Raw genomic sequence first — 115,343 nt, 5'->3', positions numbered from 1 at the left:
ATACTAAAATCCTCATCAACTGTTAAAATTTTCCCATTGGTAAACAGCGTATCGGCTCTCTGAGCAACCTCACTGCCAGCACTCGCATTCATTGTCACAACAACAGATAAGGCGAATAAGATTCGTTTTCTCATTTTATAAGATCCTACGGCAGAACAAAGAAAGGCGATCGCTCCTGAGCCAAAAGTTGCAATAGCCCCCATTAAACTATACAAATTAATGAAAGTCTGTTTGTAATATTAGTAAACAAACTTTGGTAAACAAGGCAATTTACAGTACTTTAAGTTAGACATTAAAATGTATGTTCCACCTCGTTATTAGGCTTCGGCTTCACGACATAAAGGCTATTCTTCTTTGATATAGCTTGAGCATATTCCATAAATTTCGAGCAAACTGAGGAAAACTGACACAGGATGTCATGGCAAGAGTTGCCGAAGGGATTCGTGAGATGTTCTAGTCACTTAGTTTGTATAAGGCGTTTTCGATATTGATCTCGTCCAACACGATCGTGGGCAACAATATGAAAAAAAGATTGGCTTAAATCGATTCCAATGACTTTAATACTAAAAATGATGGGCTGTCTCTTTATTTAGCCAACCCTAGGTATAACTTAGGAGTGAGAGAGACCATATAATTAAGCCCCAGCTTTCTTAAAAACTGGGGCTTTCTCATAACTCGAACTTAAACGATTAAACGTCTAGGTTCGCGACTTTCAAGGCGTTGTCTTGGATGAAGTTACGACGCGGTTCTACTTCATCACCCATCAAGGTGGTGAACATTTGGTCCGCGGCAACTGCATCATCAATGGTTACGCGCAACATGCGACGAGCATCTGGGTCCATAGTGGTTTCCCAAAGTTGCTCAGGGTTCATCTCGCCCAATCCTTTGTATCGCTGGATCGCCATGCCGCGAGACGCTTCTTTCATTAGCCAAGTTTTCATTTCTTCAATGGTTGAAACTGGCTGACGACGTTCGCCACGTTGGATGAAGGATTCTGTGCCGAACAACTCATCCACAGTTTCAGACATGGCCACAATACGCTTGTATTCTGGTGAGTTGAAGAAGCTGGCTTCAAAACGGTAACGGTTTGAAACACCATGAGACATGATATCTACCACAGGTAGGTACAAGCCACGCTCGTCGTCTTTCTCGACGCTGAAGTCAAAGCGGAAGCCTGTACGGGCATCCAAAGGCATGTGAGCACGTAGTGCTTCTACCCAACTTTGTACGGTCGCTTCGGTTTTCAGATCTTCCGTGCTCAAAGCATCACAGCACAGAAGTTTAGACATAACATCTTTAGGGTACACACGAGACAAACGTTCGATATCTTCTTCGATATGAATGTAATCACGTACTAACTTCGCTAGATGCTCACCCTGAATACCCGGTGCGTCTTCGTTAACGTGCATGTGAGCGCCATCAAGGGCAACTTCGATCAAGTGCTGATCCAATGCCGCTTCATCTTTGATGTATTGCTCTTGCTTACCACGTTTAATCTTAAACAGCGGTGGCTGAGCAATGAAGATGTGGCCACGTTCAATGATTTCCGGCATTTGACGGAAGAAGAAGGTCAGCAATAGGGTACGGATGTGAGAACCATCCACGTCGGCATCGGTCATGATCACTATGCTGTGATAACGTAATTTGTCGGCGTTAAATTCATCGCGGCCAATACCACAACCTAGCGCCGTGATCAGGGTACCGACTTCAACAGACGAAAGCATTTTATCGAAACGGGCTTTTTCGACGTTAAGGATTTTACCTTTCAGGGGCAGAATCGCTTGTGTACGACGGTCACGACCTTGTTTCGCAGAACCACCCGCAGAGTCACCCTCCACTAGGTAGATTTCAGAAAGCGCTGGGTCTTTCTCCTGACAGTCGGCCAATTTACCCGGCAAACCGGCAATGTCGAGTGCGCCTTTACGACGAGTCATATCACGAGCACGACGCGCCGCTTCACGGGCACGGGCCGCATCGATCATCTTGTTAACGATGATCTTAGCTTCGTTGGGTTTTTCCAGAAGGAACTCGGAGAAACGCTTACTCATCTCTTGCTCTACGGCTGTTTTCACTTCAGAAGACACCAATTTGTCTTTGGTCTGAGAAGAGAACTTAGGATCTGGCACTTTCACCGACACAATCGCAGTCAAACCTTCACGGCTATCGTCACCTGTGGTGGCGACTTTTTGCTTCTTCGCCAAGCCTTCTTTTTCAATGAAGTTGTTCAGAGTACGAGTCAAGGCGCCACGGAAACCGGCAAGGTGAGTACCACCGTCACGCTGTGGAATGTTGTTGGTGTAACAGTAGATATTTTCTTGGAAACCTTCGTTCCACTGCAACGCCACTTCTACGGCGATGCCATCTTCTAGGTCATCACGTTGGCAGATAAAATGGAAAATATCATTAATAGGGGTTTTGTTGGTGTTCAAATGCTCAACAAAAGAACGCAAGCCGCCTTCGTAGTTGAAGAATTCTTCTTTGCCGCTGCGCTCATCTTTTAGATGGATGGCCACACCAGAGTTCAAGAAAGATAATTCACGTAAACGCTTAGCAAGAATATCGTAGATGAAGACGATGTTACTGAAGGTTTCAGCAGAAGGTTTGAAATGTACAGTTGTACCCGCACCATCGGAATCACCAATAATCGCCAAAGGTGCTTGAGGTACACCGTGAGAATACTGCTGTTCGTATACTTTGCCGTTTTTGCGAATGGTTAGGGTTAGCTCTTCTGATAGGGCGTTTACCACCGAAACACCTACACCGTGTAGACCACCAGAAACTTTATAGGAGTTGTCGTCAAATTTACCACCAGCATGCAATACCGTCATGATAACTTCGGCTGCAGAAACACCTTCCTCTTCGTGCATATCGACCGGAATACCACGGCCGTTATCCGATACAGAAATCGATTCGTCAGGGTGAATCAGTACCGTAATAGTGTCACAGTGGCCCGCTAAGGCTTCATCGATAGAGTTATCGACCACCTCGAACACCATGTGGTGCAAACCGGTGCCGTCATCTGTGTCACCAATATACATGCCTGGGCGTTTGCGAACGGCATCTAGCCCTTTGAGCACCTTGATACTGGACGAATCGTAATTATTTTCACTCATTTAACTCTCCTGCAAACCTTTGCTCAATAAGGACAGCTCGCCATGATTCATGGAGAATTGGCGAACGTCTGTGGTGTCTGCCCAAACAAAATCCGTCGTATCGGGCCCGACACTGGTAATAAAAATTTGGCTATCCAAAGATTCTAACAATCGACACAATTTTTGTCGGTGGTTAGCATCCAACTCAGCGGGTAAATCGTCCACCAAAAACACCAAGGGGCGACCCATCTCAATCAGTAACTGACCTTGTGCAATTTTTAAAGCCGATACCACCAGCTTTTGTTGGCCACGAGAGAGGGTATCTAACGCATCTCCAGCGGCGGTTTTTACTCTGAGGTCAGCTCTTTGCGGGCCACCATGGGTATAACCCAATTCAATATCTCGCTCACGACCATTGGCAACGATCGTGGCTAATGTTTTTTGTGCGTCCCAGCCCTGAAAAAAATGCAATTTCACCGCCAAGTCCGCGGATAATTCCGCTAAAACTTGCTCAAAGTGCGGTGTTAAGCGCTCAACATAAGCTTTTCGGGCGTTATTTACCTGCTCACCAAGACGAATTAACTCTTGGTCAAAAGCCGCTAATAAACTGTCAGATATTTTACCACGTCTGAGCAAGGTATTCCGCTGTTTTAATGCTTTTTGCCAACCTCGCCAAGCACGAATAAAGTCCCCATCAAAATGGAATACTCCCCAGTCAATAAATTGGCGTCGAATACTGGGTGAACCCTCTAATAAGCGGAACGCATCGGGGTTAATCAACTGTACAGGCAGGCGCTCTGCAAGCTCAATAACAGACTGAGCACGCATACCTTGAATTCGCACGTCTATTTGCCCGTCTCTGTGCCTCTGAAGGCCCACAGGGATAGGATTACCCTGAGCTTGCGACAATTGAGCAAAGACCAAACAGTGAGGGGTTTCGTGCTGAATATAGGTTTTATGTTTATGGCTACGAAAAGAGCGACCAAAAGACAAAAGGTGTATGGCTTCTAGAACGGAGGTTTTGCCACTGCCGTTTTCGCCAATAATGACATTCACTTGGGGGGAAGGCTCAAAACGAACACTAGACAAGTTACGAACATGGGAGATGTCCAAACGCACTAGCGGCATAACACAAACCTTAAGGAAGAAGAAAAGACCACCCGCTTAGCAGACTAAGCGGGTGACTGAACCCATGCGAATTAGAGACGCATCGGCATAACGACGTATTGCGCAGCATGACTCTGAGCTTCTTCGATCAAAGCACTGCTGTTTGAGTCATTCAAAGACAAACGCACTTCTTGAGTATCGACAACACCCAGCACGTCTAGCAGGTAGCCAACGTTAAAGCCCACTTCTAGATCATCCCCTTGGTATTGAACCAAGACGGATTCTTCTGCTTCTTCTTGCTCTGGGTTGTTGGCAAATACTTGCAACATGCCGTTCGAAAGGATTAGACGCACACCACGATATTTCTCGTTAGAAAGAATCGAAGCACGTAGGAAAACCTGACGAAGCTCTAAACGATCAGCAATAATGATTTTCTCGTTATTGCGAGGAATCACTCGGTGGTAATCTGGGAACTTGCCGTCCACAAGTTTAGAAGTGAAAACGTAATCCGCAACTTTGGCGCGAACATGGTTCGTACCTATGGTTAATTCCACTAAGTCGTCGCTATCGTTCAACAAACGGTTCAGTTCTAACACCCCTTTACGAGGTACGATAACTTGCGTGAGATCACCACTTACTTGGGCATCTTCAATGGCCGTCGCGAGACGGTGACCATCGGTAGCCACTACTCGTAGTTGGCCATCTGCTACTTCAAACAACATACCATTTAAGTAGTAACGAACGTCTTGGTTCGCCATAGCAAAGCCAGTACGGTCGATTAAACGACGTACGCTGTTTTGCGCAATAGAAACGGTTAGGTCACCCTGCATATCCTGAATATTTGGGAACTCATCCGCCGGTAGGGTAGACAAGCTAAAGCGTGAGCGGCCAGAACGTATAACCGCTTTCAGCTCATCTAGAGAGAACTCTATAACGGCGCTGTCTGGCAAGCTTTTACAAATATCCATTAACTTACGCGCTGGTACCGTGATACGGCCTTCTTCGCATTCATCAAGGGGAATGTTGCCCACTAGCTCAACTTCAAGATCCGAGCCAGTAAGGGTTAAAGTATTGTCTTTTACTTCCACTAAGACATTGGCTAATACTGGCATTGTCTGTTTGCGTTCAACAACGCCTGCCACCAGTTGCAGTGGTTTAAGAAGTGTCTCGCGGACGACTGAAAATTTCATTATTTCCCTCGTAAACTCAAAGTCTTAGACCATCAGGTGGTCAGAATTCGCATTAATTGTTTGTAATCTTCACGGATATCAGAATCCATATCCTGTAACTCTTTGATCTTTCTGATCGCATGCAAAGCCGTGGTATGGTCGCGGCCACCAAAAGCATCGCCAATTTCAGGCAAGCTGTGATTAGTAAGCTCCTTCGCCAAAGACATCGCCACTTGGCGTGGACGAGCAATAGAACGACTACGGCGCTTCGATAGCAAATCACTAATTTTAATCTTGTAATATTCCGCCACAATACGCTGAATATTATCAATGTTCACTAGCTTATCTTGCAAGGCTAAAAGGTCTTTTAGTGACTCTCTTACAAAATCTGGCGTAATGGCACGACCGGTAAAGTGCGAGTTGGCAATAACACGCTTCAGCGCCCCTTCTAATTCACGTACGTTGGAGCGAATTTTCTGAGCGATAAAGAAGGCGGAATCATAGGATAACTTAATACCACTTTCTTCACCTTTACGCATCAAGATGGCCACTCGGGTTTCAAGTTCTGGCGGCTCAATCGCCACCGTTAAACCCCAACCAAAACGCGATTTAAGACGATCTTCTAAGCCTTGGATTTCTTTCGGGTAGCGATCACACGTTAGGATCATTTGCTGGCCGCCTTCTAACAAGGCATTAAAGGTATGGAAGAACTCTTCTTGAGTTCGATCCTTACCCGCAAAAAACTGAATATCATCGATCAACAAAGCGTCTACCGAACGGTAGTAACGCTTAAAGTCGTTTATGGCATTAAGTTGTAACGCTTTAACCATGTCGGCCACAAAACGCTCTGAATGCAAGTACACCACTTTAGCATTCGGATTGTGGCGCATTAACTCTGTACCCACCGCTTGCATTAAGTGAGTTTTACCCAAACCAACGCCACCGTAAATAAAGAGTGGGTTATAAGCACCGCCAGGGTTCTCGGCAACTTGCTTGGCTGCGGCATGGGCTAATTGGTTTGATTTACCTTCAATGAAGTTATCAAAGGTGAAAGAGTTGTTGAGGTTGGCACCATGGTTGATACCACCTTCTACTTGAACTTTACGATTTGGCGGCGTGAGTGGTAACTGGCCTTGTTCGTAGGGCTCAAGTTCAGCACGCAGTCCCGTGTCGGACAAGGTTAACGGTGCTTCAAATTCTAAATCTGCGTGTTGGCTGCCTTCGCCATCCATTAAGCCGAATGCCGGACGATAGCCGGATTCATTAACCACTTCGTTATTAAGAGGGCTAACCGCAGGAGCGGTGGAAACAGGAGGCGGTGGTGGCGGAGTAGGGGCCGATTGAGCAAAGCTGCTGGCTTTTACAGCAAGCTTTAAAACGGTCGCTGGATCATCGCCGGCAAACTCAGTTAATAGCTCTTTAATGCGCGTTTGATATTTGTTACTGACCCAGTCCAACACAAAACGATTGGGTGCACTTAGGCATAATTCACCATTCGGCGTCATTTCGGCCGTTAAAGGACGAATCCAGGTGTTGAACTGCGATGTGGAAAATTCATCCTGCAAGCGCTGCAGGCAAAGATCCCAATGCTCCAAAGACACTTTAGGCGTACTCCCAAGTTAAAAGACAGACAAGAAACGAATTTTAACCTGCTTCCCCTTAAGTTATCCACAAATAAATGGAAAAACATCTCATTCAGGTATAAAAGCGAAATTTTGTTAATAACAGGTAATGTTATGCACACCAGTAGATAAAACTCTCCCTATGTGCATAAAACACCTAGTTACCCACATATTAACAGGCACTTTTTAGACGTTTTATTAACGGGAAAATTTTCTGTAACCTTTTGATAGTTATACACAAAATAAACAACAAACTCTCATTGTGAATAAGTTACCTAGTGATATTTTAAGATTTATACACTTTAGCGTAGAAGTCTGTGAATAAGTTTTGGAGCAAATGTTTGTTGATTTTTTTTACAATGGGCCTTTGCTAAGCGTTGAATTTATTAGAAAAACCCTCTAAAATCCGCGCCCTGATTTGACAATCAAATGTAGAGGCTTGGCGACCGCTAACCCTCAAAACTGAAACACTGCTTCAGTGAGAGAAGAACGATGAAAAGAACTTTCCAACCTAGCGTTTTGAAACGCAAACGTAACCACGGTTTCCGTGCTCGTATGGCTACTAAAAGCGGACGCCAAATCGTCGCTCGCCGTCGTGCCCGCGGCCGCAAGGTTCTAAGCGCATAAAAACGCTGATGACCGATAATTGTTTTCCCCGGCATGTCAGACTCCTGAATACCGGGGATTATCAATCCGTCTTTAACGACACTTCCTGTAAAGTCTTCGCAGGCGAATTCCTTTTATTAGCGCACAAACGAGAAGATGACCAAGCTCGTCTAGGTCTTATTGTGTCTAAAAAAACGGATAAGCGCGCAGTCGGCAGGAACCGTATCAAACGTTTGGTGCGCGATTCATTTCGTCAGCACAAAACTACTTTAGCGGGACTCGATATTGTTTTCCTCGCTCGCCAAGGCATTAAAGAGTTAGATAACCCAGATTTTCATCGACGCATCGATAAAGCTTGGGATCAACTCGCCAAAAAAGCGAAAAATCCCTCCGTAAATAAAAAACGCACCGCCTCTAGACAGAAATAGGCTGAAAAAACTGCCAAAGACTGGTTTAATAGCGCGTGATTTTTAATCGGGTTCTTGAACCTATTGTCTAACCAAACAAATTAGTTGAATACCATGGATTTCAGACGTTACTTTTTATGGGGTGCGCTTTTCATCAGTGGCTACCTACTGTTCTTACAGTGGAACCAAGATTATGGTCCTCAGTCCACGCCGCAAAGCACAGCTCAAACGACTCAAACTGAGACTAGCTCTCAAACTAGCAATGACTTGCCTTCCGCAACTCAAAGCACAGATGTTGCCGTTGCAGACAGCGAAATTCCACAAAATGCGACTCAAATCGCCCCAGGAAAACTGATTGAAGTAACAACTGACACATTACGTGTTGCAATCAATCCAGTTGGTGGTGATCTTGTAGAAGCCGCTTTGCTTGATTACAAAAAAGTTCTAGGTCAGCCAGACTCTTTTGTCATTCTTGAAAACGGTGCAGAGCGTACTTATGTGACGCAAAGTGGTCTGATCGGTAAAAATGGTCCTGATGCATCACCTGAAGGTCGTCCTGTTTACCAATCTGAAAGCACTTCATACAGCTTAGCGGATGGTACAGACAGTCTGGATGTGAACCTGTATTACACAGATGCTGCAGGCATTAAGTACACTAAGACATTCCGTTTTAGCAAAGGCTCCTACAGTATCCGTCAGCTAATTACGGTTGATAACACGTCAGCTGAAACTTGGCGTGGTAACTTGTTTGCTCAAATTAAGCGCGATAACTCGGAAGATCCAAGCCAAGCCAGCGGTATGGGTCTACAGCCTTACCTAGGTGGCGCGATTTCTGACGAAGAGAACAAGTACGACAAAGTATCTTTCTCTGACATGGCAGAAGAGCCAGTTAAGAAAACCACAACGCAAGGTTGGGTAGCGATTCTACAACACTACTTTGTGTCAGCGTGGATTCCAGAGCAGGGTCAAAAAGTTACCTTGCAAGCTCGTACCAATAACGACTTCAACATCATTGGCTTTACAGGCTCTGCAGTAGAAATTGCAGCCGGCCAACAAGGCACTTTGAGCTCAACGTTCTATGTGGGCCCAAAACTACAAGATCAACTTGAAGCAACCGCTGAAAACCTAGCTCTAACCGTTGATTACGGTTGGTTGTGGTGGTTAGCGAAGCCGCTTTTCTGGTTGCTAACGATGATCCAATCTGTCGTTATCAACTGGGGTGTGGCCATCATCTTGATCGTAGTGGTTGTAAAAGCTATCTTCTTCAAGCTTTCTGCCACCAGCTACCGTTCTATGGCGAAAATGCGTAAATTCGGACCTGAAATTGCCAAGCTAAAAGAACAGCATGGTGATGATCGTCAGAAGATGTCGCAAGCTATGATGGCTCTTTACAAGAAAGAAAAGATCAACCCACTAGGCGGCTGTTTACCTATTTTGGTACAAATGCCGGTGTTCCTTTCTTTGTACTGGGTATTGATGGAATCCGTTGAATTGCGCCACGCGCCTTTCTTCTTATGGATTCACGATCTATCTGCCATGGACCCATACTTTGTACTACCAATCTTGATGGGTCTAAGTATGTTAGGTCAGCAAATGCTAAACCCAACACCACCAGATCCAATGCAAGCACGCATTATGAAGATTATGCCGATCGCATTTACCTTCTTCTTCTTGTGGTTCCCAAGTGGTTTGGTACTGTACTGGGTAGTGAACAACACCTTGTCGATTGTTCAGCAGTACATCATTACCAAGCGTATTGAAAAAGAAGCTTAACCGCGAAATTTGGTTAAGTTTCTCGAAAAGGCTTCCCACTGGGAGGCCTTTTTTACGTTTAGATTGCCATCTGTGCCAGCCTAACCGACAATAAAGACAACTTATAGCGACTTCCAAAAGAGCCAATTTATGACTCAATTCCAGCATCTCATAGACCAAGATACCATCGCCGCGCAAGCCACAGCACCAGGCCGAGGAGGGGTCGGCATTATCCGCCTCTCAGGCCCAAAAAGCCTTGCTATTGCCAAGCAAATTATAGGTTTTGAGCCGACACCAAGGTATGCCCACTATGTGCCATTTAAAGATGCTCAAGATGCACAACTGGACATGGGATTAGCACTTTATTTCCCAGGGCCAAATTCTTTTACAGGGGAAGACGTGTTTGAGTTACAAGGTCATGGCGGCCCTATCATTATGGATATGTTGCTAAGTCATTGTGTGGCACTGGGCGCACGTTTAGCTCGCCCTGGGGAATTTTCCGAGCGGGCGTTCATGAACGATAAGATGGACCTTACTCAAGCAGAAGCCATCGCAGATTTGATCGACAGTACTTCTGAACAAGCCGCAAAATGTGCTCTAAGGTCCTTGCAAGGGGCCTTTTCAAAACGGGTTGATGAGCTGGTAGAGGCTTTAATTCACTTGCGTATTTACGTGGAAGCGGCCATCGACTTCCCAGAAGAAGAAATAGATTTCATCGGTGATGGCAAGGTGGCCAGTGAGCTAGCTGAGATAGAGCAACGCTTAGCCGCAGTACTAAAAGAAGCCAACCAGGGAGCGCTGATTCGTGAAGGCATGAATGTGGTCATCGCTGGACGACCTAACGCTGGTAAATCAAGTCTTTTAAATGCGTTATCAGGTAAAGATTCTGCCATTGTCACCAGTATTGAAGGCACGACTCGCGATGTGTTGCGTGAACATATACACCTTGATGGCATGCCCCTACACATCATAGATACCGCGGGTTTACGAGACAGTCCAGACGAAGTTGAGCGTATTGGTATCCAACGCGCTTGGGATGAAATCCACAAAGCCGATCGCATCTTGATGATGGTTGATAGCCAATCGATAGATTCAAAAGATCCTGAACAGATTTGGCCAGAATTTATGGCTCAGCTAAAGACCAAAGACCACTTAACCTTGGTGCGCAATAAGGTGGATTTGACTCAACAAAGCACAGGCACAGAAACGGTTAATAGCATTCCGGTGATCTCTTTGTCGGCAAAAACTGGCGATGGCGTCAATGACTTAACCGATCATCTAAAAGCCGTCATGGGCTTTGACAGCACCACAGAGGGGGGCTTTATTGCTCGTCGCCGTCATATTGAAGCACTCAACAAAGCCAACCGTTTTTTAGCGGCCGGCAAAGAGCAGCTACATGGTTATGGGGCAGGGGAATTACTCGCAGAAGACCTTAAAGAAGCCCAGCAAGCCCTAAGTGAGATCACTGGTGCCTTCACCAGTGATGACTTACTTGGGCGCATTTTTGGCTCTTTCTGTATCGGTAAATAAGCGCCATTATAAGCGCACGATCAAACGTCCACGCACTTCGCCATTTATCAGTGCGTGGGCTTGATCGATCACTTCATGTAAACCAATCTCACGGCCTACTAGGGTAAAATCATCGCTTTCTAAAAGCTCTGTTAACGCTTGCCAGGCCTCCAGCCTGTCGGCTTTCGGGCGCATCACACTGTCGATACCGATTAAACGAACACCCCGTAAAATAAACGGCGCAACGGAAGCAGGAAAGTCCATTCCTTGCGCCAAGCCGCACGCCGTTACGACACCACCATAGCGGGTTGTGGCACAAGCATTGGCTAGGGTGTGACTACCAACACAGTCGATAACGCCAGCCCAGCGCTCTTTCTGTAGGGGTTTGCCCAGTTGACTTAGACTGTCACGGCTAATGACATCATTGGCGCCTAAGCGCTGTAAATAAGGGGCTTCTTCCATACGGCCAGTGGAGGCCACCACTTTGTAACCCAATTTATGCAGCAAGCGAATGGCAAAACTGCCAACCCCACCATTAGCTCCTGTTACCAGCACTTCGCCGTCTTCTGGCGTTACGCCTTGTTTTTGCAGAGCGAGAACACTTAGCATGGCCGTATAGCCAGCGGTACCTATGGTCATGGCCTGTCTGCCAGTCATACCTTTTGGAAGAGGTATAAGCCAATCACTCTTTAAGCGAGCTTTCTCAGCCAATCCCCCCCAATGGGCCTCTCCAACACCAAAGCCATTCAATAATACCCAATCACCTTTGGCGAAATCAGGGCTCTCGCTATCAGTGACCTGACCAACTAAATCAATACCAGGAACCATAGGGTAAGCGCGAGCAATACGGCCTTTCCCCGTAATGGCAAGGGCATCCTTATAGTTTAAAGTGCTGTAGGCAACGTCAATGGTGACATCGCCATCGGGCAATTGCGCCTCGTCCAATTGTTTGATTTCACAATACTGCTTGCCTTCATCATTTTGATCTAGCCATAGCCCGTGAAACATATGTCCTCCTTTTAGACTGATCGTCTAGTAAATTCGAAAAAAATACCTAACCCGTTAGGTTAGGCTTATCGTTTTATACTCTGATGGCGTTTATAAAAAATGCCATGTAACTCTCCATGGGCTGGGTGCTGTTTAATAAGCGAGATCTATGTACCGAGCCTTCCCAACCAATCCAAAACATTTTGGCCAACTCATCAATATCCGCCGAAGAAACCAGCTCACCTTGTTTTTGAGCTAGCTGTAAGCAGTGAGCAATACGTTGTTGCCAACTTTCATAGGTTAATACCAATTGCTGCTGAAACTCAGCAGACAGTTGGCAAGACTCTTGTTCTAAGTTACCAACTAGACAGCCCCGTTGAAAATCATAACGTGCCATACCTGCTTGTGCCTCAAGGCCAAAGGCTTGTAAACGTTGCAGTGGGGGTAAGCTTTCATCCAATAGAAAACGATCAAGCTTATGTTCAAAATACTGCCTATATCGAGCCAAGATAGCCAAACCAAACGCTTCTTTGCTAGAAAAGTAATGATAAAAAGAGCCTTTTGGCACCCCTATGGTTTTTAAAATGGCATCTATTCCACTGCGACCAAAACCTTTCTGAGTAAACTCCACCACCCCAGCGGATAATAAAGCCTCACGGGTATCTTGTTGATCCGCTTGTTTTTTAGGCCGACCACGACGCACTATTTTTTCAGTTAACTGTGGCACCTGAATCTTCTTCTCTATTGTTATCAATGGGTATTCGAACGAATTTAGACCAATCGTCTAGTTAAATCAACAATGCAATGAAGTAAAACCTTGCAGGCTCAGCAATCGCCAAAATTAGAGTTACGCACAATTGAGTTAATCTGAAATGTCATTTTTTATTCACATTTTCAACATGTTAGAAGTTTCTGATGTGACTTTGTGGGAAACGAAATCTTACTTATTCTAAAAAAATATAAAAAATTTATTTTTTTATCTGTGGATTGTTTTCTTTCCCAGGATGCTCAAAAGATCATCAAAAAATGACAAAAACCCTTTTAAAACAGATAGATATTTTATTAACAAGGGTAAATCTCACCTGTTAATAACTATGGTGATAGGTTGAAAGAAAGTTTTGCACAGTTTTTAACAACTCGGAGGGTGAAATCGCGACGTGTATAACTTGGCATTTTATACACAGCAATAGGTTATCCACACCACAGGAAGTGGCGCCTAATTTTAACAAGATGTTATGTGTATAAAGTAATGATATATATAGATAAAAATGACTTATCAACGGATTTTCGTCTGCTATATAGACATAATAAACATAAAAGATCCTATATATTAACCTTATTTATTAAATATTGATGACCGGGATCAGTAGGGTGTCATCTCTTTCTTTTTAAAAATTTGCCTTTATACTTAGCGGCCTCAATCGAGAGTTGATCGTTTTTTATTCATTTTTTATTCCGAGGTTATCGTGGATTTCCCAAGTCGCTTTGACGTGATTGTTGTGGGTGGCGGACACGCTGGTACTGAAGCTGCATTGGCAGCGGCACGTATGGGTGTAAAAACTCTGCTACTGTCCCACAACATAGAAACTTTAGGACAAATGTCCTGCAACCCTGCCATTGGTGGTATTGGGAAGTCCCACCTTGTTAAAGAAATTGATGCTTTAGATGGTGCAATGGCCTTGGCCACTGATAAAGCGGGAATTCAATTTAGAACCTTAAACTCGCGTAAAGGGCCTGCTGTTCGTGCCACTCGTGCTCAAGCAGATCGTATTCTTTACAAAGCTGCTATCCGCCAAACATTAGAGAACCAAGAAAATCTATGGTTGTTTCAACAGTCTGCAGAAGACTTGATTGTTGAAGACGGTGCAGCGCGCGGTGTGATCACACAAACAGGCATTCGTTTTAACAGTAAAACGGTTGTCTTAACGGCGGGTACTTTTTTAGGTGGGGTTATTCACGTTGGTTTACAGAACCATGCTGGTGGACGTGCAGGTGATCCGCCATCTATTGGGTTGGCAGAAAAACTGCGTGCCTTACCTTTCCGTGTAGATCGACTAAAAACGGGGACGCCACCACGTATTGATGCTCGCTCTGTAGACTTTAGTCAGATGCAAGCACAACCTGGTGATGATATTACCCCTGTGATGTCCTATTTAGGCAATCGTGCAATGCACCCTCGTCAAATCGAGTGTTTTATCACCCATACCAATGAAAAAACTCACGACATTATTCGTAGTGGTATGGACAGATCCCCTATGTATACAGGGGTCATCGAAGGGGTTGGGCCAAGATACTGTCCTTCTATTGAAGATAAGATTGTACGTTTTGCCGATAAAAACTCTCATCAAATTTTCATTGAGCCGGAAGGCTTAACGACCCATGAATTGTACCCAAACGGTATTTCTACTTCGCTACCTTTTGATGTGCAAATTGAATTGGTTCGCTCAATGAAGGGAATGGAAAACGCTCATATTATGCGACCAGGCTATGCGATTGAGTATGATTACTTTAATCCGCAAGACCTAAAATACTCACTTGAAACCAAACATATGCCGGGTTTGTTCTTTGCTGGACAAATTAACGGTACGACGGGTTATGAAGAAGCCGGTGCACAAGGCTTGCTAGCGGGTTTGAATGCGGCTCGTTTGGCGCAAGAAAAAGACGCTTGGACCCCGCGTCGTGACGAAGCTTACTTAGGTGTATTGGTAGACGATCTCATTACCATGGGGACAAAAGAGCCTTACCGTATGTTTACCAGCCGTGCTGAATACCGCTTGATCTTACGTGAAGATAACGCGGATATGCGTTTAACCGAAAAAGGCCGCGAGTTGGGTCTTGTTTCCGATGAGCGTTGGGCGGCTTTTTGTAAAAAACGCGAAGCCATTGAACTGGAACAGCAAAGATTAAAATCTACTTGGATTGTGCCTAATTCTCCTGAAGCAACGGTGATTAATCCAAAGTTAGAAACGCCAATTGTTCGTGAATACAGCCTGTTAGACCTTCTGAAACGACCTGGTATTGAGTATGCAGACATTGCTAACTTAAAAAATGCCCCAGAAGAAGCCGTTGATGAACAAGTTTCTGAGCAAGTGCAGATTTCGGTGAAATATGCGGGTTATATCTCTCGCCAAGCGGAAGATATTGAACGTTTACGTCGCCAAGAAAACACCTTGCTGCCAGAAGATTTGGATTACAGCGTCTTGGAAGGCTTGTCTAATGAAGTGAAGCAAAAACTGAATCAGGCTCGTCCGGCAACTTTGGCGGCTGCCTCTCGTATTCAGGGTGTTACCCCTGCTGCAGTTTCTTTACTGTTAATTCATTTGAAAAAACGTGCCATTGCACGTAAAAGTGCCTAAAATCATCAGCCGATCTTTCCTTTTATATGGACTCGACTGTGACGCACTTTGATACCATTCAAAAAGGCGCCCAACAAATGGGCGCTGTTCTTTCTGATACCACTATTCAGACGCTTGTTGACTATCTAGCCATGCTAGAAAAGTGGAACAAAGCCTACAACTTAACAGCTATCCGTGATGTGGAGCAAATGATTGCACTGCATTTACTGGACAGCTTAGCGACTTTGCCATATATCACAGGCGACGACATTATTGATGTGGGTACTGGACCGGGTCTACCTGGTATGGTGCTTGCAATTTGTTACCCTGATAAGCAATTCACATTATTGGACAGTAACGGTAAAAAAACGCGCTTTTTAACTCAGGTCAAAATGGAGTTAAAAATTAACAATGTGACCGTTGCCAATGAAAGAGTCGAAAAACACGCCCGTCAGGGGGAATACGATCATGTTATTTCACGAGCATTTGCTTCCATTGAAGATATGATCAACTGGACTTTACCCCTACCGAAAGATTCTGGTAATTTTTTAGCCATGAAAGGTGTTTACCCTCATGAAGAATTGGCCGTATTACCAAAAGAGGTTGATTTAGTGAGTGTAGAGCCTCTTAATGTGACCGGTGTTCAAGCTGAACGTCATATGGTTGTGATGACACGTAAAGGATAGGATTGAAATGGCAAGAATAATCGCAGTGACAAACCAAAAAGGTGGTGTGGGTAAAACGACTACCTGTGTCAATTTAGCTGCGTCTTTGGCGGCCATGAAACGACGTGTTCTTCTAATAGACTTGGACCCTCAAGGCAACGCCACCACAGGCAGTGGTTTGGTGAAGAATGAATTAGAGTTCAGTGTGTTTGACGTTTTGGTGGGCAGCCATGGCGTCAAAGAAGTTATGAAGAAGAGTGACCCAAGCGGTTATTGGGTATTGCCTGCCAATGGTGATTTAACTGGTGCAGAAGTCGCTCTATTGGACTTGCCGAGTAAAGAGACTCGTTTACGCTCAGGTCTTTATGAAGTCGACAATGAATTCGATTTTATCCTGTTAGACTGTCCGCCTTCATTAAACATGCTGACCGTTAATGCCTTATCAGCCTCTCAAGGGGTGTTGATTCCTGTGCAATGTGAATATTACGCTCTAGAAGGGTTAACGGCCTTGTTGCAAACTATAGAACGTATCACCCATGCCTTGAATCCATCGTTGCAAATTGATGGCATAGTACGAACTATGTATGATCCACGCCCCAGCTTGACTCATGATGTTTCCAGCCAGTTACAAAAGCATTTTGGCGATAAGGTGTACGACACCGTAATACCAAGAAATATTCGACTTGCAGAAGCCCCAAGTTATGGCTTGCCCGTTTTGCATTATGAGAAACAGTCTCGTGGTGCAATTGCTTACCTAGCCTTAGCCGGCGAGTTTATTCGCAAGCAAAAAGCGTAGTAATATTGTGTTTTTGGTGCTTTTATCCCATTAAGGTTTAACAAATGACGACAAAGAAAAGAGGTCTAGGCCGTGGCTTAGATGCATTGCTAGCCCCTCAGAATGCTAGCGTATCCGAGCCTGAAGGCAACACTCAAGATGAGCAAATAAAGGGTTTAACCTATTTGCCTGTTGAGTGGCTAGCGAAAGGTAAATTTCAGCCTCGTCGTGATATGAACCCCGCTCAACTGGATGACTTAGCGGCGTCGATCCGTACCCAAGGCATAATGCAGCCAATTGTAGTACGACCTAATGGGCCAAATCAGTACGAAATTATTGCGGGTGAACGCCGTTGGCGTGCCGCCAAACTGGCAGATCTCACCCAAGTGCCTGTCATTATCCGCCATGTAGAAGATGCCGATGCCGTGGTGTTGGCTCTCATTGAGAACATTCAACGTGAAGATCTAAACCCCATAGAAGAAGCGTTTGCTTTGCAGCGTTTGGTGGATGATTTCAATCTTACCCAGCAAGAAGTTGCGGATACAGTGGGAAAATCACGTTCTACCGTCGCGAATTTACTGCGTTTATTGGGGCTGATGCCCGAAGTTCGCCGCTTATTGGAGCATGGCGACATAGAAATGGGCCATGCCAGAGCATTATTACCTTTGGAGCATGACAAGCAAATCCAAGCCGCCTCGCAAGTGGTAACAAAGTCACTGTCGGTACGGGAAACTGAGCGCTTGGTTAAAGCACTACAAGCTCCTGAAAAAGCCGCTCAAGATGAAGCCGATGCGTTACCGGACTTAAGTGCTGAAGCAGAAAAAATCAGTCAAAAAATCAATGCGGCAGTAAAAATACAGCCCTCTGCGAAAGGTAAAGGCAAACTGGTTATCGAATACCGAAATCCAGAGCATTTAGAGTTGCTGATTAATGAACTCTTTACGGAAAAATAAAGTAAGCTGATTTTTCCGTCTAGACACAGAGCCGATAAAGTGGTTTTGCAGGTCGGTTTAAGTTGAATGCGGCCGCTTTTACTCATATAATGCCTCGAATTTTATAAAATCCAATAAATAGCGCACCAAAAAAGTGCGGGAGAAAAACTGATAATGGCGAACAACAAGCCACTCAGTGCGAGTGAAATTCTCAGCACTAGAAAGCGAGCAGTTTTTCGTTTTATTTTTTTGCAATCTTTACTGATTGTTGTGTTATCAGTAGGAATTTTATTGGCGGCTGGTGGTCTGTATAGCTACTCCTTCTTTTCGGGAGCTGCTGCCAGTATATTGCCCAGTATTTATATGGCTTGGCGAGTGTTTGGATACAAAGGCGCTCGACCAGCTAAAGAAGTGGTTAGATCATTCTATCGAGGGGAAGCCGGTAAATTGGTTATGACAGCGGTGTTATTGTCGCTGGTTTTTCTTCTGATAAAACCATTGTCTGCCGGAGCATTCTTCGCAGGCTTTGGGTTTGCAATTTTGAGTCATTGGCTCAGCCCGTTTGTGCTTAAACATTGAAGCATGAAGGGTATACAGTTTTTAACATTGAAAGAGCGTGGATATAAGTATGGCAAGTGAAAATCCAACAGCTTCCGAATACATAAAACACCACCTTCAGAATTTGACCTTTGGTCAGCATCCTGATGGTAGTTGGGGTATTGCGGAAACATCTCGAGAAGCAGCTGACATGGGCTTTTGGGCAATTCATTTAGACACTATGGGTTTTTCTATTGGTCTAGGTATATTGTTTTTGTGGCTATTTCGTATAGCGGCTAAAAAAGCATCTGTTGAAACGCCAAGTGGCCTACAAAACTTTGTAGAGCTTATGGTTGAGTTCGTAAACAACTCAGTGAAAGAAAGTTTTCATGGCAAAAGTAAAGTTATTGCGCCTTTAGCACTGACGATATTTGTCTGGATCTTTTTGATGAACCTAATGGACTTGATCCCTGTAGACTTCGTGCCACGTATTGCGCATGACGTATTTGGTTTGGGCTACTTCAAAATAGTTCCAACAACCGATATTAATGCTACATTAGGCATGTCTTTGTCTGTGTTCTTCCTGATTATTTTCTACAGCATCAGCATTAAAGGCTTTGGTGGATTTGTTAAAGAATTAACGCTTCAGCCTTTTAATACCCCTATTATGATCCCATTCAACTTTGTGTTGGAAATGGTAGGCTTGCTTGCAAAACCGGTGTCATTAGCATTGCGTCTATTTGGTAACCTATATGCAGGTGAATTGATCTTTATACTAATTGCTGTGTTACCTTGGTTCGCACAATGGGTCTTGTCGGTACCATGGGCAATTTTCCATATCTTAGTCATAACTCTGCAAGCATTTATCTTTATGATGCTGACCATTGTTTACCTAAGTATGGCGCACGAAGAACACTAATGATTTTGTAATACCCTTGTTTTTTAAACCTTGTAAATTGAAACTTAAAGTTAGGAGTTAAAATGGAACTAGTAGTAAGTATGACGGCTATCGCAGTAGCAATGCTAATTGGCTTTGCTGCATTAGGTACAGCCATTGGTTTTGCCATCTTGGGTGGTAAATTTCTAGAAGCAAGTGCTCGTCAACCAGAGCTTGCACCTATGCTACAAACTAAAATGTTTATCGTTGCGGGTCTTTTGGACGCTGTTTCTATGATCGGTGTAGGTATCGCTTTGTTCTTCACATTCGCGAACCCTTTTATTGCTCAGGTTGCAGGCTAATAAGTCGCTCTTATTAAAAGTGATTTATTTTTTGAACGACTAGAGCGAGGATATTAGCGTGAATTTGAATCTCACACTTATAGGCCAAGCTATTTCGTTTGCGATCTTTGTCTGGTTCTGCATGAAATTTGTGTGGCCGCCAGTAATTGCTGCGCTCGAAGAGCGTAGCAAAAAAATCGCAGACGGTTTAGAAGCAGCAAATCGCGCTTCACGTGATCTTGAGTTGGCACAAGAACAAGCCAATGAATTGCTACGTGAAAGCAAAGATAATGCGGCCGAGATTATTGAACAAGCCAATAAACGTGCGAACCAAATGATTGAAGAGGCGAAAGAACAAGTGATTGCTGATGGCAAACGCTTGCGTAAAGCAGCTCAAGCAGAAATCGAACAAGATGTATTGCGTGCTAAAGAAGCATTGCGTGCTCAAGTTTCTGTTCTTGCATTTGCTGGCGCCGAGAAAATTTTGGGAACCACCATTGACGAGAAAGCACATAGCGAGATCGTTGAACAGCTCGCCAAAGAGCTTTAAGCGAGGGTCTAATGGCTGAATTAAAAACAGTCGCGCGACCGTATGCGAAAGCGGTTTTCGAAGTGGCTCGAGAGAAAGGTCAAATTGCAGAGTGGGCTGATATGTTAAACACATTAGCTACTGTGACATTGGAACCTAAGCTTAAGAAAGCACTTGAAAACCCAGCTTTTAGTGCGGAAGAGAAGGCAAACGCTCTGGCTGATGTCTGTGCCGAAGCAACAACAGAACAAGGGAAAGCATTCTTGCTTACCCTTGCTGAAAATAAGCGTTTATCACTTATTCCAGCGATTTCTGATTTGTTTCTACAGTTTAAACTGAATTTTGAAAAAGCCGTAAATGTTAACTTTACGTCTGCATTCGAATTATCAGCTGAGCAAGCACAAGCATTAGCCGATTCATTGAGTAAAAAGTTGGACCGCAAGGTTAACTTGACCAATGAAACTGACGCGAGCCTGATTGGTGGCGTGGTTATACGTACAGGTGACTTAATCATCGACGGTTCGGTACGCGGTAAATTAGCGAAACTGTCCGAGGCGATAAACTCCTAGCGTTTCGTTAAATCGAAACCAGGGTTGAGGAATTTAGCATGCAGCAACTGAATCCATCTGAGATCAGCGAGATTATTAAGAAGCGCATCGAGAACCTCGATGTTACTTCTGATGCCCAGAATGAGGGCACAATTGTCAGCGTGGCAGACGGTATCGTTCTGATCCATGGCTTGGCAGATGTTATGTACGGGGAAATGATTGAATTCCCTGGTGGTGTTTACGGTATGGCCCTTAACCTAGAGCGTGACTCTGTTGGTGCGGTTGTATTGGGTAACTACCAAGACCTTGTAGAAGGTCAAAAAGTTAAATGTACAGGTCGTATTTTGGAAGTTCCAATCGGACCTGAATTGCTTGGTCGCGTTGTTGACGCATTGGGTAACCCAGTGGACGGCAAAGGCGATATCAATGCACAACTAACTGATAAAGTTGAAAAAGTGGCTCCAGGCGTTATCGAACGTCAGTCCGTTGATCAACCGATTCAGACTGGTTACAAAGCAATTGACTCCATGGTGCCAATCGGTCGTGGTCAGCGTGAGTTGATCATCGGTGACCGTCAAATTGGTAAAACTGCTCTTGCAATCGATACTATCATTGCGCAAAAAGACAGTGGCATTAAGTGTGTGTACGTAGCGATCGGTCAAAAACAATCGACTATTGCTAACGTTGTTCGCAAGCTTGAAGAAGCTGGCGCAATGGAATACACCACAGTTGTTGTGGCGGGTGCATCTGATCCAGCATCAATGCTTTACCTAGCGCCATACACTGGTTGTACTATGGGTGAATATTTCCGTGACCGCGGTGAAGACGCTTTGATCATTTATGATGATTTGACAAAACAAGCTTGGGCTTACCGTCAGATCTCTTTGCTTCTTCGTCGTCCACCAGGTCGTGAAGCTTACCCAGGTGACGTTTTCTACCTTCACTCTCGTCTTCTAGAGCGTGCGTCTCGTGTAAACGTTGACTATGTAGAAAAATTCACTAACGGTGAAGTGAAAGGTAAGACAGGCTCTTTGACTGCTCTACCTATCATCGAAACTCAAGGTGGCGATGTATCTGCATTCGTACCAACTAACGTTATCTCCATCACAGATGGTCAGATATTCCTAGAAACGAGCGCATTTAACTCTGGTATTCGTCCAGCGATGAATGCGGGTATTTCCGTTTCTCGTGTTGGTGGTGCAGCACAAACTAAGATTGTCAAAAAACTTGGCGGTGGTATTCGTCTTGCGTTGGCTCAGTATCGTGAATTGGCGGCTTTCGCTCAGTTCGCATCTGACCTAGACGAAGCAACTCGTAAACAGCTAGAGCACGGTAAACAGGTTACTGAACTGATGAAACAAAAGCAGTTCTCTCCTATGTCTGTAGCTGATATGGGCGTAGTTCTTTACGCTGCTAATGATGGCTTCCTTGAAGATGTTGAAACAAGCAAAATTGGCAGTTTTGAAACGTCTTTGTTGAGCTATATGAACAGTGAACACACTGATCTAATGGCCGACATTAACAAAACTGGTAATTTTAACGGCGAGATTGAAGCGACATTTAAAGCGGCAATCGAGAAGTTCAAAGCGACGCAAACTTGGTAATGAGTTTGATGACAGACTAGGGTTACCTAGTTTGTCATTATTTTCTTGCAGTTTGTGAAATAACATTCTCACAAGGGCAGTTCTATTATGGCAGTCGGAAAAGAGATACGTACTCAGATTTCGAGCATTAACAATACGCGTAAAATTACTCGTGCTATGGAAAAAGTAGCTGCAAGTAAAACGCGTAAAGCTCAGGATCGTATGGCCGCTTCTCGTCCGTATGCGGATCGAATTCGCCAAGTAGTTGGTCATTTGGCCAACGCGAATCCTGAGTATAAACACCGTTACCTTACCGAGCGTGAGGCGAAGCGTGTTGGTTATATCGTGATCTCTTCTGATCGTGGTTTGTGTGGTGGTTTGAACGTTAACGTGTTCAAAAAAGCCATCAAAGAAATGAAACAGTTTGCTGATGAAGGTGTCGAAATCGACATTTGTACCATCGGTTCTAAAGCCGTTTCTTTCTTCAAAAACTACGGCGGAAATGTAACATCAGCTTTTACTGGCTTAGGTGATGCACCTAAAGCAGACGACTTAGTCGGTAGTGTTAAGGTGATGCTAGATGCGTTTGACGAAGGTCGTATCGATCGTCTTTATGTGGTTTCAAATGAGTTCGTGAACACCATGACTCAGAAACCAACGATTGAGCAACTTTTGCCATTAAAAGCAGAAGAGAATGCAAAATTAAAGCACCACTGGGATTACATTTATGAGCCTGAACCAGTCGAAATTTTAGACGAGTTGTTGGTTCGTTATATTGAGTCTCAAGTATATCAATCAGTTGTTGAGAACATTGCGTGTGAACAAGCAGCTCGTATGCTTGCAATGAAAAACGCAACGGACAACGCTGGTGATATCATTGATGAATTACAGTTGGTGTACAACAAGGCTCGTCAAGCAGCGATTACTCAGGAAATTTCTGAGATAGTAAGCGGCGCGGCAGCGGTTTAAGGTATTTAGGTTTTTAAGAGGATCCGAACATGAGTAGCGGACACATCGTACAAATTATCGGCGCGGTTATCGACGTGGAATTCCCACGTGATAATGTGCCAAAAGTATATGATGCCCTGACCATCGAGGGTAAAGAGTTGGTGTTGGAAGTTCAACAGCAACTAGGTGACGGTATCGTTCGTACCATCGCCATGGGTTCTACTGATGGTATGAAACGTGGTTTGGCTGTAGATAACACAAACAAGCCTGTTTCTGTTCCAGTTGGTACAAAAACTCTAGGACGTATTATGGACGTTCTAGGTAACCCAATTGATGAAAAAGGCCCAATCGGCGCTGAAGAAAGCTGGTCTATTCACCGTTCAGCACCTTCTTACTCTGAGCAGTCTTCTAGCAATGAATTGCTAGAAACAGGCATCAAGGTAATCGACCTTGTTTGTCCTTTCGCTAAGGGTGGTAAAGTAGGTCTGTTTGGTGGTGCCGGTGTAGGTAAAACCGTAAACATGATGGAGCTTATCCGTAACATCGCTATCGAGCACAGTGGTTACTCTGTATTCGCTGGTGTTGGTGAGCGTACTCGTGAAGGTAACGACTTCTACCATGAGATGACTGATTCGAACGTAATCGACAAAGTATCTCTTGTATACGGTCAGATGAACGAGCCACCAGGTAACCGTCTACGTGTTGCTTTGACTGGTTTGACTATGGCAGAAAAATTCCGTGACGAAGGTCGTGACGTACTTTTCTTCGTAGATAACATCTACCGTTACACGCTTGCGGGTACGGAAGTATCTGCATTGCTAGGTCGTATGCCATCTGCGGTAGGTTACCAGCCTACACTTGCTGAAGAAATGGGTGTATTACAAGAACGTATTACATCAACTAAGACTGGCTCTATCACATCTGTACAAGCGGTATACGTACCTGCGGATGACTTGACTGACCCGTCTCCAGCAACAACCTTCTCGCACTTGGACGCAACGGTTGTATTGTCTCGTGACATCGCTGCATTGGGTATCTACCCAGCAATCGATCCGCTAGACAGTACTTCACGTCAGCTAGATCCTCTTGTAATTGGTCAAGAGCACTACGACGTAGCACGTGGCGTACAAATGGTATTGCAACGTTACAAAGAATTGAAAGACATCATCGCAATCTTGGGTATGGACGAGCTATCTGAAGAAGATAAGCAAACGGTTAACCGTTCTCGTAAAATCCAGCGCTTCTTGTCTCAGCCTTTCTTCGTAGCTGAAATCTTCACTGGCGCTCCAGGTAAATATGTTCCTTTGAAAGACACTATCCGTGGCTTTAAAGGCATCTTGGATGGCGAGTATGACGATCTTCCAGAGCAAGCGTTCTACATGATTGGTAGCATCGACGAAGCTGTCGAGAAAGCTAAGAAACTTTAACCATCACGCATAGCAAGGCGTCGTAAGGCGCTTTGCTAAGTATGACTTAAGAGAGGCAACTTATGGCTATCACAGTACACTGCGATATCGTAAGCGCTGAACAAGAGATTTTTTCTGGTGCAGTTCAATCTCTTGTGGCTGCAGGCAGTTATGGTGACCTAGGCATTATGCCTGGCCACGCTCAGTTGTTAACAACTCTGCAACCAGGTCCTGTTCGTGTGATTAAAGAAAATGGTGAAGAAGAGAATATCTTCGTGTCAGGTGGCTTCCTAGAAGTTCAACCTCACCGCATCACTGTTTTAGCTAATACAGCTATTCGTGCAAGAGATCTGGACGAAGACGCAGCGCAAAAAGCGAAAAAGCATGCTCTTGAGCTTTTAGCTGAGCAAAAACCTGACGTCGACTACACTCGTGCGACAGCGGAATTAGCGGAAGCTATGGCCCGCTTGCGTACCATTCAACAGTACCGTGATCATCACTAACGGTTACTGAGAATGAAGAGTTAAAAAAAGCAGCCTTAGGGCTGCTTTTTTATTGCCTGAAATCGAGACGGATTAAAGCATTCGCCAAAGGGTATCGAAGATAATTTGCTGAGCCTTGGCAATATCTTGGGACTCTAACACTACAGCAGATGGGAAGTTATTACTGGCCAAAGAAATGATGGCACATTTCGGCGGGTAAATGGCTATGTAGCTGGCATCTACTGATCCTTCGGTTTTAATCCATTTACGCTGAGACAATTCTGCATCTTCCCCGCCGTCCCCTAGGGCGATTACCTTTACGTTGATACCCAATTTCACCCGTTGTTTGGTGTAATTAGGAAAAGGGCGATATAGATAAGGGCGAATGGGCTTCGAAGAAAACACACAATACTCTTTATGGTCTTGTTCAGAGACCACGTTTAAAATATCCCGCAATACCCATTCTATGCCATCATCCCCTTCATAATATCGCACGTTAGTATGATGGTAGTCTGGTTGCTGCTGGTGCAGGTTAGGTATAATAGTGGTCTTCAAATTCTCAATGGTTTTGTTAAGCCGATTTCGCTTTTCTTCAGCTAAGTTAAGCAAAATATCCGGATTTTCGGCGCTGAAAAAACGGCGTTTACCCTTGGGGAAATAACTGACCACACCCTTGCCTTGTAGCTGTTTTAAAGACTCATAGGCGGTACCACGGTTAATGCCGCTGTGTTCGGCAATGTCGCGAATGGACGAAGGGCCGAGTTTTAAAAGAGTTTGATAAAGCTGAGTTTCTCTTGGTGTTAGGCCAAGCATTTCAAAGGCTTGCTGAATCATAGGGCTCACAATAGATGGTCTAAATTGGCAAACTCAAAGAATACACTTATTGCTGGAAAAACGCAGGACTGAACACCTGCGAGGAGAAAAAATTGACTGACGAACAAAGATTTGGCGGCATTCGCAGACTCTATGGTGATGTGGCCTATGAAACCTTTCGCCAAGCTCATGTATGCGTTATTGGTATAGGAGGTGTTGGCTCTTGGGCGGCGGAGGCGCTTGCTCGCTCTGGCATTGGCCGAATCACCTTGATCGATATGGATGATGTCTGTATCACCAATACAAACCGCCAGATTCATGCCTTAGATGGCAATATAGGTAAAGCCAAAATAGACGTTATGGCTGAGCGCATTAAACTTATTAACCCAGACTGCCAAGTTAACTGTGTAGAAGACTTCATCACCCCTGATAACCTATCTGAGCTGCTGTCTGAGCCATTTGATTACATTATTGATGCCATCGACAGTATGAAGCCAAAAGCCGCTCTAATCGCTTGGTGTAAACGTAACAAGCGTGCTGTCATTACCGTGGGTGGCGCTGGTGGGCAAACCGATCCCACCAAAATTCAATGTGCTGATTTGTCTCTCACGGTCGGTGACCCGTTAGCGGCTAAGCTGCGCAACTTCTTACGCCGCTACTACAACTTTAGCCGTAACCCGAAGCGCCGTTTCAGTGTCGAATGTGTGTATTCTTTAGAAGAACTGAAGTACCCACAAGGGGATGGCACGGTGGCCAAAGATCGCCCCAAAAACAACACAGAAACGAAAATGGGCTGTGATACCGGCTTTGGTGCGAGCACTGTGGTAACCGCCTCTTTTGGCTTTGTCGCGGTGAGCAGGGTGCTAGAAAAGCTACTAAAGAAAGCTGGTTAGCTTTTCAGTCTTAGTTTAAGGGCTGTAAGGTGCTTAATTGGGTATTGTTTCCATTAAAGTTAAGAAAGTAGATACAAAATAGGTATCTGTATCTACTGTAATGGAAGGTTAGTTTTCTCTAAGCTTCAGCGGCTTCAGCGAACAGTTGGTGTGCTTCATACGCCGCAAGTACGGTTGTCATCTGTACTTGGTGTGCAAAGACAAAGTCGTCTCCATATATGGTCTCATCCGGAAATTCCGTCACGAGTTGCACTGGAACATCCGGACTCTCCACCTGACTGATAAGGCAGGGAATATCATTAACAAAATGAAAGTTAGACTCCCCAGCATGCGCTTTATAAAGCTCAATCTGCTGCTGATTAAAAGCCATAAGCCCTGGTATTTGCGTTAATCGAGCGGTAACAAAAGGCAGGAATTTTTCCACGTAATCCTGCCATGCTTGTTCATGACTGTGACGTAAAATCAGAAAGAAGCCTTTTGGAATGGTCCACATGTCAAAACCTTGAGGGACATAGCCAGAAAGCGGGCGAGTCCACTCATGAGATGGGTAGCCATGAAGGTTGATGTGCAAACTAGCGTCACTCAATTGCTTGGCTTTTTGACGAATCTCTTTTTCATACCAAGGGGCTTGATTACGGTACTCTAAATCATCCCCTAAGGCTGTATAACGAGCTGCATGATGCATGTGGCAGGGGTTATCCTTGATTAGCCTTTGATGTAACTCATAACCATCAGGATTTTCTAATGGGCAAATACTGAAGTGGCTATGGGGCTGCTGAGTAAGATATTGAGCCGCCAGTAGACCACCGACAACCCCCGAGGTTTCATTAGCGTGTTGCCCACAACTAATCATCACAGCCTGATCTGAGCCTTTATGGTAGCGACCTTGCAGCTTTCTACCGGTAATGGTTTGAGCCGAAAAATCCACGCCCGAGATGTCAGCAAGTTCTACTTGAGCCTGTTCTACACTAATCGCGCGTTGGCAATTGACCAGTGATTGCAAGCCTTTAGAGCTCTCCAGCTGATAATCCTCAAGGGAAATTTGCACACTTGCTTGCTTTTCTTCCGTAAAGACAATGTTTGGCACAATATGCCCCACTTGTCCTTCTCTACCATGGGCAAGATAGCCGCTTTTCACCTTAAACCATTCAAGAATGGAAAAATATAAATCTTCATGAAGTGCTTCCCTAAGACTGATTATCTCGTGCTTAAAGTCTAATGGCTGATCTTCATAAGGTAGTTTTACGAGTATCTGTAACTCTTTAAAATAAGGCTCTTTTTGCTGCCAAGGGTGCTGACATATCGCATTTATTGCTTGCTCAAAGAGCTCTTCATAGTCCGTTACTAAGCGTGAATCTTCTGTCACGCCTTTTTCAGGGTGATAAACCTTTAGCCAACCCGTTGGAGAAAGGTGCTCTTCTTGAATCACACTTTGCTGTAAATGGTTCGGGGCAAAAACTTGATATTCATGACACTCCCCGGAATTTAAGAGCAGATGAACATGGTAAAACCCTTGTTGCTGAGGGTTACCGATAAATTCAATGTTCTGATCCTTCATCATGGCGGCTAATGGATAAGCCTCTAATAAAAAGCGTTTCTCAGAAGCTTTGCCATGAATAGGGTAGAACACCTTTATGCTCTCAATTAACTCTTTTTTATAAGGGATATCCTCAAGGAAAAAGTGTACTAGGGGTTTATAAGCACTTCGTAAGGTTGCTTTTACATTATGCTGCAAAAGCTTCTGTTCAGCGGCTTTTCGGTGCTTTTTATCTGCAAATAGCCAAGCTTCGATCGTACAGCCTTGGTATTTCGGCTGGTTGAAACGCTCAACCAGCCTATCAGTTGTAAGTGACAATTCAGTGGAAAAAATTGTACTCATCGTGACGTTTTCCCAGTTGGGTCTAAACTGTCTCGTAGCCAATCCCCTAGTAGATTAAGCCCAAGTACCGTCAGCAGAATAGCAACACCAGGAAAAACACTTACCCACCATGCATTTTGAATGTAGGTACGACCATCCGCTAGCATTCCACCCCAGCTAGGGGTTAAGGGATCTACGCCTAAGCCTAAGAATGTCAGGCTACTTTCTAGCAATATATTGTTCGCTACGTTTAAGGTCATCAGCACGATGACGGGACCGATTAGGTTCGGCAAAAGGTGACGGAACAAGATACTAAAGTTGCTCACCCCAATGGCTTGAGCAGACAAGATGAATTCTCTGTCTCGTAGAGACAAAACAGAGCCACGCACTAGTCGAGCGTATTGCACCCATTGGGAGATAATGAGCAGAAAGATCATATTGGCTAAGCCACCGCCGACAATGGCAATGAAGGTAATTGCCAACAGGATAAAAGGCATTGCTAACTGCACATCGGCAAAGCGCATCACGATCACATCCCAAAAGCCACGGTAATAACCTGCAACCAAGCCCATGACGACCCCAAGCACTACCGCACCAGCCACCGAAATAAAGCCCACTTGCAGGGAGATAGATCCGCCGGAAACAACTCGGGCAAGAATGTCACGACCTAGTGGATCCGTGCCAAAAATATGCTCAGGGTGAGCAAAAGGCGCTAATAATCGAGCGGACAAATCGATTTTGTCAGCGCTCTGAAAAAGCAAGTCTGCAAAAATAACGAGCAAACAGATGCCGCCGGTTAGTAGGGCACCGAGTATGAACTCTAAGCTTTTATATTGAGATAAATTTGAGGTTAAACGATTAGTAGACATTTTTTTACTCCGTGCGAATGCGTGGATCAATTAACCCGTAGGCAATATCGACGAGTAGGTTCACACTGACGATAAGCATTGAGAGCAGGGTAATGACAGCCTGTAGAACTGGGTAATCACGGCTACTGACGGCATCGAAAGCAAGCGTTCCAAGCCCCGGCCAGTTAAAGACTCGCTCAATGACCACTATGCCGCCTAACAAACCACCGAATTGCAGGCCGAAATAAGTGATCAGCGGAATGGCACAGTTACGTAAGGCGTGCTTATAAAGTACGGTGTTTTCACTCAAGCCCTTAGCACGTGCCACCATGACATATTGAGCTTGCAAGGTTTCTAGCATGGAAGATCGAACCAGTCGTACGTTTGTTGCCGTTAAAATAATGGCCATAGTGAAAGCTGGCATTACGAAACTTGCGAAACCAGACATACCGCTAGGAGGCAGCCACTGTAGCCAGATGGAGAACACCAGCACTAACATCAAGGCTAACCAAAAGTTTGGAAAAGACAGACCGACTAAAGAAGTGATGCGGATTAACTGATCAGACCATTGGCCTTTGGAGACGGCGGCTTTGATACCCAATGGAATGGAAATCACAATTGAGATCACCATGACGGCCCCAGCCAACAAAAGGGTTGCTGGTAATGAGGTGCTGATTAACTCTGAGACTGGAGTGCCACCTAAAAAGCTGTTGCCGAAATCCAGTTGGAATAGCCCCACAATGAAATCGAGATATTGTTCGAAAAATGGTTTGTTGATGCCTAGTGCTTCTCGTATCAACACCAAGTCTGCTTCGGTAACACTGCCTGCCCCTTGCGTCAGCATAAGTGCCGGGTCGCCTGTTAAGCGGATCGCAAAGGCTACCAACAAGGTAACGGCAAACAAGACAAAAATGGCTTGTAGGAGACGTTTAATTAAAAAGTTCGCCATGACTTTTCCTTAAGTTTCATTATTTAAGAAGCTCTTAAATAACATCTAGAGATTTGTAATCTAAAAACTGCTGCTAACGAGCGATGGAGTACAACGCTTAGCCTTCGCCATGGAAATGACTCTTTCCATGGCGAAGGGTAGGTTTAATCCACGCTTACATTGGTTAAGCGCAAGCGACTGTCAGGTACAGGTATAAAGTTTTTAACTTTATTGGAAACAGCGTAAATGGCATTTAGATTATAAAGAGGCATTTCTAATGCTCGATCTGCTGTGTAGTTGGCAATTTCTTTTAGTATCTCTTCACGTTTAGCGCTGTCTGTAATAGGGCGTTGAGACTCCAAAAGAGCATCTAGAGCAGGATCACTATCGTATGGGTTCCACTTTTCACCAGTGTGGTACATGAAGTAGGCCGTATTGTCGTAATCTAATGTCCAACCACCCCAGCTTTGCTGGAACATGGCACCGGTTTTACCCGCGGGTATGATGTCATTAAGCAGCACATTGGTTTCATAAGGCTTAATCGTGGCATTCAAACCAATAATTTGTAGGTAGCTGGCTACAGCTTGCGTGACTTCATTGAAGGTAGAGTCATTACCACGAATATCGATTTGGATTTTTGAACCTGGCTTAACACCTGCTGCTTTCAACAACTGCATGGCTTTAGCAGGATCATAAGGAAGCGGCGCCATGACGGGATCGTTACCAAACGAAATCGCACTTTGGAAGCTAGCAATTTGTGATGCTTGTCCTGCCAAGATGGTATCTATGATGGCTTGTCGGTCTACCCCGTATATCAAGGCTTTACGTACACGCTCATCTTTTGTAATACCTTGCTTAGTATTGAAACGCAGGGCATAAACGGTAGGGCTCACGGTTGAAACAATTTTTAGGTCAGGGTTATCTTCGATAACAGGGATCATACCAATTGGGATGGTTGGAGGAATGACGAGATCTACGCGGCCAGATTGCAACTCAGCAACCGCGGTAGAAGGCTCAGAAATGAATCGGTAGTCCAAATTAGAAAGCTTAGGTTGGCCGCCCCAATGGTTTGGGTAGGCTTCAAGCTTGATGGAGACTTTCGGCTCGTAGGCTGCGAACTTAAAAGGCCCTGTGCCCACTGGATGAGTATTAAAGTAGTCTTCACCATGTTCTTTGATATAGGCTGGTGGCACTATCATGGCACCATATCCTGCCAACTTGGTTAGCAATACTGGATCGGCAGCCTTTAGGTGAAAGTCGACAGTATAGTCGTCAATTACTTCAACAGAATCAATGGCGGCGTAGTTGGATCTTTGCGGACCTTTTTTACCCTCTGCTCCCATCAAACGATCAAAAGTGAACTTCACAGAATTGGCATTAAAGGCTTCGCCGTTATGGAAGGTCACCCCTTCACGTAGCTTGAATCGAATGCGTTTACCATCATCCAATTGCGACCATTCAGTTGCCAAACCTGGTTGTAGCTTAAGGTCTGGGCCACGGTAAGTCAGTCCATCATAAATGTTGGTGGCGACCGATGCCCAGTTGACTAAAAACGTGTCAATAGGGTCCCAGCTGCCCGGGTCTTGCGGGGAGGAAACCGTCAAGGTACTAGCAAAGCTAGAGGCGGCAAGGGATAAGCCACAGGCCATAAGTGATGACTTGATAAGAGTCGTAACAGGTAATCGCGTTTTCATTTTCAGCTCTCCAATTTAGGTATAACGAATAGGTTTTAAAGTTATTGCTAGCTTATGATGGTGTGGCGACGAAGTGGTTAGCTTCTACTTCCTGATGAGACACAATGACCGGCGCATCGTCCACATGTCTGACCGGACTTGGTATCTCACCAGTTAATTTCGTAAGGCGTTTCTCTATGGTTGGATCGGCAACCGGAACCGCACTTAATAACTTTTGCGTATAGGAGTGGGTTGGGTTTTCTAGGACTTGTGCCCGTGAACCAAGTTCAGCAATTTGCCCAAGATACAGCACAGCCACTCGGTGGCTGATTTTCTCTACCACTGCCATGTCATGACTAATAAACAAGTAAGCGATGCCGTGCTCTTTTTGTAACTCCATGAAAAGGTTAATAATTTGCGCTTGAATTGACACATCCAGCGCAGACAAAGATTCATCGGCAATGATGAGCTTAGGGTTGGAAGCCAGGGCTCTGGCAATACAAATCCTTTGGCGCTGTCCACCAGAAAATTGATGTGGATAGCGATCCGCATGCTCGGCAGACAAGCCAACACGTTCAAGTAACTCATTTACCCTGTGCTGAATTTTGCTTTCACCACGAATGAGATCATGGGTTTTAATCGGTTCGGCAATGGAGAAGCCCACTGTTTTTCTAGGGTCTAGCGAGGCAAAAGGGTCTTGGAATACATATTGGATTTCTTGGCGTAGGCGTTTTCGCTCGCTCTTGCTCATTTTCGAAAGAGGGGTACCTTGATAGCTAACATCACCGCTGGTGGCTTCTTGTAGCTGTTGTATGGTGCGGCCGATGGTTGATTTACCTGAACCTGATTCCCCTACTAAGGCCAGTGTTTCACCTCGATAAATATCAAAACTCACGTTTTCTACGGCATGTACTCTGTGAGTGACCTTGCCCCAAAAACTCTTTTTACTGTCAAAGCGAGTGACTAGGTTGGAGACAGACAATAGCGGGGCTTCATCGTATTTAGCGGTGTCTTGAATCTCTTCATGGCCCACCACTTTGATTTCACCGTTTTGGATGATCTTCACCGGCAGACGTTTCGGGAAGGCTTCTCCTTTCATACTGCCCAATTTAGGAACTGCAGAAAGCAGTGCTTGAGTGTAGGGGTGCTGAGGGTTCGCAAAGAGTTCTTTTACTTCATTGTGCTCGACCTTTTCCCCTTTCCACATCACTACGACATCATCAGCTACCTCGGCCACTACACCCATATCATGGGTGATGAAGATTACAGCCATGTTCAATTCTTGCTGTAAGTCTTTGATAATGGCTAAAATTTGGGCTTGGATGGTGACATCGAGAGCGGTGGTTGGCTCATCCGCGATCAACAGTTTAGGACGACATGCGAGCGCCATGGCGATCATTACCCTTTGTCGCATACCACCTGATAGTTGATGAGGATATCGGTGGATCATTTCTTCTGCGTCTGGAAGTCGCACCATTTTTAGCAGTTTAATACTTTCGTTCAGGGCAGAAGTTTTATCGAGTTTTTCGTGAAGGATGAGTGATTCGCTGATTTGATCACCGATAGTGTATACCGGGTTGAGGGAGGTCATGGGTTCTTGGAAGATCATCGCGATATCTTTGCCACGAATATTTCGCATCTCACCCTCAGAGAGCGATAGTAGGTCCATTTCATTCTGTTCCGGAGAAAACAGAATTTGACCTGAGGGATAGGTCGCTCCCGACGATTCTGCTAATCGCATAATAGACTGAGAGGTAACAGATTTCCCCGATCCGGATTCGCCGACAATGGCGAGAGTTTTCCCCTGAGAAACAGAAAAGCTTAATCGGTTAATTACCCGGGACTGACCGAACTCAACGGACAAATCTTTCACAGTCAGTATCGGAGATATAGTCTCTTCTTCCACAACGAGTTACCCCTATTCATTGAATATTTTTGAAAATTTATAAAATTTTTTCGTCTTCATTAAAACTTCACACTCTTTACATATTTCTATAATGAAAATTTAATGTCATGATATCTACTTATATTTAAGCATCATCAATAACCAAAAGTTATGGGAATGTATGAAATTTAGACAAGTTGAGGCGTTTCGGAACATCATGCTGTTGGGAACAACATCGGCTGCTGCCGAAAAAATGTATATTTCTCAACCAGCTGTAAGCCGTTTGCTAAGTGATCTTGAAGACTCATTGGGTTTTGCTTTATTCGAAAGAAAAAAGGGTAGACTGCATCCTACGGTCGAAGCAACAGAGTTTTTTCGCTCCGTTGAAGAGATATTCATAGGCTTTCAGAAGCTAGAGTCGGTCGCGGAAAGGATTCGTAACCGTACTCCCAGCGAATTAAAAATTGCTTGTACATCTGCCATCGCCAGCTCCTTATTAACCCTTGTGTTAGAAGAACATAAGAAGTTTTACCCCACCGAGCGATTCACTGTATTGACCCTGTCTATGTCAGAAATTGCCATGCGGCTGCAAACCAACTCCATTGATCTCGCGCTTGGGTTAGAGTTGCCTAAATTGGTAGGCATTGAGAGAGAGTTTATTGGTAACGCTAGGTTTGTTTTTGCTATGCAAGACGGTCATGCCCTCAGCCATAAAGAGGTGATTTACGCGGATGATCTTATCGGTGAGAGCGTGCTGTCGGTTTTAGACTCCTACCCAGGGTATTGGAACAAACTGGAAAACGCACTTGAGCCTGTTAAAGGTCAAATACATCGTGGCATCCAGATAGACACGTCTCATACGGCCTATGCCATTATTTCTTCTGGGCTGGCGGTTGGAGTATTAGAGCCTTTTGCAGCGATAACTTGGCGAAATAAAGGGGTTATAACCCGACAGTTTGAACCAGCCATTAGCTACCCCTATGGAGTTGCATACCCGACGAACATTAAGCAGCACAAATCTTTGCATCACTTTATTAGCACCATCAAAACGGTTGTGCCGACCATGTCGGAATTTGATGAGGGTTAGCGCGCTTGGATAAAGCTCAGGATTGCCAATACGCCATTAGTACGAGAAGTGGTGAGGTAACTGCTTAGGTTCAGCTCGGCAAGTTCTGCTTTGAGATCCATGGCCTGAATTTGTGCTTTGGTTTTGCCATTCACAAGGCTAAGGATGGCAACCAGCACTCCGCGCATTAGCTTGGCGTCACTGTCAGCCCGAAAGTGGCAGACTTCGCCTTCTTTATACTCAAGTAGCCAAACGGCGCTCTCACAGCCTTTTACCTGATTTTCATCAGACTTATCTGGGCCTGCTAAGCGTTCTATGGTCTTACTTAGCATGACCAAGGTTTTAAAGGTTTCTTCTTTGCTTTTACACGTCTGTAAACGCTGTTTTATTTCCAGTGAATCAGTCATCAGCCAATATCTCAATTGCTTCAATCAGGGCATCACAAAAGCGTTCTGCATCCTCTAGAGTGTTATAACAGGCAAAGGAAGCCCTTAACGTTCCGGCAATACCCAGTTGTGCCATAAGTGGATGGGCACAGTGACTGCCAGCTCGAACCGCTACACCTTTACTATCTAGGTAACTGTTTAAATCCATGGTATGAATATTGGGTACAGTTAATGAGACTAACGTCGTGCCTTTTTCTGGGGAGTAAATGTCTATGCCGCCAACCTTAAATAAACGTTGGTAGGTATAGCTGGCCAAGTGCTGCTCCCATTTGAGCAACTCGGCTCTGTCTTGGGATTGCAAAAACTCACAAGCTGCGGCTAAACCAATGACGCCTTCTATATGAGGTGTGCCCGCTTCAAGTCGATAGGGCAAGACATTGAATTCAGTGGCTTGGTAAGCCACGTGATGAACCATCTCCCCACCCGTTTGATAAGGGATTAATACCTCCAGAGCCTGGCTCTTGCCATATAAAACGCCAATCCCTGTTGGGCCGTACATTTTATGGCCAGAAAAGGCATAAAAATCACAATCCAGAGCTTCCACATCAATTGGGTAGTGGGCTATGGCTTGGGCGCCATCCACTAAGGTGTAAGCATTATACTGCTTCGCTAAGGCCAGCATCTCTTGCAAAGGGGGATGTACGCCTATGGCATTAGAGACTTGTGTGGCAGCAAAAATGCGGGTGCGATCGGTGAAGTAATGGGCATATTCCAGCTGCCAATCACCCTCTGACGTTAACGGTATAACGCGCAAGCGAGCACCAGTACGAAACGCTAATTGTTGCCAGGGGACGAGATTGGCATGATGCTCAAGACTGGTAATCAGGATTTCATCGTCTTTTTCTAAGAGGTGCTCAAGACCATAGGCCACCATATTGATGGCTTCTGTGGTGCCTTTGGTCCAAATAATATGGCTATGCTCTGGGGCATTAATAAAATTGGCGAGGCTTGTACGTGCTTGCTCGAAGTGATTGGTGGCACGATCGCTTAAATAGTGAGAGCCTCTGTGTACGTTTGCGTTGGCAGTAGAGTAGTAGTGTTGGATGGCTTCCAGCACTGCAATGGGCTTTTGTGTTGTTGCCGCATTATCCAAATACGTGAGCGGATGATCATAAGCTGGTTGCGATAATATCGGAAACAGCGGGCGCAATGCGCAAGGGTCAAAAGCCATGAAATTCTACTTTCTATCTAAATAGTGGTCACACAAGGCAGTCATAGTCGAGCAAAGACTGGCCATCTTAATGAGCCGTTTATGATGATACGTTGGACAAATTGTACCTTAATGGCTTTTTAAAATGAGAAAATTTAGCTTTTTGCTTGCCTTTTTTTCGAGCACGCCTAATGATTGGAAACAGATAGTTATAACTGATATTTAGAGGGTACACAGTCGTGGCAGATTTCTTATATAAAGGCGTAGTTGATTGGTTTTTGGAGCAAATGTCCCAAGATAAATTGGCCGCTGGAGACAAGATGCCATCGCTACGCAAGCTTGCTAAAGAGCTCAAGCTTAGCTTAAACACTGTGATTCATGCCTACGAAATTCTCTGTGAAGAAGGCTGGATTGAGTCGCGACCTAAATCGGGTTATTTCGTCTGCCATCGCAGTAACGCAAAGCCTGCCTCTCTCATGGTGGGTGAAGCTCTACAAGCGTTGCAAGAAGATGGCGTTAAAATGGCTTGGTCTTGCCTAGCTCACCGCAGTGCCCTAGTGGATCACGATGAGTCACTTCTCTCCCTTTCAAATCGTAATGAAGAACAAGACTTTCCTGTATTAGGGAAGGGGAACCTATCCGCAAGAGAAGCCCTTAGTGGTTATCTTAATAGCTTAGGGATTAAGTCCCATGCCTCACAACTTTGGCTGTCTCGCTCGGCGCTCAGCCTGTTTAGTCAAACTGTCTTAACCCTAACGCAAACAGGGGACACGGTTTTAGTTTTAACGCCCTGTGACCCAAGAATCACTTCTACCTTGCAAAGCCTAGGTCGCAAAGTATTGACCCTTGCAGTAGGAGAAAGAGGGGCGGATTTGGACATTGTGATTCGCAGTTTGCGTGATGAGCAAATTGCGATGTTGGTGCTGCCCGGACAATTTGCCTTCCCTAGTGGCCAACTGATCAGCAACCTGAGCTTGCGCCGTTGGTTAGCTATTATTGATGAGGTTAAAATTCCTGTTGTGGAATGGGATATGTGCTCACACCTTGGCTATCGAGCAAGTGCCATCATGACCTATAAATCATTGGACCATAATGAGCATATTATTTACCTAGGGGGCATAGAGTCTAAATCGAGCGATAGCAGCCAAGCTTGGTGTCTGCCGGGTCAGTATCAAGCTCAATTAGAAGGCGCCTTTTTAGCTGCGGATACAGCGCTGTCACACAAGCAGCAAGAAGCACTAACGTCTTTATTACAGAGTGGTGGTAAACGCTCACTAACTAAGCGTAGCCGAGATATCTGGGCTAATGCCGAGCGCATCAAAGGTCAGTTAGAGCAACGCCTTGGGGAGAGCGTCAGTTTTGCCCCAACCAAAGGTGGCTTAAGTTTATGGATGTACTTAGACCAGCCATTAGCTGAGCAAGATGCCGTTAACCTACATGCCATGTTTCGACAGAGCGTAGTACCGGGCGCGATGATGAGCTTTGAGGCGGATGCGAACCATTGGTTGGCGATTAATATCAGCATGGGCGATGCGAGCTTATTGATTGATAAGTTGGCGGAATATTTAAAGCTTGATGCGCCTAAAAAAGACGTTGTGAGCGAGCCTAGTAAAACCTCCGTGCAAGAGGCTAGTAAACAATCTGAGCAAGCCACATCCGCTATGGTAGAAGAGCAACTGGCAGAGCCAAAAGCGGAGACTAAGAAGAAAGCCGAGCAAAGAGACGCCTCAACTGAGCCCTTGTATAACCCAATGCTTGATCTCATTAACCATGATTTTGGTTAGAGGTTAGAGGTTAGAGGCTAGAGCTTAGAAGCTAGATTTGTGAGTTGCTCGCAGGTAGTAAAAAGGCGCTATGACAGCGCCTTTTTTATGCTTGATAACATGGTGGTGTGGTCTTTGTAATCCAACTGAATGTACGTCAGCTTGTCACCGATCACTAAGGCCAAAGAAGGGAAAGAGTTTAAGCCAAGCTGGCGAGCTTGATGTATTTCTTGTTCCAATAGATTGTGCTCTTTGACGTGCGCCATAGACTTTTTAAAGCCCTCGGCTTTGAGGCCAATATTCACAGCACACTCGGTTAGCACCTCTAAATCCGATGGGTTCTTAGCGTGTAGGTAATAAGCTTCTTGGATGGCATGGTACATCTCTTCTTCCAGCTCCACATCACGAGCCACATAACAAGCACGGCAAGCAGGGTAAGTAGAGCGGCGTGGCTGGGCTGTGCGCCAAAAATCAAAATTGAATTCGCGGCCTAAAGAGTTTTGGATATTGTGCCAAGTCGCTTCTAATTTGGCTTTCATGTCTTCTGGCATTGGTTGGTCGGAATCAACCGCCAAGCCACCTAATAACGGCTGAATAGTAAGTTGTTTATTGTCGACTAATGGTTGTAAGGCTTTTTGCAGTTTGCTCCAAGTCGGACGAAATCCCCAGCACCAGCTGCACATAGGGTCGTAACAATAGAGTAGAGTCGCTGTCATAATTTGTTCCGGTTAATTTATTACTTTTGTTTTATGGGGCAGGTTTAATCAGCCGCCTGAAAATCGTGACGCTTATCTTGGCATAATTTTTCATCATGGGGCTAGCGTTGGCCAAAAAAAACCACCTTGGGGATTCCCTAAGGTGGTTTTAGTGTCATTGAGAGACGTATTAAGCGTCTTGCGTGTCGCTCTTTAGCACAGCGGCAATGGCATCACACAAAGGCTCCATATTGTCATGGGTCATACCTGCCACACTAATGCGACCAGAACCTACAATATAAACGCCATGCTCTTTGCGTAACTGAGCTACTTGTTCTGGGCTAAGGCCAGAGAAAGAGAACATGCCTTGCTGATGCGAAATAAACGAGAAGTCTTGGTTCACACCCTTCATACGAAGAGTATTCACAAACAAACTGCGCATTTCATGAATACGAACACGCATGTCTTTTAATTCGGTTTCCCAAAGCTCATACAATTCTGGCGTATTTAGAATTTCAGCAACGACAGCAGAACCATGAGATGGTGGGTTCGAGTAGTTGGTACGAATGCAGCGTTTTACTTGAGTAAAGACAGTTTCGGCCTGCTCCGCAGATTCACATACCACAGTCAAAGCACCAACGCGCTCATTGTATAGACCGAAGTTCTTTGAGAAGGAGTTAGCGATCAGCATTTCTGGTACTTGATCCAAGAAAGTACGCAAGCCTTGGGCATCTTCTTCCAAACCACGACCAAAACCTTGGTAGGCAAAGTCAAACAAAGGCAGGAAGCCTTGTTTGCTGGACAGCTTCGCAAGCTGTTGCCATTGCTCAGGAGTCGGGTCGATACCGGTTGGGTTATGGCAGCAGCCGTGGAAAAGCACCACGTCCCCTTCAGGGACCTGTGACAAGCTTGCCAACATGCTTTCAAAGTCCAACGATTTTGATTTCACATCGTAGTAAGCGTAACTGCCTACTTCTAGGCCAACAGACTGAAAGACTGACTGATGGTTCGCCCAAGTTGGGTTACTGACCCAAATAGTGGCTTCAGGAAGGTGTTTTTTAATGAATTCGGCTGCAACACGTAATGCGCCTGTTCCGCCAGGTGTATGGGCAGTTTGGGCCAGTTGCTTGGTAATGATTTTGTGATCAGCACCAAATAATAGTTTTTGTACCGCATCACGATAGGCGGGCGCGCCTTCGATGCTAAGGTAGCTTTTGGTGGTTTCTTGGTTTAACAAACGTGTTTCGGCTTGCTTAACGGCTTTCAAAATAGGCGTATTGCCTTGTTCGTCCTTGTACACACCAACACCTAAATTAATTTTATTAGGCTTTGGATCATTCTTATAAGCGTCATTCAGGCCAAGAATTGGGTCTGCTGGAGCAGCTTGGATATGTTCAAACATGGAGACTCCCCAAGAGGGTTTGATTACTTTTTTTATTATGGATTAATCGGTATTAAAATCAGCCGTTATGGTACTCCATGAAGACCATGACTGCCATTAAAAATGCCCAATTAGCAGGGGGAAATCAGCTGATTGCTTGAGCTAGGTAGGGTGTTTGGGTGTTTTTTTTGGGTGAGAATAGCCGCCAACCGAAAAATTGGTAACTGGGGTGTTTTTAGGTGTAGCCTTCCCTATTAGCAGAAGACTTAGCTTCTGCTAGCGGATATCACCTATCAACTAACGCTGTGAGAACGAGTTTTATTCGTCCCAGCCGTCAGAAATTGCTTGATGTAAGCGCTTTTCTTCTAAATGCTGCTCTATGGCTCGACGCGCTCTGAGCATGCGGGCAGAATCTTCCTTTTGGTTCTTTTCGTTTTCTTCTTTTTTCAAACTGATTGAAGCATGAAGAATATCGGTTTTTACTTCGGTCAAAGTTTCTGACAGGTTACTCATGATGGTTTTTTCCTTTCTAGCGTATTTTGATGACATTGAAATACACAGATCACTGTCATCGACGGGTGAAAAAAGTCAAAATAGACAGACAACATAATTAACAAGCTAATAAAAAACGCATTTCGATCAAAAATCAACCTGATCATGCCGTTTTTTTGTTACAAATAAAATACAACCTATGGCGGAATCTGATGGACGTTTCTTTTATCCTCGACGGATTAAACGATAAACAGCGCGAGGCAGTGGCAGCACCATTGCAGAACAGCTTGGTATTAGCGGGGGCCGGCTCAGGTAAAACGCGTGTTCTTGTGCATCGTATCGCTTGGCTTATGCACGCTTATGAGTTGTCTCCATACAGCTTGATGGCCGTTACCTTTACCAACAAAGCCGCCCGAGAAATGCAAGGCCGTATCGAACAGCTGGTTGGCGTTCCACCGCAAGGCATGTGGGTAGGTACCTTCCACGGTCTAGCTCACCGTTTGCTGCGTGCTCATTGGCGTGATGCGGGCTTGAAAGAAAACTTCCAGATCATGGACAGTGACGACCAGCTAAGGCTGATCAAACGTATCATGCGTGAACTGCGCATTGACGATACTCGCTGGCCGCCGAAGCAGGTGTCTTGGTTTATCAATGCTCAAAAAGATGAAGGCCGCCGTGCTGCGCATGTGCCCGACAGCCATGATCCGTTTTCGAAGGGCATGAGAGAGCTTTACTATCACTACGAAGAAGCTTGTGAGCGAGGCGGTCTATTAGACTTTGGTGAGCTTTTATTGCGTGCCCATGAGTTGATGCTGAGTACGCCAACGCTTTTAAGACACTACCAAGATAGATTTCGTCATGTGCTGGTGGACGAGTTTCAAGACACTAACACCATTCAATACGCTTGGTTGCGCCTCATGGTTGGCGATGCAGGCACTATTACCGCTGTGGGTGATGATGACCAGTCTATCTATGGTTGGCGTGGTGCAAAGATTGAAAATATTCAAAGTTTTACCAAAGACTTTACCGATGTGGGCACTATCCGCTTGGAGCAAAACTATCGCTCCACGGGTCATATCCTAAATGCCGCTAACGGTTTGATAAAAAACAATGATGATCGTCTCGGCAAAGAGTTGTGGACCGACAGTGGTGATGGCGACCCTATCTCCTTATACGCAGGCTTTAACGAGCAAGACGAAGCTCGCTTTATCATTGGCATCATTAAACAATGGAGTGATAAAGGCACAGCGCTAAAAGACATGGCCATCTTGTACCGCTCCAATGCTCAGTCACGGGTGATAGAAGAATGCTTGGTTAGGGAACAGATTTCATATCGTATCTATGGTGGACACAGATTCTACGACCGCCTAGAGATTAAAAATGCCCTGGCCTATGCTCGTTTGGCTCTAGACCCTAATGACGACGGTGCTATGGAGCGAGTAATCAATGTTCCGCCCCGTGGCATTGGTGAGCGCAGTATTGGCACCTTGCGAGAAATAGCCCGTGATCAAGGTTGTTCTATGTGGCAAGCAGCACAGGAAGTTGTGCGTCAGTCCTTAATGACAGCGCGAGCTTGCAACGCCATTAAGGCTTTCTTGCAGTTGATTGAAGGTCTCAGTAGTACGGTACAAAACCCAGATTTAAACCTTAATGATGTGTTTGAGCAGGTTATTGAAGAAGCTGGCTTAATCCCTTTCCATGAAAAAGAGAAGGGTGAAAAGGGCGAAGCCCGTATTGAGAACTTAAAAGAGCTGGTCGGTGCGGCTGGTGGTTTTAGCTGGAGTGACGAAGACGAAGAGTTCAGTTCTCCGTTGATGGCCTTTTTAGATAAGGCCGTTCTCGACGCTGGTGAGGCGCAAGCAGATGAGCACCAAGATGCTGTGCAACTGATGACATTGCACTCGGCGAAAGGCTTGGAGTTCCCCCTAGTGTTTCTAACAGGTGTGGAAGAGAATGTGTTCCCTAGCAAGATGTCTTTTGAAGAGCCGGGGCGCTTAGAAGAAGAGCGTCGCTTATGCTATGTCGGCATCACACGAGCCATGGAAAAACTTTATATTACTTACGCTGAGTCACGTCGTTTATTTGGCAGTGAATCTTTTAATAGCCCGTCTCGATTCATTAAAGAGATTCCACCTGAAACCATGGAAGAGGTGCGTTTACGTTCTCAAGTAAGTCGACCTGTGTCTTTGCAGCGCCCTGATTTCCATGAAGAAAAGAGCCGTTTGAGAAACAGTCAGGTATTGAATGCATATCAAGCGCCTGAAGTGAATGTCAGCATGGGTGATAGGGTGAAGCACCCGGTGTTTGGCGAGGGCTTGGTGATCAACTATGAAGGCCAAGGGCCGCAAGCTCGTGTTCAGGTGAACTTTGACGATGAAGGCAGCAAATGGCTGGTATTGTCTTTTGCTAAGCTGGAAGTGCTTTAGCCTTTCTGTTTGGCTTAGCTTAGCAGTGTAGATTGACGATGAGGTTTCCTCTAGCTCCGCGCGCCAGCGCGCAAAGTCGCTACGAGAAAACCTCACTCGCCAATTTTGAAGAAGCGGCTTCTTGTCACACGTGTGTATCTAATGGGTGTCAATTTAACAAAATAAAAATAAGGAGTGTTGTATGACGATTAAAGTCGGGTTGATAGGGTTTGGTTTATCTGGACGTTTTTTCCACGGGCCTTTCATTCAGAATGACGCTGAAATGGCGCTAACATGTGTCTGTACGCGACAAGAGCAGGCAGTGCAGGAAACACACCCTCAAGCCCGTGTGGTCAGTGGCGTTGATGAGGTAATGACAGCACAAGATGTAGACTTAGTGGTTATTACCACACCGAACAGTTTGCACTTTGAGCAAGCCAAACAAGCCTTAGAAAACGGTAAGCATGTATTACTGGAAAAACCATCTGTTACCACTGTGGAACAGATAGAAGAGCTCTGTACCCTTTCTAAGCAAAAAGGCTTGGTGTTCTGTGTGTACCAAAACCGTCGATTTGACGGAGACTTCCAGCACTTAAAAGCCTTAATAGAGAGTAAAGAACTTGGGGAGTTAAAGCAGTTAGAATCTCGTTTTGACCGCTTTAGACCTCAACTGCAAGACCGTTGGGGTGAGCAACCTGGGGTTGGTGCGGGCATTTTTTGGAACTTAGGGCCTCATCTCTTTGACCAGATCTTACTCTTGCTCGGTACGCCAGACTGGTTACAAGCCAGCATTGATATTTTACGAGACGGTGGACAAACCGCAGATACCTTTGAGCTAGAGCTTGGCTATGGTGAGAAGCGTATCCGTCTAGGCTACAGCACTTTTGAGGCGGGAGAAGCGAGTCGCTTTAATGCGCGATTTACCCATGGGCGCTGGCAGTGCTTTGGTGTTGACCCACAAGAAGAAGCGTTACGCAGTGGGCAAATGCCTTGGCAAGCGGCTTTTCCTAGCGCAGGCCGAGCGCAATCTATGACCCATCATAAATCTGCCGATCAGTTAACGGTTGAGTCCAAAGAGGGCGTTGCACCGATAGGCCAATACGTGGATTTTTATCAGCAATTACGAGACGCTATTTTGCATCAGGGCGAGCCACCTGTGTCATTGGTGCATGCAAGTCAGTTGGTTTATGGTTTGTGCTTGGCGGAGGAGTCTGCGGCGAAAAATCAGCGCTTAACATGGGATTATCAGCCAAATATTTAGTGTGAGTGCACAAAATATACATATTTTGCAAAAATAGGTTGAGCTAAAAACGATCAATTCATATTATCTTCTGCCCTTTTATTGGTTTTACCGTATCAGGGCGATTTTCTGTCTGCCCCTAATAATAAAAACAGCCTGTTGGGTGTTTGAACTAACGCCCCTTAAGACAGAGTCACCGACTATAAAGTAACTCGTTCTCATAGGAAAAATAATGCGTAAATTAGTGGTATTGGGCAAATTAGCATTGGCTGGTTTGCTGGCTTCTGTTTTGGTCGCCTGTGGCGGATCAGAAGAAACAGAACAAAAAGCCCAAGTGGTTGAGAAAGCAGAAACAATTAAGTGGAAAATGATCACCACTTGGCCGAAAAACTTCCCAGGCTTAGGCACAGGTGCTGAGTCACTTGCTAAGCACATCAACGAAATGTCTGGTGGCCGTTTAGAAGTTAAAGTTTATGCCGCAGGTGAATTAGTTCCTGCTCTAGAAGTGTTTGATGCCGTATCTCGTGGTACTGCAGAAATGGGTCACAGTGCTTCTTATTACTGGAAAGGTAAAGTACCTGCTGCCCAGTTTTTCACAACGGTACCTTTTGGTCTAACGTCACAAGAGTTTAACTCTTGGGTTTACTATGGTGGCGGTCTTGAGCTTTGGGAAGAAATCTACGAACCATTCAACTTGATCCCAATGCCTGCGGGTAACCCAGGTGTGCAAATGGGTGGTTGGTTCAATAAAGAGATCAACTCTCTAGCAGACTTCCAAGGCTTGAAAATGCGTATGCCGGGTCTAGGTGGCGAAGTACTGAAAAAACTTGGTGCATCACCTATCAACATCCCTGGTGGTGAAATCTTTACCGCGCTTCAGTCTGGTACCATCGATGCAACAGAGTGGGTAGGCCCATACAACGACCTGGCGTTTGGTTTGTACAAGTCAGCAAAATACTACTACTACCCAGGTTGGCATGAGCCAGGTTCTGCGGTGGAAGCTATCTTCAACAAAGATGCTTTCAATGCATTACCAAACGATCTACAAGCGATTGTTCGTGCAGCTGTTCAACAAGCTAACCTAGAAATGATCAACGAGTACACGGCGCGTAACAACGCAGCTCTACAAACGTTATTAAACGAGCATAATGTACAGCTTAAGCCTTACCCAGAAGACTTGTTGATTGCTTTGAAAAAAGCCTCTGCTGAAACCTTGGCAGAAGTAGCCGCTAATGACCCAGACAGTCAGCGTGTTTACGATTCTTTCAAAGCTTTCCTAGATTCTGTTACTACTTGGCAAGATGTTTCTGACCGCGCATTTGTAAACGCTCGTTCATTGCCATAACAATTATCGTTCTTTAATTAGAACAATGATTAACAAAGGCTTCCTAGTCTAAGACTAGGAAGCCTTTTTATTTGTCTGTAAAAACTCGACAGTAGTTTATGGATTGCTCGAAAAGTAAAAATAACGCTTGAGGGAAATCCCGACACTTCATACTATCTAGACCACTTAGTGCAAAAAATGTGTACATAAGGCCAGTTTAGGAAGGTTTACTCATTAAACTAGCCAAAAATCGCCATTTGTTATCAAACTAGGTTTTATAAAAATAACCAAAATAATCTTAGAGAGGTTTTAAATGCAAACCGTAAAAACATGGAGCAAGCTGGCTTTGGTCAGTTTAACGGCAGCGACGTTAGTGGCTTGTGGTGGTTCGGAAGAAGCCAAAGAAACAGCCCAGGTAGAGAAAAAAGCAGAAGTCATTAACTGGAAAATGGTCACCACTTGGCCAAAGAACTTTCCGGGTTTGGGGACTGGAGCTGAAAATCTAGCGAAGAACATCACGGATATGTCCAATGGCCGCTTGAACATTAAAGTGTATGCGGCGGGTGAGCTTGTACCACCGTTGGAAGTATTTGATGCGGTTTCTCGTGGTACGGCGGAAATCGGCCACAGTGCAGCCTATTACTGGAAGGGTAAAGCCCCTGCAGCCCAGTTTTTCACTGCGGTACCTTTTGGTTTAACCGCGCAAGAAATCAATTCATGGATTCACCACGGTGGCGGTTTAAAACTGTGGGAAGAAATCTACGAACCATTTAACTTGATCCCTATGGTAGCAGGTAACACCGGCGTACAAATGGGCGGTTGGTTCAATAAAGAAATTAACTCCCTAGAAGACTTCCAAGGCTTAAAAATGCGTATGCCTGGTCTGGGTGGCGAAGTGCTGAAAAAAGTGGGTGGCACGCCTGTTAACTTGCCTGGTGGCGAAATCTTTACCGCACTTCAGTCTGGTACCATTGATGCCACTGAATGGGTTGGTCCCTACAATGACTTAGCTTTTGGTTTATACAAAGCGGCGAAGTTCTACTACTCTCCGGGCTGGCATGAGCCAGGTTCTGCCATGGAAGCTATCTTCAATAAAGATGCTTTCGAAGCCTTGCCAACGGACTTGCAGTTGATTGTACGTGCTGCGGTTCGCCAGTCTAATGCAGACATGTTGGATGAGTTCACAGCGCTGAACAATGCCGCACTACAAACCCTGTTAAATGAGCATAAAGTTGAGCTAAAAACCTTCCCGAAAGATGTGTTAGCTGCTCTGAAAGTCGCAGCGGATGAAACCCTAGAAGAAGTGGCAGCGGCAGATCCAATGAGCCGCAAAGTCTATGAATCTTTTAAAGACTTCCGCAGCAAAGTAAGTGCTTGGCACGAAGTGTCAGAGCGTGCTTACATCAATGCCCGTGATGAAAACTAAAACTAGCGTTTAGTTTCGCCATAAAAAACCCCAGCCTAGGCTGGGGTTTTGCTTAACTGCAGGGGTTAATCGTCCATGCTACCAAGTTCTAACAGGGTGGCGTTACCACCGATCGCTGTGGTGTTGTTAGAAATCGTGCGTTCTGTGACAAAGCGCAAAATATAGTGAGGCTTGCTAATAGTACTTAGTGTCTCAACATCTGTTTCTTCAACTAGCTGGCAAATCAAACCGCTTTTAGCCACCAAGCGTTTATCTAGCTGCTTAGCTTGTTCTGTGTCACATAACACAGCCACACCCGCTAGGTGCTCCGCTTCGATGATGGCATCTTGAGCGCTCTCTGCAATATTCTGCACTATGCCTTGTGGTAATGATGGGCAGATTTTATCCATGATTTGCTGACCTACTAGGCCAACCGTGATCACTGGGTTGCCGGCAATTAAGGCCGCAAAAATCTGTCCAACTAAGCCCACATTCGCCACTTCTGTGTCCACTAAAGAAGCGCATAAAAACACTCCTCTACCTTGGCAGGAAAGCTCGTTGCGTTCACCTGTTGGGCCAGGCATAACAAGGGTTTCAGAAATATTTTTTTGTGCATTCTGAATCTGCCATTGAGCCATTTTTTGCTGTGTTTCAGTAAGTTGTCCTAACGCCGCAGTCAATTTTTGCTCACGCCCTGAAAAGCCGAGTTTATCCCACGCTTCAAAGGATTTTTGTGCCACTTGAATTTGAACAGGCTGTACCATTGTCATAGTCTTTTCTCCTATCGATTCGCTATAAAGTTAAAGAGTCTTTTCTATAGCGAAACGCTGTAGATAATGTGGACCACCCGCTTTAGGACCTGTGCCCGAAAGCCCCTGACCGCCGAAAGGCTGAACGCCGACAACAGCCCCTACCTGATCACGGTTAATGTACAGGTTACCGACACGAGCTCGGCTCGCAATGCGTGCGCAAGTGGTTTCGTTACGGCTATGAACACCCATGGTCAAACCAAAACCAGAGTTGTTGATGGTATCTATGATCTTGTCTAGCTCACGGGCTTTGTAGCGCACCACGTGTAGGATAGGGCCAAACTTCTCTTCAGTGAGTAGGTCAATGCTTGGGATCTCAAAAGCGCTTGGCGCCACAAAGGTGCCTTGCTCTGCAAACTCAGGCAGTGCTGCTTGAGCGATCAACTTGCCTTCTACTTTCATGCGCTCAATGTGTTCTAGCAGCATGGTTTGTGCTTTGTGATCAATGACAGGTCCGACGTCTGTACTGTGTTGGTAAGGAAGACCAACCGTTTGCTCTTGCATAGCACCCTTGATCATTGGAATCACGCGGTCGGCAATGTCTTCTTGAACAAACATCACGCGCAGTGCGGAACAACGCTGACCCGCTGAAGCAAAGGCTGAACGTACCGCATCACGAACCACTTGTTCTGGCAGTGAAGTGGAGTCAATGATCATTGCATTTTGTCCGCCAGTCTCAGCAATGACGGGCACTGGAGCCACATCACGAGCAGCAAGCGTACGGTTGATTAGCTGCGCTGTGCCCGTAGAACCCGTGAAGGCTAAACCGGCAATACGCTTGTCGTTGGTGAGCGGTGCACCAACACTGGCGCCGTCCCCAGGCAATAGGTGCAACACATCACCCGGTACACCGGCTTGATGCAGTAACTCAATGGCACGGAAAGCAATTAGGCTGGTTTGCTCAGCAGGTTTTGCAACTACGGTATTACCGACCACAAGGGCGGCAACCACCTGACCGGTAAAGATGGCCAATGGGAAGTTCCATGGGCTGATACAAGTAAACACACCGCGACCTTCCAGCTTAGCTTGGCGCTGTTGGCCCATAAAGTCTGTATATTGAGTTGGCGATGCGAAGTGACTACGGGCTTGCTGTGCGTAGTAGCGACAGAAATCTACCGCTTCACGTACTTCATCAATGCTATCTTGGATGGTTTTACCCGCCTCACGGTGGCAAAGTGCCATCAATTCCGCGTAGTTTTCTTCCATCAAATCGGCCATGCGATCTAGGCAATCTGCGCGCTCGCTAGCAGGCTTGCTAGACCACGCAGGAAAAGCCGCTTGGGCGAGGTCGATCGCCTTAGCAACGGTGGTGGTATCGGCCCAATCGACTTGGCCAGCTGTTTCCTTGTGGTTGTAAGCACTAACCACAGGCTTAGTATTGTTAGTGGCGATGTTTTGGCCACCGACGATAGGGAAAGCGCGCCATTGGGTATCTTGCCCCATGAAGGTATCAATCTGCGCTTTAAACGGCGTCCAGTCTGAATCGATCTCGATATTAGGGCCGAAAGAGTTTTTACGATCGTCGAACAACTCATGAGGCAATTTAATATGCGGATTGGCCAGCGAATTACGGCGCTCTAGCGTTGTCACAGGGTGTTCTACTAGGTCTGCTACTGGGCAACGAGCGTCGATTAAACGGTGAACAAACGAGCTGTTGGCGCCGTTTTCTAATAAGCGACGAACCAAGTAAGGAAGCAGGTCTTTGTGGCTACCAACGGGCGCGTAAATACGCACACAGATGTTGCTGTCTTTGATCAAGCTGTTGTACAGAGCGTCACCCATGCCGTGTAGGCGTTGGAATTCATATTCTTCTGTGCTGGCACCTAGTTGCTCGGCAATGCAGGCAATGGTCGCAATGGTGTGAGCGTTATGGCTGGCAAACTGCGGGAAAATATTGCCGCGAGTATGTTCACTCAATAGGAAGTTTGCACAGGCTAGGTAAGAGACATCGGTGGACTCTTTACGGGTGTACACAGGGTAGCCGGTAATACCGCGTTGCTGGCAAAGCTTGATTTCTGAGTCCCAGTAGGCGCCTTTCACAAGGCGCACAGGGATACGATCGCCTTGTTCTTTCGCCAAGGCAGCAAGCCAGGCTAAAACCGGTAGAGCGCGCTTAGAATACGCCTGAACCACAAGCCCGAATAAGCCCCAGCCTTGTACTGCTTCATCACGGTATAGTTTTTCGAATAGGTGTAACGACAGCTCTAGGCGATCCGCTTCTTCGGCATCTATGGTAATGCCCACGTTCAAAGCGCGTGCCTTGCTAATTAGGCCTTTTACGCTTTCGAAAAGCTCGTCCATTACTCGTGCTTCACAACCCACTTCATAGCGCGGGTGTAAAGCGGATAGTTTGATCGAGATGGTTGGGCGATAGCCTTTGCTGTAAGTGTCTTTACCCACAGATTCGACCGCTTGCTCATAGGAGCGAAGGTATTTCTCGGCATCGGCCGCCGTAAGCGCCGCTTCACCTAGCATATCGAAAGAGTAGGTGTAGCCTTTGTCACGGTAGCCTTTACCACGAGACAGGGCTTCTTTAATGTCACGACCTAGTACAAATTGATGACCCATGATCTTCATGGCTTGGTTCATCGCTTTACGAATTACAGGCTCAGAAACACGGTTTACTAGACGATTCACCAGATTGGCAGGTGTGCCATCTTGTTTCTCATCCATGGTGACAATTTTGCCCGTTAGCAGCAGACCCCAAGTGGACGCGTTGACGAAGAAAGAGTCGGAGTTTTTCGCATGGGATGCCCAGTTGGCAACGCTTAGACGGTCTTTAATAAACGCATCAGCGGTTTCTTTATCTGGCACGCGCATCAAGGCTTCGGCCAAACACATCAACAAAATACCTTCTTTGGTATCTAGGCTGTATTCCAGTAGTAAAGCATCGATCATCGACATGCTGTCGTCGTCTTTACGTACTTTCTCAATTAACTGAGTTGCTGCTTGGGTGCAGTTGGTTAGCTCACCATCCGTTGGTTTTGCTAATGGTAAGAGTTCCTTTAACCATTGCTCTTCATCTGCTTTATAAAGAGGGGAAATGAGCTGCCATAATTCATTGAGTGGCCGCTGAATGAAGTTAGGTTGTAATACCTCAATCGCTTTAAACATGGTGGAACTCTCCTATCACCAAGCCAACAGGCTTATATTTAGACCGTAAATTTTTATAGAGCACTCAACATTTTGCTTACTGCATTTGTTATGCCTGATCGCCAAAATGCCATTTGATTTATGGGCACACTTTAGTGATAAAGGATAGAAACTGTCTTTCTAAAAAGTCGGTTTTTTTTATAAGAAAGTCTGATTATTTGCGAAAAACTGACGGCTAAATCGTTTGTGCTCAGGGACGGTTCGTAAAAACGCGCTACGCCCCATTATGGGGAGCATACAGAGGATTGAGAATTAATATTTTGGGTGCTGTTTTTGATAGCGAAGAGGGGTTATGCCTAGGGTTTGTGTAAAGAGATTTGTCATCGCACTTTGGCTTGAAAAACCACACATTTCGGCCACCTGAATGGGAGGGAAGCCATCGCTTAATAGACTTTGTGCTCGCTCAATACGTTTACGGATTAAGTACTGGTGAGGCGTGATACCGGTGCGCTCTTTAAAGCGCTCGTGAAATTGGCTGACACTTAAGAAACAGAAGTTTGCCAGTTGGTCGATATGGACACGACGAGACAGGTTTAGCTCAATAAACTGATCCAGCTTATCAATATCCAATTGATTACCGCGCAAACGTACTTCTTTGTTGTCGATCTGATGACGAATAGAACTTAACAGGGTATTGCCGCAAGCACGCGCCAGCATAGGGTCGTCTGGGTATTGTTCTAGTTCCCCCGACAGCGCCGAAGCAAGGATTTGCAACCTTGGATTAAGCTGGAAGTAGGCAGCACGATCAAAGAGCCTCGAGACAATCTCGTATTCTTGATCGGTAATGCTTTTTTGGGGAGGGATCGGCAAGTTGACGACCATGATGCGATTGTCCCCAAGACCAGCAAACGCATGGCCGTCCGAAGAGGGCACAATGCAGCCTTCACCGGTATGCAGCTGTTTGCTGTTGCCTTGAATGTCGAAGTCCGTATGACCGTCTAATACGACTACCAGCTGGTGGTAATCATGATCATGGGTATCGGCTTCGTCAGGCAGGCTGAAAACATCGGAATCAGATTCTGTCAAAATGATGAACCTATAAGAAAAATAATGTTACTCAGTATAGCGACCTTGGGTCAGCTTGAGTAGCAGCGGAAAAATCATTCTATAAATGATTCCCAGACGAGTAACAGGTGATGATTAGTAAAACAGGTGAGAGCTAGCCGGCAAGGTCGGTCCTTATCCTTACCGGCAAACGCTTTATTCGCTAACTTTAATGACCAAGTTGCCTAGGGCGCCAGATTTTAGAACATCTTCGTGGGCTTGGCCGAGTTCCGTCAAAGCATAGCTGTGACGAACCACTGGTTTTAACACGCCTTTTTCAAACAATGGCAGTAACGCTTTGGCGATACGAGCCAATTCGCTTGGTTGAGCATTGGCAAGGGCAACACCCACGACAGAGGCATCGCGTGCCATTAGGTCTCTTGGGTTGATCTCTACCGTACCACGGTTACCAATCACTGCCACACAGCCACCAAAGGCTAAGGCTTTTAAGTCTTGGTCTAGGTTATGGTTGGCCAACATTTCGATGATCACATCAAAACCTGTCTCCAAGCTTTGGAAAGGCTCTAAGTGAGCGGCATCGTTGTGCATGATGATGGTTTCAACGCCTTGTTTACGCAGCAGCGCGGCACCTGCTTCCGTACCTGAACTGGCGACTACATCCATACCTGCTGCAAGAGCGAGTTGCACGGTTGCAAGGCCAACCGCACCGGTTGCACCATGTACTAAGACTTTATCGCCTGCTTTGGCATTGGCACGGCCAAATAGCGCGCGGTGAGCTGTGGTGTAAGGCACGCCTAAGCAAGCGCCTTCTTCATAAGACAAGGCATCAGCAAGTGGAAAGGTGTGCGTAGTATTACACACGGCAAATTCTGCACTAGAACCCGTCAGGTTGCGGCTAAAGTACACTCGTTGGCCCACCTTGAACTGGGTGACTTGCTCGCCCACTTCCACAATGATGCCTGAACCATCGTTACCAGGCGTATGAGGAAAGTTCGCTTTGTAGTTATTCACTCCAGAACGAATATAGGTATCCACAGGGTTAACACCTGCCGCACCAACTTTAACTAAAAGCTGGTCTGGGCCAAAGCTAGGTGTATCGGTTTCGACTAAAGCTAGATCACTGGCTGGGCCGTAAGCTTGAATTTGCATTGCTTTCATTACGTCATCCTTTTTATATTTCTTAATAGGCTATGCGTTAGTTGGCATACACTTGTTCTGGTAACCAAGTCGCAAGTTGAGGCCATAGGGCTAGCATCAATAATACAAACACTTGGATCAGGATAAAAGGCAGCACCCCTTTGTAAATTTGTTGGGTGGTGACTTCTGGTGGCGCAACGCCACGTAGATAAAACAGAGCAAAGCCAAATGGTGGCGTTAAGAAAGACGTCTGTAAGTTGATCGCCATCATAATACCTAACCAAATCGGGTCTAAGCCCATGGCTAATAATACAGGGGCCACAATTGGTACCACCACGAAGGTGATCTCGATAAAGTCGAGAATGAAGCCTAGGAAGAACATTAGCAGCATGACGACTATCATTGCCCCAACGACACCACCTGGTAATTGTGAGAAGAAGTCGTGAATCAGTTCTTCACCACCAAAACCGCGGAACACCAAGGAAAACAGTGAAGCACCGATAAGGATCATGAACACCATGCAGGTGACTTTTGTGGTGGAGTAAACACTGTCTTTTAGGGTATCTGCATTTAATTTACCACTAAAGAAAGCCAGTAAGGCCGCACCCAGTGCACCAACCCCTGCCGCTTCTGTTGGTGTGGCGATACCGGAAAGAATCGAACCCAGTACGGCAAAAATAAGAATGAGCGGTGGTAACAAGCCCTTAATTAACTGTAGTGCTAGAGGTTCGCTAGAATTGGCGCGCAACTCATCGCGGGGTACAGCGGGTGCTTTGTGGGGCTGAAGCCAAGCAATCACCATCACATAGGCAATGTACAAGGACACCAAAAGTAAGCCAGGGATTAAAGCGCCGACAAAAAGGTCTCCTACAGAAACCGTTTTAGGAGAGAAAACCCCCATTTCCAACTGAGCTTTTTGGAAAGCGTTGGACATGACGTCCCCAAGCAATACCAAGGCAATAGAAGGCGGAATGATTTGCCCTAAGGTACCTGTGGCACAAATAGTCCCCGTTGCTAGAGATGGGTCATAACCGCGGCGCAACATAGTTGGCAACGAGATCATGCCCATGGTCACTACCGTCGCTCCCACGATACCGGTACTGGCCGCCATCAGCATACCAACAAGAATAACTGAAATGCCCAAACCGCCTCGCATGGTGCCAAACAGCATGGCCATGGAGTCGAGTAACTTTTCGGCCAGCTTAGATTTCTCTAGCAAGACGCCCATTAATACGAATAGAGGAACGGCCAGCAGGGTTTCGTTACGGACAATACCGAATAGACGGTTCGGCAGAGCTTCTAAAAAGACACTGTCGAAAGTACCGAAAAGAGAGCCAACTGCCGCAAAAATAAGGGCTGTGCCACCTAGGGAAAAGGCAACCGGATACCCAAAGAGTAAACAGACACAGACGGCGGCGAAGAGCCAAAGAGGAAGAAATTCAACCATGATTAAGTCCTTTTATTGGTGCTAGCTGCCTGAATGACACCCACGTTTTTAATAATATCGGCCAAGCCTTGAATAATGAGGCTGACCATCATGATAGGGATCAATGTTTTCAAAAGATAAATAAAAGGTAGGCCGCCAGGTTCTTGCGAGGTTTCTAGTACACGCCAAGAAGCTTCTACATAGTCAACGCTTAGATAAGTAGTGTATGCCGTGAAAGGTAATAGCAAGAAAAGCCCACCAAGGACATTGACCCAGGCTTTTTTGGTGGTCGAGAACTCACGATAGAAAACATCTACACGCACATGTTCGTCGTCCTTAAAGGTATACGCAGCACCCAGCATGAAAACCATCGCATGTAGGTAAAGTGCAGACTCTTGCAAAGCAATGGAGCCAAAGTTGAAGCCATAACGCAGGACAACCACCAAGCAAGTAATTAACATCATGGCGAGGGTTAACCAAGCCACCAGTTTACCTGTGTAGGTAGAGATAGCATTAGCCGCACAGACTAATTTATTAAACATTACATTTCCCATTATTTATTGATCGATAGCAGCAAAAAAATCGAGGCGTCAGTTTATGGGATAACGCTACGCTTGGGAATATCAGAGGCTTTGGATGGGGCGAAAAAGCGCCATTTTATTGTTGTTAGCGACCAAATGCGCCATTAAGAGGCATAAAACGGCTCAATAAGGCTTTCTTACTTTACCTAAATAGGTGGGGTGGGCCGAAATGAAACATTCCTGTGAAATATTTCATTCTTTAACATAATTGTCACATTTGGCTTTTATAGTGAACGTCATTGAACGAGCTATGGGTGTTTTCCCATAAATATTTGACGATAACCATTGAGGTTTATGAAATGAAAAAACTAGTTGCAGGTCTGGCGATGACAGCCGCAGTAAGCGTTTCTGTTAACGCTGTTGCAGATGTTGATTCAAACTTAATGTCTTACACTAAGGCAAGCGGTGTTTCTGGAAATATCTCTAGCGTAGGTTCTGATACTCTAGCTAACTTGATGACACTATGGGCAGAAGACTTCAAGCGTCTTTACCCTAACGTGAACATTCAAATCCAAGCGGCTGGTTCTTCTACTGCGCCACCAGCTCTAACTGAAGGTACTTCTAACTTCGGTCCTATGTCTCGTACTATGAAAGACAAAGAAATTGCAGCTTTCGAAAAGAAATTTGGCTACAAGCCAACAGCTGTTCCAGTAGCGATCGATGCTCTAGCAGTATTCGTACATAAAGATAACCCAATCAAAGGTTTGTCTCTTCCTGAAGTAGATGCGATCTTCTCTTCTACTCGTAAAGGTGGTCACAGCGAAGACATCACTAACTGGGGTAAAGCTGGTTTGACTGGTGCTTGGGCTAACCGTGACATTCAATTGTTCGGTCGTAACTCAGTATCTGGTACTTACGGTTACTTCAAAGACAACGGCCTTTTCAAAGGTGACTTCAAAAACAGTGTAAACGAGCAACCAGGTTCTGCTTCTGTTGTTCAGTCTGTTTCTACTTCTCTTAACAGTATCGGTTACTCTGGTATCGGTTACAAAACTTCTTCAGTACGTGCCTTGCCACTTGCTAAGAAAGAAGGCGATGCATTTGTAGAAGCGACTCCTGAGAACGCTGCTGCGGGTAAATATCCACTATCTCGCTTCCTTTACGTTTACGTAAACAAAGCACCTAACAAGCCACTTGAGCCGCTACAACGTGAATTCGTTAAAATGGTTCTATCTAAGTTGGGTCAAGAGGTTGTTGTAAAAGACGGTTACGTACCTCTACCAGCGAAAGTTGCTGATAAATACCTTAAGACTCTAGGTATTAACTAAGATCGCTTGGCGATACTGGTGACGTACATTAAAGCAGGATAGCGTAACGCTCTCCTGCTTTTTACTTATCATTCAGTGTCATAAAATTGTCACACAACAAAGATGAATTCGGATGACTAAATCGACTGACCATCAGATGCCAGAGTTGGATTTCAATACCCCAGCTTTAAAGCGTCATCGTAAGTTTCGAGCCCTGAAAGACAAAGCGGCTGGAATGGGCATAGCAGTCGGAGGGAGCAGTGTAATCGTTGCTGTACTTCTGATCTGTTTCTATCTCTTTTATGAAGTAGCGCCATTATTTTCAGGTGCTTCTATAGACCCTAAGGCAAGTTATTCTTTGCCTGCTCAAAGTGAGGGTGAAAGCCTTTATTTAGCTACGGAAGAGCAATCTGAAATTGGTATGCGTGTTGCCAGTAATGGCGCCATCGTATTCTTTTCTATTGAGGACGGTTCTGTCATTGAGACAATCGAGAATGCCCGTACAGAAGAGGTGACAAGCTTCACCGTTGAGTCTGATACGAGCCGCTTACTGGCATTCGGTTATGCAGATGGTAACGTTGTGATCAAACAGCACAGCTACCGTACTACGTACCCAGATGGAAAACGTCAGATTACGCCTTTTGTTGAGTACCCTTATGGTGAAGAAGCCATCAGCGTTGCGGATTTTGCCATTGAGAAATTGGCCATTCGTGATAGTGACGACGGTTTAACGATTGCCGCTTCTGGTGAGTCTCAAACATCGGTGTTGAAAGTCACAAAAGATGTGAACTTTATCACCGAAGAAGTTGAGCTAACCGAACAGCGCGAAGCGATTCCATTCATTGCGGACATCAACAGCTTACTTATCAGTGGTAACCAACGTTCTCTATACGTAGCGACCAACTCAGGTGAATTCAGTGAGTTTGATCTACGGGATTTCGATAACATCACGCTGAAAGATCAAGCCTCTCTAGTGGCTGAAAACTCTCAGTTGGTTTCCATGAATTACCTTGTTGGTAAAACTTCGGTCATGGTATCGGATTCTTCTGGTCGTGTGAGCCAGTGGTTTAACGTTCGTGACGATGCAACCAACGAAGAAAAACTGCACTTCATCCGTGATGTTAAGCAGCCTAATGCGATTGTTGATACGGCCATGGAACAACGCCGTAAAGGCTTTGCAACATTGGACGAAAACGGTTTAGTGGCCATCTACAACGCCACCTCTAAGCGTAAAGTAATCGATGAGCGTTTGAGTGATGAAACAGGGCGTCTAATCAGCTTCTCGCCACGCGCAAATGGCTTGTTGCTAGAAGATTCTAAAGGACTGCATTTTTACCACGTAGATAACGAGCACCCAGAAGTGTCTTGGTCGTCTATCTGGGGTGAAGTCTGGTATGAAAGTTACCCAGAGCCGACTTACACTTGGCAGTCGTCTTCAGCAAGTAACGACTTCGAGCCTAAGTACAGCTTGATGCCTCTAGCCTTTGGTACATTGAAAGCTGCTTTCTACGCCATGTTAATGGCCGTGCCTTTAGCGATTTGTGGTGCGATCTACACCGCTTACTTCATGGCACCTGCCTTGCGCCGTAAGATCAAGCCGGTTATCGAGCTGATGGAAGCCCTACCAACCGTTATCCTAGGTTTCTTGGCAGGTCTGTTCTTTGCACCTTTCCTTGAAGAAAACTTAGCGGCAACCTTCAGTGTGCTGATTGTCCTACCGATAGGAATCGTGGCCTTTGCTTACCTTTGGTCAAGACTACCGACTAACATTCGTTGGTTAGTCCCAGAAGGCTGGCAGCCATTGTTGCTTATCCCTGTGATTATCTTGCTGGCTTGGCTTTGTCTAATCCTTAGCCCAATCATTGAATTGAACTTCTTTGGTGGCAACATTCGTGGCTGGATTACCCATGACCTAGGCATTACTTTCGACCAGCGTAACGCTTTGGTGGTTGGTTTTGCGATGGGCTTCGCGGTTATCCCGACCATCTTCTCGATCACTGAAGATGCCATCTTTAGTGTGCCAAAAGCGTTAACGCAAGGCTCTTTGGCTTTGGGTGCCACTTACTGGCAAACCATGACTCGCGTTGTTTTACCAACAGCGAGCCCAGGTATCTTCTCTGCGGTAATGATAGGTATGGGTCGTGCGGTAGGTGAAACCATGATCGTACTGATGGCGACAGGTAATACGCCAATTATGGACTTCAATATCTTTGAAGGTATGCGTACATTAGCCGCCAACCTTGCGGTGGAAGTACCTGAATCCGAAGTGGGAAGTTCACATTATCGTATTCTGTTCTTGGCAGCGTTTGTTCTGTTCATCTTCACTTTTGTAGTGAATACGATCGCTGAAACCGTGCGTCAGCACCTACGCAAAAAATACGGGTCATTGTAATGAGTAGCGAAATGAAAATGGAAAAACAGTCCGTATCTCAATGGGTGAAATCTGGTGATCCATGGGTGTGGCTAAATGCAGGTGCTGTGGCGATTTCGGTCATCATGGTAGTCGGTTTATTACTTTTGATTGCTGTCAGAGGCTTGGGTCATTTTTGGCCAGCGGATGTGATGCAAGCGACTTATTCATTGCCTGGTGAGAAGTCTTACACCATTGCGGCAGAACGTGTTGAGAGCGTAGAAGTAACGGCTGCTCAATTACGTGAAGCCGGTGTAAACCTTCCTGAAGGTGGCGATCCTTTACTTAAGCGTACGCTGCTTAAAATGGGTAACCGCGATGTTTACGGTGCAGACTTTGGTTGGGTATTGGACAAATACCTAAGCGATATCCAAACACCGGAAATGTTGTTTGCAGCAGAGCGTCACGAATGGGGCAACCTATACGGTTACCTAATGTCGGTGAAAGAAGATGGTCAGGTGGTTGCTGAAACCTCGGATTTAACGCCGACGGATTCTGCTTTAGCGACTTGGGCAACTTTCGAGAAAAGCATCGAACGTGCGGCAGTGATTCATGAAGAAATTAAAGACATTGAGAAAGGTGACATTGGTAAAATTAACCATGCCCTTGAGCGTATTCGTCTTAAGCAACGTCGCTATGAACTGAACGGTGAATTAACACCAGCAGTTGAAGCAGACCTTGCAGCAGAGCGTTCTCAATACGATGAAGAGTATAAAGGCTTGCAAGCGAACCTTGCTGCCCTATACCAGCAGATCAATCGCGATTCCTTCACGGTTCGAGTGATGGACGGTACGGTACATGAAATCCAAGTATCTAAAGTTGTTCATGCTTTCCGTCCGAATGCGATGGGTGTGTTTGAGAAGCTAGCCTTCTACTTCAATAAAGTATGGGAGTTCCTAACGGACGAACCTCGTGAAGCCAACACCGAAGGTGGTGTTTTCCCTGCGATTTTCGGTACTGTGATGATGGTACTCTTGATGACAGTATTGGTGACGCCTTTTGGTGTAGTCGCGGCGGTTTACCTTCGTGAATACGCAACCCAAGGTGTGGTCACTCGTGTTATCCGTATCGCGGTAAACAACCTAGCGGGTGTACCTTCTATCGTATATGGTGTATTTGGTTTAGGTTTCTTTATCTACTTCCTAGGTTCAGGCATTGACCAAGCCTTCTTCCCAGAAGCTCTACCTTCACCAACCTTTGGTACCGGTGGCTTGATGTGGGCATCGATTACCTTGGCGCTATTGACTGTGCCTGTGGTGATCGTTGCGACGGAAGAGGGTTTGTCTCGTATTCCTCGTAACGTACGTGAAGGCAGCTTGGCATTGGGCGCAACCAAAGCAGAAACCCTATGGCGCGTAGTGTTACCAATGGCCAGCCCAGCGATCATGACAGGGGTTATCTTGGCGGTGGCTCGTGCCGCGGGTGAGGTAGCACCATTGATGCTGGTGGGTGTTGTGAAACTAGCACCAACCTTGCCGCTAGATGGCAACTACCCATTCATTCACCTAGATCAGAAGTTTATGCACTTAGGCTTCCATATCTATGATGTGGGTTTCCAAAGCCCGAACGTGGAAGCAGCGCGACCACTTGTTTATGCAACAGCGTTATTACTTGTGATGGTTATTGCACTACTGAATTTCTCAGCAGTAACGATTCGAAATCACCTACGTGAAAAATACAAATCGCTAGAAATGTAAGCGGAGAAGAAAAGATTATGAGCGAAGCAAAAACACACTCAATTGATATTTCAGCGATGCAGCGTAGCCAGCAAGCTTTGCGCATCGAAGACGAAACCGTTTGCCTTTCTGTTAAAGATTTGCATCTTTACTACGGGGAAAAAGAAGCGCTTAAAGGCGTGGATATGATCATCCCTGAGAAGAAGGTAACGGCTTTCATCGGTCCTTCTGGTTGTGGTAAATCAACGCTGTTGCGTTGTTTCAACCGCATGAATGACTTGGTTGATAGCTGCCGTATTACCGGTGAGATCAACCTGCATGACAGCAATATTTATGAAAAAGGCACGGACGTAGCAGAATTGCGTCGTCGTGTTGGTATGGTGTTCCAAAAGCCAAACCCATTCCCGAAAAGCATTTATGAAAACGTGGCTTATGGCTTGCGTATTCAAGGCATTAACCAAAAGCGTGTGATCGACGAAACTGTTGAATGGGCATTGCGCTCAGCCGCTTTGTGGGACGAAGTGAAAGACCGTCTACACGAAAGTGCTTTGGGAATGTCTGGTGGTCAGCAACAACGTTTGGTTATTGCTCGCACGGTAGCGGTAAAGCCTGAAGTTTTATTGTTGGATGAGCCTGCGTCTGCCTTGGACCCAATTTCAACATTGAAGATTGAAGAGCTGATCCATGAGCTGAAAAATGATTTCACCATCGCTATTGTAACCCACAACATGCAACAAGCGGCGCGTGTATCTGATTACACAGCCTTCATGTACATGGGTGATCTGATTGAATTTGGCGACACGAACACCTTGTTCACGAATCCAAGTAAACAGCAAACTGAAGATTACATTACAGGTCGCTACGGCTAGGTTGAGGGAAGCACAATGAAAGAATTAACTACGGACCATATCTCCCAGCAGTTCAATAACGAACTAGAAGCGCTTCGTCAGCACTTCTTAACCATGGGTGGTGTTGTTGAAAACCAAGTACAAGATGCCATTCAAGCCTTGCTTGATAACAATGGTAGTTTGGCGGAGCAGGTAACAGAGCAAGACGCTATGGTGAATCAGCTGGATGGCTTGATCGATGATGAGTGTAACCGCATCCTAGCCATTCGCCAGCCAGCCGCGTCTGATCTACGTATGATAGTGTCGATCAGTAAAGCGGTAGGTGAATTGGAGCGTATGGGTGACGAAGCGAAGAAAATTGCTCGTTTAACGCTTAATTTAGTGGATGAAGGCGAATCTCCAAGAGGCTATGTGGAAATTAACCGCATTGGCGAAATGGTTTCTCGTATGATCCATGAAACCCTTGACGCTTATGCTCGTCTAGACATAGATGCAGCGATCAAAGTAGCGAAGCGCGACCGTAACGTTGACCTTGAATACAATGCGGCCATGCGTTCCTTGATGACTTACATGATGGAAGACCCTCGCAGTATTTCCCGTATCATGAACGTGATCTGGGTATTGCGTTCTCTGGAAAGAATTGGTGATCATGCTCGTCATACTTGCCAGCATTTGATCTTCATGGTGAAAGGTGTGAACGTTCGCCACGTACCGCTTGGCGACTTAGCGGAAAAAGTTTCTAAGTAAGCTTTACGCTTTCGCATCAAGCAAGACAACAAGCCACTTATCCATGCTATGGGTAAGTGGTTTTTTTGTGCTTGGGACTTTCTTGTTTTTTCCTTGCTTAAGATAAGGATTCCATTGGCGTCTGCCTAGGCTTTGTTTATGATCTGTTTTTTTATTTTAGGAACAGGGCGGTTATGTTTTCACTGAGCGCAAACAGCGACATTCCAACAGAAGAGTTTTATCAGCAACTTGATGAGCAGCTAGCTGGCTTGTTAAGTGGTGAGCGAGATCTTATCTGTAATGCAGCGCAATTTTCAGCGTTTCTTATGCAATTGGTGCCGGACCTAAATTGGTCAGGATTTTACTTTAGCCGCGGTAATGAACTGGTGCTTGGGCCTTTTGTCGGCAAAGTCGCTTGTACTCGTATACCTTTTGGTCGTGGTGTTTGTGGGCAAGCAGCACAGACTCAGCAAGTACAGCGTATTGATGATGTACATGCCTTTGATGGACACATTGCCTGTGATGCTCAATCTGCCGCAGAGTTAGTGATTCCCTTGATGGTCGAAGGTGAACTGGTGGGAGTTGTCGATTTAGACAGCCCTGTTGCTGGACGCTTCTCTGCAGATGATGAAGCGGGCATTGAGCGCCTTGTAGATACTTTTATCAAAGCAACGGACTTTAGCTGGCAGCGTTAATGCTTGCTCGATAGCCTAAGCCTTTAAGGTTTAGGCTAACTAAGATTCTGTATTGGGCAGATGAAAGGGCAACTCTAGCCAGAACTGGCAGCCATTGTATTCCTTACAGCTGAACTGTAAGTTGCCTCCCATAATGCTGACCAGCTTATAGCTCAATGAGAGTTTAAGGGTTAGTTCATCTTCATCTGCGTGGCCATTCGACATGGGCGATATACGCAGCTTATCAAGATCCGAGTTGGACTTGCCCAAGCCATCATCTTGAATGTTCACCACCAGGACTTTAGAGCCATTTTTGTTAGACAAAGTATGCCTAACCTTGATGGTGATGTGCTCTGCATGGTTATTAATTAAGGCATGCTGTAACAAAGCGCTGATGATGCGTTTGGTATTAATGAAATCCAGCACGATCACTTCAGGAAGCGCTTGGTCCATAACCAAATCAAGGCTTACACGTTGATGTTCAAAATGGTAATTGAACTGGTCAATCACTTCATTAAGGTGACGAGAAAGCTTCTCAGCAGTTGGCGTTAAGCTGAAGCTTTCGGCATTAATCTGTACTAGTGCTAACAGCGTTTCAGCGGTCTGTAGCGTTTTTAGTGCAGGGTAGGTGCCGGTATTTGCTTCTGTCAGATCAAAGTTTCTATGCATTTCCTTGATGATGGTTTGCAAACCATGGCTTTTATTTTCTTCAGAAAACAATAGGTTATTGTTCAACTCTTTGTTTTTTTGATAAATCCCTTTTACTCTAGAGACACTCTTTAGAATAAAGCCGCAGAGTAAGATTAAGCTGATCAAGAAAAAGATCGTGAGCTTTTGGACTTGATCAAGATTCTTTTGCAGTAGGCGATGCTGGTCGGTAATAAACTGGTTATTGCCCTGATTGGTAAGCGTGACAAACTCATTGATTTGCGTATCTAGACTTTCCAATCGAGACACTAGATCCTCTAAATAACTTCGGTCTCCCTCTTCAATTTTCACCACATTCAGGCTGACCAGCTCCAGTTCAGCGTTGATGATGTTGAGTAACCTTAATGCTCGTCCACCTGAGTATTCACTAATTAACGAGCCAACTTTACCCGTTCTCAGCAAATCTATGCGGCTCATTAGCAGGTCATATTGAAAGAAGGTTTCACCCTTAGTTTGGCCACTCTGGGTACTAAGGTCGCTTAGGTAATGACGAAAGCGGTAGGTTTGTATTTGCAGTTGTAGGGTGTTCCAAACAGAGCTTTCAAAAACCCTTTGGGAGTCCACTTTTGCGGCGTTACTGGTGTAATTGATAATGCTGAGCATGGCGACAGCGATTGCAATGGTTAACGCCCCTAGGGCGTATGCGGCCCATTTTTGAATGAATGGGCGAGGCGAATACCAATTCTTTTTCAACATGATGCTTTACTCCGTGATAGAGAAGCTTTTCATCTCTTTAATTTGCCAAATAGAGCGACCGTAATATTGCTCTATTTTCAGGTCACTATTTTGATCGAACGGGTAGATCACCATGATAGGGCCTAGGTTACGAATGCTCATGGGCAGCCCGTCTCTGTGGGTTGCCATAATTGCCCCATGGTCAGTAAAGTCCGAAAGAGGAATCTCAGTTTGATATTGATTGAGCGCGGTAAACTTTAAATGGCTACCAGAACTTTCTAATTGTTCTAATAGGTCTATCACAGAAAAACCTGTGTAGGTGTGCTCGCCATCCGTCCAAGGATTGTGGGTGGTGACACTGACTTGAGGTAAGGCATTTAACATAGCCAAATCAAAATCGGCGCGGTTGTTGGCGTTGTAAGTTTTTATGTCACCAGAAACGCTCAAGATTACCTGACCAGTAGGTTTTTCGAGGGAGAAAGCTTCACGACTAAAAAGGAAGATAAAAATATAAAAGGCTAAGCGCATAAACAAACCACCTTGAATGGATAAGATTATTTTATGATAAACAAATAATCGTCAACTTTACGAATAATCTAGACATATAGTGTATTTAACCACCTAACGGCGGCTCAGAGAAGGATTTACAGCTAGCTGATCTATCTAGCTGTGGTTAAAATACAGCATTGCAGCCTCTCATCGATTTGCAGCAAGGCTATTTTTGACACAAAAGAGAGAATTTATGATTTCACAACCCTTTAAAGCGGCGGGGGCATTTATAAAGGCGCTTCCATTAATTGTATCTCCACAGTTACGTTTGTTTATTCTTGCGCCTTTCTTAGCGAATATTCTTTTAATGGGGTTAGTGTACGTATTGGCATTAAGCTACTTCAACCACCTAGTGACGGTTGCGATGGACTACATGCCCGAATGGTTGTCTTTCCTAAACTGGTTTTTCTATATTATCTTTGCCGCTATTACCAGCGTGCTCTTGTTCTATAGCTTTTCAGTCGGTATCAATATCTTGGCGGCGCCATTCATGGCATTTCTGGCGGAAAAAGTAGAAGAAAAACAGACCGGAAAAGTATTCGATGAAGCGCTAACGGGGAAAGTCATATTGGCGATTGTGCTGCGCAGTTTGCAGCGTGAGCTGCAGAAAATCTTATATTTCTTGCCGCGCTTTGTGCTCTTGCTGCTGCTATCATTCATTCCGATTGTAAATGTTATCGCGCCTTTCTTGTTATTGCTCTTCTCGACTTGGATGTTGGCCCTGCAATATATGGACTATGCCTTTGATAACAACAAGGTTCCGTTCCATGAAATGCGGATGGCACTGCGTTCTAAGCCTCTCATGTGCTGGACATTTGGTGCCATTGTCATGGTAAGTTTAGCCATTCCAGTGCTTAACCTATTTATCATGCCGATTGCGGTAGTGGCGGCGACGCTATTATGGATTTCCGTTTTTAGACCGTCCCATGGCGAATACGCTTCTCTTTTAGATCTTTCAAACAAGGCTTAACCATGTCATTAAAAATTCTTGTGGTCGATGATGCATCTTTTACACGCGACCTGATAAAGCGGACGCTGCGCAGGCAGTTCCCAGCCTGCATGGTAGATGAGGCTGTAAATGGCAAGAAAGCCCAACAAATGCTCAGCAAAACCCGTTTTGATATGGTGTTGTGCGATTGGGAAATGCCTGAAATGACAGGGGTTGAATTACTCAAATGGTGTCGTGAACAGCCTAATTATCAAAAAGAGCAAGTGCCGTTCTTAATGATCACCAGCCGAGGCGATAAAAGCCATGTAATTGAAGCGGTGCAATCTGGGGTAACGGATTATTTAGGTAAGCCGTTTTCCAGTGAACAGCTGGTGAATAAGGTCATGTCGGCGGCGAAAAAGCATAATATTGATGGCAAATTAGCTTCGCAAAAAGCACGCCCTGGCAGCGCGTTGGGCTCTGATAGTAGCTCAGCAGCCTCTTTGGACATTCTGCTTGGAGCTGGTAGCAAAACTACTCAAGTGACCCCTAAAGTTACCGCGCCGAGCGTGACTATGAAGGATGTAAAAATTCCCACCATGGTTCGCTTTGAAAATAAGCAATTTCGTTGCATGGTGATTAAGCTTTCTAAACAAGAGGGCACTCTTTTGATAAAGAGTGATGATGTGATCCCTGCCGTATTAGGCCAAGCTGTGCTGGATTTAGAATACCAAGGGCAGATTAATCGCCTAAATTATTATGTTCAGTCTGTGGCGACCACAGAGAAAAAGCACGACTCGACTTTCTTAACCGTCACCCTAGTATTGATTGACCAAGATGACGAAAAAGAAGCGTTTATGAAAAGCTTATTTGAAAGTTTGTAAGCAGAAAATTTGTCGCTAGCTTGCCAGCGATGTAGCAGGGAATAAGTAAGGGCGCTCCATGGAGCGCCCTTATTGTTTAATCAGAGCTCTTAAGCGCTTCTGTATCGCTTTCAAGAGCAAAGGCGTCTGTTCGGATGCGGCTGGCGGGGAAATGGCAGGAGAAGGTGCTGCCGAAGCCTGGCTGGCTACGAATTTGTAGCTTGGCATCGTGGTGTAAAATAACGTGCTTTACAATGGCTAAGCCCAAGCCTGTGCCGCCAGTTTTGGAGCCTCGGCCTTTATCCACACGGAAAAAGCGTTCCGTAAGGCGAGGGATATAACGCGGCTCAATACCCAAACCGGTATCCTGTACCGAAAAGACACCACTAAATTCGTTTGCTTCCCACATTACGGTAATTTCACCACCGTCTGGTGAGTATTTAATTGCATTTACGACCAAGTTCGAGAAGGCACTGTATAGCTCTTTAAAGGAGCCATACAAGCGCGCATCTTCAGGAATATCAAAAGTGAGTTGATGTTGGTCGGTGAGAATCGGCGAAGCCATTTTCTGGATGGCCTGAATCAAATCACTTACTTTAAGCCATTGGTCTACTTCGCGTTTATCATTGCTTTCTAGACGCGAGAGCAGCAGTAGATCTTCTATCAGGTGTTCCATGCGTTCAGATTGATCAGACATATTCACTATGCCTTTTTGCATACTGGCAGGCAAACTGTCTTTAAACATGGAAAGGGTTTCAAGATAGCCTTTAATCACCGTGAGGGGCGTTTTTAACTCGTGAGAAGCGTTGGCCACAAAGTCTTTACGCATTTGTTCTAACAGGTGCAGGCGAGTCACATCACGGATAAAAATCAGGTGATCATTTTTATCATAAAGGGTGGTTTGTATTTCTAAATAAACACCGCTTTTTGCTGGCGATTTAATTACCAGAGGTTCGCCAAAACGCTTTTGGCTAAAGTAACGGAAGAAATCTGGGTTACGTACTATGTTGGTGATGGCTTGGCCGCGATCGACAGGACGCATCAGGCCTAGAAAGTGTGCCGCGGAATTGTTCCACCATTCCAAGTTGCCTTGGTTGTCCGCCATAATAACGCCTTCTTTTAAGGCGGCGGTAGAGCTTTCAATTCGAGTTAAGGCTTGGCGCATACGGCGTTTCGATTTACGTTGCTTTTTCTGCAAGCGATAAACCGAATCAAATACTTCACCCCAGATACCGCTGGTTTCTGGTGGGGCTTTGCGACCAGAGTGGCGCAGCCAATGGTGGAAGGTATAAAGCTGATAAAACTGCCAATATAGGGTGCCGAGAACATACAGCAAAACCACCGCCAACAAATGACCTAAAACTAGGCCAATAGTAATACAGGCGGCGAGGCCAATGAGCCAACGCAGTATGGTGTTACGCCAGATGGTTTTCATGCCGTCCTTTTAGCTGAAAAACGATAACCTGTGCCGCGTACGGTTTGGATCAGGGTGTCATGGGTGTTGCCAATGGCTTTACGTAAACGACGAATATGAACATCGACGGTGCGCTCTTCGACGTAAACATTGCCACCCCACACTTGATCAAGCAGCTGTGCGCGAGAATAAGCTCGTTCTTGGTGAGTCATTAAAAATTTGAGTAAGCGGTACTCGGTTGGCCCCATTTCTAATGGACGGCTACCAATGGTAACGCGCTGACTGATTGGGTCGAGTACTAAACCTTCTACTTCGATCGGCTCATCGACGCCTTGAGGTGTCGCACGGCGCAATACCGCTTTTAAGCGTGCCACCAGTTCACGGGGCGAGAAAGGTTTGGTGATGTAATCGTCCGCACCAACTTCTAATCCTTGAATCTTATTATCTTCTTCGCTTTTTGCGGTCAGCATAATAACGGGGATTTCCGCCGTGGTTGTGTCTTTTTTCAGGCGTCGAGTTAGCTCTATGCCACTGCCGCCAGGCATCATCCAATCGACAAGAATTAGGTCAGGTCGATGGTCAACAATAATTTCATGGGCTTGTTGGCTGTTTTCTGCTTCCAAATACTCGTAGCCGGCCATCTCTAGGGCAACGGCAATCATTTCACGTATGGAAGACTCATCATCAATTATTAATACTTTTTTACCGGTCACAGGATCTATCCTCATCTCAGGAACGGTTTATTAAAACGACCAAATGTGACAATTAGGTTAAAATGTCACATCGTTGCCATATATTCAACAAAATAGCTGCCGATAATGCCTAGGAATAGAGTGTAGCCAACGCGGTTATTGTCTAGGAAGGATTTAAAGCAGGCTTGGCGATCGCGGGTTTTGGATTGCTGAAACTGCTGATAGAAAAGCCAGAGGCAGACCAATAGCGCGACAAAATAAGGCCAATGTTGGGCAGACAAGATACCCACCCAAAACATCAGTGACAGCATCAGGCCTTGCAAACACACAATGACCAATAAATCGTATTGGGCGAAGAGAATGGCGGTTGATTTGATGCCAATTTTTAAATCGTCAGGCCGGTCTGTGATGGCATAGTAGGTGTCGTAAGCTATGGTCCAGAAGCAATTTGCCACAAATAGCATCCACAGTTGTGGGTCCGCAAGATTACCGCCTTGGGCGCTGTAAGCCATTGGAATGGCCCATGAAAATGCCAGCCCTAAGAAGAGTTGCGGTAAATGGGTATAGCGTTTCATGAAAGGGTAAAGTGCGGCTAAGCCTAGACCAACCACAGACAATAAGATGGTTTGTAAATCGGTAAAGAGCACCAATACAAAGCTGAGTAAAGCAAGGCCTGCGAATAAGGCTAAGGCTTCTTTCTCGCTCACCCGGCCCGAGGGCAAAGGACGATTCTTGGTGCGGTCAACATGACCATCGACTTTGCGATCTGCATAATCATTTATTACGCAACCAGCAGAGCGCATGCTAAAAACACCCAATATAAAAATCACGATTAAGGATAAATCGGGGAGGCCGTCTGCAGCGAGCCATAATGCCCATAATGTTGGCCACATCAGTAAAAATGAACCAATGGGACGGTTAAAGCGAGTCAATTCTGCGTAGGCGATGATCTTATTCATAAGTTTTAAATGGCTGCGCTAGATGAGTGATGGTGTCGAAAAATACTTCGTTAACCAGTATACCTTGACCATGCTGCAGAAAAACAGATCGACGTGCCCATAAGGCTTTGTTTTGATTAGGAAATAGATTCTTTGGAAGCTTTGCCACTTCAATTGGGCTGCGTTTTAGAGCCCTATGTTGGAATAAATAGCCGCCGAGCGGTTTGGTCTTTAGATGCTTTACCTGTCGCCAGCGGCCTTTGAGTGCGCTGGCTGGTACCACTGAGCGGGCTAAAATGACGGCTTCACCATCACAATGTAAAACCACAGTGCGGATACGCGTGGCATCCCTAGGGCGTAATTTTAGGCGTTTACGCTCTCTTGGGGTGGCTGTCCCCCAATCGTCTTCCAAAACCTTCACCGTGAGGTGACCAATGCTTTGTAGTTTGGCCGTTAACGAGTCGGCCGTTGTTAGCCAAGGCCACAGCTTAGAGGGTACTGCTTGCTTATTGATGCGATGGCAAGGATACCAGCGATAATCAAATTGTTGGGCTGCGGCTTGATTAAGGATTGTCATGGTGTGCAAGCTTACTGTTTTTTGATGAGGTTCGCCATGATCTGTAAGTAGGCACTGGATTCTAATAATTGCTGGTAAGCTTTTTGCGTATCAGCAGGAGTCAAACCTAGATCATTCAATAGTGCTGATGGTACTTCTTGCTGTCGATAAACTCGCTGGGCAAGGTGTAATAATTTGGTTAAAGGCGCGTGATCACCTTGATATTCGGGTTGAGTGCTGTAGCGAATAGCGGTGCAAACATTGTCCGGTAGTTGCCACTGCTTAAATTGGCGAAAAGCCAATTGTTGCTGAGTAAAACCTAGGGCAAACATCTCTATCATGTCAGCAGGCAAGTGGGGGTTGGCTTCATGTTGTCGTGATAAGGCAGAAAAATAGGGAGGTAGTACTGCCCCGAGAATCAAATAGCCAAAATTATGCAGTAAGCCTGCTAGGTAGGCATGGCCCTTTTGAGGGCGACGTTCTGGGGACACTCTCTGCACAAGTAAGTCCATGAGAATGGCATGGGAAACCGCATCAAGCCAGAATTCTTGGAAATGACGCGGGCCGTTTTTGGGGGGCTCAATTGAAGCCCCCATGGACAAACCTAGGGCAAGGTTGAGCACCATATCAAAACCCACAATGCGAATAATTGCATCGTCAATAGAGTCGACTTTATTGTTAGTGCCGTAATAGGGGGATGAGGCCCAGCTCATGACTTGCGCCGCTAAGCTTGGATCCAAGTTAATGATTTTACACAGCTCTTCCGCATCGGCGTTGGGGTTAGCGCAGAGCTGAATAATACGTCGACAGGTGGCCGACAAAGCTGGCATTTCTAGCGTTTCTTCTAATCGTTGAGTAACACGAGTCGCTTTAAATTCCCCTAGAGCTTGGCGCAATTGTTGCTCATCGTCTTTGTGGTGAGCAACCGGCTGTGGTACACGGCCAAGCTCGATACAAAAGTCATCAATATAGTTCAATGGCCCCGCAAAGCGTTGTTTGAGCGCGTCGCTGCTGATGGTTTCATAGCCATTCCCAGCAGAGTTTTGAATGGCCAATAAGTCAAACTGAAAGACTTCTTGGTCGATCAGGGTTTGAGTATTGGGCTTCAAGCGATTGTTATCTTGCTCGCGACGATGGTAAATAGGGCGGAAGCGGCGTTGTGTGGCACTGAAAACCGCCTCTAAATTCAGTAAGCGTGTTTCGGGGAAAATAACTTGAATACGGCCGTTTTTATCTGAAAAGTGTACGATTCGCAGTTTTTGCGCAGCAGAGCTTGGTAAATCATGGCTCATATTAAGAAGTCCAATATCCTTATACGGTAAAAAGTGCGTACAGCTAAACGCAAAAAAGCCTCACCATAGGTGAGGCTTTTTAATATAACACGAAAACACGAAAGATTAGTGATTCAAGATTTGGCTCAAGAACAATTGTGTACGGTCATGTTGTGGATTTTCGAAGAATTCGTTTGGCTCATTAGCCTCAACGATTTCACCCGCATCCATGAAGACTACACGGTCGGCCACGGTTTTCGCGAAGCCCATTTCGTGGGTTACACAAACCATGGTCATACCTTCGTCAGCCAACTGAACCATAACATCCAGTACTTCTTTGATCATCTCAGGGTCAAGTGCAGAAGTCGGCTCATCGAATAGCATGATGCGTGGTTTCATACACAAGCCACGGGCAATCGCTACACGTTGTTGCTGACCACCAGAAAGCTGACCTGGGAACTTCATTGCTTGGTTGGCGATCTTTACACGCTCCAAGTAATGCATAGCCATTTCTTCAGCTTCTTTCTTCGGCATTTTACGCACCCAAATAGGTGCTAGCGTCAGGTTTTCTAGGATCGTAAGGTGCGGAAACAAGTTGAAGTGCTGGAAAACCATGCCCACGTCCTTACGGATCGCTTCGATGTTTTTCAAGTTATCGTTCATCTCGATACCATCAACGATGATAGAACCTTTTTGGTGCTCTTCTAGACGGTTGATACAGCGCGTCATGGTGGACTTACCGGAACCGGAAGGACCACAGACAACGATACGTTCGCCTTTTTTAATACTGAAGTTGATGTTCTTCAATACATGAAAATCACCGTACCATTTGTTGACATCGTTAAACTCGATGATTGCGTCTTCACCCGGCTCAAGTTGGGCAAGTGCCATATTTCTGTCTGTCATTGTATTGACCTCAAATTCTTAACTAATTGCGCTTATGTCCGGTTTCTAATTTACGCTCGATCGCCATACTGTAACGTGACATACCGAAGCAAATAGCCCAATAAATGAATCCGGCAAATGCATAACCTTCAACGGTTGTACCTAGCCAGTTGGCATCGTGGTTGGCTAATTGGATAATGCCCAAGAAGTCGAACATACCAACGATATAAACCAGAGTCGTATCTTTAAATAGACCGATGAAAGTGTTTACGATACCAGGAATAACCAGTTTCAAAGCCTGTGGCAGGATAACCAATACCATTGACTGCCAGTAGGTTAAGCCCATGGCGTCAGCCGCTTCGTACTGACCCTTAGGAATCGCTTGCAAACCACCACGAATTACCTCTGCCATATAAGCTGCAGAGAATAGCGTGATACCGATCAATACCCTAAGTAACTTGTTGAAGTTCAAACCTTCTGGCAAGAACAATGGAATCATTACAGACGCCATAAACAAGATAGTAATCAAAGGAACCGCACGGATGGTTTCAATGAATACAACACATACGGATTTGGCAACCGGCATGTTTGAACGACGGCCTAGAGCCAGCAAAACACCCAGTGGGAAAGACGCCACAATACCTATGATACCGAGCAACATGGTTAGGAATAATCCACCCCACAAAGAAGTCTCAACTGCTTCCAAACCGAATACACCACCTGCGAACAGGATGTAAGCGATAACTGGGTATACCACAATGATAGCGATAGATAGGTAAAGTTTATTAACGGCTTTCACCGCAAAAGCACCGATCATAACCACTAAAAGAATAGTGGCGAGGTTAATACGCCAAGTTTCTTCAGGTGGATACAGTCCATACATGAACTGGTCGAAACGTGCGCCGATAAAGGCCCAACATGCACCGCCCGGCGCACAGTCTGCTTTAGATGCACCTTCCCAGGTAGCGTTGACCAAGCCCCATTCCACCATAGGTGGAATCAGTAAATACAAGATGTAAAAGCTGAAAAGCGTCAAAAAGATATTCAGTGGGGACGACAATAAGTTTTGACGTACCCAAGCCACAGCACCCACCGAGTTAACCGGTGGTGGAAGGCTGGGTGATGGTTTAAATTCAATAGCCATGTTTAGCCTCCTAGCGCTCCATTAATGACATTTTCTTGTTGTACCAGTTCATGAACATAGAGATAGATAAACTCAATGTTCCGTAAACCAACATACAAAGACCAATTGTTTCAATCGCTTGACCGGTTTGGTTCAGGGTTGTACCCATGACCACGGCAACCAATTCTGGGTAAGCAATCGCCGCACCCAATGAGGAGTTCTTTGCAAGGTTCAAGTATTGGCTGGTCAGTGGTGGAATGATGACTCGTAGAGCTTGTGGTAATACGATCAAGCGTTGTGTCAAACCATCTTTAAGTCCAAGTGAACGAGCGGCTTCTGTTTGTCCCCAGTTGACGGACAAAATACCAGCACGGACGATCTCCGCAATAAACGAGCCCGTATAAGTAGAAAGTGCCACCAAAACTGCGACAAATTCAGGCGGTAACACCATACCACCAGTCACGTTGAAGCGACTCTTCTGTGGTAGGTCAAACTCAATAGGGAAACCGGATACTGCGAGGGCAAGGAAGGTAACAACTATAATTGTGCCTAAAGATGCCCAGTAAGCTGGGAACCACACACCGGTTCTTGTTTGGCGTTTTTTCGCCCAAATAATGATGCCGATAGAAGCAACGATAGACAGAATGAATCCTGCAATCACTACCCCGAAACCGTCTTGAGTAATTGGGTTTGGTGAGTAGATTCCTCGTTTGTTTAATAGGAAGTCGGCAAATTCGTAGCTGTTTCTTGGCGCAGGTAGAGCGGCCAATACCGCGAAGTACCAGAAGAACATTTGTAGTAACAGAGGAATGTTACGCAATGTCTCTATGTATACCGTTGCTAATCTAGCCACTAACCAGTTGTTGGATAGACGTGCTAGACCCATGATCACGCCAATGATAGTGGCTAACACTATACCCATTAGGGAGATAACAAAGGTATTGATCAGGGCAACAACGAAAGCTCGACCATAAGTGTCGGCTTCTGTGTACTCAATTAGGTGGATTAGAACTGGGAAACCCGCTGGCTCGTTTAAAAATGAAAAACCAGTAGAAATCCCGCGATTGGCTAGGTTGGCTTGTAAGTTACTAAATAGGTAATAACCCACGAAAACCACGATAACCAGCAGCACAATTTGAAAGACTAAGGCACGGGTGCCGGCATCATTCAATAGGCTGTTATTGCTAGAAGTAGTTTTATCGCTCATCTTAGTTCAGGCAATGGAATGCTCGTCAGATGTGGTAGAAAGGGGGGAGAAACTCAGCGGCAGATGCGCCGCTGAGTAAATACCCGAAGCAGGTGCTATAGGTAGGTATTTATTAACGTACTGGTGGCGCGTACATTACACCGCCTTCAGTCCATAGGTTGTTGATACCACGTGGTAGACCAACTGGAGTTTCTGGACCAACGTTACGCTCAAATACTTCACCGTAGTTACCTACTTGTGCGATTACGTTGTAAGCCCAATCAGCAGGTAGACCAAGTTGAGCACCCATGTCACCTTCAGCACCTAGTAGACGCTTGATGCCTGGATCAGTTGTTTCGCTTTTGATTTTCGCAACGTTTGCAGAAGAAATACCCATTTCTTCAGCGTTAACCTGTACGAACATTGCCCAAGTTACAATATCTTTCCACTGGTTGTCGCCGTGACGAACAACAGGGCCTAGAGGCTCTTTAGAAATTGTTTCTGGAAGGATCATGTGTGCGCTTGGATCAGAAAGCTTAGAACGGTGAGCGGCAAGACCTGATTTATCCGTAGTGAATACGTCACAACGGCCAGAAGCGTAAGCCGCTAGGGCTTCGTCAGCTTTCTGTACGATTACTGGAACGTAAGACAGTTGGTGCTTACGGAAGAAGTCAGCCATGTTCAATTCAGTAGTTGTACCTTGCTCAGTACAAACTGTTGCACCGTCAAGATCCAAAGCAGACTCTACACCAAGATCTTTACGAGCCATGAAACCTTGACCGTCGTAGAAGTTTACAGCTGTGAAGTCTAGACCTAGAGAAGAGTCACGAGTGTAAGTCCAAGTAGTGTTACGAGAAAGAACGTCAATTTCACCAGACTGTAGGGCAGTGAAACGCTCTTTAGCAGAAAGAGGAGTGAATTTAACTTTTTGAGCATCGCCAAATACAGCGGCTGCAGCAGCACGACATGCATCAACATCGATACCAGTCCAGTTACCAGCGTCATCAGCGTTGGAGAAACCTGGAACACCCTGACTTACACCACACTGGATAAAGCCTTTAGATTTAACGTCATCAAGAGTACCAGCGGTTGCTGCAGTACTAATAGTGGCAGCGATTGCTGCTGTTGAAAGTAGTTTACCAACGTTAGATTTCATTTATAGAGCCTCCCAGGCGTTTTATATACATGTTGTTATCTTGTTTGTATTTAAATAGAGCTTTTAAATCTCTAAAAATTACTAAGCAAGAATGTTGCCAACATTTAGTTATTCTTTTTTTTGTGTGTATATGCAGCACAATCCTCTAAAAGGATGTCGCATGACCTAATAGAATTACTCTTTAGGCTCATAGTCAAGTAGAAAATTTTGTTAAAGATGCTTGATTTGGATACTTTTTAAGCGTTTTCACTGGTTATTTACTGTCTAAGCAATGCAAATAATCATGACGCTTTTATAAGTAAGCCTTATGAAGAAAGGGCTTGAGTGGAATCACAGAATAAAACGCACCATATTAGTGTGTCAATTTGTAAAATGCCTAAAAAAATAACTTTTTTGTCTTTTGTGCTTTGTTTCGGTGCATCTAATGGGCCGTTATTGTAATTGCCACAAGATCATACAAAAGGGTTTCCCACAAAATAGAGTCTACATGCTAGAATCAAAAATCCCTTGAAGCAGTAAAAGGAGGCCATGCCTAATGGAAAACTCTACAAAGCCGCTTGATCGTCTCGACAAAAAGATTCTTCGAGAGCTACAGATTAACGGTCGTTTATCGAATGTTGAATTGGCGAGTCGAGTCGGCTTGAGTGCAACACCTTGTTTAGAGCGTGTTAGACGTTTGGAACGAAATGGTTACATCACTGGCTATTGTGCCTTAGTAAACCCGAAAAAAGTGGATGCTGGGTTGCTCGTATTTGTAGAAGTACGATTGAAGACCACATCACCAGAAGGCTTCAATGAATTTAAAGCTGGGGTCTCTGAAGTCCCTGAAATACTTGAATGTCATCTAATTGCCGGGGATTTTGAGTATTTATTAAAAGCTAGGGTGTCCAATATGGATGCGTATCGTCAGCTATTGGGTGAAACCTTGCTTACGCTGCCTCATGTAAGAGAGTCCCGTACTTATGTCGCCATGGAAGAGGTTAAAAACACCACAGTGGTGAATATACCTTAATACCTGCTGGAATTGCTGATAGGGAGAATAGAGTGGGGAATAAAGCCAATGTGGAGTCGGCTTTATTCCCCATTTTTTTGATCGCTAAGCTGCTGAAGCAGACGATCCAATACTTTTGGCCCCATGCCTTTAACATTTAGAACCGCTTTTATACTTTTAAACGGCCTTTCTGCGATTAACTTTTCCAAAACCTTTTTATGAATGCTTTTAAGGCCTCTAAGCTGGGCTTTTTTGGCTTGGTTAATGAGGGATAAGTCGTCGCAGCCAGCTTTTGAGTTTTTTTTTACCGAAGGCTTGTCGCTCGGTGAAGCCGAGGCTGGCCTTTCACCTACAGTAGAAGCTTCTACTGTAGGGGCTTCTGCTTGCTGTACATCTTGCTCAGACAATGGCGTTAGTTGGTCGGTAGCTACATCGCCTGAGGTGGTTTCGACAACTGCCGACTCAATAGTGCTAGTGACAACTTCCGTAACAGGGTGAGCCCTTGTTAGGTCGGTCTCATAAGGCACTTCAAAATAAGCGCTGTCACATAAAGTGTAGGCTTGGCCATCCCATTCGTTAATCTGCAGTATGAACTGCCAAACCCCAGCAGGTGGTTCTTCAAAGATCAGATCGTACTCACATTGGGCTAATTCACATTGACCAGCAAGCTCCCCAATGGTGGTGGAGGCCATACGGTACTCATGAAGTTGCCCTGTGTTTTGGCTTAACGCGCAAAGCTGAACCTGTAGCGTGCCACTTAGGTTGTCTGAAGGGCGATTGCTCTTGATTTGATCAATAGAGATAACGACCCGATCACCCGTAATACGGTAGCCGCAGCCATTCATGGAAATATTAGAGAATTGTTGTGCTTGTTCTTCAGAGCTGTACATAGCTAACCCACTTAATTATTAACCAGCTATAGAGGCTTATTTCACGGTGAATTTTTGACCATATTTTAAGCAGACGCAAGCAATAAAGGGATTATTTGTTAGTGCAATGGCAATTGTTTAAGGCTAAACGTTTAAATATTGGCTATGGTTTGGCAACCAGCGGCTAAGCAATGGTGAAATGTGATCGGGTTGATGTTGATAAAGCCAAGTGGCAGCTTTCTGCACGTCATCTAATAAGGCTTTGTCTCGCTGTAAATCTGCCACTTTAAATTCCCATAAACCCGTTTGGCGAGAGCCTAATAATTCACCGGGGCCACGTAACTCCAAGTCTTTCTCGGCTATTTTAAAACCGTCACTGGTTTCTCGCATAGTGGACAACCTTTCTTTGCCTTGTTGGCCTAGAGGCGCTTTATACAATAGAACACAGTGGCTGGCAGTTTGCCCACGACCCACTCGACCACGCAATTGGTGAAGTTGAGCCAAGCCTAAACGTTCGGGGTTCTCGATCACCATCAAGCTGGCATTGGGCACATCTACCCCAACTTCTATCACAGTAGTCGCGACGAGAAGCTGGATCTCTCCGGCTTTGAAACGCGCCATAATGTCGGCTTTCTCTTGGGCCTTTAAGCGGCCATGCACCAAACCAATGGCCAAGTTGCTGAGTTGCTCTTGTAATAGCACCGCAGCATCCTCAGCGGCTTGGCATTGCAAGGCCTCAGATTCTTCGATCAGGGTACATACCCAATAGGCTTGTTTGCCTTCTTCGCAGGCGCTCTTTACTCGACTAATGACCTCTTGGCGACGCTGATCGGACACCACAATGGTGTTGACTGGGGTGCGACCGGGAGGCAGCTCGTCAATGATCGAGCAGTCCAAGTCCGCATAGGCTGACATGGCTAGGGTACGAGGAATCGGCGTGGCGGTCATAATCAGCTGGTGGGGTTGATAACCATTTTTCAGACCCTTTTCGCGCAGAGCCATGCGTTGGTGTACACCAAATCTATGCTGTTCATCTATGATCGCCAGAGCCAAGCGGTCAAACTCGATGCTCTCTTGGAACAAGGCATGAGTTCCCACGACGATTTCTGCGGCGCCAGAGGTAATATCTTCAAGCTCCTTGGCTCGGGCTTTGCCCTTGAGTTTGCCTGTCATCCAAGCGACCTTTAAGCCTAGTGGTTCAAACCATTGGGTGAAATTGCGATAGTGTTGTTCCGCGAGAATTTCCGTAGGCGCCATAATCGCCACCTGAAAACCTGCTTGTACCACGCTGGCTGCGGCGAGCGCTGCGACTAAGGTTTTCCCTGAACCGACGTCTCCTTGCACTAGGCGTAACATGGGTTGGCCTGTATTGAGATCTTTAAGAATCTCGCCAAACACTCGCTGTTGTGCCCCTGTGGGAGAGAATGGCAGCTGAGCCAATAGCGCTTGGCTAAGATCACCCGCTTCGGGCACCAGGATCGCATTGTCTTGTTTCGCTTGTACTCGCTTACCAATTAACGACAGCTGGTGAGCCATCAGCTCTTCGAAGGACAAACGATATTGGGCAGGATGGCTGCCAGCTTTTAACTGTTCGAGATTCACATCGCGCCATGGGTGATGCAGAAACTCGATGGCTTCCTTAAGAGAGGGCAAACTAAACTGCTGGCGCAAAGTCTCTGGCAGCCACTCTTGTAAATTATGATCAGTGAGGCGTTCTAACGCTTGGTCACACAAAGAGCGAATCTTGGTTTGCGTGAGACCCTCGGTAAGAGGGTAAATAGGAGTGAGCAGAGCCGACTCTAAAGGGGGCTCTTGTTCGCTGATCACGCTGTATTCTGGATGGTAGATTTCAAAGCCAGTGCTGCCGCGGCGAATTTCGCCAAAGCAACGTAAGCGTTTGCCATTTTCTAGTTGCTTCTTTTGTGCTGCCGAAAAGTGAAAGAAACGTAAATGCAAAGACCCCGAAGGGTCTTTTAATCGGCATATCAGGCTGCGGCGTTTGCCCATTTTAATTTCACAGCCGGTCACTTCGCCTTCTATGACGGCTTCGTCACCAAAACGTAGCTGGCCGATTGGCACCACGCGGGTACGGTCTTGGTAGCGAATCGGCAGATGGAACAACAAGTCTTGAACCGTGTGCAGGTGCAGCTTAGCCAGCTTTTCAGCCATGGCTAAACCTACCCCTTTTAGTTCCCTAATGTCTTGTGTATCCAGACCATCAATCATAAGGATTAGAGATCAAGTTTCTTACAAGCATCGCGGATAGACTGGCTTACGGCTTCTATGGCTTTCGGACGAGGGAAGCTAGCACGCCAAGCCAGTGCCACAGTTCGTCGAGGTGCTGGTTGCGCAAAAGGACGTACATCCAAAAGCGAGCGATCAATGTTGGTGACCGCGGACTTTGGCAATACGGTAACGCCCAGACCAGAAGCCACCATGTAACGAATCGTCTCAAGGGAGCTGCCATTGACTATGGTACGGCCATCGCTAAATTCGGCTTCATTAATCAATGGGCAAGCTTCCAATACTTGCTCGCTGAAACAGTGCCCTTTCCCCAGTAGTAACAGGTTGTCTGTGGTCAGTTGATCCGTTTGAATCTCATCCAGTTGAGCCCAAGCATGGCCTTTTTGCATAAGCACCACGAACTCTTCTTCATAGATAGGCTGAGTGACTACATCGGGTTCATGGAAGGGCAGTGCGACTATGATGGCATCAAGCTCACCGTTACGCAGTTTGGGGCGCAAGTTCTCGGTGAGGTCTTCTTCAATGATAAGCGGCATGCCAGAGGTAATCTGCTGCAAGGCTGGAATCATAAAAGGAAACAGGTAGGGGGCGATGGTAAAAATCGCGCCAACTTTGAGTGGGCCTTTTAGTTGATTTTGACCAGAAGAGGCCAGCTCTTTGATCATATTCGCTTGCTCTAACACTCGTTTCGCTTGCGCAATAATTTGAGTGCCGATAGGGGTGATGTAAACCGCGCTTTTGCTGCGCTCAAAAATCGCTGCGCCGAGTTCTTCTTCAAGTTTTTTAACGGCGACGCTCAGCGTTGGCTGGGATACATAGCTGCGTTCCGCTGCTCGGCCAAAATGCTTTTCTTCCGCCAGCATTACTATGTATTTCAATTCGGTCAACGTCATAGGACACCTCGTAAATGCACAGAAAATTCATTGCTAATAACTATGATAATAGAATAGCTGATAAAGTATACTCGATCACAGTTTTTTCTTTATTGGCACAATATAGCAACAACCTGCTGTGTTGTGATTGAGAGGTGTTGGATGGCAAAGGTACTCATTGCTGGGTGTGGTGATTTAGGCTCTGGTGTCGCGGAACAGCTAGTGAGTCAGGGGCATCAAGTGATTGGCATTCGTCGTGAAGGGCAAGAATTTCCTCAAGGCGTGGAAGGCATCACAGCAGACTTATTAAGCCTAGACCCAAACCGCTTGCCGGATGTGCAGGCTATTTTCTTGATCATGACCCCTCAAGGCCGTACGGAACAGGCTTATCGTTTGGCTTATTTAGATACCGCAAAAGTTCTTGTACATCGTTACCAAGATCAAGCGGGCTCGAAGCCGCAGGTGCTTTTTGTTTCCAGTACCAGTGTCTATGGACAAAGCGATGGGGCTTGGATCGATGAAAGTAGCTCAGTTATGCCTCTAAGTGCGACAGCCAAGGTGCTGGTGGAAGCTGAGCAGCTTCTGGCCGAAGCATTACCTAGCGTAGCGGTGCGTTGTTCGGGTATTTATGGTCCAGGGCGCTTTCGTATGCTGGATAAAGTGCAAAGTGCGGTGGACTGGTCTCATAATAGTTGGACGAATCGAGTGCATCGAGACGATGTTGTGGCAGGGTTAAGCTTGTTGGCCCAGCGGGCATTGCAAGGAGCCTCTTTACCGCCTCATGTGATCATCACGGACCAAACCCCTGTGTCGATGTGGGAAGTGAAGCTTTGGTTAGCGACTCAATTAGGCGTACCCCCAGCGGTCAGTGAGATTGCACATTTTACGCCAAGCTCTGGTAAACGTATTTATGCGCAGTACTTGTTATCCCAAGGCTGGCAGCCTCAATACCCAAGCTATGTATCGGGTTATCAGCAGATTCTTCGTGACTATTTGACTTTGCGCCCATAAAAAAAGAGACCTAGGTCTCTTTTTTTATAAGGAATGTTGAGAGGACTAAATTAGTCTTCTAACACCATGATACCTTCAATTTCTACTTGAACATTCTTCGGCAAAGCACGTACACCCATGGCTGCACGAGCAGGGTAAGGTTCTTTGAAGAATTGTGTCATCACTTCGTTTACCGTGGCAAAGTTGCCAAGGTCAGTCATGAAGATATTAAGTTTAACGATGTTTTCCAAAGAGCCACCAGCGGCTTCACAAACAGCTTGTAGGTTTTTGAAAACCTGAGTTGTTTGCTCAACAACGTCTTCGCTGATAATTTCCATTGTTTCAGGAACCAAAGGAATTTGGCCGGATAAATATACTGTGTTGCCAGCACGAACGGCTTGAGAGTATGGACCAATAGCGGCCGGTGCATTTTCAGTATGAATAACTTGCTTAGACATAGTCATGATTCCAATTCAAAAGGTAAGAAAACAAAAAAGCGTGAAAACGCTTTCCAACAAATTATAAAAATTAGCGACCAACAATGGTTTCGCGAGTGACTTTTTCCACACAACGGACGGCTTTAATACGGCGCATAACATCAGCTAAGCCAACTCGGCTGGAAATTGTAATACTCAGTCTTAAACGACTCACGCGGCCACGCTCAATGATGTCCAAATTCGATACTTGGAAATCGGTGTCACTGATAGAACTGGCGATCTTAGCCACGGCACCGCGTTCATTGATGTAGCTTACAATGAGGCTAATCTCTAATTCTTCTTCAATCTCTTTGCCCCAAGACATGCGTATAAAGCGCTCAGGGTTAGACAAATGATCCTGAATATTTGGGCAATTTACATGGTGAATAATGATGCCCTTATCCACTTGAACATAGCCGACGATAGGGTCACCAGGAATTGGCGCACAGCATTTCGCGTAGGAAATGAGCATGCCTTCCGAACCATTCACCTTAAAGGATTTTGGTGTGATTAACGTATCTTCATCAACATTCGGGAAAAGCTCACGGGCAACCAAATAGCCCACGTGACGGCCTTTGCCGATGGATTCAAGCAAGTCATCCATTGAGGCCAACTGATGATTCTGTAGTACCGAGTCAATTTGCTCAGGGGTTAAATCATCCATGTTGGATTTAAAGGCATTTAACGAGCGAGTCAGCAAGCGATGGCCAATAGAAATGGCGTTTTCTCTTTGCTTGTCTTTTAGGTAATGGCGAATATTAGTGCGTGCCTTACCGGTAATCGCGAAACTAAGCCAAGCCACATTGGGCTGAGCATTCTTCGCGGTAATAATTTCGACGGTTTGACCACTTTCTAACTGCGTACTCAATGGCGCTAAGCGGCGGTTGATACGACAGGAAATACAAGTGTTACCGATTTCGGTGTGCACGCCATAAGCGAAGTCGACTGGCGTGGCGCCAGAAGGCAATTCGATAATTTCACCGTTCGGTGTAAAGACATACACCTCATCAGGGAAAAGGTCGCTTTTCACTTCGTCTACGAACTCAACAGGGTTGCGCGCTTTTTGCTGCATTTCCAGCAAGCTTTGAACCCATTTGGTTGCTCTATCATGGTTGCTTGGGGAATTGGATGGACCATTCACCTTGTAAGCCCAGTGCGCGGCGATACCGTTATTGGCCACCAAATCCATTTCTTCCGTACGGATTTGTACTTCCATTGGAATGCCGTTGGTGCCTAACACTGTGGTGTGCAAAGACTGATAGCCATTGGATTTTGGTACAGCGATGTAGTCTTTGAAACGACCTTCGATTGGCTTAAATAAAGAGTGAATCACGCCAAGAATTCGATAACAGCTATCGTGACGGTCGGTCACGATACGAACACCCATCACATCCATGATTTCATCCAAAGAACGGCGCTTTTTGTCCATTTTTTGGTAAATACTGTAGATGTGTTTTTCACGCACACTGATGGCAGCTTCTATATAGTCAGCAGCCAGTTCGGCACGGATTGTATCTTCAAGTTTTTGGGTGTCTTTAATGCGTTGTTGGCCATATTTTTTATGGATGGCCTTTTGTAACATGCGGGCCCGCATTGGGTAGTAGGCTTGGAAGGCGAGGGACTCTAGATCAACACGAACGGTATACATGCCCAAGCGGTTAGCGATAGGGGCATAAATATCGAGAGTTTCGCGGGCTATTCGTCGCTTCTTGTGAGCGGGCATAGCATCCAAGGTACGCATGTTGTGCAAGCGGTCGGCAAGTTTTACCAGAATGACGCGAATATCATCGGCCATGGCCATGGCCATTTTCTGGAAGTTATGGGCTTGTTTCTCGACTTGGCTATTAAACTCTAGGTGGGTCAGCTTACTCACACCATCCACTAGGCTGGCAACCCCTGCGCCAAATTGCTTAGTGAGCGCTTCACGGCTAATGCCGGTGTCTTCGATCACATCGTGTAGCAAGGCTGCGGTTAGACCGTCGCAGTCCATGCGTAATCCCGCAAGAATTTCGGCAACTGCTAGAGGGTGAGTGACGTAGGGCTCGCCACTTTTACGACGTTGACCGTCGTGAGCTTGTTCTGCGTAATAATAAGCTCGCTTTACCTGAGCAACTTGCTCGATAGGTAAATACTGACTTAGGGTTTCGGCTAAATCTTCAATGGTGTACATCGCTCACCTCACAACAGCAAGTAGGAAGCGCGACAACAGTGGCATGAGCGACACCATCAAAATTAAAACTCGTGAACAGGCTGTTTTTGCTGATCAACGTTTTCTGCGTTGATTAGATTCTCAGCAATTTCACGAAGGGCAACAACGGTAACTTTATCGTCTTCGTATGGTACTTTTGCTTCTTCACCACCAGTCGCTAGTTGACGAGCGCGTTTAGACGCCACCATCACTAGTTCAAAGCGGTTATCAACGTTTTCTAAGCAATCTTCTACTGTAACTCGAGCCATTTTGACCTCTATAATCGATTATCTGTTTTGCAAAGTGTAATTCTACTTAACGGGTTCTCATAATGACAAGAGATCATTGATAAGATTGTTGTGTTTTTGTTGCATAACCGGTGTTTTGTTACGCATTGCTTGGAAAATACCGGCCATTTGCGATAACGCTGTATCAAACTCGTCATTAATGATGACGAAATCGTATTCATGGTAGTGCGACATTTCACTGATTGCCTTGTCCATACGACGTTTGATGACATCTTCCGAGTCAGTTCCACGACCATTGAGGCGAAGTTCTAAATCCTTTAAAGAAGGCGGCAAAATGAAGATACCAATGGCCTCTGGGTATAGCTGACGGACTTGTCTCGCCCCTTGCCAATCAATTTCTAAAATAACATCCAAGCCTTGTTCCAGCATGCCGAAAATTGAGGCCTTGGAAGTACCATAGTAATTATCGAACACTTGAGCATGCTCAAAAAACTCATCTTCGGCAATCATATCCAGAAAAGACTCAGGGTCGGTGAAGTAATATTCACGGCCATGCTCTTCGCCTTGTCGCGGCGCTCTGGTGGTGTGGGAAATGGAAATACGGACTTGTTCGTCCTGTTTCAGTAACGCCTTATATAAGGTTGATTTTCCTGCCCCAGAGGGAGCCGAAAGAATAAATAAATTGCCAGTATGTTTATCCATAAGGAGCCAATATTCCGCACATTAGAGTCTGTTAAAAATTACCATGAGTGTAACACAACCCACCGGCTATTTGGCGACTCAGTATTAGGGGGGTTGTAGAAGCTAATGTTAGTGATAAGTGGGTTATTTATTGCGCATAGCACTTAATTCTAAGTAGGTGCAGGTTTGGTTGCGGCCCTGCTCTTTGGCGAGATACAGGGCTTGATCGGCTAGATCAATGGTGTGCTCAAGGTTGGGCTGCTGTTTATCCATCAAGGCCAAGCCAATACTGATAGTGAAGGCAACTTCTTCATTGTTATCCGTGACCACTAGAGCTTCTTCGATATTGCGACGGATACGTTCTACAAAGGCTTTGGCATCCTGTAGAGAGGTTTTGGGGATGAAAATGATAAATTCTTCGCCACCAAATCGAGCGGGTAAATCTTCTAAACGGCATTGGGTTCGCAACTCTTCGGCCAATCGCACAATGACTTTGTCACCCATACTGTGACCATAGTTGTCGTTGACCTTTTTAAAGAAATCTATATCCATGAGGGCAACACAAATTGGGCGCTCAGTGTATTTCTCCTGAGCCATCAACTGGTTAGTGGTGTCTGTGAAGGCTCGTCGGTTAAAGAGCTTAGTCAGTGGGTCGGTGGCGGCTAATTGCTCTAACGCGGCTTGCTCGTCTTTGGCTTTTTGCAAGAGACGAATTCGGAAAGAAATGATCAAGGCTAAGATTAGCGCTTCTAGCAGAATACCAATGCTCGCGGCATGACTGGTGAAATAATTAAAGGGCACCTTACCATTAAAAAATAATACGGATACCACACCAAAGCCGATAAACAGGCCATGCCCCAGTAGAAAATACGGGGCGATAGGGTGTTTACGTATTAGCATAGATAAACAAACAGTAAGACTGACTAGCATCATCAGTGCAACTAAGACGGAGGTTGTATTGAGCGCAGCGTGCAGATCGAACAGACCGTACATCAAGTTTACCGCGATAATCATACCTGTTATTAACAGCGCCCGGTGTTCGATCGGATAGTGCTTTTTCGTCTCGAAAATACGCGCCATGAAAAGCAGTAGAAAGATCGGCATCAAGTTTAAGCTTAAAATTGCATTGTGAGACGCAGGCCCATAGATGTTGAATACATCTGCAACAAAGCCAAAAGTCTGACCTATCCAGACCCCCGCGGTGATCAGGTAACAAGCGTAATATAAGTGCTCAACAAATCGTGATGAAAAGAACAAGAACAAATTATAAATGGCAAGTGCGAGTAGCATGCCAATAATAATGGAGATATCGGTGTAAAGACCGGTCAGCGCTCGTTTGGATTGCTCTTCATCATAAAGTTTAATGCTAAACCATTGGCTAACGTACATGACACTTTTTAGATAAATGGTGACTTGCTGATTGGCAGGGATTTCAATATCAAAAACCGCATTGCCTCGATACATCCAAGGCTGATCACCTTGTTTGCTATAATCGATGGCCTTTTGTTGTGGTGCTTGGCCTTCTCTTACTTCAAACAAGACTAACTCGCTATTGTTATAGGCATAAGGGAAGTGTAAGTAGACGGTTTTATCTTTAGTGCTTGAGTTGGATAAGGGGACTTTTATCCAAGCGACATGTGGCTTCATACCCAAGGTAAGGTTATTAGGGGAGGGTGTGAAAACCTGCTGTTGGATTGTCTCAAAATCCATTTTTTCAGAGACGTCGATATAATGTTCTATCTCAAAATGCTCTAGCTTTAATGGAGCATCCGATATTTCGTAGGCAGTTAGGTTTGTGCTATAGGCTTGCAGCGAAATTAAACTCAATAAAATGACTAACAGACTGGAAAAGCAATGCTTCACTGTCATGCTCTTTTCCTTTTTAAAAATGCTACAAATATAACGCCACAATACAATAAAAAAGCCTAAAAATGAAATTGCTAAAGGTGTTTTGGTGACCAAAACTCAGTGCTATGTTCGCCTTTTAATCGCTGAGAATGTTGCTCAAAATGGAAAAAATAAATGTCCGTCATTTGGAAGGGTAGGAGAAACTATTGAACTCAACGTTACTCAAAAAAGTGCGTCAATGCTCACTCTGTGAAGCCGACTTGCCACTTGGGGCTCGGCCTGTGATACAGCATCATCCTCAGGCACGAATTCTGATCGCTGGGCAAGCGCCGGGGTTAAAAGTGCATGAGTCTGGCCTGCCCTTTGATGATGCCAGTGGCGAAAGGCTAAGGGCATGGCTTGGGGTCTCTCGGGAATATTTTTATGATGCTACCAAGTTTGCCATCTTGCCCATGGGGTTTTGTTACCCAGGGCGTGGAGCCTCGGGAGATTTACCACCCAGATCAGAGTGCGCCCCAGCTTGGCGTGAAGCTTTATTGGCAGAATTGAGTAATATTCAGCTCACCCTAGTGCTAGGTAAGTATGCACTTGCTTACCACCTACCCGATGCTAAACAGAACAACCTAACCCAAACAGTGCAAGCATGGCAGGACTACTGGCCAAGCCATTTGCCTTTGCCACATCCTAGTCCTCGCAACAACATTTGGCTAAAACGCAACCCATGGTTTGAGCAAGATGTGGTACCTGTCTTGTCCCAAAGAGTGGCCAGTATATTGGTGAATGACTAGTGCCCTACTTCGCCCACTTTCCGTGACTCCACTGTCTAGGTGGCTGACCATATAGGCGCTTAAATTCACGATTGAATTGAGAAGGGCTGGCATAGCCCACCGCATAAGCGGCCTCATTGACATTCATTCCTGCTGCGATGTTCATGGCAGCACTGTTCAGTCTCATTGATTTAATAAACTGCATTGGGGACAAATGAGTCGCTTGCTTAAACTTGCGGTGAAACACCGCACGGCTCATGCCTACCTGAGAGGCCATTTCATCTATGGTGAGTGGGTCACTTAAGCGGCTAGATATTTGTTCTATCATGCGTGCCATGCTGTTGCCGATACCAAACGCCTGCATCATTGCACTTCCAGCAGAGCCTTTGAGTACTGTGTAATACAATTCTTTTAAGCGACTTTCTCCGAGCACCTTAGTGTCTGTTGGGTCTGTACTGAGTTCCAACAGCCTATGGAGTGCCTCAGTAAAATTTGGTTGCCATGGGCACAAACTGATGCCACTGGGAGGCTGTTTCTCTTGCTGACTGGAATGGCTGGATGCCGCTTGGATTTCTAGTGCTATTTCGGCCATAAGGCGTATATCTAGGGTGATGTATACCCCAAGTAAAGGCTCCTCAGGGCTAGCCTCTGGGGTACCTGCCTCTAGTGGCATCGACATGCTGCAAGCTAGGTAGTGTTGGTTGTCATAACGGTAGGCACGGCCATCTAAAATAGCTTCTTTGCAGCCGCTAACGATCGCCACAATGGACGGCTCGTACACAGCGGGGGCGCACTGGTGTGGCTCGGAAACGCGAAACAGGCGGACACCTGAAATGCCTGTTTCTTGCAGACCATCTTCAGGCATACGCTGTTGGATAAATTGTTTAATCGTCATTTTGTTCATGGGCTGAAATTAGCACCGAAAATACAGAAACTCAATCGAGTGATACAAATAGGCAATTATTAGAGAGAAATTCGCCTATTTACTAAGGAGTGTGATCACTATAGTTACTTCAACAAACTAAGGGATGCTCCCTTAATGATGAGGATAACAAAATATGAAAGCACAAAAACAGTTTGGCTCCCAAGGCTGGACCCCCGCCAGAATGAATGACCTAAGTGGTAAAACCTATGTGATTACAGGGGCAAACTCTGGTGCTGGTTTTGAAGCGACCCGTCTACTTTTATCGAAAGGCGCTCATGTGGTGATGATGAACCGCAACCTTGAAAAATCACAGCAAGCCATTGCTTTATTAAAACAAGAGTTTGGCGCTAATGCCCCAGTTAGTTTCGTACAGCTGGATCTTGCCTCCCTTGATTCGGTAAGAAGTGCTGCGCAAAAACTGTTGCAACAGACCACACGCATTGACGCACTTTTGTGCAACGGAGCGATCGCGCAAGTGGCGAAGCAAGAACTTACGGTGGATGGCTTTGAAAGCCAATTGGGTGTAAATCACTTAGGCCATTTTCTATTGTGTGGCTTGTTGTTTGAGCGCTTAGAGGCATCTCAAGGTCGTATTGTCGTAGTGGGCAGTAACGCTTACAAAATGGGATTGAAGAAGATTCAGTTCGACGACTTAAATTATGACAAACATTACACCGCATGGAATGCCTACGCACAAAGCAAACTCGCGCAAATGATGTTTGCCTATGAGCTGCAACGTCGTATTAAAGCGGCGAATAAAACCCTAGGGGTTTATGTGTGCCACCCTGGGGCCTCGCGTACTAACTTATTGAAAGATACCGCCAGTGCATTAAACAAGATGATTTGGGGGTTAATGGCTCCCATCATGGCGCAGTCGGCAGAAAAAGGCGCATGGCCGGAAGTCATGTGTGCAACACAGCCATCATTGCTAGAGCTTGCGTTATATGGCCCAACCAAACGCATGGAAACTGTGGGGGCAGTGGATCAGTGCCCGTTAGCGCCGCTTGCGTTAGACAAAGCTGCAGCCCAGCAACTTTGGCAAGTCTCTGAGCAAAAGACAGTGTTCCAATGGGGGCTATAGTGAAGCTTAAGCAAGGCTTATGGTCGCTCTGTATTGTGCTGGTGGTAGCAGTGTTAGCAGGCTGTGCGCGTAATAATAATTACCAAGATTTGATGATACAGACGGAAACTGAGCTTGCACCGGTCGCCACTCAAGATCAAAGCTTAGCGATAGCCTTTGGCGGCGGCGGACTGCGTGGTTATATGCACCTTGGGGTGATTAAAGCCTTAACAGAGCAGGGCATAAAGGCCGATTTAGTGACAGGCTCTTCCGCAGGTTCTATTGCTGCAACCCTGTATGCGTCAGGGCAAAGCTATGAAGTCTTAGAAAAAATCATCGACGACTTTAATGAGCTTAAGGTCACTGATTTTGTGGTCTCCAAGCGTGGCCTAGTAAATGGCCAAGACCTAGCTGACTGGATAAATCAGTCTGTGCCGCAAACACGCTTATCGGATATGCCCATACCAGTCGGCATTACAGCGACCGATATGACCAGCTTTGATGCGGTGCTAATACAAGATGGCAACCCAGGGCGTGCCGTGCAAACCTCCTCGACGATTCCGGGGGCCTTTATCCCTGTGGAGCATCAACAACATTTATTGGTCGATGGGGGCGTACTGCATGTGGTGCCGGTGGATTACGCTAGAGCTATGGGCGCAGATATTGTTATTGGTGTTGATATTTACTGTGGTAACCAGCCTCCTGCTGAAGTGGGCGCTCTAAAAATGCAATTAGCCACCTTTAGGTTACTGGCGTGTCGTTTAAGTGAAAGAGAAATAAACAGTGCCGATATCATAGTGCGCCCGCAATATGAGCCCGAGCAAGGCCTAGGTGCGCAGAGTAAACAAGCGGCCATCGAGGCGGGTTATCAGGCCATGCTCGAACAAATGTCAGCTTTATTGAAAATGTTAAATACTCCACCAGCGAGCGTTAAAGCGGCTTCAAAGGGGAGTTCACTATGATTAAAGAAATTTTATTACTAGGAGTCAGTATGGTGTTGGCAGCGAACTCAGCAGCACAAGGTGTCAATCATGAGTTGTATCAACTCGAAAACACCGTTCAAGATAGGGAAGGTAACCTATATCGCACCGTTAAAATTGGCGATCAAGAATGGTTGGCTGAGAATTTAAGAAGCACTCAGTTTCAAGATGGCTCACCTGTGCGATCGGGTGCAATTCCCAAAAATGCGCCAGAGAACCTTTTACAGTACGGTCGTTTATACAGCTGGCACGATGTGCATGATGAGCGCCAGCTTTGTCCTGTAGGCTGGCGGGTCGCCACGGACGAAGACTGGAAAACCTTGGAGCGCACCATTGGTATGCCTGAAGAGGAGATACACAAAGATGGCTGGCGTGGTGGTGCGCAAAATCTAGGGGTGCAGCTGAAAGAGAAACAAGCCAATGGCATGTTCAAGAAATTTGGCCCTGCCCAAGTTAACCAGCACAAATTCTTTGCCAGACCGGCAGGAGTAAAATTGCACGGAATTTACTTAACCCAAGGGGCTTACACAGAGTTCTGGGCCGACACCAGCGCCAGTGATAAAAAAGCCATCATCCGCACCTTAGCCTACTCTTGGTGGAACACCCACAAGGGCGAAATCCGCCGCGCTACCAGCTCTAAAGATTACATGTTCTCCGTGCGTTGCGTGAAGATATAGCTAGAGTGGGATATTAATCCAATAATAATTAGCAAAATGGGATTATAGTCCCTTTTGTTGGGTATATGGCTTAGCGTGACTGGGCAAGTGAGATCGTAAGTTATAGATTATCTGCAATCGTAGATCATAATATATATTTTGATATGTATTAACTGATCAATATTGTGCCCTTTTGTGTTGAGTGAGATGGATGTGCCAGAGACTCAGCTGCTCTCCATTGATCAGATTGCCAATATCCCAGAAGGGATAGGAACATTCGTCGCTAGTGCGTTTGCGATCAAGCGCTTTGACCGTGCAGGCGGGCAAGCGGTACATATTGAGGACTTTGCTGAGATGGCGGCACATGAGGAAATAGGAATTAAAATGCAAAACATCAAACTGCCGGAAGGCTCGAAATGAGCCGTGAAGTCTATGCAGGCTACTCTTGTTTAGACATATAAAAGCAGTAAAACTATATATATTACTCAGTTCATATATAATTTTTTTTAAAATCTATACATATCGAATGCTAAAAGTATAAAAGAGAGCTGAAATTATCCATGTCACACTCACTTGCAATGTTGCCTCTCCCTGATATTGAACTATGGGAAACTCGCTTGGTTTTAAAGAAAACCGCTGAAGCTCATCGTTACTTAGCTGAGCTAAAAGGTGTTGCGGCTAGCATTCCAAATGAGGCTATTTTAATTAATACGCTTGCTTTGCAAGAAGCAAAAGACAGCTCCGAAGTTGAGAATATTGTTACGACACATGATGAGTTGTACAAAGCCAATTTGTTTGAAGAAGCAGTCGCCAATCCCGCTGCGAAAGAGGTTCAGGATTACGCTTTTGCGTTGAAGCGAGGTTTTGAGACAGCACGGCAGAGCAAAATCATTCGACTTAGTGACATTCTCGCTGTACAGCAAAATTTAGAACATAACACCGCAGGGCTACGCAAATTACCGGGAACGGATCTGAAGAATGCACGCACAGGTGAAGTCGTTTACACGCCGCCGCAACATGCTGATGACATTGCTGTTTTAATGGAGAACTTAATTCTGTTTATCAACGATGATTCGTTATGCGAAGCGAATCCATTGGTAAAAATGGCGATTATTCATCATCAATTTGAAAGTATTCACCCTTTCTACGATGGTAACGGCCGCACAGGCCGCATCCTGAATATCCTGTATTTGGTGACACAAGATCTACTCAACTTACCCGTGTTGTATCTCAGTCGTTTTATCATCCACAATAAAGCGGATTACTACGCGAACTTGCAGGCGGTTAGGGACACGGGAGAGTGGGAACCTTGGTTACTCTTCATGCTTGATGGCATTATCGATACAGCACAAAACACCGTATCTCTTATCACAGAAATGAAAAACCTAATGGATAACGTCAAGCAGGGGATTCGTGAGCAGCTACCAAAGATTTACAGCCAAGATCTGCTTAATAACCTGTTCTACCACCCCTACACGAAAATAGACTTCTTGGTGGAAGAGCTAGGTGTAACGCGCATTACTGCGACGAAGTATTTAGAACTGTTGGTCGAACATGGATTCTTAGTAAAGCAGAAAATAGGGCGAGCAAACTACTACATAAATGAACCACTGTGTGCTTTGCTGATAGCACACAGTTAGGCTATGACGACAAAGGTAGGGTTTTATGTATAGGGAGGTTACATAATAAACCGTGTCAGAGTTAAATTAATTCTGCTTCTTCATTTCATCTATAAACCTCGTGAACTCAACAAGCTTCTTGTCCATAGCGTGTTTAATGGTTTCTAAGTTCATCGTTTGGTAGTCACGCACAGCCGTGGTTTTGAATTCGGCTATTTCTTGTAGATTATCAGTCAGCTGTGGTGAAAGAAACCCTGCCGTTTTTATGCTGCTGTTAGAGGCAAAAAATGGCAGTTTTGAAAGGCTTTATCGAGTGATTTATGTCAACACCTTGATAATAAATGGATACAATAATATCCATTTTTTGTTTTATTTTGCTATTATGGATATAACTGTGTCCATTTGGTCTTTGCGGATGAATTTTGCCTTACTTGATGATACCGATGTAAGCCAAGCTTATGCGGCTTATTTACGTGAATTACGAAAGCAGGCAAAGCTGTCACGAGCGGCGCTTGCTGAGCGAAGCTGCGTACCTGCGGCCACCATTAAGAAATTTGAGTTGACCGGACAAATTTCATTTCGCCAATTGCTGTTGCTATGGCAGACCCTTGATTCGCTGGATAGGTTTTATCAGCTCACGCAACCTAGCAAAGAACGTGCTGCTATACCCACGAGTATTGATGAGGTGCTAAACGATGAGTTTTAAACCCATTCAGAAACTTAATGTTACTCGAACGCTAAGCTCAGGTGAGCAGGTTGCTGTAGGGGTCTTGGCGCAGAATCGGCAAGGCGTTTTTTTCCAGTATGCAGACAGCTATTTGCAGCAGTTTGGCAACTTATCACCTTTTACCGTGCATGCGAACGCGCAAGTTCAAGCCGCTCCTAATAAAGCGCCGCACCAAGGTGTACATGGCGTATTTGGAGATTGTTTACCCGATGGCTGGGGCATGCTGTTACAAGATCGTATTTTCCGGCAACAGGGCATTTTGCCTAATCAATTAACGGCGATGGACCGGTTGGCCTTTGTCGGTGATAAAGGCATGGGAGCATTGTCTTTTTCTCCGGTGTCTGAGTTTTCAGCCACCACGCACGCGGATATTGATTTAGCTATTTTAGGCTTAGAAGCGCAGACACTGTTCGATTCTTCAATGTCAGATTATATAGACGACAACCACGATGAGTTAGATGGACATACTCAGCAGGTGTTGGCCGCATTAGTCGCCGGTGGTAGTTCGGGTGGCGCAAGGCCTAAGGCACAAATTTATATGCCTGCTGGGGAAACTCAGCATTGTCGAACCTTTACTCAGCCTGGAGATGAGGCTTGGCTGATTAAATTTACCTCGAAGAATCTAGCGCTCGGCCATGAAGAAGGTTTGTGTGAGGCGGTTTATTTGCAAATGGCAGAACTTGCTAAGTGTCAACCGCCGCAATGGCAACTCATTGAAGCACCACCTACAAGCGGTGCGTCTGCCTGGTTAGCGCTTAAGCGTTTTGATTATGTCACGGAGCAGACCAATTTAAGCGGCAATCGCAGTTCAGGTCGCCTGCATATGCACAGCGCTTGCGGGCTGCTGGATGTAGACTTTAGAACGCCAAGTTTAGATTATATTGACTTGATAAAAGCCAGCCGTCAGTTGTGTAAATCGCCAGCGGCTGGACAACTGCAATTTCGCCGCGCCGTTTTTAACCTGCTGTCGTCTAACCAAGACGACCACAGTAAAAACTGGGCGTTTTTGCAAGCGGATGACGGTCAATGGGATCCTGCCCCTTTTTACGATGTTACTTACAGTCCACATCCATTCAACGAACACGCCACTGCGTTCGGAGGTTATGGTAAAGTGCCACCGCTTAAGGTGATGCAAAAACTAGCGACCAGTGCTGGATTTTCGAATTGGAATGATGCAAGGCAAGTCATTGAAGAAGTCACAGAAGCCATCAGTCAATTTACGTATCTGGCACAGCAGCAAGGGGTCAGCAAAACAACAGTATCTGCGATTGTTAAAACACTGGAGCAGCGCAAGCAGGAAAATGCCGCGCTTTTTTAATGAAAGTAAAACAAACTTTTCAATTCACAATAAATACAAGGTCTACAGATTGTTACCCATAAAGTCACTTTGTGTAGACCTCCAACCTTTGCATTCCCCTGTTCGGTAAAACGCATAGAGGAGTACTCAACTTGCATTGAACACAATCACCCACAAACTCAGTAAACCCAGCGCGTCAGCAGCGGATTTTCGTTTGCCCGACGTAAAGACCAAAACAGGCTATGGCCGCAGTACCATTTATGCCTTGATGGAAACCGTATGGTGTAAATGGTTGCATTTTGGATGACTAAAAGGCGATGAACTCTGTGTGGGCTTGTCGCTTTGCAGTGAACCGCCAGTGTTCCGGATAGTGCACCTACTGTGGTCAGTGATTGTCATTGCACTGAATGGTGGAAAATAATCTTGTGATCTAATCAGTAGATGATAAGATAAGCTTTATGTATAAATGTACAGTTATGAAGGCGCATAATGGAAGATCTTAAATTGGGTTTCAATTCTAACGATATACCGACAACGCTGGTTAACAATACATCGCCAAATGATTCTTGCACGTCGTTCTATTTCCGTCAGGATGGTAAGTACTATCTGCTTTGGGTTGAGCGCCAAGATGTTGAGTATCGAGAGAGTGATGACTTACCAAGATATGCCATAAGCTGCGCCATCAACGAAGGGGATGATGAATATCCCGAAATTTACAGCGACACATCCAAAAACGATATTTTTAGATCCGATGACGTTAAAGACTTGATCGCTTATTTCCATTCCTAGGTTTCATCTTCAATTTAAGTCAGTAGAGAAATATGAAAAACCTTAAACAATCACGTTGCGTAATTGGGATTAAAGGGCAAACGCCCGACCCCGATTACCCTGTTGATATCTGGTTCGACTCGCTGAAATCGGTGGCCAATGTGCTGTCGAAAGAAAACCAACAGTTGTTAAAAGTAATCGCCGAGCAACAACCCAAATCCGTGACTGAGTTGGCAACGCTTACCGGTCGAGCAGTCAGTAATGTGTCGAGAACATTAAAAACATTGGGTAAGTACAACTTGGTTGAAATGCAAAGCTCAAAAACCATGCTTCGCCCGAAAGCCATCCATCAAGAATTTTTAGTAGTAGTGAATAATGACCAGTAAACCAGACATGCTTAAAGAAGTGGAAGAGCTTATTAGACCGTTAGCAATAGAGCATGTACCAGAAGGAACTGAAGCGCAGGCAGTTATTGATCAATGGATTCATGCAATAGCGACTGATAGTCAATTGTATTGTGATATTTCGATTGCTAGTCCAAATCAATTGAAAATAGATGTCGAATACGTATTAACTATGAATGGTTTTTTTCAATCAAGAGAGAATTTCTTCCAACTGGTTTTTGGGTGTTTAAAGTTAAAGCCAAATATGGATGCAAAGTTTCGCTTTATTGATCTCTTTGCGGGAATTGGCGGTGTTAGACTCGGTTTTCAACAAAATGGAGGGGCTTGTGTTTTCTCTTCTGAATTTGATAAGCATGCTCAGCAAACTTATAAAAATAACCATGGTGAAATACCATTTGGTGATATCACAAAGATCCCCGCAAATGAGATTCCTGATCACGACATTCTTTTAGCTGGATTCCCATGCCAACCATTTTCACACGCAGGGCTTAAACTAGGAATTGAAGATACTCGAGGGACTTTGTTTCATGATATAGCCAATATACTCGAAACGAAAAAACCTAAGTTTGCGCTGTTAGAAAATGTGAAAGGGCTAATTAGCCATGATAAAGGTTATACACTGAAGGTCATTTTAAAAACACTAACCAAGATAGGCTATAGCTGTAATATATCGAAAAGTGTGATTGAGAATGGCTCTACAAAGGAGATTCAAGCTTTAGCCAAAAAAATGGTTCTTAAATCAGTAGACTTTGGAATAGCACAGAATAGACAGCGCATATACATCGTTTTATGGCGTGATGGTGAGATTGATAAGTTTGAGTATCCAAAGCCACTAGATGTTGAAGTTAAAGTCGGTGATTTTTTAGAGAAAGAGCCAGACTCTAAATTAACTATTTCAGATAGATTATGGGCCGGTCATCAACGTAGAAAAATTGAAAACAAAAAAAATGGTAAAGGCTTTGGTTTTGGCTTAGTTACGGAAGAATCACCGTACACTAATACTATCTCTGCAAGATATTACAAAGATGGTAGCGAAGTATTGATTGATCAGGTTGGAAAAAACCCTAGGAAGATTAGCCCAAGAGAGGCAGCACGATTACAAGGGTTCCCAGATGAATTTGAACCAAGCGCTTCAAAAGTACAGGCTTATAAACAATTTGGTAATAGCGTTACTGTTAATGTAATTGATGGATTAGCTAAAAAAATTAGGAATATATTAGATGGCATTAATTGATTTAAGTGAGAAGTTCAGAGAAATCAGAAGCTCAGTAGATGGGGTCAATTTTACTGATGTTAAGCTAACAGATGAATTCAAAAAAGAATATGAGCTTTATCTTAGTGAAAATAGGGCAAATGGTTACTCTAAAGTAGAGTTTGCTGATTTTTCTACTAAAATCACCACATCAACTGGTAAAGCCATTTTTATCACTAACTTTTGGTTCTATATTGCTGCAGAGCTTGCTAATTACTTAGATGGTCTATCACAACAAAAAAATATTTTTAAAGATATATATAAGGATACAGATCTTCAACAAGCTGCCGTCGCTCTAAGAGATGGAGTTTCCGAACAAGAAAAAAGCAAGATTGAAAATCATTTCAGTTCAAAGGGTTATACAAATGATGATCTTGAGTGCTTTTTATCATTCGTATCGGATTACAAAAGTTGGGGAGGAGGTAAAACAATAGATCGCAATGATTACTACGTATCCCCATTATTGCAAGCTGGCAATTTGTTAGCAGAAACTCAAAGTGCAGTAGCTGAAATAGCAAAGCAACTGTCTGAAAACCCAGCACTAAAAAACTCATTTAAACCCATATTCATACCTAAAGTGAAAAAATCAACCGAAACTCTGTTCTGTAGTAAGAGTCGTGGAGACTTTGTTTACTCATTAGCTTCCTTTTTAATTAAAAATAAAATAGAGAAATCTCTTTGGAATTGCTTAGTTGAAAAAAATAAGGAATTAGGAAACTTGAATATTGAACATCTAGATTTTAGATTAACTTCAATATTTAAAGTTTCAGAAAGCATGCTCGGTAAAGCTGCTTTAGAGCGAGGAGGTAAACTAAGGTTTTTTGAAGAACCTTTCTATGTAAGTTCGAAGTATTACTATTTATCTAATCAGTGGACGGATGGAACTGATTCTCGTCTAGATATTGAAAGTTTGAAAAATATATTTCATTCCTTGTATCCAGACTATGAAATTAAAGCATGTGAAAGTGAGTATTGTCTGACGAAAAAAGGAAAAATCAGTAAATTTATAGGTTCAACTTTATCCAAACCCTTCCTCCTTCTTGCTGGCATCTCAGGTACAGGTAAAACCCGCTTTGTGCGTGAGCAAGCAAAAACCTCTGGGCAATTTGATGAAACCTATTGCTTAACATCAGTACGCCCCGACTGGCATGAGCCGAGTGATTTGCTTGGGTATATCTCACGCTTAAATGGCGCTGCGGAATACATCACCACAGATGTATTAAAGTTCATCGCCAAAGCTTGGCGTGCCATTGCAGATAGTGGCTTAACCGTTGAAGTGCAAGAAATCGAAGACCAAGGTAAGTGTTTAGTTGTGGCAGGTGAACGAGGTGCGCTTGGGCAGGTATTACCTTACTGGCTGTGCTTAGATGAAATGAACCTTGCCCCTGTGGAACAGTATTTTGCTGATTATTTATCGGTGCTGGAAACTCGCGAATGGCGTTGGACAGATGACAACTTTACCTACAGCAGTGATGCGCTATTAAAGCCGGCCACGATCAATGAAGTCGCTGATATAGAAAAACTACGCGAAGCGCTAGGTTTTGATAACAGTGAAAATAAAAATTATGACGAGCTTTGGCAATTAATTTGTCAGTACGGTTTAGGCATTCCGTTTAACCTACTGGTCGCGGGCACGGTGAATATGGATGAAACCACTCACGGCTTTTCACGCAAGGTGATTGACCGAGCGCTGAGCTTTGATTTTGGAGAGTTCTTCCCTAACGACTATAACGAATTTTTCACTCCAACCAGTTGCAACAAACGCCTAAGCTACCCTATTTGGTCAAACGTCCGCAAAGCGAATGTCGACTTTGAAGTAGAGACTAAAGGCGGTGAAAAAATAAATGCAGGTGATGCAACTGTTAGCTTTTTAAATCAAGTAAATTCAGTGCTAAAAAACACCCCGTTTGAATTGGCGTTTCGCGCCCTAAACGAATTGCTAATTGCTGTTGTCGCTAGCCAACCCCAAGATGATCTGACCTTAAAAGCCGTATGGGACGACTTTATGATGTGTAAGGTTTTGCCACGTATCGAAGGCGATGAAGATAAATTGGTTGGGCATGGCGAGAGAAATATTTTAGAAGAATTGTTAAACATATTGGAAGCGCAGTTCGCTGACGTTTGGGAGCATGGCCGACCTGATTTATACCGCGAGAAGAAAGAACCAAAAGGTGAAATGATAACGGTGGCTTGCCGTTCTAAGAAAAAATTAAATTGGATGAACGATCAACTTGTTCGTGGCTTTACGTCTTTTTGGCCTTAAATCAACGGAACCTTGATACTTTGGCGGTAATGGAACATGGCTAAAAATACTGAAACGTTAAGCTATGAACATGATGACTTTGTTTTTTATGTATCTGCAGACAATTTGGATACACCAAGAAACAAATTAAAACGTACTTATTCGTCACGGTTCATTGATCTACCGAAATATGAAGAAATAGCGGTTTTGGTTGACTCAGAACCAATGACTTTTAATTCTACTGTTATCGGGCCGCCACACGTTCAGCCGTTTTTTTTTGAAAACCGTCAATATTGGTTTGAAATTGACTTTGAAGATCATGTCGATAAAGGTTCTTTGTCTGTAAGTCACAAGCACACTTTGATCGACCAAAGCTTTATTTCTCATCCTAAGCGGAGATCTTTGAGTGCTGCGATTAACTTTGGTAATGATGTGGGGTTATGCCGTTTTGACATCCAATACTGCATCAATGGCGTTTCAAAATCTGTGCCTGTATCTTTCACCATCTTTGCAACGAAAATGGTTCAAGCTTTAGATTTGAACATTATGAACCAGGAAATTGATCGGGTATATCCGCTGTGGCGATACGCTATTAGTGGTAAAACAACCTACTCCCAAGGCAAATCAACCAGACAACCTGAAAAGTTTGAACTCTTTTGGTTAGCGCAATTTGAGCGTTTAGTTGCCGAGTTTAATCAAGGTATAAAAAGAGTATTAAATGCTCCTCATAATCGCTTGCAGTCCTATACATATCATCAAAAACTAGAGAGAGTAAACAAGAGATTAGGAGCCAAGCAGGAGCAAAGAGCCAAAGAGTTGATGGCATCAAAACGCTCGTCTCGTCTAGCAATTAGTAAACAGCGCTTAAATCTCGATACTCCAGAAAACCGCTTTATAAAGATGGTGCTCGCGAAAACCAAATCGAATTTGTCTCAGATTCTTCTAGCTATTCGAGCCGATGAAGATACAAAAGTCTCTACTTCTTTTCGAGAGGTTCTAGAAACTTGGCGTGATCAAACTGGGAAGTATGCACAACATCAATTATGGCAGGAAGTCGGTAGGTTCAAAGGGCAGCATACTGAGTCAAAAGTATTACAAGAAGCGGCTGGCTACTCAAAAGTCTATAAAGTTTGGCAGCAACTAAAGTATTACTTAAATGGTAATGATGGGGAGAGCCTGCTATCCATTAAATCAGTAGCCGATATTTATGAAATCTGGTGTTTTCTGGAAGTAAAATCCATCATTGAGTCTTTAGGTTTTATACAACAAACCAAAGCACTGAGTAACCTTAAACAGGTGCAGTTCGAAAAGCAGTTTCCAAAGAACGAGATGGCAGCTGCATTTGTGTACCATGATGAAACTGATCAAATGAAGATTGAGCTTGCCCATGAGCCCTCATTTACACCTAGTGGATCAGTTAATCGTACTTGGCTTGCAAAACATCGTCCGGATATTGTTTTGAAAGTAACGCTTAGCAGTAGTGAGTCGTTTTTAATCTTGTTTGATGCCAAGTATCGTATAGATACAATGCAGTTTGGTGGCAAAGATGCCGTGCCGGAAGATGCTATTAATCAAATGCATAGATACCGTGATGCCATCATTCATCAGCAGCTCTTTGAGCATGAATCTCCATTGAAAAGTCGCCCTGTTCTTGGGGCATTTGCGTTGTATCCGGGGTTTTTCGTAGACCAAAAGTCCACACAGAGCCCTTATGATGAGGCGATTAAGGAAATAGGCATAGGCGCATTCCCATTATTACCAAGTGAAGGTAATAATGGGGCTCATAATCATTGGTTAAAAGAATACTTGGCTCAGAAGCTTGGTAAAACACAGCAAGCGCTGGAATATAGAAAAGCTCTGTCACACGATTATCATTTTGTTGAAGATGCTGCTCGTATTGCTCCCTATGGCGTTAATGTATCTCGGCATCGAGGTTTGGTCTTTTTGGCGCCAGTGAATGAGCTTGAGCGTGACCAAACCTATATAGAAAAAGCTCAAGATGGTAATTTGAAGGGATACCATACACGGCTTATTGCAACGAATCGCCAAAATATACACAGAAATATTGTACGTGAAATACGCTACCTTGTTCTTACTGTCCGCGATAATGGTCAAGATAGGGAACAATTAGGTAGGTATTTATATTCAGTATCCAGTGTGAAGCTATTACCAAGACGCGAGATTGATATAGAGATCTCGGGAAAAGAGAGTAACAGTAGCGAGGCATACTGGCTGTTTGAATTTTCCGGAAAACCAACCCCATTGCATCACACAATTAGAAAGCCATACGACGAGCATTTTGACTTCAAATTAATGAAAGTTGATCGTCTATCAGAGATACAACATTGGGATGATATTAAGGGTGACTTAGCGTTATATGAAGATTTGAGCACTGTTTGGTAGCAGAAGAGTAGTAACCGAACCACATACGGAAAGGATTCTAATATGTCAAAGTTCAGTGATTTTGTTGTTTATGTTGACGAGAGTGGAGACCATAGTCTCACCTCGGTTAACCAAGACTACCCTGTATTCGTGTTAGCTTTTTGTATCTTCTATAAAGAGCATTATCTCTCTAATGTGGTTCCTCAGTTACAGCGTTTGAAGTTCGACTATTTTGGACATGATTCTGTGATTTTACATGAACACGAAATCCGTAAGGAGAAAGGCGATTTTACTGTGTTCAGTAACCGTTCAGAAAAGAATGAATTTCTAGAGCGTTTGAGCAATATTATCGATAACAGCAATTTCATTCTTGCTTCTTGTGTGATTGAAAAGCATAAAATCCACACTCATGAAGAATTAGTGAATCCTTATCATAAGGCATTGAAACATTGCTTGGAGACCCTTTACGATCTTGTCATGGAGAAAGGGCAGGCAGAGCGAGAAACGCACGTTATTGTAGAGTGTCGAGGTGCTAAAGAAGACAATGAGCTTGAATTAGAGTTTCGTCGTATTTGTGATGGAGAAAACAAATACCAACGTGACCTGCCCTTTAAAATTCGAATGGTTTCGAAAGCATCAAATTCAGCAGGGCTACAATTAGCTGATTTAGTAGCAAGGCCAATAGGCCGATATGTCATTAATCCCCAGCAACCAAATAGAGCCTTTGATGTATTGCGTTCTAAGTTTTATTGTGAGGGAGGTCGAAAAGAAGTTGGTCAGGGTTATGATCAATGGGGGTTAAAGCATTTTCCATAAAGAAAGCGGAGTTAATTGACATTTTTCAAACTCCAGATAGCGAAAAACCCCGATGCACTCACCGAGGTTTAGACGCCGATCGGGCACTCCCAATCCATTTGATGCAATTATAGTCAAAGGCATATTAATACATCAAGGTATACTGCAATGCTTTAAGACAAATTCCTCAACCGAAATCACTCAATATTCTGAATCTGCTCCCTCATTTGTTCGATCAATACCTTCAATTCCACGGCGCTTTGGGTGGTTTCCACGACGATGGATTTAGACGATAAGGTGTTGGCTTCGCGGTTGAGTTCCTGCATGAGGAAATCTAGGCGACGGCCGATTGGGCCTTTTTGTTTAAGCTGACGGCGTACTTCTTTGGTGTGGGTGGCGAGTCGGTCTAGCTCTTCGGCCACGTCGGCTTTTTGCGCCAGCACAACGATTTCCGCTTCCACGCGCATGGGGTCGAGCTCTACTTTGGCGGCTTCCAATTTGTCGATGAGGTTTTGCTTTTGTGCGGCGATGATCTCCGGCAGTTTGGCTTGCACTTCTACAACAATGGCATCAATAGCGTCTAGGCGTTGCTCTATGATGGTCACAAGCTGTTCGCCTTCTCTTAGGCGCATGTCGATCAGTTCGTCAACGCTCTTTTGGAAGAGTTCTTTGACGGCGTTTTTCATGATCTCTGCGTCTGTGCCGGTATCGGTCAGGATGCCCGGCCATTTTAAAATATCCAATGGGTTGGCAGGGTTAAGGTCTTGGAACCAAGTGCCCAGAGAGTCGATGGCATTGGCTAACGCTTGGGCGTTGTCAGTATTGATGTTTAGGCTGGTGGCGGCTTTGTCGACTGCTTGGAAACGTAGTTGGCATTCTAATTTGCCACGATTAAGCTTTTTACGCAGTACATCACGAAAGGCAAATTCCAATTCACGGAAGTTATCGGGCAAGCGAAAGTTTGGCTCTAAGTAGCGCTGGTTGACTGAGCGGACTTCCCAGCTAATGGTGCCCCAGTCGTAAGTGGCTTCTTGGCGGGAAAATGCGGTCATGCTTGCGGTCATTTTGATTACCTTATTGAAAACGATGGAATGGGCTTAGTGTATCTTAAGCGCAATTTGTTCGACAGTTTCCGGCGATATGGTGGCGCATTTTTATGTGGGTTCGTTATAATTGCGCCTTTATGACGGTTAATTAATCAGAGAGTATGAATATGCGCCCAAGCGGAAGAGCGGTAGACGAGTTACGTCCCCTTAAAATCACCCGTAATTTTACTAAGCACGCAGAAGGTTCGGTATTGATCGAATGCGGCGACACGAAAGTGATTTGTACCGCAACAGTGGTAAACGGTGTACCTCGCTTTTTGAAAGGCAAGGGCCAAGGCTGGATCACAGCAGAATACGGCATGTTGCCACGCTCCACGGGCAGTCGTATGGACCGTGAAGCCGCACGCGGCAAGCAGGGTGGCCGTACGGTAGAAATTCAACGATTGATTGGACGTTCTTTGCGCGCAGCGGTCGATTTAAAGAAACTTGGTGAGAACACTATCACTATCGACTGTGATGTTATTCAAGCCGACGGTGGTACCCGTACCGCATCGATTACTGGTGGCTTTGTGGCGCTGGCCGATGCTATGCGAGTTTTGGTCGAGAAGAAAAAAGTGAAGGAAAACCCAATCGTGTCGCAAATCGCAGCGATTTCTGTAGGGGTTTATAAAGGCACGCCAGTGTTGGATCTTGATTACCCTGAAGATTCTAATGCCGAAACCGACATGAATGTGATCATGAATGACAAGGGCGGCTTTATCGAAATTCAAGGTACGGCGGAAGGCGAAGCATTCAGTGACGAACACATGATGGGCATGCTGGCGGTGGCGCGTAAAGGCATTAGTGAAATAATCGACGCTCAAAGAGCCGCATTGTTCGACAAATAATTCTGGCGCTTTTTTTGCTTTTAAAAAATCTAACTTCGGTTAGATTTTTTTTTGCCTATTACTTATGACATTTTGATTTATTGTTGTTTAAAGCTTGAGCAGTACGAAAATTTCAGTCATATTTGTTGGATCTTGTTGTTTTTAAAATGTTTTTAATAAGCATTTTCATATGAAGCTAACGCAAGATCAGCAATAAAGAGTGATGATAAAGGCTTACCAAAATAAGTATTAGATTCTTGTGAGGAGGCTTATGCCGCGCTTTTTTAGGTTAGGAGAGATATGTTAACACTACGTAAGCGTCTTTCTTATAAGCAGGCTAAATGGGCGCTGGTCTTGTTGTTCATACTCAGTATCTTGCTGAGTGGGTATCAAGTGTATTCTGACTGGCAAGCCGAGAAGCACAACATTGCCAACCAAGTTCGAGCGACGTTAGACGTTATTGAATACCCCATTGTCGAAGCGGCTAATGCACTGGACGAAGTTGAGACTCATAAGCTATTAACAGGCTTGATACGCTCGGCTTATTTCCATGAAGCAAAAGTTGTTGATGATCACGGTATTGAGATTGCCAGCGCTTACCACCCAACTGAAACACCTCCCTTTCATTGGCTCATTAATTCCGTCTTTACGGGGTTAGAGCACACCTACCATTTACCTTTATATCATGATCCTGCTGTCTGGATAGGCACGTTAACTGTGCAACTGGATGCTGATAAAGTGGTGGGGCGTTTTATCGATCGCAACCTTCAGTTGGTGGCCACTGTTCTATCTGCCATAGTGATACTCGGTGCTGGGCTGCTCACGCTGTTTTATTTTCTATCCTCGCGACCGCTGAATCGATTAATTGCTCAATTGAGCTATCTAGAAGACGAGGTTAACGACCCAGAACAAGTGCGTTTTGCCCATACGTCCCGCGAAGACGAACTGGGTATTTTGTCTCGTAATATCACTGCGCTTTGGCATAAGCGTAAAAGAGTAGAAGGTCAGCTGGCTAAGAGTGAAGCCTACTTTAAGGCGGTTTTGCATCAATCCAGCGAGTGTATGTTGTTGGCCGATTTACAAGGGCAGATATTGGACTGTAACAGTGAAACCTGTCGATTATTAGGCTACGACGCCGAAGCCTTGCAGCAATTAACCATAGATCAAGTCGATGCCGAGCAAACGCCCCAATGGCTAACGAAATGGGCGACAGAATCTCCTGATACTGCGAAAACCTTTGAAACCGAATATATGCGCGCTGATCAGCAGTGCTTTCCGGTGGAAGTGCGGGGCAACATTATTATGCTAGAAGGCGAAGCGCATTTTCTGGCTTCGTTTCGTGATATTACCCAGCGTAAGAAAGATCAGGAGCAGGTGCAGTTCCTCGCCTATTATGATGCCTTAACCAGCTTACCGAACCGTCGATTGCTGAACGAAAATTTAGAAAAGGCACTTGAAGAAGCCCAGCAGCAGGGGCATGTGGGTGCCTTATTATTTATCGACCTAGACCGCTTTAAAGCCATTAATGATTCCATGGGACACCACACAGGCGATGCTCTATTAGTGGAAGTGGCTAAGCGCATTACCACTGAGCTAAAAGAGCGAGACACTGTGGCGCGTATCGGGGGTGATGAGTTTGTTATCTTGTTGCCACAGCTCGGCTCGAACATAGAAGAAGCGGAGCAAAAAGGCGCTAGGCTGGCGAGTATTTTATTAAACATGCTGTCTCAGGCTTTTTACCTGAACCAAGCTGAGTTGTTTATTTCTGCCAGTATAGGGATCAGCTTGTTTCCTGCCGAACAGCAAGATGACCTGCCGATCTTACAACAAGCCGATACGGCCATGTACGAAGCCAAAGACAATGGCCGCAATGGCTATCGCTTTTATCGACCTGAAATGCAGCAACAGCTTGCTCAGCGGCTAATGATGGAAAAAGCCTTACAGCAAGCCATGAAGGAGGATGAGTTCTACCTCTTGTACCAACCTCAGGTTGATGCGCAGGGCAATATTATTGGCACAGAAGCTTTATTGCGTTGGAATAATGAGGTGTTAGGTAACGTTTCTCCTTACGAGTTTATTCCCATTGCGGAAGAGATTGGGCTCATCGATGAACTTGGTCGCTGGGTGCTGGATACTGCCTGTGGTCAGCTCAAGCAGTGGCAAGATCAAGGGTTGCCAGCCACCTTTGTGAGCATGGCGGTGAATATCAGTCCCTATCAGTTTTCTAAAGAAGGCTTTGTTCAAGATGTGTTACAAGTAATTGAAGATCATCAAATCCTTCCTTCCTTGTTAGATCTTGAAATTACCGAAGGGATGCTGGTGGAAAACATTGCCGCCGTGGCCGATAAAATGTGCCAGCTAAAAGAGCGAGGCGTGCGTTTTTCCATTGATGATTTTGGAACCGGTTATTCCTCACTGCGTTACTTACAACACTTCCCACTTACTCGCCTGAAAATCGACCAGTCGTTTGTGCGAGATATTTCCGCCGATCCGAGCAGCCATGTGATCATCAATACGATTATTTCGATGGCCAATCACATGAAGTTCTCTGTGTTAGCAGAAGGCGTGGAAACCCTAGAAGAGCGCGATATATTAGCTTCCATTGGCTGTCATCGTTATCAAGGCTATTACTTTTCACGACCCGTGACTGCTGACATTATTGCTGACTATCTGTTTAAGCAAACTTGCCTGCCCGCACCTCTTAGCCAAAATTCCTAGAAGCCTCGTAACTTGGTTGTAAATGTCAGCTATTGTGCGCGTTTTTGCGCCTTACATACGGGCCTATATTTGCGATCATCAAACAGCCTAACAATAAAAATAAGGGGAATCATGTGAACAAACGAATCGGACTGACCGCGCTGGCGATGTGTCTAACCTATGGTGTACAAGCGAGCGAGTTGGAAGGGCGGTGGGCGTTGCAAAATGCCGACGATACCCAAGCACAGCTTGATGAGGCGGTTGAAAAAGTCGCCAAAGAAATGAATTTCTTTATCCGTGCCCTAGCGCGGCCTGTGCTAAAAAAGCAAACTCAAATTTGCCAGCAATGGCAGCTGAAATTTCAAGCAGACGACTTCACTTGGCAATGTGATGATGCCGACCCAGAACGCATGCCTGTGGCGGCCAAAGGCGAGGTGGTGAAGGTAGACGAAGAAGAAGTTGAGATTAGTGGCACTTTCCAACAAGCCAGTAACAAGATAGTCACTGTTTTGGAGTCTGAACGAGGCAAGCGAACGGACACATGGGAAAAGCTTGGGACAAATGAGCTACTTTATACGGCTAAGCTGGAGTCGGAAAAACTGCCAACGCCTTTAACTTGGAGCCTAACCTATAAGAAAGTGCGTCCTTAGTCGAGTAGCGAAGACCCTAAAAAACGAAACCCCCAATAGTCAAAATGACCATTGGGGGTTTTTATTGGCTGACGTTAAAAATTAACGCTTAACTGCGCCTTTAGGAGCGAATTTCGCTACATCTAGAGGAGAGTTGTTTTGGATGTATTCTACCAATACATCGGCATCTACATAGCCTGAGTTCACGTAGTTAGGATGATCCGTTACTTTAGGGTAACCGTCACCACCTGTCGCTACATAGCTGTTGATGGCTACACGATAACTACGGTTCGCATCCAGCGCTTCGCCATTAACCATGATGTTGGTTGCTTGGCCATCTACCAAAGTGAAGGCCACACCATCAAATTGAGCAAATGCACCGGTACCAGCTTCTTTTGAACCAACGCCTGATAGATAAGAAGTCAGCTCATCAGCGCTTAGATCCACATAAGAAATGGCGTTAGCAAAAGGCTGAACCTGCAATACACTCTTGTAGGTAACAATACCTTTTGGCATGTCATCACGGATACCACCAGAGTTCATTACACCTATGTCGGCATTTACTTTCTCTTTCATGGCTGCCGCAATCAAGTTACCTAAGTTGGTTTCTTGGAAACGTACAACACTACGTTCACCGACTAGATCATCACTTGCGTAACCGATTTCAATGTTTAGTTCAGCTTGGCCTTTCTCTTGGAAAGGTGTCAGCATGGCAAGCATTTCAGGGTTTTGCTCGATTTCTTCTTCGATGAAGACTCGTACTGATTTACCTTCCGCGTCTTTTACCTTTTTCTTAAGGTTAACAGGGATAAGCTTGTATTCGGAGCTGATGATTTCGCCGTTTTTGATGACCATGTCTAAACGACCTACGTATTTACCCCATTCGTGGGCTTGTAGGATAAGTGTGCCGTTCTGCTCATCAGGTTCTGTTAGAGGGATCTGAGAGTGACCACCAACAATTACATCAATGCCAGGTACAGTGCGGGCTAAGGTCACATCACCAGGAGCGTTACCACCGTGTTGACCATTGTCGTAGTGACCCATGTGAGTGGCAGCGATAACGATGTCGGCTTTTTTACTTACTTTAGGGATCAAAGTTTTTGCGACTTCGATAGGCGATTCAATTTTGATGCCTTCTAAATATTCTGGATTACCTAGCTTCGCCGTGTCATCCGTCGTGAAACCTACGACAGCTACTTTTAGGTCAGCAACTTGGAAGATGTGGTAAGCATCGAATAACGGCTTGCCAGTTTCTTCGTCAAGAATGTTAGCTGATAGGAAAGGGAAACCGGCCCATTCTTGCTGTTGCTTAAGAACTTCTAGCGGGTTGTCGAATTCGTGGTTACCCAGCGCCATGGCATCGTATTTCAACATGTTCATGCCGCGGAAATCCGGCTCAGCATCTTGTAAGTCAGACTCTGGTACACCTGTGTTAATGTCACCACCAGATAGTAGAAGAGAGTTGCCGCCTTCTAATGCAACTTCCTCTCGGATGTTATCGATCAGCGTTTTACGAGCTGCCATACCGTATTCACCGTTACGGTTTTGCCAGAAGCGACCGTGGTGATCATTGGTGTGTAGGATAGTTACTTTGTATTCTTTGTCTGCTTCCCAGTCTGGTTGGCTAGTACCCATCATCGAGCAGCCTGTAACAGCAATGGCTACCCCTGTTAAGGCAAGATGAGTCATAAATCTTTTACTGGATTTCATGTGTTTTTCCTTGCTTATGTCGATGTTTATTAAGTTAGTGTCAGCATTTGTGTGGATTATTTTATGGGCACTGTAGAGTCACAGGTGCGTATTATTATTCTTTGTAACCTATGAATGTATCTTATAATTGTGACAAGTTCGAGGCCAAAACGTTAAAAATTTGACCTAATGTGCAAGATTGTGAGGATTATTTACACTTTTCTCTTGCTCGAAAGTGTATGCAGAGGAAACTTTGGTTGGGAATATGTGTGTTTACTCGATTATTTCATCTTGCCATTTGGCTTTAACGAGCAGGATTTCACTTAAGCAGTCTTCAAAAACCGTTACTAAGTCTGGGTCAAAGTGCTTGCCAGACTGTTCTTTCATTAGGTTAACGGCTTCTTCAACGGTCCAAGCTCTTTTATAAGGGCGTTCGCTGGTGAGTGCATCAAATACATCGGCGATAGCAACAATACGCCCCTCAATCGGAATTTCCGCCCCTTTTAAACCATTTGGGTAGCCCGAGCCATCCCATTTCTCATGATGAGTGAGAGCGATGACGCGCGCTAATTTCAATAAAGAGGATGAGTGTTGACCAATGATCTCAGCTCCCATGCTGGCATGTTGTCGCATGACCGCCCATTCTTCATCTGTGAGTTTGCCGGGTTTTAGCAAGATGGCGTCGGGGATACCGATTTTACCTACATCATGCATAGGGGCTGCGTGTAATAATTCTTCCGCCGCGCGCTCAGAGAAACCAATGGCTTTGGCCATGATTTTCGAATAGTGGCTCATACGAATAACATGCTGCCCTGTTTCGTTATCTTTGTATTCCGCCGCACGGCCTAAGGTTTGTACCAATTCTAAACGTGACTGATGTATGGCATCGAGGCGGTTGGTGTTGAGGTGGACTCGTACTCGAGCTTTAACCACAGAAGGGTTAACAGGCTTGGTGATGTAGTCTACGGCCCCCGCATCAAGACCATCTGTTTCGTTGGCGCCATCACTCAGTGCGGTCACAAAAATAATCGGAATATGGGCGAGGAGCTTTTCGCTTTTCAATTCTGCACAGACTTCAAGGCCGCTCATTTCAGGCATCATAATATCGAGCAGAATCAGTTCTGGTGGCTCCGCATGCACAAGTTGTATGGCTTTTTTACCATTAGTCGCAAACGCAAGGCGATAATCTTGTTCAAGTATTCTCTTTAGCACATGAAGGTTGGTGGGCTCGTCGTCAACAATCAGCACTAGGGGCTTTTCGTCACGGTTAAATGGCTTCATGGACTGAGGAGTGGTTGCGTAGGACATAGTATTAACTCGTTGTGGATCCGGCACTAAAGGTGTTAATTAGCTCAATGGCTTCATCAAATTCAAAGTTAAAAACAGCGTTGTTAAGCTGTTCACTTTGAGCTTGCGGTAAGGCAAGGCAGATTTGGTTTAGTAAGTCGTCGTCGACTTCGCCTTTGCTCAAGCTGGCTATTAGCAGGGCTGCTTGTTGTGGGTCAATTTTTGGCGCTGCTGGTAAAGAGGTTTCCATTTCGCTTTTAGCTTTTTCCTGACTGACCATGCTGTCTTTTATCAAGGATAGCTCGGCAATGATTTCTTGCCATAAAAGCGCGCTTTCTGTTTGGTGCCGAGCGGCAAGAAGTTGCTCTAATTTTTTGCACAGCTCCGAGGCTTTGTTAAGGCTTAGATTCGCCGTAGAGCCTTTAAGTTTATGAGCAAAGCCAATTTGCAGGCTAAGCTCTTGGTGAATTATTTGCTCACACTCGTCGACAATATTCTTAATAAAGTAACCAATTTGTCTTTTTAGTTCTTTACGGCTACCCCAGCGAGATACCCCGCTTCGCCAATCTATAGAAGCATCTAGATCAATGTTTTGACGACTGGTTTGATGGGTATCATCTATCTCGTCTTCCCCATCAATAACTCGGGATATCTCATGAATTAGCTGATCCAACTCAACCGGCTTGGAGCAAAAGCCATTCATACCCGCTTGGCTAGCCGCTAAACGGTCAAGTTCTTGCACACTCGCCGTTAGTGCAATGATGGGCGTTGGTTGACGATGCTCGCTTCTTTCCCAGGCGCGAATTGCTTTGCTGGAAGATAAACCGTCCATGTGAGGCATGTGTAAATCCATCAGCACCACATCAAAATTTTGCTCGCGGAAGGTTTTATAGGCTTGTTCACCATCAACGGCAGATACAACCGTATGGCCTAAGCGGCTTAAGCGCAGTTCCAGCAAGTCAGTATTTTGCTTCACATCATCGGCCACCAAGATGTGCAGTTCCGAACTGGCTGCTTTTATGTTGGCGGCTAATAAGGTGGGCGCCTCTTCTTCAGTGCATTCGGGCAAGGGCAATACCAACGTAAAGCGGCTGCCTTTTCCTGTCTCACTCTCTACGCTTATTTCACCGCCCATCAGCCTGGCTAATTGAAGTGAAATGGTGGTGCCAAGACCCGTTCCACCAAAACGACGGGTAACAGAGGCATCGGCTTGAGAAAAAGGTGCAAAGATCTGTTCAACGCTCTCAGATGGAATGCCTATGCCGGAATCTTCGATAACGATACAAACATTGCTACCCATTCTCTTAACGTTGAGGTGCACATAACCTTTAGAGGTAAACTTGATGGCATTGCCCAGCAGGTTTAACAGGATTTGTTGTATTCGATGAGGGTCTCCTCGATAGCAGTTACCTAAGCTCGGTTCGTATTCAAATGTGAACTCTAAGCCCTTTTTCTGGGCCCCAAGTTTTAGGGTTTCCCGCACATCAGAACACAGCTTATGTAACGAGAAGTTCTCGTTCTCAAGGGGCACGGTGCCATGTTCAAGTTTCGCTGTATCAAGAATGTCATTGAGCAATTTTAGTAAGGAAAACGCGGAGTTATGAATGGTGCTGATGTGTTTGCGTTTCGAGCCTAGTAGGCTTTCATCTTCTAGCAGTAATTCCGAATAACCAATAATGGCATTCATTGGCGTGCGAATTTCATGACTCATGTTCGCCAGAAATTGGTTTTTTGATTGCGCCGCGCTTTCAGCAATGTCTTTGGCATGACGTAATGTTTGTTCCATGATTTTTCGTTCAGATAAATCGTTTACAAACTTCATAATACGCACGGGATTACCTTGCGGATCTAAAATAGGACAGTAAGTGGCAAATATATGAGCTTCACTGCCTTTTTTATCTTTTCGCGTAAATTCACCAGAGAGGTATTGTCCACTGCGAAGTTTTTGCCAATGGTTTAAATAAGATGGGTCTTTTATATCCTCAGTAAAGCATAAAGTTTTATGATGTTGCCCTATTAACTCTTCGCGAGAGTAGCCCATTAAAGATAAAAAATTGTCGTTGGCATTAATAATTAAGCCGTCTAAATCAAACTCCACTAGCATTAATGATCTTTGCAAGCCTGCTGCGATGCTTTCAAAGTCGGCAGCACGGTGCTTTTCTAAGGTGATGTCGGTAGCATATTTAACGAATCGTAAAAGCTTACCGTCTTTATCGAACACTGGATTATAGGAGGCTTGTAACCAAATCTGTTGGCCATTTTTGTGGCGACGAGAAAACTCACCCGAATGAAATGTGCCACAGCCTAAAATATCCCAAAAGTTTTGATATTCCGCTGTGTTAAGCAAGCTTGGGTCCACCAAAATACTGTGGTGTTTGCCAATAAGGTCTTTTCCTGAGTAGCCAAAAATCGCCAAGAAGTTTTGGTTAGCTCGGATAATATTGCCAGATAAATCAAATTCGATTATGGCTTGAACGCGATCAATAGCTCGCTGGTTATTTTCCAGCTGACTAATTTTTTCTAATAACTCATCGTAAGAACTAGACATGTTTTCCTTGCGGCGCTTACTGGTCGAAAAAGTCCTTTGTTGCTAAAGCTTTGAGTAATTATTTTAAGACGCGTTAGTGGGTTAGGTATTGTCGGACAAATAAAAAGTTAACTATAAATAGTTAGTGGTTAAATAGAAAGCAAACCGTATGATTTTGCTTGTCAAGAAAGTGAAAATATTTAGGAATTATAAAAAAAGCCAGCCCGAAGGCTGGCCAACGCTCTTTCTGAAATAAAAGGTTATTTATCTAAACGCTCACCGGTGTTTTCATCAAAAATAACGGCCTTAGAAGTATCGAACATCATTTGAATCACAGAGCCAGGCTTTGCTTCGTATGCTGGATTTGAACGACAGTTAATCTCAGCATCGTTTACACGGGTGAGTATCATGGTGTCGGCACCCATTGGCTCAGTGACCTCGACTTCAACACCTGTTGTTGTCACGAAGGGTTGGCCTTCTTTATGGGGTTGCGGCTCAGTGATCATTTCTGGACGTAAGCCAAGCAATACGGTTTCGCCAATACGCTTTTCTAAGCTTTGTGGTTTCGGGAAAGGTAGCGCCACAGTGGCATCCGTTGCCAACTCCAGCATTGGTGTGCCGTTTTGTGAAATCACCTTAGCTGGAATGAAGTTCATAGCAGGGGAACCCATGAAACCCGCCACAAATAAGTTAGCTGGGTTGTCATAGATTTCCTGCGGTGTGCCCAATTGCTGTACTTCTCCGTCCTTCATGACTGCAATGCGATCTGCCAAGGTCATGGCTTCGATCTGGTCATGGGTCACATAGACAATGGTCGTGCCGAGTTTTTTGTGCAGTTTTTTGATCTCGGTACGCATTTCTACTCGCAGCTTGGCATCTAGGTTCGATAATGGCTCATCGAAAAGATACAGCTGAGGGCGACGGGCTAAAGCGCGACCCATGGCCACACGCTGGCGTTGACCACCAGACAGTTGTGCTGGTTTACGGTTAAGTAAGTGGCTGATTTGCAACATTTCGGCCACGCGCTGGATTTCCACATCGCGTTCTTCTTTAGGGACTTTACGCATTTCTAAGCCGAACGAAATGTTTTGAGCCACTGTCATGTTCGGGTACAAGGCGTAGGACTGAAAGACCATGGCAATGTCGCGATCTTTCGGGCTGGTGTAAGTGACGTCGTTATCGCCAATAAGAATACGACCTTCTGTAACGTC

At 45.2% G+C, this 115,343-nt stretch carries 101 protein-coding genes and 1 pseudogene (2 of these 102 cut by a window edge); 52 read left to right on the top strand and 50 right to left on the bottom strand.

Annotated elements, in window-relative coordinates; translation table 11 throughout:
• The 6 genes and pseudogenes from ACUM5Y_RS08550 to dnaA all read right to left on the bottom strand — a co-directional run.
• Window positions 1-134 carry the start of an amidohydrolase gene (locus ACUM5Y_RS08550; protein WP_445976453.1) on the bottom strand. It extends 1,471 nt beyond the left edge of the window, so only the first 134 of its 1,605 coding nucleotides appear in the window; it begins with the start codon at window positions 132-134; the stop codon falls past the left edge of the window.
• A gap of 326 nt (window positions 135-460) precedes the next feature.
• Window positions 461-571, bottom strand: a pseudogene (locus ACUM5Y_RS08545) (IS110 family transposase); the annotation flags it as partial.
• A 118-nt stretch (window positions 572-689) separates the two neighbouring features.
• Window positions 690-3,113 (bottom strand): DNA topoisomerase (ATP-hydrolyzing) subunit B, encoded by a 2,424-nt coding sequence (gene gyrB / locus ACUM5Y_RS08540; RefSeq protein ID WP_445976452.1) that lies wholly within the window; start codon window positions 3,111-3,113, stop codon window positions 690-692.
• Window positions 3,114-4,220: a DNA replication/repair protein RecF gene (gene recF / locus ACUM5Y_RS08535; RefSeq protein WP_445976451.1), complete on the bottom strand. Its 1,107-nt coding sequence runs from the start codon at window positions 4,218-4,220 to the stop codon at window positions 3,114-3,116.
• 71 nt (window positions 4,221-4,291) lie between these two features.
• Window positions 4,292-5,389, bottom strand: a complete 1,098-nt coding sequence (gene dnaN / locus ACUM5Y_RS08530; protein ID WP_445976450.1) for a DNA polymerase III subunit beta — start codon at window positions 5,387-5,389, stop codon at window positions 4,292-4,294.
• A gap of 32 nt (window positions 5,390-5,421) precedes the next feature.
• Window positions 5,422-6,969, bottom strand: coding sequence for a chromosomal replication initiator protein DnaA (gene dnaA / locus ACUM5Y_RS08525; RefSeq protein ID WP_445976449.1), 1,548 nt, complete (start codon window positions 6,967-6,969; stop codon window positions 5,422-5,424).
• Window positions 6,970-7,482: 513 nt separating this feature from the next.
• On the opposite strand from dnaA, the gene rpmH reads away from it, so the two are divergent.
• From rpmH to mnmE, 4 genes are all read left to right on the top strand, one after another.
• On the top strand, window positions 7,483-7,617 hold the full coding sequence (gene rpmH / locus ACUM5Y_RS08520; RefSeq protein ID WP_084035504.1) for a 50S ribosomal protein L34: 135 nt from the start codon (window positions 7,483-7,485) through the stop codon (window positions 7,615-7,617).
• Between the two features lie 8 nt (window positions 7,618-7,625).
• The gene (rnpA, locus tag ACUM5Y_RS08515; RefSeq protein WP_445976448.1) at window positions 7,626-8,024 is read left to right on the top strand and encodes a ribonuclease P protein component; all 399 of its coding nucleotides are present in this window, start codon (window positions 7,626-7,628) and stop codon (window positions 8,022-8,024) included.
• Between the two features lie 93 nt (window positions 8,025-8,117).
• On the top strand, window positions 8,118-9,776 hold the full coding sequence (yidC, locus tag ACUM5Y_RS08510) for a membrane protein insertase YidC (RefSeq protein WP_445976447.1): 1,659 nt from the start codon (window positions 8,118-8,120) through the stop codon (window positions 9,774-9,776).
• Window positions 9,777-9,905: 129 nt separating this feature from the next.
• Window positions 9,906-11,285 carry a tRNA uridine-5-carboxymethylaminomethyl(34) synthesis GTPase MnmE gene (gene mnmE / locus ACUM5Y_RS08505; RefSeq protein ID WP_445976446.1) on the top strand — a complete coding sequence of 460 codons (1,380 nt, stop codon included), beginning with the start codon at window positions 9,906-9,908 and terminating at the stop codon, window positions 11,283-11,285.
• Between the two features lie 6 nt (window positions 11,286-11,291).
• On the opposite strand, the gene acuI is transcribed toward mnmE, so the two are convergent.
• A complete protein-coding gene (acuI, locus tag ACUM5Y_RS08500) occupies window positions 11,292-12,272 on the bottom strand; it encodes an acrylyl-CoA reductase (NADPH) (protein ID WP_445976445.1) in 981 nt (326 codons plus the stop codon).
• Window positions 12,273-12,345: 73 nt separating this feature from the next.
• Entirely contained in the window at window positions 12,346-12,978 is a 633-nt protein-coding gene (gene acuR / locus ACUM5Y_RS08495; RefSeq protein ID WP_445976444.1) for an acrylate utilization transcriptional regulator AcuR, read from the bottom strand.
• A gap of 739 nt (window positions 12,979-13,717) precedes the next feature.
• Between acuR and mnmG the strand changes: the two genes are divergently transcribed.
• From mnmG to ACUM5Y_RS08430, 13 genes are all read left to right on the top strand, one after another.
• Complete coding sequence (mnmG, locus tag ACUM5Y_RS08490; RefSeq protein ID WP_445976443.1) at window positions 13,718-15,607, top strand: tRNA uridine-5-carboxymethylaminomethyl(34) synthesis enzyme MnmG; 1,890 nt, start codon at window positions 13,718-13,720, stop codon at window positions 15,605-15,607.
• 38 nt (window positions 15,608-15,645) lie between these two features.
• The gene (gene rsmG / locus ACUM5Y_RS08485; RefSeq protein WP_445976442.1) at window positions 15,646-16,272 is read left to right on the top strand and encodes a 16S rRNA (guanine(527)-N(7))-methyltransferase RsmG; all 627 of its coding nucleotides are present in this window, start codon (window positions 15,646-15,648) and stop codon (window positions 16,270-16,272) included.
• A 7-nt stretch (window positions 16,273-16,279) separates the two neighbouring features.
• Window positions 16,280-17,047, top strand: a complete 768-nt coding sequence (locus ACUM5Y_RS08480) for a ParA family protein (protein ID WP_445976441.1) — start codon at window positions 16,280-16,282, stop codon at window positions 17,045-17,047.
• Between the two features lie 44 nt (window positions 17,048-17,091).
• Entirely contained in the window at window positions 17,092-17,979 is an 888-nt protein-coding gene (locus ACUM5Y_RS08475; protein ID WP_445976440.1) for a ParB/RepB/Spo0J family partition protein, read from the top strand.
• Between the two features lie 153 nt (window positions 17,980-18,132).
• Window positions 18,133-18,537, top strand: coding sequence for an ATP synthase subunit I (locus ACUM5Y_RS08470; RefSeq protein WP_445976439.1), 405 nt, complete (start codon window positions 18,133-18,135; stop codon window positions 18,535-18,537).
• Between the two features lie 49 nt (window positions 18,538-18,586).
• On the top strand, window positions 18,587-19,414 hold the full coding sequence (gene atpB / locus ACUM5Y_RS08465) for a F0F1 ATP synthase subunit A (RefSeq protein ID WP_445976438.1): 828 nt from the start codon (window positions 18,587-18,589) through the stop codon (window positions 19,412-19,414).
• Window positions 19,415-19,476: 62 nt separating this feature from the next.
• Window positions 19,477-19,734 (top strand): F0F1 ATP synthase subunit C, encoded by a 258-nt coding sequence (gene atpE / locus ACUM5Y_RS08460; protein WP_036157682.1) that lies wholly within the window; start codon window positions 19,477-19,479, stop codon window positions 19,732-19,734.
• Between the two features lie 58 nt (window positions 19,735-19,792).
• Window positions 19,793-20,263, top strand: coding sequence for a F0F1 ATP synthase subunit B (locus ACUM5Y_RS08455; RefSeq protein ID WP_445976437.1), 471 nt, complete (start codon window positions 19,793-19,795; stop codon window positions 20,261-20,263).
• Window positions 20,264-20,274: 11 nt separating this feature from the next.
• Complete coding sequence (locus tag ACUM5Y_RS08450; RefSeq protein WP_445976436.1) at window positions 20,275-20,811, top strand: F0F1 ATP synthase subunit delta; 537 nt, start codon at window positions 20,275-20,277, stop codon at window positions 20,809-20,811.
• Window positions 20,812-20,849: 38 nt separating this feature from the next.
• Window positions 20,850-22,394: a F0F1 ATP synthase subunit alpha gene (atpA, locus tag ACUM5Y_RS08445; protein ID WP_445976435.1), complete on the top strand. Its 1,545-nt coding sequence runs from the start codon at window positions 20,850-20,852 to the stop codon at window positions 22,392-22,394.
• Window positions 22,395-22,481: 87 nt separating this feature from the next.
• Window positions 22,482-23,342: a F0F1 ATP synthase subunit gamma gene (gene atpG, locus ACUM5Y_RS08440; protein WP_445976434.1), complete on the top strand. Its 861-nt coding sequence runs from the start codon at window positions 22,482-22,484 to the stop codon at window positions 23,340-23,342.
• Between the two features lie 29 nt (window positions 23,343-23,371).
• On the top strand, window positions 23,372-24,748 hold the full coding sequence (gene atpD, locus ACUM5Y_RS08435) for a F0F1 ATP synthase subunit beta (protein WP_445976433.1): 1,377 nt from the start codon (window positions 23,372-23,374) through the stop codon (window positions 24,746-24,748).
• Window positions 24,749-24,810: 62 nt separating this feature from the next.
• Window positions 24,811-25,230, top strand: coding sequence for a F0F1 ATP synthase subunit epsilon (locus ACUM5Y_RS08430; RefSeq protein WP_445976432.1), 420 nt, complete (start codon window positions 24,811-24,813; stop codon window positions 25,228-25,230).
• Between the two features lie 72 nt (window positions 25,231-25,302).
• Here the strand turns inward: ACUM5Y_RS08430 and ACUM5Y_RS08425 are convergent, their stop codons facing one another.
• Complete coding sequence (locus tag ACUM5Y_RS08425) at window positions 25,303-26,043, bottom strand: TrmB family transcriptional regulator (RefSeq protein WP_445976431.1); 741 nt, start codon at window positions 26,041-26,043, stop codon at window positions 25,303-25,305.
• 92 nt (window positions 26,044-26,135) lie between these two features.
• Here ACUM5Y_RS08425 and tcdA point away from each other — a divergent pair, with 92 nt between their 5' ends.
• Window positions 26,136-26,915, top strand: a complete 780-nt coding sequence (tcdA, locus tag ACUM5Y_RS08420) for a tRNA cyclic N6-threonylcarbamoyladenosine(37) synthase TcdA (protein ID WP_445976430.1) — start codon at window positions 26,136-26,138, stop codon at window positions 26,913-26,915.
• Between the two features lie 118 nt (window positions 26,916-27,033).
• On the opposite strand, the gene ACUM5Y_RS08415 is transcribed toward tcdA, so the two are convergent.
• The 5 genes from ACUM5Y_RS08415 to ACUM5Y_RS08395 form a co-directional block, all read right to left on the bottom strand.
• Window positions 27,034-28,794 (bottom strand): M14 family zinc carboxypeptidase, encoded by a 1,761-nt coding sequence (locus ACUM5Y_RS08415; protein ID WP_445976429.1) that lies wholly within the window; start codon window positions 28,792-28,794, stop codon window positions 27,034-27,036.
• On the bottom strand, window positions 28,791-29,642 hold the full coding sequence (locus ACUM5Y_RS08410) for an ABC transporter permease (protein ID WP_445976428.1): 852 nt from the start codon (window positions 29,640-29,642) through the stop codon (window positions 28,791-28,793). The genes ACUM5Y_RS08415 and ACUM5Y_RS08410 overlap by 4 nt, the downstream gene beginning before the upstream one ends.
• A 4-nt stretch (window positions 29,643-29,646) precedes the next feature.
• Window positions 29,647-30,570 carry an ABC transporter permease gene (locus ACUM5Y_RS08405; RefSeq protein ID WP_445976427.1) on the bottom strand — a complete coding sequence of 308 codons (924 nt, stop codon included), beginning with the start codon at window positions 30,568-30,570 and terminating at the stop codon, window positions 29,647-29,649.
• Between the two features lie 143 nt (window positions 30,571-30,713).
• Complete coding sequence (locus ACUM5Y_RS08400; protein ID WP_445976878.1) at window positions 30,714-32,198, bottom strand: ABC transporter substrate-binding protein; 1,485 nt, start codon at window positions 32,196-32,198, stop codon at window positions 30,714-30,716.
• A 97-nt stretch (window positions 32,199-32,295) separates the two neighbouring features.
• Window positions 32,296-34,128, bottom strand: coding sequence for an ABC transporter ATP-binding protein (locus tag ACUM5Y_RS08395; RefSeq protein WP_445976426.1), 1,833 nt, complete (start codon window positions 34,126-34,128; stop codon window positions 32,296-32,298).
• A gap of 160 nt (window positions 34,129-34,288) precedes the next feature.
• On the opposite strand from ACUM5Y_RS08395, the gene ACUM5Y_RS08390 reads away from it, so the two are divergent.
• Window positions 34,289-35,194 (top strand): LysR family transcriptional regulator, encoded by a 906-nt coding sequence (locus ACUM5Y_RS08390; RefSeq protein ID WP_445976425.1) that lies wholly within the window; start codon window positions 34,289-34,291, stop codon window positions 35,192-35,194.
• Here ACUM5Y_RS08390 and ACUM5Y_RS08385 read toward each other — a convergent pair.
• Both ACUM5Y_RS08385 and ACUM5Y_RS08380 read right to left on the bottom strand, forming a co-directional pair.
• A complete protein-coding gene (locus tag ACUM5Y_RS08385; RefSeq protein WP_445976424.1) occupies window positions 35,191-35,580 on the bottom strand; it encodes a SufE family protein in 390 nt (129 codons plus the stop codon). The genes ACUM5Y_RS08390 and ACUM5Y_RS08385 overlap by 4 nt on opposite strands.
• On the bottom strand, window positions 35,573-36,790 hold the full coding sequence (locus ACUM5Y_RS08380; RefSeq protein ID WP_445976423.1) for an aminotransferase class V-fold PLP-dependent enzyme: 1,218 nt from the start codon (window positions 36,788-36,790) through the stop codon (window positions 35,573-35,575). Before ACUM5Y_RS08380 ends, ACUM5Y_RS08385 begins: the two co-directional genes overlap by 8 nt.
• A 218-nt stretch (window positions 36,791-37,008) precedes the next feature.
• On the opposite strand from ACUM5Y_RS08380, the gene ACUM5Y_RS08375 reads away from it, so the two are divergent.
• Window positions 37,009-38,553 (top strand): aminotransferase-like domain-containing protein, encoded by a 1,545-nt coding sequence (locus tag ACUM5Y_RS08375; protein WP_445976422.1) that lies wholly within the window; start codon window positions 37,009-37,011, stop codon window positions 38,551-38,553.
• 68 nt (window positions 38,554-38,621) lie between these two features.
• Here ACUM5Y_RS08375 and ACUM5Y_RS08370 read toward each other — a convergent pair whose 3' ends face one another.
• The 3 genes from ACUM5Y_RS08370 to ACUM5Y_RS08360 all read right to left on the bottom strand — a co-directional run bounded on the left by ACUM5Y_RS08370 (window position 38,622) and on the right by ACUM5Y_RS08360 (window position 41,121).
• Window positions 38,622-39,248, bottom strand: coding sequence for a DsbA family protein (locus ACUM5Y_RS08370; protein WP_445976421.1), 627 nt, complete (start codon window positions 39,246-39,248; stop codon window positions 38,622-38,624).
• Window positions 39,249-39,417: 169 nt separating this feature from the next.
• Window positions 39,418-40,629, bottom strand: coding sequence for an amino acid aminotransferase (locus ACUM5Y_RS08365; protein ID WP_445976420.1), 1,212 nt, complete (start codon window positions 40,627-40,629; stop codon window positions 39,418-39,420).
• Between the two features lie 297 nt (window positions 40,630-40,926).
• The gene (locus ACUM5Y_RS08360; protein WP_445976419.1) at window positions 40,927-41,121 is read right to left on the bottom strand and encodes a PA3496 family putative envelope integrity protein; all 195 of its coding nucleotides are present in this window, start codon (window positions 41,119-41,121) and stop codon (window positions 40,927-40,929) included.
• Between the two features lie 191 nt (window positions 41,122-41,312).
• Between ACUM5Y_RS08360 and uvrD the strand changes: the two genes are divergently transcribed.
• The 4 genes from uvrD (at window position 41,313) to ACUM5Y_RS08340 (ending at window position 47,495) form a co-directional block, all read left to right on the top strand.
• Window positions 41,313-43,526 (top strand): DNA helicase II, encoded by a 2,214-nt coding sequence (gene uvrD / locus ACUM5Y_RS08355; protein ID WP_445976418.1) that lies wholly within the window; start codon window positions 41,313-41,315, stop codon window positions 43,524-43,526.
• Window positions 43,527-43,707: 181 nt separating this feature from the next.
• The gene (locus ACUM5Y_RS08350) at window positions 43,708-44,766 is read left to right on the top strand and encodes a Gfo/Idh/MocA family oxidoreductase (RefSeq protein ID WP_445976417.1); all 1,059 of its coding nucleotides are present in this window, start codon (window positions 43,708-43,710) and stop codon (window positions 44,764-44,766) included.
• Window positions 44,767-44,977: 211 nt separating this feature from the next.
• On the top strand, window positions 44,978-46,090 hold the full coding sequence (locus tag ACUM5Y_RS08345; protein ID WP_445976416.1) for a TRAP transporter substrate-binding protein: 1,113 nt from the start codon (window positions 44,978-44,980) through the stop codon (window positions 46,088-46,090).
• Between the two features lie 292 nt (window positions 46,091-46,382).
• Window positions 46,383-47,495 carry a TRAP transporter substrate-binding protein gene (locus tag ACUM5Y_RS08340; RefSeq protein WP_445976415.1) on the top strand — a complete coding sequence of 371 codons (1,113 nt, stop codon included), beginning with the start codon at window positions 46,383-46,385 and terminating at the stop codon, window positions 47,493-47,495.
• Window positions 47,496-47,560: 65 nt separating this feature from the next.
• On the opposite strand, the gene ACUM5Y_RS08335 is transcribed toward ACUM5Y_RS08340, so the two are convergent.
• The 6 genes from ACUM5Y_RS08335 to ACUM5Y_RS08310 form a co-directional block, all read right to left on the bottom strand.
• Window positions 47,561-48,244 (bottom strand): 1-pyrroline-5-carboxylate dehydrogenase, encoded by a 684-nt coding sequence (locus tag ACUM5Y_RS08335; RefSeq protein WP_445976414.1) that lies wholly within the window; start codon window positions 48,242-48,244, stop codon window positions 47,561-47,563.
• A gap of 30 nt (window positions 48,245-48,274) precedes the next feature.
• Window positions 48,275-51,397, bottom strand: a complete 3,123-nt coding sequence (gene putA / locus ACUM5Y_RS08330) for a bifunctional proline dehydrogenase/L-glutamate gamma-semialdehyde dehydrogenase PutA (protein ID WP_445976413.1) — start codon at window positions 51,395-51,397, stop codon at window positions 48,275-48,277.
• Between the two features lie 291 nt (window positions 51,398-51,688).
• Window positions 51,689-52,462, bottom strand: coding sequence for an AraC family transcriptional regulator (locus ACUM5Y_RS08325; protein WP_445976412.1), 774 nt, complete (start codon window positions 52,460-52,462; stop codon window positions 51,689-51,691).
• A gap of 174 nt (window positions 52,463-52,636) precedes the next feature.
• Complete coding sequence (locus tag ACUM5Y_RS08320; RefSeq protein WP_445976411.1) at window positions 52,637-53,599, bottom strand: NADPH:quinone reductase; 963 nt, start codon at window positions 53,597-53,599, stop codon at window positions 52,637-52,639.
• Between the two features lie 37 nt (window positions 53,600-53,636).
• Window positions 53,637-55,025, bottom strand: a complete 1,389-nt coding sequence (locus ACUM5Y_RS08315) for a TRAP transporter large permease (RefSeq protein WP_445976410.1) — start codon at window positions 55,023-55,025, stop codon at window positions 53,637-53,639.
• A gap of 2 nt (window positions 55,026-55,027) precedes the next feature.
• Window positions 55,028-55,546, bottom strand: a complete 519-nt coding sequence (locus tag ACUM5Y_RS08310; RefSeq protein ID WP_445976409.1) for a TRAP transporter small permease subunit — start codon at window positions 55,544-55,546, stop codon at window positions 55,028-55,030.
• 338 nt (window positions 55,547-55,884) lie between these two features.
• On the opposite strand from ACUM5Y_RS08310, the gene ACUM5Y_RS08305 reads away from it, so the two are divergent.
• The 6 genes from ACUM5Y_RS08305 (at window position 55,885) to msrC (ending at window position 63,187) form a co-directional block, all read left to right on the top strand.
• Window positions 55,885-56,853, top strand: a complete 969-nt coding sequence (locus ACUM5Y_RS08305; protein WP_445976408.1) for a PstS family phosphate ABC transporter substrate-binding protein — start codon at window positions 55,885-55,887, stop codon at window positions 56,851-56,853.
• 112 nt (window positions 56,854-56,965) lie between these two features.
• Window positions 56,966-59,224 carry an ABC transporter permease subunit gene (locus ACUM5Y_RS08300; RefSeq protein WP_445976407.1) on the top strand — a complete coding sequence of 753 codons (2,259 nt, stop codon included), beginning with the start codon at window positions 56,966-56,968 and terminating at the stop codon, window positions 59,222-59,224.
• A complete protein-coding gene (gene pstA, locus ACUM5Y_RS08295) occupies window positions 59,224-60,939 on the top strand; it encodes a phosphate ABC transporter permease PstA (RefSeq protein WP_445976406.1) in 1,716 nt (571 codons plus the stop codon). Before ACUM5Y_RS08300 ends, pstA begins: the two co-directional genes overlap by 1 nt.
• A 17-nt stretch (window positions 60,940-60,956) precedes the next feature.
• On the top strand, window positions 60,957-61,787 hold the full coding sequence (gene pstB, locus ACUM5Y_RS08290) for a phosphate ABC transporter ATP-binding protein PstB (protein ID WP_445976405.1): 831 nt from the start codon (window positions 60,957-60,959) through the stop codon (window positions 61,785-61,787).
• A gap of 15 nt (window positions 61,788-61,802) precedes the next feature.
• Window positions 61,803-62,513, top strand: coding sequence for a phosphate signaling complex protein PhoU (phoU, locus tag ACUM5Y_RS08285; RefSeq protein WP_445976404.1), 711 nt, complete (start codon window positions 61,803-61,805; stop codon window positions 62,511-62,513).
• A 173-nt stretch (window positions 62,514-62,686) separates the two neighbouring features.
• Window positions 62,687-63,187, top strand: coding sequence for a free L-methionine (R)-S-oxide reductase MsrC (gene msrC / locus ACUM5Y_RS08280; protein ID WP_445976403.1), 501 nt, complete (start codon window positions 62,687-62,689; stop codon window positions 63,185-63,187).
• Window positions 63,188-63,226: 39 nt separating this feature from the next.
• Here msrC and ACUM5Y_RS08275 read toward each other — a convergent pair whose 3' ends face one another.
• Both ACUM5Y_RS08275 and ACUM5Y_RS08270 read right to left on the bottom strand, forming a co-directional pair.
• A complete protein-coding gene (locus ACUM5Y_RS08275; protein ID WP_445976402.1) occupies window positions 63,227-64,570 on the bottom strand; it encodes an ATP-binding protein in 1,344 nt (447 codons plus the stop codon).
• Window positions 64,571-64,576: 6 nt separating this feature from the next.
• The gene (locus ACUM5Y_RS08270) at window positions 64,577-65,077 is read right to left on the bottom strand and encodes a putative pterin-binding protein (RefSeq protein WP_445976401.1); all 501 of its coding nucleotides are present in this window, start codon (window positions 65,075-65,077) and stop codon (window positions 64,577-64,579) included.
• A gap of 214 nt (window positions 65,078-65,291) precedes the next feature.
• On the opposite strand from ACUM5Y_RS08270, the gene cysZ reads away from it, so the two are divergent.
• Together cysZ and ACUM5Y_RS08260 are read left to right on the top strand one after the other, a co-directional pair.
• Window positions 65,292-66,068, top strand: coding sequence for a sulfate transporter CysZ (cysZ, locus tag ACUM5Y_RS08265; RefSeq protein ID WP_445976400.1), 777 nt, complete (start codon window positions 65,292-65,294; stop codon window positions 66,066-66,068).
• A gap of 2 nt (window positions 66,069-66,070) precedes the next feature.
• Window positions 66,071-66,910 carry a response regulator gene (locus ACUM5Y_RS08260; RefSeq protein WP_445976399.1) on the top strand — a complete coding sequence of 280 codons (840 nt, stop codon included), beginning with the start codon at window positions 66,071-66,073 and terminating at the stop codon, window positions 66,908-66,910.
• A 76-nt stretch (window positions 66,911-66,986) separates the two neighbouring features.
• On the opposite strand, the gene phoR is transcribed toward ACUM5Y_RS08260, so the two are convergent.
• The 9 genes from phoR to ACUM5Y_RS08215 all read right to left on the bottom strand — a co-directional run bounded on the left by phoR (window position 66,987) and on the right by ACUM5Y_RS08215 (window position 76,110).
• A complete protein-coding gene (gene phoR / locus ACUM5Y_RS08255; protein ID WP_445976398.1) occupies window positions 66,987-68,324 on the bottom strand; it encodes a phosphate regulon sensor histidine kinase PhoR in 1,338 nt (445 codons plus the stop codon).
• A complete protein-coding gene (gene phoB, locus ACUM5Y_RS08250; RefSeq protein ID WP_445976397.1) occupies window positions 68,321-69,016 on the bottom strand; it encodes a phosphate regulon transcriptional regulator PhoB in 696 nt (231 codons plus the stop codon). The genes phoR and phoB overlap by 4 nt, the downstream gene beginning before the upstream one ends.
• Before the next feature lie 65 nt (window positions 69,017-69,081).
• Complete coding sequence (gene ubiA, locus ACUM5Y_RS08245; RefSeq protein ID WP_445976396.1) at window positions 69,082-69,954, bottom strand: 4-hydroxybenzoate octaprenyltransferase; 873 nt, start codon at window positions 69,952-69,954, stop codon at window positions 69,082-69,084.
• Complete coding sequence (locus ACUM5Y_RS08240; RefSeq protein ID WP_445976395.1) at window positions 69,947-70,510, bottom strand: chorismate--pyruvate lyase family protein; 564 nt, start codon at window positions 70,508-70,510, stop codon at window positions 69,947-69,949. The genes ubiA and ACUM5Y_RS08240 overlap by 8 nt, the downstream gene beginning before the upstream one ends.
• 11 nt (window positions 70,511-70,521) lie before the next feature.
• Window positions 70,522-71,781, bottom strand: coding sequence for an HDOD domain-containing protein (locus tag ACUM5Y_RS08235; protein ID WP_445976394.1), 1,260 nt, complete (start codon window positions 71,779-71,781; stop codon window positions 70,522-70,524).
• Between the two features lie 105 nt (window positions 71,782-71,886).
• Window positions 71,887-72,666 carry an amino acid ABC transporter ATP-binding protein gene (locus tag ACUM5Y_RS08230; protein WP_445976393.1) on the bottom strand — a complete coding sequence of 260 codons (780 nt, stop codon included), beginning with the start codon at window positions 72,664-72,666 and terminating at the stop codon, window positions 71,887-71,889.
• 22 nt (window positions 72,667-72,688) lie between these two features.
• Window positions 72,689-73,789, bottom strand: coding sequence for an amino acid ABC transporter permease (locus ACUM5Y_RS08225; protein ID WP_445976392.1), 1,101 nt, complete (start codon window positions 73,787-73,789; stop codon window positions 72,689-72,691).
• A 10-nt stretch (window positions 73,790-73,799) separates the two neighbouring features.
• Window positions 73,800-74,975, bottom strand: coding sequence for an amino acid ABC transporter permease (locus ACUM5Y_RS08220; protein ID WP_445976391.1), 1,176 nt, complete (start codon window positions 74,973-74,975; stop codon window positions 73,800-73,802).
• A gap of 112 nt (window positions 74,976-75,087) precedes the next feature.
• On the bottom strand, window positions 75,088-76,110 hold the full coding sequence (locus ACUM5Y_RS08215) for an amino acid ABC transporter substrate-binding protein (RefSeq protein ID WP_445976390.1): 1,023 nt from the start codon (window positions 76,108-76,110) through the stop codon (window positions 75,088-75,090).
• A 535-nt stretch (window positions 76,111-76,645) separates the two neighbouring features.
• Between ACUM5Y_RS08215 and lrp the strand changes: the two genes are divergently transcribed.
• Window positions 76,646-77,122, top strand: coding sequence for a leucine-responsive transcriptional regulator Lrp (gene lrp, locus ACUM5Y_RS08210; protein ID WP_445976389.1), 477 nt, complete (start codon window positions 76,646-76,648; stop codon window positions 77,120-77,122).
• 62 nt (window positions 77,123-77,184) lie between these two features.
• Here the strand turns inward: lrp and ACUM5Y_RS08205 are convergent, their stop codons facing one another.
• The 3 genes from ACUM5Y_RS08205 to ACUM5Y_RS08195 form a co-directional block, all read right to left on the bottom strand.
• Window positions 77,185-77,991, bottom strand: a complete 807-nt coding sequence (locus tag ACUM5Y_RS08205; RefSeq protein ID WP_445976388.1) for a ComEA family DNA-binding protein — start codon at window positions 77,989-77,991, stop codon at window positions 77,185-77,187.
• Window positions 77,992-78,114: 123 nt separating this feature from the next.
• Window positions 78,115-80,196: an ATP-dependent DNA helicase RecG gene (gene recG / locus ACUM5Y_RS08200; RefSeq protein WP_445976387.1), complete on the bottom strand. Its 2,082-nt coding sequence runs from the start codon at window positions 80,194-80,196 to the stop codon at window positions 78,115-78,117.
• A 5-nt stretch (window positions 80,197-80,201) separates the two neighbouring features.
• On the bottom strand, window positions 80,202-81,107 hold the full coding sequence (locus ACUM5Y_RS08195; RefSeq protein ID WP_445976386.1) for a hydrogen peroxide-inducible genes activator: 906 nt from the start codon (window positions 81,105-81,107) through the stop codon (window positions 80,202-80,204).
• Between the two features lie 141 nt (window positions 81,108-81,248).
• Here ACUM5Y_RS08195 and ACUM5Y_RS08190 point away from each other — a divergent pair, with 141 nt between their 5' ends.
• A complete protein-coding gene (locus ACUM5Y_RS08190) occupies window positions 81,249-82,097 on the top strand; it encodes an NAD-dependent epimerase/dehydratase family protein (protein ID WP_445976385.1) in 849 nt (282 codons plus the stop codon).
• 50 nt (window positions 82,098-82,147) lie between these two features.
• On the opposite strand, the gene ridA is transcribed toward ACUM5Y_RS08190, so the two are convergent.
• From ridA to ACUM5Y_RS08165, 5 genes are all read right to left on the bottom strand, one after another.
• Complete coding sequence (gene ridA / locus ACUM5Y_RS08185) at window positions 82,148-82,534, bottom strand: deaminase RidA (RefSeq protein ID WP_445976384.1); 387 nt, start codon at window positions 82,532-82,534, stop codon at window positions 82,148-82,150.
• 70 nt (window positions 82,535-82,604) lie between these two features.
• Window positions 82,605-84,722 (bottom strand): RelA/SpoT family protein, encoded by a 2,118-nt coding sequence (locus ACUM5Y_RS08180; protein ID WP_445976383.1) that lies wholly within the window; start codon window positions 84,720-84,722, stop codon window positions 82,605-82,607.
• A gap of 62 nt (window positions 84,723-84,784) precedes the next feature.
• Entirely contained in the window at window positions 84,785-85,009 is a 225-nt protein-coding gene (gene rpoZ, locus ACUM5Y_RS08175) for a DNA-directed RNA polymerase subunit omega (RefSeq protein WP_445976382.1), read from the bottom strand.
• 57 nt (window positions 85,010-85,066) lie between these two features.
• Window positions 85,067-85,690 carry a guanylate kinase gene (gmk, locus tag ACUM5Y_RS08170; protein ID WP_445976381.1) on the bottom strand — a complete coding sequence of 208 codons (624 nt, stop codon included), beginning with the start codon at window positions 85,688-85,690 and terminating at the stop codon, window positions 85,067-85,069.
• 123 nt (window positions 85,691-85,813) lie between these two features.
• Window positions 85,814-87,538, bottom strand: coding sequence for a sensor domain-containing diguanylate cyclase (locus ACUM5Y_RS08165; protein ID WP_445976380.1), 1,725 nt, complete (start codon window positions 87,536-87,538; stop codon window positions 85,814-85,816).
• Window positions 87,539-87,723: 185 nt separating this feature from the next.
• Here ACUM5Y_RS08165 and ACUM5Y_RS08160 point away from each other — a divergent pair, with 185 nt between their 5' ends.
• Entirely contained in the window at window positions 87,724-88,305 is a 582-nt protein-coding gene (locus tag ACUM5Y_RS08160) for a uracil-DNA glycosylase family protein (RefSeq protein WP_445976379.1), read from the top strand.
• Between the two features lie 4 nt (window positions 88,306-88,309).
• Here the strand turns inward: ACUM5Y_RS08160 and ACUM5Y_RS08155 are convergent, their stop codons facing one another.
• Complete coding sequence (locus ACUM5Y_RS08155; RefSeq protein ID WP_445976378.1) at window positions 88,310-89,179, bottom strand: AraC family transcriptional regulator; 870 nt, start codon at window positions 89,177-89,179, stop codon at window positions 88,310-88,312.
• Window positions 89,180-89,342: 163 nt separating this feature from the next.
• Here ACUM5Y_RS08155 and ACUM5Y_RS08150 point away from each other — a divergent pair, with 163 nt between their 5' ends.
• The 14 genes from ACUM5Y_RS08150 (at window position 89,343) to ACUM5Y_RS08080 (ending at window position 103,412) form a co-directional block, all read left to right on the top strand.
• Window positions 89,343-90,290 (top strand): SDR family oxidoreductase, encoded by a 948-nt coding sequence (locus ACUM5Y_RS08150; protein WP_445976377.1) that lies wholly within the window; start codon window positions 89,343-89,345, stop codon window positions 90,288-90,290.
• Window positions 90,290-91,231 (top strand): patatin-like phospholipase family protein, encoded by a 942-nt coding sequence (locus ACUM5Y_RS08145; RefSeq protein ID WP_445976376.1) that lies wholly within the window; start codon window positions 90,290-90,292, stop codon window positions 91,229-91,231. Before ACUM5Y_RS08150 ends, ACUM5Y_RS08145 begins: the two co-directional genes overlap by 1 nt.
• A complete protein-coding gene (locus ACUM5Y_RS08140) occupies window positions 91,228-91,926 on the top strand; it encodes a fibrobacter succinogenes major paralogous domain-containing protein (RefSeq protein WP_445976375.1) in 699 nt (232 codons plus the stop codon). Before ACUM5Y_RS08145 ends, ACUM5Y_RS08140 begins: the two co-directional genes overlap by 4 nt.
• Window positions 91,927-92,100: 174 nt before the next feature.
• Window positions 92,101-92,325, top strand: a complete 225-nt coding sequence (locus ACUM5Y_RS08135) for a hypothetical protein (protein WP_445976374.1) — start codon at window positions 92,101-92,103, stop codon at window positions 92,323-92,325.
• 140 nt (window positions 92,326-92,465) lie between these two features.
• Window positions 92,466-93,545, top strand: coding sequence for a Fic family protein (locus tag ACUM5Y_RS08130; RefSeq protein ID WP_445976373.1), 1,080 nt, complete (start codon window positions 92,466-92,468; stop codon window positions 93,543-93,545).
• A gap of 361 nt (window positions 93,546-93,906) precedes the next feature.
• Window positions 93,907-94,230, top strand: coding sequence for a helix-turn-helix domain-containing protein (locus ACUM5Y_RS08120; protein ID WP_445976876.1), 324 nt, complete (start codon window positions 93,907-93,909; stop codon window positions 94,228-94,230).
• On the top strand, window positions 94,220-95,569 hold the full coding sequence (locus ACUM5Y_RS08115; RefSeq protein ID WP_445976372.1) for a type II toxin-antitoxin system HipA family toxin: 1,350 nt from the start codon (window positions 94,220-94,222) through the stop codon (window positions 95,567-95,569). The genes ACUM5Y_RS08120 and ACUM5Y_RS08115 overlap by 11 nt, the downstream gene beginning before the upstream one ends.
• Window positions 95,570-95,705: 136 nt before the next feature.
• The gene (locus tag ACUM5Y_RS08110) at window positions 95,706-95,855 is read left to right on the top strand and encodes an AlpA family phage regulatory protein (RefSeq protein WP_445976371.1); all 150 of its coding nucleotides are present in this window, start codon (window positions 95,706-95,708) and stop codon (window positions 95,853-95,855) included.
• A 182-nt stretch (window positions 95,856-96,037) separates the two neighbouring features.
• Window positions 96,038-96,337, top strand: a complete 300-nt coding sequence (locus tag ACUM5Y_RS08105) for a hypothetical protein (protein WP_445976370.1) — start codon at window positions 96,038-96,040, stop codon at window positions 96,335-96,337.
• 32 nt (window positions 96,338-96,369) lie between these two features.
• The gene (locus ACUM5Y_RS08100) at window positions 96,370-96,702 is read left to right on the top strand and encodes an HVO_A0114 family putative DNA-binding protein (protein WP_445976369.1); all 333 of its coding nucleotides are present in this window, start codon (window positions 96,370-96,372) and stop codon (window positions 96,700-96,702) included.
• Window positions 96,692-97,954, top strand: coding sequence for a DNA cytosine methyltransferase (locus tag ACUM5Y_RS08095; protein ID WP_445976368.1), 1,263 nt, complete (start codon window positions 96,692-96,694; stop codon window positions 97,952-97,954). The genes ACUM5Y_RS08100 and ACUM5Y_RS08095 overlap by 11 nt, the downstream gene beginning before the upstream one ends.
• Window positions 97,941-100,235 (top strand): McrB family protein, encoded by a 2,295-nt coding sequence (locus ACUM5Y_RS08090; RefSeq protein WP_445976367.1) that lies wholly within the window; start codon window positions 97,941-97,943, stop codon window positions 100,233-100,235. Before ACUM5Y_RS08095 ends, ACUM5Y_RS08090 begins: the two co-directional genes overlap by 14 nt.
• Window positions 100,236-100,271: 36 nt before the next feature.
• Complete coding sequence (locus ACUM5Y_RS08085) at window positions 100,272-102,617, top strand: DUF2357 domain-containing protein (protein ID WP_445976366.1); 2,346 nt, start codon at window positions 100,272-100,274, stop codon at window positions 102,615-102,617.
• A gap of 42 nt (window positions 102,618-102,659) precedes the next feature.
• Window positions 102,660-103,412, top strand: coding sequence for a DUF3800 domain-containing protein (locus ACUM5Y_RS08080; protein ID WP_445976365.1), 753 nt, complete (start codon window positions 102,660-102,662; stop codon window positions 103,410-103,412).
• 176 nt (window positions 103,413-103,588) lie between these two features.
• Here the strand turns inward: ACUM5Y_RS08080 and ACUM5Y_RS08075 are convergent, their stop codons facing one another.
• Window positions 103,589-104,455: a YicC/YloC family endoribonuclease gene (locus ACUM5Y_RS08075; protein ID WP_445976364.1), complete on the bottom strand. Its 867-nt coding sequence runs from the start codon at window positions 104,453-104,455 to the stop codon at window positions 103,589-103,591.
• Between the two features lie 149 nt (window positions 104,456-104,604).
• Between ACUM5Y_RS08075 and rph the strand changes: the two genes are divergently transcribed.
• The 3 genes from rph to ACUM5Y_RS08060 all read left to right on the top strand — a co-directional run bounded on the left by rph (window position 104,605) and on the right by ACUM5Y_RS08060 (window position 108,650).
• Window positions 104,605-105,324 (top strand): ribonuclease PH, encoded by a 720-nt coding sequence (gene rph / locus ACUM5Y_RS08070; RefSeq protein ID WP_445976363.1) that lies wholly within the window; start codon window positions 104,605-104,607, stop codon window positions 105,322-105,324.
• Window positions 105,325-105,603: 279 nt separating this feature from the next.
• Window positions 105,604-108,021 carry a putative bifunctional diguanylate cyclase/phosphodiesterase gene (locus tag ACUM5Y_RS08065; RefSeq protein WP_445976362.1) on the top strand — a complete coding sequence of 806 codons (2,418 nt, stop codon included), beginning with the start codon at window positions 105,604-105,606 and terminating at the stop codon, window positions 108,019-108,021.
• Between the two features lie 113 nt (window positions 108,022-108,134).
• A complete protein-coding gene (locus ACUM5Y_RS08060) occupies window positions 108,135-108,650 on the top strand; it encodes a hypothetical protein (RefSeq protein WP_445976361.1) in 516 nt (171 codons plus the stop codon).
• Between the two features lie 81 nt (window positions 108,651-108,731).
• Here the strand turns inward: ACUM5Y_RS08060 and ushA are convergent, their stop codons facing one another.
• The 4 genes from ushA to ACUM5Y_RS08040 all read right to left on the bottom strand — a co-directional run.
• Window positions 108,732-110,339, bottom strand: a complete 1,608-nt coding sequence (gene ushA, locus ACUM5Y_RS08055; RefSeq protein WP_445976360.1) for a bifunctional UDP-sugar hydrolase/5'-nucleotidase UshA — start codon at window positions 110,337-110,339, stop codon at window positions 108,732-108,734.
• A gap of 252 nt (window positions 110,340-110,591) precedes the next feature.
• Window positions 110,592-111,626 (bottom strand): HD domain-containing phosphohydrolase, encoded by a 1,035-nt coding sequence (locus ACUM5Y_RS08050; RefSeq protein WP_445976359.1) that lies wholly within the window; start codon window positions 111,624-111,626, stop codon window positions 110,592-110,594.
• Window positions 111,627-111,630: 4 nt separating this feature from the next.
• Complete coding sequence (locus ACUM5Y_RS08045; protein ID WP_445976358.1) at window positions 111,631-114,153, bottom strand: hybrid sensor histidine kinase/response regulator; 2,523 nt, start codon at window positions 114,151-114,153, stop codon at window positions 111,631-111,633.
• 239 nt (window positions 114,154-114,392) lie between these two features.
• Window positions 114,393-115,343, bottom strand: partial view of an ABC transporter ATP-binding protein gene (locus ACUM5Y_RS08040; protein WP_445976357.1) — the 3' portion only. The gene runs 159 nt beyond the window's last position; the window shows 951 of its 1,110 coding nt (coding positions 160-1,110); its start codon lies beyond the right edge, outside the window — the gene reads right to left on this strand; its stop codon occupies window positions 114,393-114,395.

The organism is Marinomonas dokdonensis, assembly GCF_052747885.1.
The sequence above is the reverse complement of the archived record's forward strand: the minus strand, read 5'-3'. Positions and strand labels throughout refer to the sequence as shown.

Bases quoted from the DNA above. Each gene is read 5' to 3' on its own strand.
- yidC (WP_445976447.1), top strand. From the start codon at position 8,118: ATGGATTTCAGACGTTACTTTTTATGGGGTGCGCTTTTCATCAGTGGC.
- ACUM5Y_RS08275 (WP_445976402.1), bottom strand. From the start codon at position 64,570: ATGTTGAAAAAGAATTGGTATTCGCCTCGCCCATTCATTCAAAAATGG.
- ACUM5Y_RS08085 (WP_445976366.1), top strand. From the start codon at position 100,272: ATGGCTAAAAATACTGAAACGTTAAGCTATGAACATGATGACTTTGTT.
- ACUM5Y_RS08215 (WP_445976390.1), bottom strand. From the start codon at position 76,110: ATGAAATCTAACGTTGGTAAACTACTTTCAACAGCAGCAATCGCTGCC.
- ridA (WP_445976384.1), bottom strand. From the start codon at position 82,534: ATGTCTAAGCAAGTTATTCATACTGAAAATGCACCGGCCGCTATTGGT.
- ACUM5Y_RS08360 (WP_445976419.1), bottom strand. From the start codon at position 41,121: ATGAGTAACCTGTCAGAAACTTTGACCGAAGTAAAAACCGATATTCTT.
- ACUM5Y_RS08350 (WP_445976417.1), top strand. From the start codon at position 43,708: ATGACGATTAAAGTCGGGTTGATAGGGTTTGGTTTATCTGGACGTTTT.
- gmk (WP_445976381.1), bottom strand. From the start codon at position 85,690: ATGGATAAACATACTGGCAATTTATTTATTCTTTCGGCTCCCTCTGGG.
- ACUM5Y_RS08130 (WP_445976373.1), top strand. From the start codon at position 92,466: ATGTCACACTCACTTGCAATGTTGCCTCTCCCTGATATTGAACTATGG.
- ACUM5Y_RS08345 (WP_445976416.1), top strand. From the start codon at position 44,978: ATGCGTAAATTAGTGGTATTGGGCAAATTAGCATTGGCTGGTTTGCTG.
- lrp (WP_445976389.1), top strand. From the start codon at position 76,646: ATGGAAAACTCTACAAAGCCGCTTGATCGTCTCGACAAAAAGATTCTT.
- ACUM5Y_RS08430 (WP_445976432.1), top strand. From the start codon at position 24,811: ATGGCTATCACAGTACACTGCGATATCGTAAGCGCTGAACAAGAGATT.
- ACUM5Y_RS08120 (WP_445976876.1), top strand. From the start codon at position 93,907: ATGGATATAACTGTGTCCATTTGGTCTTTGCGGATGAATTTTGCCTTA.
- ACUM5Y_RS08260 (WP_445976399.1), top strand. From the start codon at position 66,071: ATGTCATTAAAAATTCTTGTGGTCGATGATGCATCTTTTACACGCGAC.
- recG (WP_445976387.1), bottom strand. From the start codon at position 80,196: ATGATTGATGGTCTGGATACACAAGACATTAGGGAACTAAAAGGGGTA.
- cysZ (WP_445976400.1), top strand. From the start codon at position 65,292: ATGATTTCACAACCCTTTAAAGCGGCGGGGGCATTTATAAAGGCGCTT.
- rph (WP_445976363.1), top strand. From the start codon at position 104,605: ATGCGCCCAAGCGGAAGAGCGGTAGACGAGTTACGTCCCCTTAAAATC.
- ACUM5Y_RS08470 (WP_445976439.1), top strand. From the start codon at position 18,133: ATGGCGAACAACAAGCCACTCAGTGCGAGTGAAATTCTCAGCACTAGA.
- ACUM5Y_RS08165 (WP_445976380.1), bottom strand. From the start codon at position 87,538: ATGACAGTGAAGCATTGCTTTTCCAGTCTGTTAGTCATTTTATTGAGT.
- mnmE (WP_445976446.1), top strand. From the start codon at position 9,906: ATGACTCAATTCCAGCATCTCATAGACCAAGATACCATCGCCGCGCAA.
- ACUM5Y_RS08370 (WP_445976421.1), bottom strand. From the start codon at position 39,248: ATGACAGCGACTCTACTCTATTGTTACGACCCTATGTGCAGCTGGTGC.
- rnpA (WP_445976448.1), top strand. From the start codon at position 7,626: ATGACCGATAATTGTTTTCCCCGGCATGTCAGACTCCTGAATACCGGG.
- ushA (WP_445976360.1), bottom strand. From the start codon at position 110,339: ATGAAATCCAGTAAAAGATTTATGACTCATCTTGCCTTAACAGGGGTA.
- ACUM5Y_RS08405 (WP_445976427.1), bottom strand. From the start codon at position 30,570: ATGGCGAACTTTTTAATTAAACGTCTCCTACAAGCCATTTTTGTCTTG.
- ACUM5Y_RS08425 (WP_445976431.1), bottom strand. From the start codon at position 26,043: ATGATTCAGCAAGCCTTTGAAATGCTTGGCCTAACACCAAGAGAAACT.
- ACUM5Y_RS08390 (WP_445976425.1), top strand. From the start codon at position 34,289: ATGAAATTTAGACAAGTTGAGGCGTTTCGGAACATCATGCTGTTGGGA.
- ACUM5Y_RS08220 (WP_445976391.1), bottom strand. From the start codon at position 74,975: ATGAGCGATAAAACTACTTCTAGCAATAACAGCCTATTGAATGATGCC.
- ACUM5Y_RS08225 (WP_445976392.1), bottom strand. From the start codon at position 73,789: ATGGCTATTGAATTTAAACCATCACCCAGCCTTCCACCACCGGTTAAC.
- pstA (WP_445976406.1), top strand. From the start codon at position 59,224: ATGAGTAGCGAAATGAAAATGGAAAAACAGTCCGTATCTCAATGGGTG.
- putA (WP_445976413.1), bottom strand. From the start codon at position 51,397: ATGTTTAAAGCGATTGAGGTATTACAACCTAACTTCATTCAGCGGCCA.
- ACUM5Y_RS08365 (WP_445976420.1), bottom strand. From the start codon at position 40,629: ATGTTTGAACATATCCAAGCTGCTCCAGCAGACCCAATTCTTGGCCTG.
- ACUM5Y_RS08115 (WP_445976372.1), top strand. From the start codon at position 94,220: ATGAGTTTTAAACCCATTCAGAAACTTAATGTTACTCGAACGCTAAGC.
- ACUM5Y_RS08150 (WP_445976377.1), top strand. From the start codon at position 89,343: ATGAAAGCACAAAAACAGTTTGGCTCCCAAGGCTGGACCCCCGCCAGA.
- uvrD (WP_445976418.1), top strand. From the start codon at position 41,313: ATGGACGTTTCTTTTATCCTCGACGGATTAAACGATAAACAGCGCGAG.
- ACUM5Y_RS08310 (WP_445976409.1), bottom strand. From the start codon at position 55,546: ATGTTTAATAAATTAGTCTGTGCGGCTAATGCTATCTCTACCTACACA.
- ACUM5Y_RS08385 (WP_445976424.1), bottom strand. From the start codon at position 35,580: ATGACTGATTCACTGGAAATAAAACAGCGTTTACAGACGTGTAAAAGC.
- atpA (WP_445976435.1), top strand. From the start codon at position 20,850: ATGCAGCAACTGAATCCATCTGAGATCAGCGAGATTATTAAGAAGCGC.
- ACUM5Y_RS08180 (WP_445976383.1), bottom strand. From the start codon at position 84,722: ATGTACACCATTGAAGATTTAGCCGAAACCCTAAGTCAGTATTTACCT.
- ACUM5Y_RS08450 (WP_445976436.1), top strand. From the start codon at position 20,275: ATGGCTGAATTAAAAACAGTCGCGCGACCGTATGCGAAAGCGGTTTTC.
- rpoZ (WP_445976382.1), bottom strand. From the start codon at position 85,009: ATGGCTCGAGTTACAGTAGAAGATTGCTTAGAAAACGTTGATAACCGC.
- rpmH (WP_084035504.1), top strand. From the start codon at position 7,483: ATGAAAAGAACTTTCCAACCTAGCGTTTTGAAACGCAAACGTAACCAC.
- ACUM5Y_RS08195 (WP_445976386.1), bottom strand. From the start codon at position 81,107: ATGACGTTGACCGAATTGAAATACATAGTAATGCTGGCGGAAGAAAAG.
- ACUM5Y_RS08335 (WP_445976414.1), bottom strand. From the start codon at position 48,244: ATGACAATGGTACAGCCTGTTCAAATTCAAGTGGCACAAAAATCCTTT.
- ACUM5Y_RS08105 (WP_445976370.1), top strand. From the start codon at position 96,038: ATGGAAGATCTTAAATTGGGTTTCAATTCTAACGATATACCGACAACG.
- ACUM5Y_RS08410 (WP_445976428.1), bottom strand. From the start codon at position 29,642: ATGTCTACTAATCGTTTAACCTCAAATTTATCTCAATATAAAAGCTTA.
- ACUM5Y_RS08415 (WP_445976429.1), bottom strand. From the start codon at position 28,794: ATGAGTACAATTTTTTCCACTGAATTGTCACTTACAACTGATAGGCTG.
- atpD (WP_445976433.1), top strand. From the start codon at position 23,372: ATGAGTAGCGGACACATCGTACAAATTATCGGCGCGGTTATCGACGTG.
- ubiA (WP_445976396.1), bottom strand. From the start codon at position 69,954: ATGAATAAGATCATCGCCTACGCAGAATTGACTCGCTTTAACCGTCCC.
- ACUM5Y_RS08315 (WP_445976410.1), bottom strand. From the start codon at position 55,025: ATGGTTGAATTTCTTCCTCTTTGGCTCTTCGCCGCCGTCTGTGTCTGT.
- ACUM5Y_RS08155 (WP_445976378.1), bottom strand. From the start codon at position 89,179: ATGACGATTAAACAATTTATCCAACAGCGTATGCCTGAAGATGGTCTG.
- atpB (WP_445976438.1), top strand. From the start codon at position 18,587: ATGGCAAGTGAAAATCCAACAGCTTCCGAATACATAAAACACCACCTT.
- ACUM5Y_RS08045 (WP_445976358.1), bottom strand. From the start codon at position 114,153: ATGTCTAGTTCTTACGATGAGTTATTAGAAAAAATTAGTCAGCTGGAA.
- recF (WP_445976451.1), bottom strand. From the start codon at position 4,220: ATGCCGCTAGTGCGTTTGGACATCTCCCATGTTCGTAACTTGTCTAGT.
- dnaN (WP_445976450.1), bottom strand. From the start codon at position 5,389: ATGAAATTTTCAGTCGTCCGCGAGACACTTCTTAAACCACTGCAACTG.
- atpG (WP_445976434.1), top strand. From the start codon at position 22,482: ATGGCAGTCGGAAAAGAGATACGTACTCAGATTTCGAGCATTAACAAT.
- ACUM5Y_RS08340 (WP_445976415.1), top strand. From the start codon at position 46,383: ATGCAAACCGTAAAAACATGGAGCAAGCTGGCTTTGGTCAGTTTAACG.
- ACUM5Y_RS08090 (WP_445976367.1), top strand. From the start codon at position 97,941: ATGGCATTAATTGATTTAAGTGAGAAGTTCAGAGAAATCAGAAGCTCA.
- gyrB (WP_445976452.1), bottom strand. From the start codon at position 3,113: ATGAGTGAAAATAATTACGATTCGTCCAGTATCAAGGTGCTCAAAGGG.
- atpE (WP_036157682.1), top strand. From the start codon at position 19,477: ATGGAACTAGTAGTAAGTATGACGGCTATCGCAGTAGCAATGCTAATT.
- ACUM5Y_RS08475 (WP_445976440.1), top strand. From the start codon at position 17,092: ATGACGACAAAGAAAAGAGGTCTAGGCCGTGGCTTAGATGCATTGCTA.
- ACUM5Y_RS08305 (WP_445976408.1), top strand. From the start codon at position 55,885: ATGAAAAAACTAGTTGCAGGTCTGGCGATGACAGCCGCAGTAAGCGTT.
- ACUM5Y_RS08400 (WP_445976878.1), bottom strand. From the start codon at position 32,198: ATGGCCTGTGGCTTATCCCTTGCCGCCTCTAGCTTTGCTAGTACCTTG.
- ACUM5Y_RS08380 (WP_445976423.1), bottom strand. From the start codon at position 36,790: ATGGCTTTTGACCCTTGCGCATTGCGCCCGCTGTTTCCGATATTATCG.
- phoR (WP_445976398.1), bottom strand. From the start codon at position 68,324: ATGAAAACCATCTGGCGTAACACCATACTGCGTTGGCTCATTGGCCTC.
- ACUM5Y_RS08065 (WP_445976362.1), top strand. From the start codon at position 105,604: ATGTTAACACTACGTAAGCGTCTTTCTTATAAGCAGGCTAAATGGGCG.
- ACUM5Y_RS08205 (WP_445976388.1), bottom strand. From the start codon at position 77,991: ATGTACAGCTCTGAAGAACAAGCACAACAATTCTCTAATATTTCCATG.
- ACUM5Y_RS08480 (WP_445976441.1), top strand. From the start codon at position 16,280: ATGGCAAGAATAATCGCAGTGACAAACCAAAAAGGTGGTGTGGGTAAA.
- ACUM5Y_RS08235 (WP_445976394.1), bottom strand. From the start codon at position 71,781: ATGAGCCATGATTTACCAAGCTCTGCTGCGCAAAAACTGCGAATCGTA.
- ACUM5Y_RS08075 (WP_445976364.1), bottom strand. From the start codon at position 104,455: ATGACCGCAAGCATGACCGCATTTTCCCGCCAAGAAGCCACTTACGAC.
- ACUM5Y_RS08100 (WP_445976369.1), top strand. From the start codon at position 96,370: ATGAAAAACCTTAAACAATCACGTTGCGTAATTGGGATTAAAGGGCAA.
- msrC (WP_445976403.1), top strand. From the start codon at position 62,687: ATGTTTTCACTGAGCGCAAACAGCGACATTCCAACAGAAGAGTTTTAT.
- pstB (WP_445976405.1), top strand. From the start codon at position 60,957: ATGAGCGAAGCAAAAACACACTCAATTGATATTTCAGCGATGCAGCGT.
- ACUM5Y_RS08270 (WP_445976401.1), bottom strand. From the start codon at position 65,077: ATGCGCTTAGCCTTTTATATTTTTATCTTCCTTTTTAGTCGTGAAGCT.
- phoU (WP_445976404.1), top strand. From the start codon at position 61,803: ATGAAAGAATTAACTACGGACCATATCTCCCAGCAGTTCAATAACGAA.
- ACUM5Y_RS08050 (WP_445976359.1), bottom strand. From the start codon at position 111,626: ATGTCCTACGCAACCACTCCTCAGTCCATGAAGCCATTTAACCGTGAC.
- ACUM5Y_RS08300 (WP_445976407.1), top strand. From the start codon at position 56,966: ATGACTAAATCGACTGACCATCAGATGCCAGAGTTGGATTTCAATACC.
- ACUM5Y_RS08080 (WP_445976365.1), top strand. From the start codon at position 102,660: ATGTCAAAGTTCAGTGATTTTGTTGTTTATGTTGACGAGAGTGGAGAC.
- ACUM5Y_RS08095 (WP_445976368.1), top strand. From the start codon at position 96,692: ATGACCAGTAAACCAGACATGCTTAAAGAAGTGGAAGAGCTTATTAGA.
- ACUM5Y_RS08230 (WP_445976393.1), bottom strand. From the start codon at position 72,666: ATGACAGACAGAAATATGGCACTTGCCCAACTTGAGCCGGGTGAAGAC.
- ACUM5Y_RS08140 (WP_445976375.1), top strand. From the start codon at position 91,228: ATGATTAAAGAAATTTTATTACTAGGAGTCAGTATGGTGTTGGCAGCG.
- ACUM5Y_RS08320 (WP_445976411.1), bottom strand. From the start codon at position 53,599: ATGAAAGCAATGCAAATTCAAGCTTACGGCCCAGCCAGTGATCTAGCT.
- ACUM5Y_RS08240 (WP_445976395.1), bottom strand. From the start codon at position 70,510: ATGACAATCCTTAATCAAGCCGCAGCCCAACAATTTGATTATCGCTGG.
- acuI (WP_445976445.1), bottom strand. From the start codon at position 12,272: ATGTTTCACGGGCTATGGCTAGATCAAAATGATGAAGGCAAGCAGTAT.
- ACUM5Y_RS08190 (WP_445976385.1), top strand. From the start codon at position 81,249: ATGGCAAAGGTACTCATTGCTGGGTGTGGTGATTTAGGCTCTGGTGTC.